General features: G+C 30.8%; 79 protein-coding genes (1 of these 79 running past the window's edge). 31 read left to right on the plus strand and 48 right to left on the minus strand.

Going from position 1 to position 115,343, the window contains the following annotated elements; genetic code table 11:
* Both BLU40_RS10395 and BLU40_RS10400 read right to left on the minus strand, forming a co-directional pair.
* Positions 1–19,778 (minus strand): HYR domain-containing protein (locus BLU40_RS10395; protein ID WP_090123138.1); only part of this gene is annotated, 19,778 nt, incomplete at its 3' end.
* A gap of 807 nt (positions 19,779–20,585) precedes the next feature.
* A complete protein-coding gene (locus BLU40_RS10400; RefSeq protein ID WP_245729930.1) occupies positions 20,586–20,921 on the minus strand; it encodes an isoamylase early set domain-containing protein in 336 nt (111 codons plus the stop codon).
* 374 nt (positions 20,922–21,295) lie between these two features.
* Between BLU40_RS10400 and BLU40_RS10405 the strand changes: the two genes are divergently transcribed.
* From BLU40_RS10405 to BLU40_RS10415, 3 genes are read left to right on the plus strand one after another with little or no spacing between them, the layout of a single operon-like run.
* Positions 21,296–21,781, plus strand: a complete 486-nt coding sequence (locus BLU40_RS10405) for an acyl-CoA carboxylase biotin carboxyl carrier protein subunit (protein WP_090123140.1) — start codon at positions 21,296–21,298, stop codon at positions 21,779–21,781.
* Positions 21,782–21,810: 29 nt separating this feature from the next.
* The gene (gene accC / locus BLU40_RS10410) at positions 21,811–23,253 is read left to right on the plus strand and encodes an acetyl-CoA carboxylase biotin carboxylase subunit (RefSeq protein ID WP_090123142.1); all 1,443 of its coding nucleotides are present in this window, start codon (positions 21,811–21,813) and stop codon (positions 23,251–23,253) included.
* Between the two features lie 33 nt (positions 23,254–23,286).
* Positions 23,287–24,828, plus strand: a complete 1,542-nt coding sequence (locus BLU40_RS10415) for an acyl-CoA carboxylase subunit beta (protein WP_090123472.1) — start codon at positions 23,287–23,289, stop codon at positions 24,826–24,828.
* Positions 24,829–24,989: 161 nt separating this feature from the next.
* Here the strand turns inward: BLU40_RS10415 and BLU40_RS10420 are convergent, their stop codons facing one another.
* The 5 genes from BLU40_RS10420 to BLU40_RS10440 form a co-directional block, all read right to left on the minus strand.
* Entirely contained in the window at positions 24,990–25,265 is a 276-nt protein-coding gene (locus tag BLU40_RS10420; RefSeq protein WP_090123144.1) for an ATP-dependent Clp protease adaptor ClpS, read from the minus strand.
* A 13-nt stretch (positions 25,266–25,278) separates the two neighbouring features.
* Positions 25,279–26,319 carry a lactonase family protein gene (locus BLU40_RS10425; protein WP_090123146.1) on the minus strand — a complete coding sequence of 347 codons (1,041 nt, stop codon included), beginning with the start codon at positions 26,317–26,319 and terminating at the stop codon, positions 25,279–25,281.
* Positions 26,319–27,155 carry a 50S ribosomal protein L11 methyltransferase gene (gene prmA, locus BLU40_RS10430; RefSeq protein WP_090123148.1) on the minus strand — a complete coding sequence of 279 codons (837 nt, stop codon included), beginning with the start codon at positions 27,153–27,155 and terminating at the stop codon, positions 26,319–26,321. Before prmA ends, BLU40_RS10425 begins: the two co-directional genes overlap by 1 nt.
* A gap of 80 nt (positions 27,156–27,235) precedes the next feature.
* Positions 27,236–27,994, minus strand: coding sequence for a triose-phosphate isomerase (tpiA, locus tag BLU40_RS10435; RefSeq protein ID WP_090123150.1), 759 nt, complete (start codon positions 27,992–27,994; stop codon positions 27,236–27,238).
* 125 nt (positions 27,995–28,119) lie between these two features.
* Entirely contained in the window at positions 28,120–29,196 is a 1,077-nt protein-coding gene (locus BLU40_RS10440) for an ABC transporter permease (RefSeq protein WP_090123152.1), read from the minus strand.
* A 75-nt stretch (positions 29,197–29,271) separates the two neighbouring features.
* On the opposite strand from BLU40_RS10440, the gene pyrF reads away from it, so the two are divergent.
* Positions 29,272–30,093, plus strand: a complete 822-nt coding sequence (gene pyrF, locus BLU40_RS10445; RefSeq protein WP_090123154.1) for an orotidine-5'-phosphate decarboxylase — start codon at positions 29,272–29,274, stop codon at positions 30,091–30,093.
* On the plus strand, positions 30,080–30,886 hold the full coding sequence (locus tag BLU40_RS10450) for an ABC transporter substrate-binding protein (RefSeq protein WP_090123156.1): 807 nt from the start codon (positions 30,080–30,082) through the stop codon (positions 30,884–30,886). Before pyrF ends, BLU40_RS10450 begins: the two co-directional genes overlap by 14 nt.
* Here BLU40_RS10450 and BLU40_RS10455 read toward each other — a convergent pair.
* From BLU40_RS10455 to BLU40_RS10475, 6 genes are all read right to left on the minus strand, one after another.
* Complete coding sequence (locus BLU40_RS10455) at positions 30,883–31,290, minus strand: hypothetical protein (protein ID WP_090123158.1); 408 nt, start codon at positions 31,288–31,290, stop codon at positions 30,883–30,885. The genes BLU40_RS10450 and BLU40_RS10455 overlap by 4 nt on opposite strands.
* Positions 31,291–31,314: 24 nt before the next feature.
* On the minus strand, positions 31,315–32,022 hold the full coding sequence (locus tag BLU40_RS10460; protein WP_090123160.1) for a DUF4197 domain-containing protein: 708 nt from the start codon (positions 32,020–32,022) through the stop codon (positions 31,315–31,317).
* Between the two features lie 3 nt (positions 32,023–32,025).
* A complete protein-coding gene (locus BLU40_RS17570) occupies positions 32,026–32,196 on the minus strand; it encodes a C1orf53 family protein (RefSeq protein ID WP_175454773.1) in 171 nt (56 codons plus the stop codon).
* 76 nt (positions 32,197–32,272) lie between these two features.
* Entirely contained in the window at positions 32,273–32,557 is a 285-nt protein-coding gene (locus BLU40_RS10465; protein ID WP_090123162.1) for a hypothetical protein, read from the minus strand.
* Between the two features lie 147 nt (positions 32,558–32,704).
* Entirely contained in the window at positions 32,705–33,238 is a 534-nt protein-coding gene (locus BLU40_RS10470; RefSeq protein ID WP_090123164.1) for a DUF4136 domain-containing protein, read from the minus strand.
* Positions 33,239–33,255: 17 nt separating this feature from the next.
* Positions 33,256–35,295 (minus strand): urocanate hydratase, encoded by a 2,040-nt coding sequence (locus BLU40_RS10475; protein WP_090123166.1) that lies wholly within the window; start codon positions 35,293–35,295, stop codon positions 33,256–33,258.
* An 81-nt stretch (positions 35,296–35,376) separates the two neighbouring features.
* Between BLU40_RS10475 and BLU40_RS17770 the strand changes: the two genes are divergently transcribed.
* On the plus strand, positions 35,377–35,703 hold the full coding sequence (locus BLU40_RS17770) for a hypothetical protein (RefSeq protein ID WP_090123168.1): 327 nt from the start codon (positions 35,377–35,379) through the stop codon (positions 35,701–35,703).
* On the opposite strand, the gene purU is transcribed toward BLU40_RS17770, so the two are convergent.
* The gene (gene purU, locus BLU40_RS10485; RefSeq protein WP_090123170.1) at positions 35,696–36,550 is read right to left on the minus strand and encodes a formyltetrahydrofolate deformylase; all 855 of its coding nucleotides are present in this window, start codon (positions 36,548–36,550) and stop codon (positions 35,696–35,698) included. The two genes, BLU40_RS17770 and purU, sit on opposite strands and share 8 nt — an antisense overlap.
* 144 nt (positions 36,551–36,694) lie before the next feature.
* Between purU and BLU40_RS10490 the strand changes: the two genes are divergently transcribed.
* Positions 36,695–40,129, plus strand: a complete 3,435-nt coding sequence (locus BLU40_RS10490; RefSeq protein ID WP_090123172.1) for a methylmalonyl-CoA mutase family protein — start codon at positions 36,695–36,697, stop codon at positions 40,127–40,129.
* A 56-nt stretch (positions 40,130–40,185) separates the two neighbouring features.
* Here BLU40_RS10490 and BLU40_RS10495 read toward each other — a convergent pair whose 3' ends face one another.
* Positions 40,186–40,764: a YqaA family protein gene (locus BLU40_RS10495; RefSeq protein ID WP_175454774.1), complete on the minus strand. Its 579-nt coding sequence runs from the start codon at positions 40,762–40,764 to the stop codon at positions 40,186–40,188.
* A 167-nt stretch (positions 40,765–40,931) separates the two neighbouring features.
* On the minus strand, positions 40,932–43,049 hold the full coding sequence (recQ, locus tag BLU40_RS10500) for a DNA helicase RecQ (protein WP_090123176.1): 2,118 nt from the start codon (positions 43,047–43,049) through the stop codon (positions 40,932–40,934).
* 263 nt (positions 43,050–43,312) lie between these two features.
* Between recQ and BLU40_RS10505 the strand changes: the two genes are divergently transcribed.
* The 3 genes from BLU40_RS10505 to gatB/aspS are packed head-to-tail and all read left to right on the plus strand — an operon-like array spanning position 43,313 to position 48,295.
* Positions 43,313–43,570, plus strand: a complete 258-nt coding sequence (locus tag BLU40_RS10505; protein WP_090123477.1) for an Asp-tRNA(Asn)/Glu-tRNA(Gln) amidotransferase subunit GatC — start codon at positions 43,313–43,315, stop codon at positions 43,568–43,570.
* A gap of 1 nt (position 43,571) precedes the next feature.
* Positions 43,572–44,969 carry an amidase gene (locus tag BLU40_RS10510; protein ID WP_090123178.1) on the plus strand — a complete coding sequence of 466 codons (1,398 nt, stop codon included), beginning with the start codon at positions 43,572–43,574 and terminating at the stop codon, positions 44,967–44,969.
* On the plus strand, positions 44,969–48,295 hold the full coding sequence (gene gatB/aspS, locus BLU40_RS10515; protein WP_090123179.1) for a bifunctional amidotransferase subunit GatB/aspartate--tRNA ligase AspS: 3,327 nt from the start codon (positions 44,969–44,971) through the stop codon (positions 48,293–48,295). The genes BLU40_RS10510 and gatB/aspS overlap by 1 nt, the downstream gene beginning before the upstream one ends.
* Before the next feature lie 58 nt (positions 48,296–48,353).
* Here gatB/aspS and BLU40_RS10520 read toward each other — a convergent pair whose 3' ends face one another.
* The 5 genes from BLU40_RS10520 to BLU40_RS10540 form a co-directional block, all read right to left on the minus strand.
* A complete protein-coding gene (locus tag BLU40_RS10520; RefSeq protein WP_090123181.1) occupies positions 48,354–51,014 on the minus strand; it encodes a carboxypeptidase-like regulatory domain-containing protein in 2,661 nt (886 codons plus the stop codon).
* An 18-nt stretch (positions 51,015–51,032) separates the two neighbouring features.
* Positions 51,033–51,773: a GLPGLI family protein gene (locus tag BLU40_RS10525; protein WP_090123183.1), complete on the minus strand. Its 741-nt coding sequence runs from the start codon at positions 51,771–51,773 to the stop codon at positions 51,033–51,035.
* Positions 51,773–52,525, minus strand: coding sequence for a GLPGLI family protein (locus tag BLU40_RS10530; RefSeq protein WP_090123185.1), 753 nt, complete (start codon positions 52,523–52,525; stop codon positions 51,773–51,775). The genes BLU40_RS10525 and BLU40_RS10530 overlap by 1 nt, the downstream gene beginning before the upstream one ends.
* A gap of 81 nt (positions 52,526–52,606) precedes the next feature.
* Positions 52,607–53,350 (minus strand): GLPGLI family protein, encoded by a 744-nt coding sequence (locus tag BLU40_RS10535; protein ID WP_090123186.1) that lies wholly within the window; start codon positions 53,348–53,350, stop codon positions 52,607–52,609.
* Positions 53,351–53,396: 46 nt separating this feature from the next.
* Positions 53,397–54,161 carry a GLPGLI family protein gene (locus tag BLU40_RS10540; RefSeq protein WP_090123188.1) on the minus strand — a complete coding sequence of 255 codons (765 nt, stop codon included), beginning with the start codon at positions 54,159–54,161 and terminating at the stop codon, positions 53,397–53,399.
* 349 nt (positions 54,162–54,510) lie between these two features.
* Here BLU40_RS10540 and BLU40_RS10545 point away from each other — a divergent pair, with 349 nt between their 5' ends.
* The 3 genes from BLU40_RS10545 to BLU40_RS10555 all read left to right on the plus strand — a co-directional run bounded on the left by BLU40_RS10545 (position 54,511) and on the right by BLU40_RS10555 (position 57,473).
* Positions 54,511–54,882 carry a DUF423 domain-containing protein gene (locus BLU40_RS10545; RefSeq protein ID WP_090123190.1) on the plus strand — a complete coding sequence of 124 codons (372 nt, stop codon included), beginning with the start codon at positions 54,511–54,513 and terminating at the stop codon, positions 54,880–54,882.
* 120 nt (positions 54,883–55,002) lie between these two features.
* On the plus strand, positions 55,003–55,395 hold the full coding sequence (locus BLU40_RS10550) for a hypothetical protein (protein WP_090123192.1): 393 nt from the start codon (positions 55,003–55,005) through the stop codon (positions 55,393–55,395).
* A 158-nt stretch (positions 55,396–55,553) separates the two neighbouring features.
* A complete protein-coding gene (locus BLU40_RS10555; protein ID WP_090123194.1) occupies positions 55,554–57,473 on the plus strand; it encodes a CocE/NonD family hydrolase in 1,920 nt (639 codons plus the stop codon).
* A 164-nt stretch (positions 57,474–57,637) separates the two neighbouring features.
* On the opposite strand, the gene BLU40_RS10560 is transcribed toward BLU40_RS10555, so the two are convergent.
* The 12 genes from BLU40_RS10560 to BLU40_RS10615 all read right to left on the minus strand — a co-directional run bounded on the left by BLU40_RS10560 (position 57,638) and on the right by BLU40_RS10615 (position 69,305).
* Entirely contained in the window at positions 57,638–58,903 is a 1,266-nt protein-coding gene (locus BLU40_RS10560) for an alginate export family protein (RefSeq protein ID WP_090123195.1), read from the minus strand.
* A 120-nt stretch (positions 58,904–59,023) separates the two neighbouring features.
* Complete coding sequence (locus tag BLU40_RS10565) at positions 59,024–59,263, minus strand: cytochrome C oxidase subunit IV family protein (RefSeq protein WP_090123197.1); 240 nt, start codon at positions 59,261–59,263, stop codon at positions 59,024–59,026.
* A gap of 1 nt (position 59,264) precedes the next feature.
* On the minus strand, positions 59,265–59,846 hold the full coding sequence (locus BLU40_RS10570) for a cytochrome c oxidase subunit 3 (RefSeq protein WP_090123199.1): 582 nt from the start codon (positions 59,844–59,846) through the stop codon (positions 59,265–59,267).
* Between the two features lie 231 nt (positions 59,847–60,077).
* Entirely contained in the window at positions 60,078–61,055 is a 978-nt protein-coding gene (locus BLU40_RS10575; protein ID WP_090123201.1) for a DUF438 domain-containing protein, read from the minus strand.
* Positions 61,055–61,765, minus strand: coding sequence for a DUF542 domain-containing protein (locus BLU40_RS10580; RefSeq protein WP_090123202.1), 711 nt, complete (start codon positions 61,763–61,765; stop codon positions 61,055–61,057). Before BLU40_RS10580 ends, BLU40_RS10575 begins: the two co-directional genes overlap by 1 nt.
* A 237-nt stretch (positions 61,766–62,002) precedes the next feature.
* On the minus strand, positions 62,003–62,440 hold the full coding sequence (locus BLU40_RS10585; protein WP_090123204.1) for a hypothetical protein: 438 nt from the start codon (positions 62,438–62,440) through the stop codon (positions 62,003–62,005).
* 162 nt (positions 62,441–62,602) lie between these two features.
* Entirely contained in the window at positions 62,603–64,372 is a 1,770-nt protein-coding gene (locus BLU40_RS10590) for a nitric oxide reductase activation protein NorD (RefSeq protein WP_090123206.1), read from the minus strand.
* A gap of 202 nt (positions 64,373–64,574) precedes the next feature.
* Positions 64,575–65,354 carry a CbbQ/NirQ/NorQ/GpvN family protein gene (locus BLU40_RS10595; protein WP_090123208.1) on the minus strand — a complete coding sequence of 260 codons (780 nt, stop codon included), beginning with the start codon at positions 65,352–65,354 and terminating at the stop codon, positions 64,575–64,577.
* Positions 65,355–65,456: 102 nt separating this feature from the next.
* Positions 65,457–66,794: a cbb3-type cytochrome c oxidase subunit I gene (locus BLU40_RS10600; protein ID WP_090123210.1), complete on the minus strand. Its 1,338-nt coding sequence runs from the start codon at positions 66,792–66,794 to the stop codon at positions 65,457–65,459.
* 9 nt (positions 66,795–66,803) lie between these two features.
* Positions 66,804–67,283: a c-type cytochrome gene (locus BLU40_RS10605; protein WP_090123212.1), complete on the minus strand. Its 480-nt coding sequence runs from the start codon at positions 67,281–67,283 to the stop codon at positions 66,804–66,806.
* Positions 67,284–67,409: 126 nt separating this feature from the next.
* Positions 67,410–67,871, minus strand: a complete 462-nt coding sequence (locus BLU40_RS10610; protein ID WP_245729931.1) for an RrF2 family transcriptional regulator — start codon at positions 67,869–67,871, stop codon at positions 67,410–67,412.
* 57 nt (positions 67,872–67,928) lie between these two features.
* Positions 67,929–69,305, minus strand: a complete 1,377-nt coding sequence (locus BLU40_RS10615) for a tryptophanase TnaA (RefSeq protein WP_090123214.1) — start codon at positions 69,303–69,305, stop codon at positions 67,929–67,931.
* 344 nt (positions 69,306–69,649) lie between these two features.
* Here BLU40_RS10615 and ccsA point away from each other — a divergent pair, with 344 nt between their 5' ends.
* Positions 69,650–72,769, plus strand: coding sequence for a cytochrome c biogenesis protein CcsA (ccsA, locus tag BLU40_RS10620; RefSeq protein WP_090123215.1), 3,120 nt, complete (start codon positions 69,650–69,652; stop codon positions 72,767–72,769).
* A gap of 51 nt (positions 72,770–72,820) precedes the next feature.
* On the plus strand, positions 72,821–73,336 hold the full coding sequence (locus BLU40_RS10625) for a hypothetical protein (protein ID WP_090123216.1): 516 nt from the start codon (positions 72,821–72,823) through the stop codon (positions 73,334–73,336).
* A gap of 64 nt (positions 73,337–73,400) precedes the next feature.
* On the opposite strand, the gene BLU40_RS10630 is transcribed toward BLU40_RS10625, so the two are convergent.
* Both BLU40_RS10630 and guaA read right to left on the minus strand, forming a co-directional pair.
* Entirely contained in the window at positions 73,401–75,146 is a 1,746-nt protein-coding gene (locus tag BLU40_RS10630) for a PBP1 and LysM peptidoglycan-binding domain-containing protein (RefSeq protein ID WP_090123218.1), read from the minus strand.
* Positions 75,147–75,173: 27 nt separating this feature from the next.
* On the minus strand, positions 75,174–76,706 hold the full coding sequence (gene guaA, locus BLU40_RS10635; protein WP_090123221.1) for a glutamine-hydrolyzing GMP synthase: 1,533 nt from the start codon (positions 76,704–76,706) through the stop codon (positions 75,174–75,176).
* 308 nt (positions 76,707–77,014) lie between these two features.
* On the opposite strand from guaA, the gene gyrB reads away from it, so the two are divergent.
* From gyrB to BLU40_RS10650, 3 genes are all read left to right on the plus strand, one after another.
* Positions 77,015–78,958 (plus strand): DNA topoisomerase (ATP-hydrolyzing) subunit B, encoded by a 1,944-nt coding sequence (gene gyrB, locus BLU40_RS10640; RefSeq protein ID WP_090123223.1) that lies wholly within the window; start codon positions 77,015–77,017, stop codon positions 78,956–78,958.
* Between the two features lie 99 nt (positions 78,959–79,057).
* On the plus strand, positions 79,058–80,068 hold the full coding sequence (locus BLU40_RS10645; RefSeq protein ID WP_139170944.1) for a DUF6588 family protein: 1,011 nt from the start codon (positions 79,058–79,060) through the stop codon (positions 80,066–80,068).
* A gap of 163 nt (positions 80,069–80,231) precedes the next feature.
* Complete coding sequence (locus tag BLU40_RS10650) at positions 80,232–81,155, plus strand: malate dehydrogenase (RefSeq protein ID WP_090123228.1); 924 nt, start codon at positions 80,232–80,234, stop codon at positions 81,153–81,155.
* Between the two features lie 81 nt (positions 81,156–81,236).
* Here the strand turns inward: BLU40_RS10650 and BLU40_RS10655 are convergent, their stop codons facing one another.
* Both BLU40_RS10655 and BLU40_RS10660 read right to left on the minus strand, forming a co-directional pair.
* The gene (locus tag BLU40_RS10655) at positions 81,237–81,575 is read right to left on the minus strand and encodes a VOC family protein (protein ID WP_090123230.1); all 339 of its coding nucleotides are present in this window, start codon (positions 81,573–81,575) and stop codon (positions 81,237–81,239) included.
* A gap of 12 nt (positions 81,576–81,587) precedes the next feature.
* Positions 81,588–83,264 (minus strand): formate--tetrahydrofolate ligase, encoded by a 1,677-nt coding sequence (locus tag BLU40_RS10660; RefSeq protein WP_090123232.1) that lies wholly within the window; start codon positions 83,262–83,264, stop codon positions 81,588–81,590.
* A gap of 172 nt (positions 83,265–83,436) precedes the next feature.
* Here BLU40_RS10660 and secDF point away from each other — a divergent pair, with 172 nt between their 5' ends.
* From secDF to obgE, 3 genes are all read left to right on the plus strand, one after another.
* The gene (gene secDF, locus BLU40_RS10665) at positions 83,437–86,421 is read left to right on the plus strand and encodes a protein translocase subunit SecDF (RefSeq protein ID WP_090123234.1); all 2,985 of its coding nucleotides are present in this window, start codon (positions 83,437–83,439) and stop codon (positions 86,419–86,421) included.
* A 134-nt stretch (positions 86,422–86,555) separates the two neighbouring features.
* Positions 86,556–87,674 carry an adenylate kinase gene (locus BLU40_RS10670; RefSeq protein WP_090123236.1) on the plus strand — a complete coding sequence of 373 codons (1,119 nt, stop codon included), beginning with the start codon at positions 86,556–86,558 and terminating at the stop codon, positions 87,672–87,674.
* 71 nt (positions 87,675–87,745) lie between these two features.
* Complete coding sequence (gene obgE / locus BLU40_RS10675; protein WP_090123239.1) at positions 87,746–88,738, plus strand: GTPase ObgE; 993 nt, start codon at positions 87,746–87,748, stop codon at positions 88,736–88,738.
* On the opposite strand, the gene BLU40_RS10680 is transcribed toward obgE, so the two are convergent.
* The 3 genes from BLU40_RS10680 to BLU40_RS10690 all read right to left on the minus strand — a co-directional run bounded on the left by BLU40_RS10680 (position 88,735) and on the right by BLU40_RS10690 (position 91,333).
* On the minus strand, positions 88,735–89,208 hold the full coding sequence (locus BLU40_RS10680) for a hypothetical protein (RefSeq protein ID WP_090123241.1): 474 nt from the start codon (positions 89,206–89,208) through the stop codon (positions 88,735–88,737). The two genes, obgE and BLU40_RS10680, sit on opposite strands and share 4 nt — an antisense overlap.
* Positions 89,209–89,279: 71 nt before the next feature.
* Positions 89,280–90,965, minus strand: coding sequence for a M56 family metallopeptidase (locus tag BLU40_RS10685; protein WP_090123243.1), 1,686 nt, complete (start codon positions 90,963–90,965; stop codon positions 89,280–89,282).
* The gene (locus BLU40_RS10690) at positions 90,962–91,333 is read right to left on the minus strand and encodes a BlaI/MecI/CopY family transcriptional regulator (RefSeq protein WP_090123244.1); all 372 of its coding nucleotides are present in this window, start codon (positions 91,331–91,333) and stop codon (positions 90,962–90,964) included. Before BLU40_RS10690 ends, BLU40_RS10685 begins: the two co-directional genes overlap by 4 nt.
* 131 nt (positions 91,334–91,464) lie before the next feature.
* On the opposite strand from BLU40_RS10690, the gene BLU40_RS10695 reads away from it, so the two are divergent.
* The 8 genes from BLU40_RS10695 (at position 91,465) to BLU40_RS17575 (ending at position 103,296) form a co-directional block, all read left to right on the plus strand.
* Positions 91,465–91,971 carry a DUF456 domain-containing protein gene (locus BLU40_RS10695; RefSeq protein WP_090123482.1) on the plus strand — a complete coding sequence of 169 codons (507 nt, stop codon included), beginning with the start codon at positions 91,465–91,467 and terminating at the stop codon, positions 91,969–91,971.
* A 254-nt stretch (positions 91,972–92,225) separates the two neighbouring features.
* Positions 92,226–93,926: a lysine--tRNA ligase gene (gene lysS / locus BLU40_RS10700; RefSeq protein WP_090123246.1), complete on the plus strand. Its 1,701-nt coding sequence runs from the start codon at positions 92,226–92,228 to the stop codon at positions 93,924–93,926.
* 214 nt (positions 93,927–94,140) lie between these two features.
* On the plus strand, positions 94,141–95,523 hold the full coding sequence (locus tag BLU40_RS10705; protein WP_090123248.1) for an MFS transporter: 1,383 nt from the start codon (positions 94,141–94,143) through the stop codon (positions 95,521–95,523).
* 106 nt (positions 95,524–95,629) lie between these two features.
* Entirely contained in the window at positions 95,630–97,762 is a 2,133-nt protein-coding gene (locus tag BLU40_RS10710; RefSeq protein WP_090123250.1) for a M3 family metallopeptidase, read from the plus strand.
* A 109-nt stretch (positions 97,763–97,871) separates the two neighbouring features.
* Positions 97,872–99,161 (plus strand): carboxypeptidase-like regulatory domain-containing protein, encoded by a 1,290-nt coding sequence (locus BLU40_RS10715; RefSeq protein ID WP_139170945.1) that lies wholly within the window; start codon positions 97,872–97,874, stop codon positions 99,159–99,161.
* A 135-nt stretch (positions 99,162–99,296) separates the two neighbouring features.
* Positions 99,297–101,795: a zinc-dependent metalloprotease gene (locus tag BLU40_RS10720; protein ID WP_090123254.1), complete on the plus strand. Its 2,499-nt coding sequence runs from the start codon at positions 99,297–99,299 to the stop codon at positions 101,793–101,795.
* A gap of 70 nt (positions 101,796–101,865) precedes the next feature.
* The gene (locus BLU40_RS10725) at positions 101,866–103,002 is read left to right on the plus strand and encodes a glycoside hydrolase family 53 protein (RefSeq protein WP_090123256.1); all 1,137 of its coding nucleotides are present in this window, start codon (positions 101,866–101,868) and stop codon (positions 103,000–103,002) included.
* A gap of 144 nt (positions 103,003–103,146) precedes the next feature.
* A complete protein-coding gene (locus tag BLU40_RS17575; RefSeq protein WP_175454776.1) occupies positions 103,147–103,296 on the plus strand; it encodes a hypothetical protein in 150 nt (49 codons plus the stop codon).
* Here BLU40_RS17575 and ppk2 read toward each other — a convergent pair.
* The 4 genes from ppk2 to BLU40_RS10745 all read right to left on the minus strand — a co-directional run bounded on the left by ppk2 (position 103,293) and on the right by BLU40_RS10745 (position 109,416).
* Complete coding sequence (ppk2, locus tag BLU40_RS10730; protein ID WP_090123258.1) at positions 103,293–104,093, minus strand: polyphosphate kinase 2; 801 nt, start codon at positions 104,091–104,093, stop codon at positions 103,293–103,295. The two genes, BLU40_RS17575 and ppk2, sit on opposite strands and share 4 nt — an antisense overlap.
* A gap of 70 nt (positions 104,094–104,163) precedes the next feature.
* Entirely contained in the window at positions 104,164–105,816 is a 1,653-nt protein-coding gene (locus BLU40_RS10735; protein WP_090123260.1) for a dipeptidyl-peptidase 3 family protein, read from the minus strand.
* A gap of 5 nt (positions 105,817–105,821) precedes the next feature.
* Positions 105,822–107,420, minus strand: coding sequence for a mechanosensitive ion channel family protein (locus tag BLU40_RS10740; protein ID WP_090123262.1), 1,599 nt, complete (start codon positions 107,418–107,420; stop codon positions 105,822–105,824).
* A 55-nt stretch (positions 107,421–107,475) separates the two neighbouring features.
* On the minus strand, positions 107,476–109,416 hold the full coding sequence (locus BLU40_RS10745) for a YgiQ family radical SAM protein (RefSeq protein ID WP_090123264.1): 1,941 nt from the start codon (positions 109,414–109,416) through the stop codon (positions 107,476–107,478).
* 162 nt (positions 109,417–109,578) lie between these two features.
* Between BLU40_RS10745 and BLU40_RS10750 the strand changes: the two genes are divergently transcribed.
* Positions 109,579–110,058 (plus strand): hypothetical protein, encoded by a 480-nt coding sequence (locus BLU40_RS10750; protein WP_090123266.1) that lies wholly within the window; start codon positions 109,579–109,581, stop codon positions 110,056–110,058.
* Positions 110,059–110,183: 125 nt separating this feature from the next.
* Here the strand turns inward: BLU40_RS10750 and BLU40_RS10755 are convergent, their stop codons facing one another.
* Genes BLU40_RS10755 through BLU40_RS10765 form a run of 3 tightly spaced genes read right to left on the minus strand, consistent with a single transcriptional unit; the run spans position 110,184 to position 113,831 of the window.
* Positions 110,184–110,987, minus strand: coding sequence for a glucosaminidase domain-containing protein (locus tag BLU40_RS10755; protein ID WP_090123268.1), 804 nt, complete (start codon positions 110,985–110,987; stop codon positions 110,184–110,186).
* Position 110,988: 1 nt separating this feature from the next.
* A complete protein-coding gene (locus tag BLU40_RS10760; RefSeq protein ID WP_090123270.1) occupies positions 110,989–111,921 on the minus strand; it encodes a 1-aminocyclopropane-1-carboxylate deaminase/D-cysteine desulfhydrase in 933 nt (310 codons plus the stop codon).
* Positions 111,912–113,831, minus strand: a complete 1,920-nt coding sequence (locus BLU40_RS10765) for an ABC-F family ATP-binding cassette domain-containing protein (protein ID WP_090123272.1) — start codon at positions 113,829–113,831, stop codon at positions 111,912–111,914. Before BLU40_RS10765 ends, BLU40_RS10760 begins: the two co-directional genes overlap by 10 nt.
* Before the next feature lie 120 nt (positions 113,832–113,951).
* On the opposite strand from BLU40_RS10765, the gene BLU40_RS10770 reads away from it, so the two are divergent.
* Complete coding sequence (locus BLU40_RS10770) at positions 113,952–114,335, plus strand: DUF983 domain-containing protein (protein WP_090123274.1); 384 nt, start codon at positions 113,952–113,954, stop codon at positions 114,333–114,335.
* On the opposite strand, the gene BLU40_RS10775 is transcribed toward BLU40_RS10770, so the two are convergent.
* Positions 114,322–115,343, minus strand: the 3' portion of a protein-coding gene (locus BLU40_RS10775; protein ID WP_090123276.1) for an NAD(P)/FAD-dependent oxidoreductase. 28 nt of this gene lie beyond the right edge of the window; 1,022 of the gene's 1,050 nt are visible here — the last part of the coding sequence; its start codon lies off the right edge, out of view — the gene reads right to left on this strand; the stop codon is at positions 114,322–114,324. The two genes, BLU40_RS10770 and BLU40_RS10775, sit on opposite strands and share 14 nt — an antisense overlap.

Raw genomic sequence — 115,343 nt, forward strand, 5'->3', positions numbered from 1 at the left:
GTATCGGTACTTACGGCATTGGTTAGGCTTACGGTGAACAGTCCATTGCTGTTTGGTTCACTTGCCTGATTCGTTGCTGCTATACTTACCGCTGAAGCGTCATCATCAACTATAGTTCCTATTGCTACTGCTTCTGAAATGGTTGCCAAGCCTGTAATTCCACTTAGGGTTACCGTATAAGTCTCTGTTGACTCTACTAAACTATCATCTGTAATAGCTACCGTAAAGGTCTCTGTTGCACCATCTGCTGAATTTGCGAGGAAACTTACTGTACCTGTTGTTGCTGTGTAATCTAATCCTGCTATTGCACTTGTGTTGTTACTTGTTGCATAATTCACGGTAAAGCTATCCTGTACATCTCCTGTTAAAGTTACTGCAAAGGTTGCTACTCCTGCATCTTCATCTACACTTACATTGGCAATTGATACACTTGCTGCATCATTATCGATAATTGTAATATTTGAACTACCGTCTAAAATTGTAATTGGTTGCCCATTATCTTCACTTATAGAAATAGTTCCTGTAAATGATTCAGTAGGTTCTAAAACTAAGTCTCCTAAAATATTAATTGGAATATTTACCCCTGTACTTCCTGAAGGAATTACCACTAAATCTCCTGATTCAGAAATATAATCTGTAGTTGGTAAAGCTGTACCCGACACTGTAGAAAAACTTAAGACAACATCGCTTTGAGCAACACCATTCATAGTTACAACTAAATATCCTACTTGTGCTACATCTGTTTCTGTTATTGTGTTATCTGCAATTCTAATTGACAAGAAATCATCATCTGTAATAGTCCCTATTGCCTGTGTATCAAAACTAACTAGACTATTACTAATAGATTCAAAATTTAACTCAAAACTCTCTAATGGTTCTGCTATTAGATCTTCCGAAGTTGGAATTGTGATAGTGAAAGATTCAGGTGTTGTACCTGTGAAATTTAATGTTCCTGAGGTTGAAACATAATCTGAACTTGATAAAGCTGAATTATTGGCTGTTGAATAATCGACACTCACTCCTCCTTGCACATTTCCATTTAAAACAACTGTAAACACAGCATTATTTCCTTCATCAACTATAACATCAGAAACTGATAAAGAAGCTGAATCATTATCATTTAATGTTGCTATTGCTTGATTATCATAACTTACTAAAACATTAGAAATTCCAGATAAATTTAACATGAAATTCTCAACTACTTCTAAATAATCATCATCATTTGTTAGAACTGTTATGGTATAAGATTCTGCATCGGTTCCCGTAAACGTTAATGTGTTAGCTGAGACTGTATAATCACTATCAAATGTAGTTGCCGTACCATCATTTGTAGCATAATTAATACTAAATCCACCTTGAACATTCCCTGTTAAAGTAACTGTAAAAACTGCATTATTTCCTTCAACTACTGTAATATCTTCAACTGCTAAAGATGCTGAATTATTATCTGCTATTGTTACTGTTGCTTCATCATTATTTGTATCAATACTAGCATCAGCATCTCCAGAAGTTATAGAATTTAAGGTAACTATTACTGTTTCTGAAGCTTCTAAAACATTATCGTTTACAACATTTACATTTATAGTAACTGATGTTTCACCTGCTGGAATTGTAACAGTTCCTGTTAAAGCTGTATAATCATCTGTTGCTGTTGCGGTTCCTGTAATTAAATATTCAATTACTGTATCTACATCTGAAACATTACTTGTATTGATTGTAAATTGTCCATTATTTCCAGGTTCAGATGCAATTGCATCATTTGCTGAAATACTTATTAAGGCTGAGTCATCATCAGCAATTGTTACTGTTGCTGCTTCAGGTGTTCCTATTGAAATATTAGCATCTCCAGATGTTATTGCATTTAATGTTATTATAACAGTTTCTGAAGCTTCTAGAATATCATTATTTATTACTGAAAGGTCGATTAGAGCATTAAATGAACCTGCTGGTATAGTTACCGTTTCTGTTAATGTTACATAGTCTTCGGCTGAATTTGCTGTTCCTGTTACCGCGTAACTTATAACTGTCGCTGTTGAAGAAGCCTGCCCAATACTTACTGTAAACTGACCGTTATTGTTTGGTTCTGCTGCATTAGGGTCATTTGCAACTATACTTACCGTTGTTACATCGTTATCTGTAATTGTTCCTAATCCACTTGCATCAGAAAATGTGATTAATCTTCCTCCAAAATCATTCTCACTTAAATCAACAGTAAATGTTTCTGTTGGTTCCAATATATCATCACCATTAACTACTATTGTTATAGTTTGAGTTTCTCCTGACGTACCACTAAAGTTAATAGTCCCAGAATTTGCTACATAATCTAAACCTGCTAATGCTTCAACATTACTAGTTAAATAATTTACAGAGAATGGACCATCAGTACTTAACCCGATATGCGTAACTGTAAATTGATAATTAACTGTTGCTCCACCATCTACTTCAATTAAAGTAATATCATCAATTGAAAGTGTAACCTCATCGTTATCTCTAATTGTACCAACCGCAGATGAAATAGGTCCGCTACTTAATGTTACATTTTGACTATTATTAACTAATGAACTTAAAATACCACTAAACAATTCTGTTGGTTCAGCAATAATATCATCAGTAATATTAACTGAGACTGTTTGAGGGTTTGAATTTGAACCTCCAAAAGTTAATGTTGTAGAAGTTACAGCATCATAATCTGAACTCGATAATGCAGATCCATTTGATGTTGAAAATATAACTGTTACTTCATTTTGAATTTCTAAACTAGATGTAATTGTAAACTCTGCTGTTCCTACATCTTCATTTACAGTAAATCCTGCAATTGAAATAATAGCATTATCATCATCATTAATTATACTTGTTGCTGTATTGGTTCCTATTGTTACATGTTGATCATTATCGTTAACTAACGTAATTTCACCAGTAAATGACTCTTGTGGTTCAGATATTAAATCACCTATTACCACAACAGGAATATTAACTGAAAGTGTATTTGCCGGAATTGTATATTGAACTGTATTTTGTGCAATAAAATCAGTACCAACTGCTGTATCATTTGTTGTTGTGAACGAGATAATTATTGGCTCTTGAGCTAAATAATCTAATGTTGCAACAAAATTATATGTTGAATTACTATTAGTTTCTGAATTATTAAACCCTGTTAAAGTTATTGCATTTAATGGATCATCATCTACTATTGTACCTAAACCTTCAGAATCATTAATAGTTGCAGTACCAGTAGATACTATGTTACTTAAATCTACCGTATAATACTCGTTTAAAGGTTCTGTTATTGAATTGTCTATAATTGGAACTATAATAGTTTGTGTATCTCCTGTATTTGAACCAGCCATAAATGTTACGGTTCCAGTAGTTAACGTATAATCTGATGGTTGAACAGCTGGGTTTGTTGCTGCACCATTTGTTGTTGTATAATCTACAGTTAAATTATCTTGAATGTGACCTGTTAATGTTACTGTAAATATTGCTGTTCCTGACGCTACATCTTCAGCAACCTCAACATTATTAATAACTACACTTGCTGCATCATTATCGGTTATTGTACCAATTGCTGTTGGTGTTGAAATAGTAACATTCTGATTATTTGCAACTAAATTACTTATTGTACCTAATAATGTTTCTGTTGGTTCAACTAAATCATCATTATTAATTATTACTTCTACAGTTTGAACTAAATCATTAGTAGCACCAAAAGTTAAAGTTGTTGTAGCTACAGCAGTATAATCTGAACCTGCCAATGCTTGATTAATAATATTAGAAGTTGCAAAATCTACAGTAAATGTATTTTGAACTGCACTACTTAATGTTACTGTAAAGTTTGCTGTTACCGTGCCAACTTCAGATTCATTAATAGTAAACCCTGAAATTGATAATTCAGCTGAATCATTATCGGTTATTGTATAAGTTGCACTTGATTTTGTTAAATCAACTTGCTGACCATTATAATTATTTTCACTAATTGAAGCTGTGTAAGTTTCTGTTGGTTCTATTACTGAATCGCCTAAAACGTCAATAGGTATATTTAAAGTTGTTTGTCCTGCTGGAATTGTAATTGTAGCATATGATGGTGTTGTGTAATCTTTAAGTACACCGTTTAATGCTGTTCCATCAAAAGTTGAGTAATCTAATACTATTGGATTTTCAGAAGCTATATCTGTACTTACGATATAATTTACAAGTTGTGTTCCATTAGTTTCAACAACTGTTTTATCTTCTAAAGTAATATGAACAATATCATTATCATTAATAGTTGATGTAGCAATTGCTGTTGTTATAGAAACGTTTTGACCATTTACTTCACTTAAGGCAATTGTTCCTGTGAAGGTTTCAATTGGTTCAGCAATAATATCACCTAATATACTTATAGGAATATTTACTGAAGTTTGCCCAGCTGTTAAGGTATATGATTGAGAGCTTTGAGCAACATAATCACTACCAGAAGACGTTTCAACATCGGATGTTGTAAACGTAATTATAATATCTTCTTGAGCCTCAATATTACTTCTAACTACAAAATTATCGACTTGTGTACTTTCAGTTTCAGTAATTGTAAATTCGCTAATTGTTAGTGCAAGTGGATCATTGTCTATAATTGTACCTAAACCTTGATAATCACTATCTGTAAATGAAGCACTACCTGTTGAACTGATATTACTTAAATTAATATAATAAGTTTCCGTAGGTTCAGCAATAACATCATTTAAAATAGTTACTATAATTGACTGAGTTGTTGTTCCTGTTGAACCACCAGCAAAAGTTACAGTTCCTGAAGCTAATGTATAATCACTACCAGAAAGTGCATCAATATTAACTGCTGTATAATCAACCGTTAAATCATCTTGGATATCTCCTGTTAATGTAACAGTAAATGTAGCTGTACCATCAGCTTCATTTACACTCATATCATTTATTGAAATAGTTGCCGCATCAATAGCATCATTAATTACTCCCGTTGCTTGTGCTGAAGCTCCTCCCCCATTAAATGTAATATTTTGATTAGCCGCATCAACTAAATTACTAATTGTACCAAACAAATTCTCTGTAGGTTCAACAAAAGTATCATTAGTAATAGGAACTGTAACAGTTTGTGTTAATGCATTTGCTCCTCCAAAGTTTAATGTTGAAGTTACCGCAGTATAATCTGAGCCAGCTAAGGCCGAATCATCAGATGTTGCAAAATCTATTGTGAATGCTGTTTGGACAGTTTTATCCATGGTAATTGTAAAATCGGCTGTTCCAACAGCTTCATTTACAGTAAATCCAGAAATTGAAATTTGAGCAGCATCATCATTGGTAATTGTTCCAACACCTGTATCTTTTGCTATTGTTAAGTTAGGATTTACTAAACCACCAATTCTTTGGTTACTTAATACAATATTAAAGGTTTCGTCTAATTCAACTTTTTCATCACCATTTATTAATATTTCTATGGTTTGTTCAGTTATAGGATTGTCTCCTCCAATAAATGTTAATGTTCCAGAATTCGCTACATAATCACTATCTACTGTTGTTGCTGTTCCGTTTGTTGTAGTATAATCAACAGTTACATTTTCTTCAACTGCTAACGAAAGACTAACAGTAAAAGTTAAAGTTTGTTGCCCTGAATCTTGTTCTACTATTGAAACATCATTTATACTAACTGCTGAACTATCATCATTTTGGATTGTACCAGTTCCTGTTTTTCCTACTACTGGAATAGTTACATCCATACCTAAACCTAACGAATTTGGATCTATTAAACTTAAAACTACTGTAAATTCTTCATTTGCTTCTACTACCTCATCTTGATTTACAAGTACAGTAATAGTTTTAGTTGTTTCTGTCTCTCCAAAGTTCAACTGGCCTCCTGTACCTGTAAAATCTCCTGCACCTGCGATACCTGCCAATGCAGTTCCATTACTTGCATAAAAGGAAACTGTAAACCCATCAACTACATCTGGACCAGTTTTTGTAACAGTAAAATCAAATGCCGTTGTTCCTGGCACAGTGCTTCCTTCATTTATAGAAACTGAATTAATAGCTAAAGTAGCTGCATCGTTATCTGTATTTGTTAGAGTTACGTCATCTGGATTTAAAACATCGTAATTACTATCGGTTGTTTTAGTTGTATTTACTTTATTTTCTATACTGTAAGAAATTGTACCATCTACAATAGCATCATCTAATCCTGTTACTGTTACAGTTTGTGGTACATTCCAATTTGTATGATCAAACGTAAGTTCTAAATCTACTGTTCCTTCGGTTGTATCCTCTTCATCAACTATAACATCAACCACAACTTCATAATTTTCTGAATCGGTTGCTGGTTGGCTTGTTAACTCTATTGTGAAAATTGCTTGTCCTCCATCTTCTGTAGTTATTGAAGTTATTGGGGTAACAATAAATCCGGCAGTATCATTATCATTATTTACAACAGCTACATCACTTGGGTTTTCTCCATTATAATTTGAGTCTCCCGAAGATGCTGCATTTGTTACAATATTGTAGCTTACATTACCATCAACTATTTCATCATCTTCACCTGTTACGGTTACTGTTTGAGGTTCATCCCAATTTCCAGCCGTAAAAGTTAGCGTAGTTGTACTTAAGTTTGAAGTTAAACTCTCAGTTAAGTCATCACTAGTTAATGTAATTGTTACATCATTGGTAGGTTCTGTATCTAAAACTACTGTAAATGTGGCTGTTCCACCACTTTCTGTTGTTGGAGCGCTTATTACTGAAACTGTAACACCTGCAGTATCATTATCTAAATTAATTGCACTAACATCTGCTGGGTTTACGTTTTCATAACCAGATAAATCATCTGTAGCATCTGTATTAGTAGTTAATATAATTGTGTACGAAATATCTCCATCATCAACATCATCATTAACTCCTGTTACAGTTACTGTTTGTGGAGTATCCCAATTACTTTCATTAAATGTTAATGTGCTCTTATCAACTGTTCCTTCAGTTAAATCATCACTCTCAACATTAAACACAACTGTTCCTGTTGGTGCAAAAGGTAAAACAACTGTAAATGTATCAGTTCCTAAATCTTCGGTAGTTGTAATGGCTGTTTCTGAAACTATAATAGTATTATCAGGTAATGCATTTACAGTAATATTAAAATTACATGTTTCTGAATTTCCTGCTTCATCATAAACAATATAAGTTACTGTTGTTGTACCTATATTAAAAGTTGCTGAACTTAGCTCGTTTATTCCTGAGGCTTGAGCTGAAACAGTTGTTGCTCCAGATAAAGCATAGGTTAATTTTGTAACTGCACAATTATCGCTATAAATTGGAGCTGATATTCCAGAAACTTCTACTGAAGTATCTCCTCCATTTTCAACATCTTGAGTAATATTTGATGGACAAAAAATTGTTGGGTTTTGAGTATCAGCTACTACCACGTCAAATGTTACAGTATCTGAATTAATTGGTATTGAATGATCAGCTACTGTCCAAGTAACTGTAGTTGTTCCAGTTTCAAAAATTTGTCCGTTTAATGTAGTATTGGATCCTGTAACAACAGTAGTTGCACCACTTAATGTATATGTAATTGTAGGTGAAATATCACAATTATCTGTAGGATTCCATAAATCATTAGGGTGTGTATAAGTACAAACTCCACTATCTACTACTTCATTTCTATTGGTTAAATCGTCTAGCGTTGGAGCTTGTGTATCATCAATAGTAATTGTTGTTGAACAAACATCTGTTAAACCTGCATCGTCAGTTACTTTTAAGTAAATTGTGTTTCCACTAATTTCAGAACAATTATAACTTAACGATGAATTAAAATTGGTTCCGTCTTTTGAAATTTCATAAGAAGTAATTCCACAATTATCGGTTGAATTATCATTTATTATTGAAGGAAGAACTGTTACAGTTCCGTCTCTTTCTAATTCTACATTTGCAACTTTACAATTTGCTTGAGGATCTTCAGTATCATTAACTGTTACCGTGTATGAACAAGTTTCAGAATTTCCAGAAGCATCAGTAGCTGTCCAAGTTACTGTTGTTGTTCCTTTATTAAATGGTACAGCTTGAATATCTGTACCTGTTCCTGTTGTTACTCCAGATAATGAATAGGTTAATGAAACAACTCCACAGTTATCTGTTGCAGTTGCATTCCAATCTGTATTGCCATGTACGTGAGTACATTCACTAGGATCAGTTACTTCGGTTTGATTTGTTGAACATAAAGTAAAAGTAGGTTTTCTTGTATCAACAACCTCAACCGTTGCGTCACAAGTTGCTACATTTCCATTAACATCAGTTACTGTTAAAGTTACAGTATTATTACCTAAATCTGCACATGTAAATGCTGTTTTACTTGCAACTCTTGAACTAATTCCACAGACATCAGTTGAACCGCCATCAATATCATTTCCTGTAATTGAAGCGTTTCCATCTGCATCTAATGGAATTGTAATGTTTTGACATATGGCATTAGGCAATACATTATCAACAACAGTTACAGTTGTTGAACAAATATTTGTTCTTCCAGCTATATCAGTAACAGTAAGTGTTACATTAACTGGTGTTCCAATATCACTACAGCTAAAAGTATTTGGGAATACTTCTCTAGTTGAAATTGAACAATTATCAGATGATCCTGCTGAAATTGTATTAATATCTGCAGCAGATAACGAATAATTTCCTGCTGAGTTTAATTGAATTGTTATTGGTGTACATGCCGCAACTGGGTTTATAGAATCTTCTACAGTTACAGTAGCATTACACATTGAAACATTATTATTAGTATCTGTTACAGTTAATGTAACTGTATTTGCACCAAAATCTGCACAAGTAAAATCTGTTTTACTAGCTACAATACTTAATATTCCACAATTATCATTTGATCCATTATTAATATCATTTTCATTTATTGATGCATTTCCTAAAGCATCAAGTTGAATAGTTATATTTTGACAAATAGCATTTGGTAATTGATTATCTTCAACTACAACATCAAAAGTACATTGATTTGAATTTCCTGAACCATCAATTACTGTCCAAGTTACTGTTGTTGTTCCTTTATTAAACTCTTGTCCATTAAGATCTCTATTTGCTGGATTATCAGCAAGAACAGTATCTCCCGATAATGCGTAAGTTAAACTTGAAATAGTTGTACATGCATCGGTTGCAATTGCATTCCAAGTAGAATTATTATGTGTATAAGTACATTCATTAGCATCTGTATCAACAACTTTATTTGAAGTACAAGTAATTAATGGCTCAATTTTATCTTCAACAGTTACAAGTGCAGTACAAGTTGCAACATTGTTATTTGTATCTGTAACTGTAAGGGTAACTGTATTTGTTACTGGATTAGCTCCAATATTTGAACAATCAAAATTCGTTTTATCTAATGATAAACTAGTTATTCCACAAGCGTCTGTTGATCCATTATCAATATCATTAGCTGTAATAGTTGCATTACCAGATGCATCTAATTGAATTGTAATATCTTGGCATATTACAGTTGGTATTACTGTATCTTCAACAGTAACAATAGCAGAGCAGGTGTCTGAATTTCCTGCTGGATCAGTTACCGTTAACACTACTTCATTTGCTCCAATATTTGAACAATTGAATGTATTTGGGCTGGCTACTCTATTTAATGTACTTAAACAATTATCATAAGAGCCATTATCAATATCTAAACCTGTAATAGTTGCTTCACCATTTATATCTAAAGATACCGTAATGTTTTTACATACCGCAACTGGGTTTACATCATCTTCAATAGTTACCGTAGTATCGCAAGTGGAACTATTTCCATTAACATCGGTTACAGTTAATGTTACCGTATTTACACCTACGTTTGTACAATCAAAAGATGTTTTACTTGCTGAAATACTAGCTATTCCACAAGCATCATTAGATCCATTATTTATATCCGAAGCTAAAATAGTTGCATTACCTAATACATCTAAATATAATGTTACTGGTTTGCACAAAGCAGTTGGTGGTGTTACATCTGCTACTGTTACAATTGCATCACAGGTAGCAACATTTCCATAATTATCTGTAACGGTAAGTGTAACTCTATTTGTACCAACATCTACACAATCAAATGAATTTGGTGAAACCTCAAAAGTAGCTATACCACTAGGGTCTGAAGAACCTAATGCGATTGCATTTATATTTTCTGTTGATAATGAATAGCTTCCTGTATTGTCTAAATTAACAGTAATTGGGTTACAAACTGTAGTTGGAGCTTCATTATCTTCAACAATTACTTGGTAAAATCCAGTATTACTATTTCCATAAATATCTGTAGCTGTCCAAACAACTGTATGAGTTCCAACAGTAAATGTTTCGCCCATAATACTTGTTAAAGCGTCAGTTCCTACAATTGCACCTCCGTCTATTTGATAAGTAATTGTATTTATTGTACAATTATCGGTCACAGCAATATTCCAACTACTATCTGCTGTACTATTTGCTTCATAAGTACTTAAGCCTGCGTTTACATTTCTTGTTTGTGTTGCAATAGGAATTAAGTTTGGTAATTGTGTATCAGTAATAGTAAATGCAGTTGTACATGTTGCACTAACATTGTTACTTAAATCATATAATCTCCAAATTACATTAGTAATCCCAACAGGTATTTGAGCTCCTACTAAAGTAGTATTTACATCTGTGCCTACTTCTGGAGCTCCATCTATAGAATATGTTAATTTAGAAACTCCCGCGTTATCCTTAAAATCAAAAGGATCAAACTCTGAACTTGTTACTGTTAAAAAACAAGACCCCAAATCAGCTTCTCTAGTAACTGCTACATCTGCACAACTATTAATAACAGGTTGTTCAATATCTGTCACAACTACTTGAATTGTACAAGATGTTGAATTATCACTTTCATCAGTAGCTGTCCAAACTACTGTAGTTATACCAATTGGAAAAGTGCTACCTGTAAGGGTTGCTGTATTATTATAATCGTTTTCTAATGTAACTATGCAATTATCTGAATAATTTGTAGGGTTAAACTCGTTTCCTAACCCTGTATAATATGCTTTATTTGTATCTGTATTTCTGTTGAATTGATTTCCAACATCACCTAAAGGGCAATTTAATGTTGGAGATAGATTATCTGTAACAGTAATATCGAAACTGTATGTTAAAATGTTCCCTGATTCATCTACTACTATATATGACACTTCTGTTATTCCTACTGGAAATTCATAATCAGGAACAGCATATGAAGGAGAAATTGTTATCACTAAATCTTCTTGGGCTGTTACATTATCTATAAATGTAGGAGGCGTATAATCTACTTTAGCATTACAACTAGCTCCTGCATCAACAGAAATACTTGAAGGTGCATTTTCTAATCTTGGTAATTCCGTATCAACAATATAAGCGTAAAAGTTAGCTGAACCAACATTACCGCTATCATCAGTTGCTTCCCAAGTTACCGAGTTCTCTCCCATTTGCATTTGCAAATCATCTAGTGTAGCTACACCAAATTCATTTACAATTTTAGTTACAATTCCACAGTTATCTGTTGCAGTAACATCATCAAACTCACCATCTTTTACGGTGTAATAATTTTTATGTAAATCTGTACTTCTAATTTGATTTCCTGGTACTACAAGTATTGGTGCTTCATCATCTGTTATTGTTAAAACAAACGAGCAGCTATTTTCTTTACCTCCTGAATCAGTAGCGGTCCAAGTTATTGTAATCTGACCGGTGGTTGCTCCATTGTTATGACCTCTAGGAATACTTACACCAGATAGTGTATTTGTTCCAGTAACTTCAACCAATGTTTCAGGATGGATAAAACTCCAGGATAACAATGGTGTTGTACAATTATCATCAAAAGCTAATAGGTCAAACTCATTTCCTAGAACTTTATATTCACAAGTTCCTGCATCGGCACTTCTGGTTTGATCTTCAATACACGTTAAAGTTGGAGCTGTATCTGTTACAACTACATCAAAAGAACAAGTTGAAACATTATCGTTATTATCTGTTGCTGTATAAGTAACTGTTGTTGTTCCAACACTAAATATACTTCCTGAATTATGAGTTGAAATAAACGATTTTACACCTGCACAATCATCAGTAGCCACAAGAGCTGGCCAAGAAACATTAACCTGACAGTTATTACCTGTTGCTTTTGCAGTTATTGGTTCTGAAGGACAATTTGAAATTATTGGTGATTCATTATCATATACGGTAACTTTTTGAACATATACTGTTTGGTTTCCTTCTTCATCTGTAAATTGCCATCTTACATTAGTTGTACCTAATAAAAATGTAGCAGGGGCATTATTTGTAATTGTTATATCTCCAACAGCCGAACAATTATCGGTTACAGTTGGAGGTGTTAATGTAAAGGTATTTGTACAAGTTCCTGGGTCTACATTTACTGTTACATCATCAAATGGTAATTGAAGCTCTGGAGCTTCTTCATCATTAACCGTAAAAGTAAATTCGCATGAATTTGTATATTCAGTTCCTCCTATTGTTTGAGTAGCAGTCCAAGTTATTGTATTAACTCCTTTAGGAATTGAAGCTCCTGCTAAAGTAGTATTTGAAGGTGCACCTACTAGATTATGAGTCATTGTTCTTGCATCTCCTGAAATAGAAGTAAACGTTGCATCAAAATCTGTATTATCTAATGGAATTGTATAACTACAAGAACCTGTATTGGTAACTTCAGTATTATTATTTGGACAATCAATAATTGGTTTAAATGAGTCTACTACAGTAACATTAACATTACATGTTGCTGTGTTTGGTGTTCCTGGATTTCCATCTTCTGCTGTCCAAGTTATTATATGATCTCCTATATTTAAATGCTGACCATTGATATACCTTGTACCTGTTAAACTATTTGTGTAAGATGTAACTACACAATTATCAGTTACTGAAGGTGTAAACTCATCACCTTTAATATAATAGTAATCTACGTATGGGTGCGTATATTCTCTATAGTATGTTTCAGTTGGGCAATCAATAACTGGCGAAATATCATCAGTTACTGTAATTTTTTGTGTATGATATACATAATTTCCTCTTGCATCTTTTGCTCTCCAATAAATATTAGTTTCACCTAAATTAAAAGTAGTATCGTTTGTTGATTGTGTATAAGTAATTGCTGCAGGAGCATCGCAATTATCAGTAGCTGTTGGCACACCAACATCAACACCTGTTGCAGTACAACTACTTCCTGCATCAACACTTACTGTAATATCTGCAGGCCAAGTTACAACTGGAAATTGATCATCGTAAACATGAATATTATATGTACAACAAACATTAGTATCACTACCATTTGTTGCTGTCCATGAAACTGTAGTAACACCCTTATTAAGAATTACACCATTTAATGTTGTTGAACCTGAACCAGTTGTTGCCCCCGATAAAGTGTAAGTTAAAACTGTTGTTGGCGTTGTTGATGAAATATCTAATTCTGTATTTTGAATAATATAAGTACATACACCTGGATCTGTTGGTCGTCTTTGAAAACCTCTACAAGTAACCGATGGTGGATCATCAGTATTAATTGTAATTGTTGTAGTACAATTTGTTACATTGTTGTTTGTATCTGTTATTGTCCAATTAACTACAGTTGTACCAGCAGCGATTTGTTCACCTGCCAATGTATTTGTTCCGTTATAATCATTTGTAACAGTTACTGTTGAGCAATCATAAATTCCATAGGGGTTAAATTCGTGATCATAAACTGTATAATAGTTTTGTCCCTCATCTACTTCTCTACAAATAGAAGTAATACAATTTAATGTAGGTGCATCATCATCAACAACTGTTACTGTTTGAGTAGTGCTTACTCTATTTCCATGAATATCTTCAACATACCAAGTAACCGTAGTTACTCCTATATTATATGTAGCATCTATTTGATTGTTCCATACATTTAAAACACCACAATTATCACTAACAACTGGGGTTCCTAAATTTACATTTGTTGCAAAACATCCTGAATTTGTGTTTCTTGTAAGATTAGCTGGAGCAGTAATTACTGGATCTTCATTATCACTTACAATAACATAAAAACTACAATCATTTGTGTACTCAGTTCCATCTACAGTTTGCGAAGCTGTCCAAGTAACTAAAGTTGTTCCTTGAGGAAAAACTGCGCCATCTAATGTAGACGATGAATTATAATCATTTATTAAAGTTGCTCCTGCAGTTGTAGAAATTGCATTAAATTCTGTTCCTGAAACAGTATAGAAACACTCTCCGGTATCTGTATTTTTAGACTGGTCGCCTACACAAGTAATAGCAGGGTATAAATCTGAAACCACATTTACTGTTATAGTACAAGTTTCAATATTTGCTGGTGATGCAGAATCTGTAGCAGTCCAAACAATTGTATTTACACCTTCGTTTAATTGAACTCCTGTTAAATTAGTTCCTGAACCTGTAGTTGCTCCTGAAAGCACATATTCATAAGTGTCTATACTACAATTTTCAGTAACAACAGGTTTAAACTCATTGGTACCAACTACATAATAGTTTTGCCCTATACCATAAACTCTTGTATAATCAGAAGAAGGACAATTAATTACTGGCTTAACATCATCAACTACAGTTATTTGTAATGTTTTTATAGTTTCATTTCCGTAATTATCTTTAACACTCCAAGAAACATTAGTTGTTCCTACTGGGAATTTAACATAAGCTAATGATCTATAACTATTGTAATCATTTATTACAGTATAATTTGCAGAAGTACAATTATCTGTAATAGCTTGCGGATCAAATTCTGTTCCTACAGCTGTATAATAGCAATCTGTACTAGATGTTGATTTAGTTATTGAAACCACAGCATCTGTATTACCGGTAAGGTTATACTCAGGAGATGTAACATCGTTAACATCTACTTGGTATTGGGTAGTAGCAATATTTCCACCACTATCAGTTACCGTCCAAACAACAACAGTAATTCCAACAGGAAATTCGTAACCATCTAAGGTTACTAAACCGTTTAAATTATTTGTTAATGTATATGAAGGGCAGTTATCTGTTACAGTAACAGGATCAAACTCTGCTCCTACTGTTATATATGAACAACTCGTAGTTGGAGCATTTCTTGTTTGGTCTAAAACTGCTGAAATTGTAGGTGTTACAGGGTCTACAACAGTAATATTAAAACTACAACTAGCTTCATTTTCTTTAGAATCTTTTATTGTCCAAACAACAGCGTGTACCCCTGCTGTTAAAATTTCACCAGCTAATGAAGTAGAAGCTCCACCTGAAACACCATTTAAAGTATATGAAATAGTTAAATCTCCTGAAGCATCACAATTATCAGTTAATCCTGAAGGATCAAACTCTGTACCTACAACAGTATAATCACAAACTGTACTTGGTATGTTTCTTATTTCATTTCCATAACATTCAAACGTAGGCGCTTGATTATCTAAAACAGTAATAGTAAAGGCATCTGCTACAACAGTATTTCCGTTTACATCTTCCACTGTCCATTCTACCGAATACGGTACATTATCAGGTAACAGTTGAATTCCTGCTAGTGTATTTGTTCCTGTAAATTCTGTTGTTACTCCTTTAGTAATAATATAGGTAGGATCTTGAAGTCCACAATTATCAGCAATATTTCTTAAATCAAAAGAAGTGTCAACAATTGTATAGTAACATTGAGCTGGATCTGTATATTTATCAAAATTACCAGTAGATTGATCAAATGTTGGATTCTGAGTATCATTAATACGTACATATATAGTACAAGTACTTATATTATCAAACTCATCAACTGCTGTCCAAGTAATTGTGTGGTCACCAACTGGTAACTCTTTACCTTGTAAAGTTGTAGTACCATCAAATGAATTAGTTGCTGCTGTAAACGCACAACCATCAGTAGTTGTTGGGTCAAATTCAGCTCCTATAACTTCATAAAAACATAAACCAGTATTTGCATCTCTATTGAATGGAGATAATTCTGTACTTCCTGAAGGACAAGTTAATTCTGGAGGTGTTAAATCACTTATAGTTACATTAAAACTCATGTTAACTATATTTCCTGAAGAATCTTCAACAGTATAAGTAACTTTTGTTAAACCTACAGGAAAACTTGTTCCATTTGCTAACCCTTCAGTTTGAGTAAAACTAGTTAATGTACAATTATCACTTGCTGTTGGTTCAGCCCAACCAATTATTTTACCACATCCTGTATCAATTTCTTCGGTAATATCATTTATTTTTGAAATAATTGGTAAGGTATCATCTGTAACTGTAACTCTAAAACTACTTGATTTAGAATTAACACCATCACTTACCGTCCAAACAATTGTATTAATTCCAGGCATTATTAAAACACCATCTAATGTAGTACCTACAACTGGAGCACTAGAGTTTATTTTATATGTTACTTCGTTAACTAAACAATTATCTGAATATGTTGCGTCAAACTCTGTACCGTTTACAGTATATCCACAAGCGTCAGAATCTGTACCCTTATATTGGTTACCAACTGTTGAAACCGAGGGTGATTGATTATCTACAACCGTTTTTGTAAATGTTAAAGGTGCTGAAGAATTTGTTCCATCTGAAGCTGTCCATTCAATTACATTTACACCTTTTAATAATGTTTGACCTGTTAATGAGCCTGAACCAGACAAAGTAGTTGCTCCAGTTACTTCATATAAAAGAGTAATACCTGATGTACAATTATCAGCTCCCATAGGGTCTAACTCCGACCCTTTTACAGTGTAACTACATTCACTAATATCTACATTTAAACTAGAATCTGCTGTTCCCGCTGTTGCAGTTAATGTTGGTGCAATATTATCTGCTACCACAACTGTTGAATTACATGTTGATGTATTACCTGAAGCATCTTTTACAGTCATTACAACTGTGTTGTTTCCTTTGTTAGAACAATTAAATGTTGTTTTACTAAGCGTAATTACTAAATCTTCTGAATTAGTACAATTATCTGAAGAAGCGTTATTTACATCTGCAACTGTTAAGGTTGCTACTCCTGAAGCATTTAAATAAATTGTTGGTGAAATACAAACTGCATTTGGATTTTGATTATCAGAAACAATAACATCAAAACTGCAAACATTACTAATATTTCCAGCTTCATCAGTTACTGTATAAGTTACAGTTGTTGTTCCAACATTAAATGAACTTCCTGGCAAATGTGATTTCGTCCAAACTAAGTTACCTTCAACTGTACAATTATCTGAAGCAGAAGGCTCTACCCAACTTACCGCTGCTGTGCATAAACCAGAATCTGTATTTTGAGTAATTGTTGTAGGACAATTGGTAATTACTGGTTTTTGAGAATCTTCAACAACCACATCAAAAGAACAAGTAACACTATTATTACCTGCTTCATCAGTTGCTACGTATGTTACCGTTGTTGTACCTGGTGAAAAAACTGTACCTGGTGTATGAGATTTTGTCCACACAATATTTGCTGAACTTGTACAATTATCATTTACAGAAGGTTCAGTCCAAGAAACAGTAGCGTTACAAGAATCTAAATCGGTAGTTTTTGTTATATTAGAAGGACACCCAATAATTTCAGGTAATTGAGCATCTACAACTGTAACATTAAAACTACAAGTAGCACTTACATTATCAAACTCATCTTTGGCTGTATAGGTAACTATAGTTGTTCCAACTGGAAAAACTGTTCCTGGAGTATGAGATTTTTCCCAAGTTATACTTGCTGGGTTTGTACAATTATCTGAAACTGTTGGTTCAGTCCAAGATACTACAGCGTTACAAGAATCTAAATCGTTATTTTGTGTTATATCTAGCGGACAGTTTACAATTATCGGAATTTCATTATCAACTATTGTTACATTAAAACTACATGAAGTTTTATTTCCTGACGCATCAGTTACTTCAAAGGTATTAACAGTTGTTCCTTCAGGAAAAACACTTCCACTTGCCAATCCTGCTATTTGAGATGTTGTAACACCTACACAATTATCGGTTCCTACCGGGGTGATATAATTAATTGTTGCTCCACAAGTACCAGCTTCAACATTTTGGGTAATATTTGTTGGGCATGTTATTTCAGGGTATTGGCTATCTGAAACAACAATATTAAATAAACCTGTATTTTCATTTCCAGTATCATCTGCAACCGTGTATGTTACATTTGTTGTTCCTATTGGAAAAGCACTCCCAATAGTTAAACCTGCTGTTGGACTTGTTGCATATGATATAGTTTGAACACTACAATTATCTGTAGCTGTAGGTTCTACCCAACTTACAATTGCATTACAAGCATCAACATCATTATTTATTAGAATATTATTAGGTAAATCCACCAACAATGGTAATTCAGCATCATTTATAATAACTGAGAAACTACAAGTATCGGTATTTAATGCCCCGTCTGTAACAGTAACTTCAACATTAGTTACTCCTTTATTAAAAGTAGCGCCATTTAGCGTTGTTGGAATTGTTGTATTTGTAGCACCGGTTAACACGTATGAAACAGCAGGTGTTCCACAATTATCTAGCGCTGTTGCATTCCAAGAATTACTAGTGTGTGTATAGTTGCAATTTCCTAAACTTGTATTTCTTGTTTGGTTTGAAACACAACTAACTGTTGGATTTTCAGAATCTGAAATAATTACGTCAAAACTGCAAGTATTTGTTAAACCTGCTCCATCAGTTACTGTCCACGTTACAGTTGTTGTTCCCGCTAAAAAAGCAACACTATTTAGAGTAGTACCTGAACCAGTTGTAGCACCTGTTAAATTATATGTTACAGAAGCAACCGTACAATTATCATTACCTACTGCATCCCAAGCAGTGCCAGAATGCTCATAAGAACACCCATTATTTGCGGCTACTGGCTGATTACCTACACAAGTAATTTCAGGAGCTACATTATCTATTAATGTAACATTAAAATTATATGTATTTTCATTTCCAGCTTCATCAGTTGCAGTTATTACTACAGGCTGCACAGAATTATGATTACTAACTATTGATCCAGGAACTGGGTTTTGAATTAAAGTTATATTTGCTTCAGAAGAACAATTATCTGTAACAGTTACAGTATTTCTATAATCTGGTAAAATTGCATTACAGTCACCTACTACTGTATTAATAATTTTATTTCCTTCACCTGTTATAGTTGGCACTATATTTTCTAAACTTACAGAGAGTGCTTGAGTAGATTCACATAAAGAAGCGCTTAAGGCTCTAATTGTGTAGTTTGTATTTTCTGTAATTGTTGCATTATAAGGTAAGTCACCCAACTTAACCGAATTTGCTTCATTCCATAATTCATATGTATTACCATCTGTTGCTGCTGCATCAATAATAAAAGCTGAATTATAACAAACAGCATTACCTGAATTTACCGTTGCAGTAATATTAGATGGTAATGGATTTACAGTTATTGTAACTGTTGAAGAATTTATTGGCAACGAAATATTAAACTGATCAATTACACTAACTAGTGAATAAGTGGTGGTAACTGTTGGCGCTACCGTAATTGGATCACCTCCATAAGTAGGGCTTTCAATATTTGCATCACAATTATAATTGGTTACGGTATAATTAGAAGTACCATCAGAGTATACAATTGTATACGGATTAATACTTGCTCCAATTATTACTTCAATTGTGGCGCTTTCTCCTTCACAAATTGTTGATACTCCATCAACATTAATAGTTGCATCTTGAGAATAAATGTGTTGTTGAAAACTTAAAAAGAAAATGGCGAAAAATAATAGCGTAAATAAATTACGAAATTTAGTGTTTTTCGCATATAACTGTTTGAGTAGTTGTTTATTCATAATGTAGGGTGTAAGCTTAGGTTTATACTAAATGTAGTATAGCTTCAATATTATTTTTAACAATCTATCAAGTGAAAAAATATCACTTCAAAGAAATTTGAATTATTGAGAAAGTAGAATCATCAAAGAATCCTATAACGAGTATATTTGGGTTGTATATGTATATCTATAAAATTAATTTTTTTATAGATTTTTAGAAGAAAATTGAGCGGTAGGTATCGGTTATTCATTTTTTAAACATTTAAATGTTTTTATAGTGAGTTAAATTTAGAGTATTTACCAAAAATATTTTGTGATAAATATCATTAAACTCCAATAAATAGCTAATATAAATAAACAAACAGTACAAAACACTACATAAAAGACACCTTTACAAAAACACCTTACTACTTATATTGTTTTACCGTACTTTGAATTCGAGTAGATTTTTTTTACTATAAAAAAATTATAACACAAAAAAAATTATTTTTGTAGATAGAATTTAAATGAATAAAAAATATTTTTACTTTTTCTTCAAAACCTGACATTCGTCATTATTATTTCCAATTCTTCGCTATATATTTGCTTCATATTTCATTGCTTAATCTGTTTAAGTAATGTTTTTGATTTTTTTAGTTAGTAGTAAAAGAAAGGAAATTCATATTCAAAAAGAGTTTCCTTTTTTTACGCCCTATATTTTCCTTTTAAAACTTAAGTTTAGAGCAAAAAAAAAGACCTTATTAAAATAAAGCCTTTTTACACCTAAAAATTAACATTAAAATAGCATTGCTGCTATAAATAATGAAACTTAACCAATTATATTTTTAATTAAATTACCACTACCGAATTATCTTCAGCTGTAATTCCATTGTTTACGTATTTATCTGCCGCTACATCATTACTCCAAACAGCTCCGTCTATTAAATATTTAAATTGAAACTCGTTTTCGATTGGCAAATCAACAGTTGCTTTAAAACTACCGTTTTTATATTTTTTAAGCTCAACTGCTTCCTCTATCTTCCACTGATTGAACTCTCCTAACAATTGTACTTTTTCAGCTGCATTAGCTTCATCTTTTGTTAAAGAAAAAGTAACTTTACAAACTGGTTTACTTTTTAAAAATTGCTTTTTTAAACTCATAACGCTTCTTGTTTTGTTATTCATTGTAAAATAACGAAAAACTTACGGTTTATTTCACAACGTATTTCTCTACTTTATATTCTATTTTAACATCGAAAACGTTTTAGTAACGTTCTTAATGTTAAATTAACATACATAAAAGCATTTTTACCCTTTGTATTTTTCAAAAAAGAATAAAAAAAACACCTTTTTACATTACATATAATACACAAACTACAACTTTTAAAATATTCACATTAAAACAACCGCTTTCAACTTATTTTCTTTAAAAAACTCTTCTATTAACATCTAATAAATACACTATTCGACATTAATTGATTAAAAACATTCAAATCCTAGCTAAAAATTTAATAACTTTATAAAACCTAAAATTATTCAAACAAACTAATTTCAACACTATGAAGAAACAATTCAAAGTAAAAGTCGATGAATCTTTTGAATTCGATTTAAAAACTAGTGATGCCTACCAATTAGATTTATTAAAACTATCCGATAACGAATTTCACGTTATTAAAGATGGTAGATCTTTTAATGTAAAAATTGACGAATCAGATTTTTACAACAGAAAGTACGTTATTAAAGTAAATAAAAGTACCTACACTGTAGACATCTCCAACCAATTAGACCAACTAATTACAGAAATGGGATTCTCACTTGGGTCTTCAAAAAAAGCCAATGATGTTAAAGCTCCTATGCCTGGCATGATTTTAAGTGTTAACGTTAAAGAAGGACAAGAAGTAAAAGAAGGAGAAACACTCTTAATTCTTGAAGCTATGAAAATGGAAAACTCCATTCCTGCTCCAAAAGATGGGATTATTAAATCCATTAACATTAAAAGTAATGGAACCGTTGAAAAAGGAGAATTAATGATTGAATTAGCCTAAACCTATTTATAATATTAAAAAACTTACCGATGAAAAAAATATTAGTAGCTAATAGAGGCGAAATAGCCATAAGAGTTATGAAAACCGCTCGAAAAATGGGTATTAAAACAGTAGCTGTTTTTTCTGAAGCAGATAGAAATGCCCCACACGTACGTTATGCTAATGAAGCAGTTTGTATTGGAGAAGCACCTTCGAACAAATCGTATTTAGTTGGAGAAAAAATTATTGAAGTTTGTAAAGAATTAGATGTTGATGGTATACACCCTGGATATGGGTTTTTAAGTGAAAATGCTGATTTTGCAAAACTCGCAGAAGACAACAATATTACATTTATAGGTCCAAAGTCATACGCCATTAAAACTATGGGCGATAAATTAGCAGCAAAAGAAGCTGTTAAAAACTACAACATACCAATGGTTCCTGGAGTTGATCGCGCAGTAACCGACCCAAAAGAAGCTGTAGAAATTGCAAAAGAAATAGGTTTCCCTATTCTTATTAAAGCAGCCGCAGGTGGCGGAGGAAAAGGAATGAGAGTTGTAGAAAAAGAAGTTGATGTAGAAGAACAAATGAAACGTGCAATTTCTGAAGCAACCTCAGCCTTTGGTGATGGATCTGTTTTTGTAGAAAAATACATTACTTCTCCTCGTCATATAGAAATTCAAGTATTAGCCGATTCTCACGGAAATGTTCTACATTTTTTTGAAAGAGAATGTAGTGTACAACGTCGTCACCAAAAAGTAGTTGAAGAAGCTCCCTCATCTATTTTAACACCAGAATTAAGAGAAAAAATGGGACAAGCAGCTATTAATGTTGCAAAATCTTGCGATTATTTAGGTGCTGGAACAGTAGAGTTTTTGGTTGATGGCGACTTAAATTTCTTTTTCCTAGAAATGAATACTAGGCTACAAGTTGAACACCCTGTAACTGAGCTAATTTCTGGAGTAGATTTAGTTGAATTACAAATTAAAATTGCTCGTGGTGAAGCTATCGAAATTAAACAAGAAGATTTACATATAAACGGACATGCATTAGAATTAAGAGTTTATGCAGAAGATCCTTTTAACGACTTTTTACCAAGTATAGGTAAATTAACTACCTACCAACCTCCAACAGGAGAAGGCATTCGTGTAGATGATGGTTTTGAAGAAGGAATGGATATTCCTATTTATTACGACCCAATGTTATCCAAATTAATAACGTATGGTAAAACTCGAGAAGAAGCCATACAATTAATGATTGATGCAATTAAGAATTATAAAGTAGAAGGCGCTCAAACAACATTACCTTTTGGTAGGTTTGTTTGCGAACATGAAGCTTTTAGATCTGGAAATTTCGATACTCATTTTGTAAAAAAATATTATACAGGTGAAGAATTGGAACATAGAATCGAAAAAAGAGCCAAAATAGCAGCTATTATAGCTTTAAAAACTTATTTCGAAGATCAAAAACAATTAAGAGTTCCAACTCATTAATCATTAAAAATTTGCATTATGGATACAAATCATATGAATACGAAAATAGAAAAACTTGATAAACGTCTAGAATTAGCATATGCTGGTGGAGGCCAAAAAAGAGTTGACAAACAACATGCCAAGAAAAAACTTACTGCACGTGAACGTATAGATTATTTATTAGATGAAGGCTCTTTTGAAGAAATGGGTGTTATGGTTACTCACCGTACTACCGATTTTGGAATGGATAAAGAAATATATTTTGGTGATGGTGTAGTTACTGGTTATGGAACCATTTACGGAAGATTAGTATATGTTTTTGCGCAAGACTTTACCGTTTTTGGAGGTTCTTTATCAGAAACTCACGCAGAAAAAATATGTAAAATAATGGATCAAGCCATTAAAGTTGGTGCACCTTGTATTGGGTTAAATGATTCTGGTGGAGCAAGAATTCAAGAAGGTGTAAAATCTTTAGGAGGTTATGCCGATATTTTTCATAGAAATGTACAAGCCTCTGGAGTTATTCCACAATTATCTGCAATTATGGGGCCTTGTGCCGGTGGAGCAGTTTACTCTCCAGCCATAACAGATTTTACCATTATGGTTGAAGATTCTAGTTATATGTTTGTGACTGGGCCAAATGTGGTAAAAACAGTTACAAACGAAGAAGTAACTGCCGAGGAATTAGGTGGAGCTAGCACGCACTCAACCAAATCTGGTGTTACACACGTAACTTCTGCTAACGACATACAATGCTTAGAAGATGTTAAAAAACTTTTGAGTTATATGCCGCAAAGCAATAGAGAAACTCCTAAAAAAATGCCATACACAATTGGAGATGAATTAAGAGAACACCTAATTGATATTGTACCAGAAGACAATCATAAACCTTATGATATGCATGACGTTATTAAAGGTATTATTGATGAAGACTCTTTCTTTGAAATTCATAAAGATTTTGCTGAAAATATTATAGTAGGTTTTGCTCGTTTAGCTGGTAGAAGTATTGGTATTGTTGCCAATCAACCTTTACAATTGGCAGGTTGTCTAGATGTTAAATCGTCTATTAAAGGAGCAAGATTTACTCGTTTTTGCGATAGTTTTAATATTCCATTATTAGTACTTGTAGATGTTCCTGGATTTTTACCTGGTACCGACCAAGAATGGAATGGAATTATAACTAATGGAGCAAAATTATTATACGCTTTAAGCGAAGCTACAGTACCAAAAATTACTATAATTACAAGAAAAGCTTACGGTGGTGCTTATGATGTAATGAACTCTAAACATATTGGAGCCGATTTAAATTATGCTTGGCCAACTGCCGAGATTGCGGTAATGGGAGCCAAAGGAGCTGCTGAAATTATTTTTAGACGAGAAATTGCAAATGCAGAAAACCCAGAAGAAAAATTAAAAGAAAAAGAAACTGAGTACGCAAATATGTTTGCAGACCCATATAGAGCAGCAAGACGTGGTTTTATTGATGAAGTAATTTACCCGAAAAACACACGTAGAAAATTAATAAAAGCATTCCAAATGCTTGAGGGAAAAGAAGTTAACAAACCGAAACGAAAACACGGAAATATTCCTTTATAAAAAAAATCCCGCAAAAGCGGGATTTTTTTTGTAAGTTTTATCTCAATTAACCGTCTAATCGCAAAAGAGTTAAATGATCAGTAAAAAAAATTCATTTTTACCTCATAATGTTCTCTTGGTTAAACAACTCTTTTTAAGCCAATACATTGTGTTGGCTTTTTTTAAATAATTTCTGCAGATAAACCTCGGCTTAAAAGTGCCGTACATTTTGGTTCTAACTCTTTATACTCACCAGTTTTTACTGTACATTTTCCTTTATAATGCACTAATATAGTACATTGTTCTGCTTGCTCTAAGGTATGTTCACATATATCTATTAACGAATCTATTACAAAATCAAACGTATTTACATCGTCATTAAATAACACAATTTCATTCAAGTTACTCTCTTGCTCTGCTACGTCTACTTCTTCTTGTATTTTTCTTTCTGGACTCATAATTTCAACAAATTTATAAAAATTTCAAACAAACTACAGATTGCACTTCACTATTTTTAGCAACCTCTTTTAGTTTACCCGAATTTAAATCTCTTTTAAAAACAATTATAGTATTTGAATCTTGATTAGCAACCAACAACCATTCTCCTGTAGGTGAAATTTCAAAATCCCTTGGAGTTTCCCCTTCAGTATATTGTTGATCTACTAGCTCAAGTTTACCATTTTCAAAATTAAAACTAAAAATGGCAATGGTATTACTTCCCCTATTTGAAACATATAAAAATTTGCCATCTGGACTCATTTTTATAGCTGCTGCAGCAGGAACTCCTCTATACGTATTTGGTATAGAGCTTACATTTTCCACAACCTTAAATTTTGAATTTTCTTTTTTTACTATTGAAACTCCGCTTGTCAATTCATTAATTACAAAACCATATTCACCTTTTGGATGAAAAACTATATGTCTTGGCCCCGCTCCTAGTGGCATTTCAACATTATAAGTTTCTTTTAATAAATTTTCTTCGTTATTAAAAACAACAATCTTATCTATACCTAAATCTGGTACAAATATTTGATTATTATTAATTGCAACCATATGGGAATGCGCACATTCTTGTCTTTCAACATTTACACTTGCTCCAACATTTTTAAAAGTTTGAGAACTTGGTTCTAACGAACCATCTTCATTTATTGGAAACAAATGAACACTTCCTGTTTGGTAACAAGCTACACCTAAAGTTTTATTATTTATAATATTTAAATGACAAGGTAAACCGCCATCTATTGGTTGTTTACTTATTAGTTTTAAAGAGCAGTCTTCATTAATAAAAAATGAAAGTACAACAGGTTTTTTATCTGCTAAAACTTCCTGAAAACTAAACAGGTATTTTTTATCTTCTGAAATAGCAATATAACTAGTGTTTCTATTCAAAAAAGTATTTAATAAAAATAACTCACCGTTTTCATTATTAAAATAAAAACAATAAATACCATTACCTGTTCCACTTAACCCAGGACCAACTTCTTCTGTATATGAACCACCGTATAAAATCATTATTCAAAAATGTATTTAATTGCTACCCAGTTATTACGTTCTATAATCTTGTCAATATTTAATCCATATTTAGAAACTTCGGCATCTATAATTGGAATATCTTCTTGATAAAAACCACTAAATAGAATTGTTCCGTTTTTAGCTAAACAATTCATATAAGATTGCATATCGTTCAACAATATGTTTCTATTTATGTTTGCTATAATAACATCGTATTCTTTATTAATTAATAAAGATGCATCACCTTCATAAACTGAAATATGACTACAATTATTGCGTGTTACATTTTCCAAAGAATTCTCGTAACACCAGTTATCAATATCAATAGCATCAATTGGTTGTGCACCTTTCATTTCAGCAAAAATTGCTAAAATTCCAGTTCCACAGCCCATATCTAATGTTTTTTTATTGGTTAAATCCATATCCAACAAGTGCTGCACCATCATATGCGTAGTTTCATGATGACCTGTACCAAAACTCATTTTTGGTTCAATAACAATGTCGTATTTTAAATTTGGATTTTCGTGAAAAGGCGCCCTAATACTTACCAAATCATCTACCTGAATTGGATTAAAGTTCTTTTCCCATTCGCTATTCCAATTTGTTTGTTCAATTACTTCTTCTTTATAAGAAATGTTAAACTCATTAGAATTTAATATTTGAATATCTTCTAACATTCCAGCATTCCAATCTGCTTCTTGAATGTAAGCGGTAACTCCATCTTCATTTTCAACAAAACTTTCAAAACCTGCAAATCCTAATTGTGCAATTAATATTTCTGTTGCTGGCTCTTTAGGTGTTACGGTAAAAGAATAACCAATATATTTTATGTTCATACTATTAATTTATAAATGCAAAAATACGGTTTCCTTTAACATAAAAGAAAACCGTATTTATATTTTATTTTTCTAATTTCTTAGAAAGATTTGATTAAAGCGATAAAGTTATCAGCATTTAATGCAGCTCCACCAATTAAACCACCATCAACATCTTCTTTAGAAAATATTTCTTTAGCGTTTCCTGGGTTTACACTTCCACCGTATAAAACTGATACATTTTCAGCAACTTCAGCATTGTATTGAGCAGCTACAATTTTTCTGATAAATGCGTGCATTTCTTGTGCTTGTTCTGGAGAAGCTGTTTCACCAGTACCAATAGCCCAAACTGGCTCGTAAGCTAATACTATATTTTTCCAAGCATCAACTGGTAAGTGAAATAATGCATTTTTAATTTGACTTTCAACTACGTTAAAGTGGTTATCAGATTTTCTATCTTCTAAAACTTCACCAAAACAGAAAATAATTTCTAATTCGTTAGCTAAAGCAGCATCAACTTTTTCAGCTAAAATAGCGTCAGTTTCACCAAAGTATTCTCTTCTTTCAGAGTGACCTAAAATAACCGTTTTTAAACCTAATGAAGTTAACATTTCAGCAGAAATCTCTCCAGTGTAAGCTCCACTTTTTGCTTGGTGCATATTTTGAGCAGCAACCTCAACGTTAGATCCTTCAGCAACTTTAACAACTTCGCTAATATTAACAAAAGTTGGAGTAACAATTACTCTTGTATTATCTAAAGCTAAATCTTTTACATTACTTACAATTTCGTCAGCCAATTGTACTGATTCTTGAACGTTTTTGTTCATTTTCCAGTTACCTGCTACAATTTGTTTTCTCATGATATTATATTTTTGATATTATTGTTGTGATTAACCCTACAAATTTACAATTAAAAGCCTAAAAACTAGCTTTAAACAAGGTATTTTGCGCAATCGTTTTCGGTTAGTTTCTAAAGAAAAAGGTGCTATTTTATTCTAATTTTTGGATCTAATAAACCGTAAATAATATCAACCAAAATATTAATTAAAATAAACATTGTAGCAATTACCAAAACACTACCCATTATTACAGGTAAATCTAAAGTGTTTAAGGCGTTTACAATTTCTTTACCCAATCCATTCCAGTTAAAAATATACTCTACAAAAACGGCTCCTGCTAATAACGATGCAAACCATCCACTAATTGCCGTAACAACCGGATTTAGCGAATTTTTTAAAGCGTGTGTTTTAATTATTTTGAAGGTAGACAAACCTTTTGCTTTCGCGGTTCTAATATAATCTTGATTCAACACTTCTAACAGTGAGTTTCGCATTAATTGAATTACCACTGCTAATGGTCTAATACCTAAAACTATTGAAGGTAATATTAAATTTTTCCACTGAATATAAATATGCTCACCAAAATCATCAACTTCATACAAACTACCTGTCATATTTAAATTGGTGTATTTGTGCAATACAAAACCAAACAACCAAGCAAATAATATTGCAGAGAAAAATGAAGGTACACTCATACCCAAAGTACTTATTACTGAAATAATTCTATCAAAAAATGAATCCTTATAAAGCGCAGAAAGAATTCCAAAGAAAATACCAATAATAATTGCTATGGTAATTGCCGAAACTGCTAAAACTGCTGTGTTTGGCATTGTTTCGCTAATAATTTCTGAAACATTTTTATCGTTTTTCTGAAAAGATTTTCTCAAATATGGAAGTTTTGCTACAATTGTTTGCTTATTAAATGATACTATTTTTGAAAACGTATACTTATCATTATCTAAAAAAGTGTAGTTTTCTGTATTGTTGCTATGGATTGAAATTGGAGATAAATCGTTTAAATAATATAAATACTGCGTTGATATTGGCTGATCAAAACCATATTTTTTTCTAATATTCTGAAGCTGCTCAGTATCTTCGCGCTGATCTAGCATCATTCTTGCAGGATCGCCGGGCAAAATGTTAAATAAAAAGAAAATAACAGTTACCACTCCAAAGAGCGTTAAAATTCCGTAAAATATTTTATTTATAATGTAGCTAAACAATGTAGATTATTTGTTGAACAAATATAACTTAAACTATTAAAATTACTACTTTTGCATAATTCTTTATTCAAACCTATGAACAAACAAGAGCTTATAGCACAAATTCAGAAAAAAAAATCATTTTTATGTATTGGTTTAGATGTTGATTTAACAAAAATTCCAACACATTTAATAGCTAAAGAAGATCCTATTTTCGAATTTAACAAGCAAATTATTGATGCAACACATCATTTAGCTGTCGCTTATAAACCTAATACGGCTTTTTATGAAGCTTACGGTATTAAAGGTTGGCAATCTCTAGAGAAAACTATCAATTACATTAACGCAAACTATCCTGAAGTTTTTACAATTGCTGATGCTAAGCGTGGTGATATTGGAAATACTTCAACAATGTATGCGAAAGCTTTTTTTGAAGATTTAAATTTTGATTCTGTTACCGTTGCACCTTATATGGGAAGTGATTCCGTAGAACCGTTTTTAGCTTTCGAAGACAAAACAACCATTTTATTAGCATTAACATCTAACAAAGGTGGTTTAGATTTTCAAGGTTTAAAAACAGACAAACAAGAGGTTTATAAAGAAGTTTTAAAGACTGCAATTACTTGGAAAAATTCAGAAAATTTAATGTTTGTAGTTGGAGCTACAAAAGCTGAATATTTTGAAGAAATTAGACAAATTGTACCAAACCACTTTTTATTAGTTCCAGGTGTTGGAGCGCAAGGTGGTAATTTACAAGATGTTTGTAAATACGGTTTAAATAAAGATTGCGGTTTATTAATTAATTCTTCAAGAGGAATTATTTATGCTGGTAGCGATGAGAATTTTGCTAAAACAGCACAGCAAGAAGCACTGAAGTTACAACAAGAAATGGAACAAATATTAAATGAAAATAATTAAAGATCAAATTGGTAGAGAAATTACATTAAAATCTGTACCAAAAAGAATAGTTTCCTTAGTACCATCGCAAACTGAATTACTATGTGATTTAGCATTAGAAAATGAATTGGTCGGAATTACAAAGTATTGTATTCATCCGTTCAATTTAAAATCTACAAAAGCCATTGTTGGAGGTACAAAAAAAGTAGATTACGAAAAAATAAAAGAGCTAAAACCTGATTTTATTTTGTGCAATAAAGAGGAAAATGCATACGATATGCTTCCTGAACTTGAAAAAATTGCTCCAACTTATTTTTCAGATGTAAATACAATTAATGATTCTATAGATTTAATTCTTCACCTAGGCTCTATTTTAAATAGAAGAACCGAAAGTGATAATTTAGCACATAAAATTGAATTTAAACTAGCCGATTTCAAACAGTTTATTAAAGACAAACCTTCTAGAAAAGTTGCTTATTTTATTTGGGCAAACCCTTGGATGGTGGCTGGAAATGACACCTATATTAACGAAATGCTAAAACTTAATAAGTTTGAAAACATTTACGATAGTATGAGCCGTTACCCAAAAATTGTGATTGATAAAATTAGATGGGAAGGTGATCCAGATGTACTTATTTTTTCTTCTGAACCTTATAAATTTGAAGACAAACACGCAATGGAAATTGGTTCATTTACCAACCGCTCAATAACCGTTTTTGGTGATGGTGAAATGTTTAGTTGGCCAGGATCTAGAATGCTTTTAGCCTTCGATTACTTTAAAGAGTTACATAAAAAACTAGAAAGCCACTTTTAAAGTGGCTTCAAAAACACTTCTAAATTTGCAATAGCAGAATCATCTTTTTCACTAGAAAATTGAATATCCAAAATTCCTTTTCTACAAGATTTTACTATACCAATAGGCTCATCATTTTCCACTAAAACAACATAATGTTTTTTGGAATTAAACAACCACAAGCCTTCTCTTACCTCACCTGTTTCTTTATAAATTTCAAAAGTTCCATCTAGGTTAAATTCAATTTCAAAATCGGCATTAACCGCCAATTTTTTAATTGTTAAACCACTCATTATAGCGTGATCTACATCCCAATTTTTACATAAAACCTTATCTAATTCAGTCTTTTTTAAATAAATATTTTGCGAAATTATAGATGTAGACACACCTATAACTAACCCTAAGGCAATAATTATTTTTTTCATAACAGCTATTTTATTTTTTTAAACTTAATCTTGCAAAGCAAATACCTGCTTTAACAATGTAGAAGTTCTACTACTTACTTTTTCTCTAATTTCTTTTTCTTCAACTTCAACCATAGTATACACACCTTTTAAGGCTTCACCAGTAACATACTGCGTTAAATCTGGGTTTACATCTTTAGTTAATGGTAATGTATTGTACTTAGTTATTAAATTAGCCCAAATTTTATCGGCTCCAACCTTTTGAAATGAATTTTGAATAATTGGAGTAAACTTTTGAGTTAAAGCTTGTGATGTTGCTCCTTTTAAATAATTTGTAGCTGCATTTTTATCGCCTAACAAAATATTTTTAGCATCGTTAAAAGACATTCCCTTAATAGCATCTACAAAAATTGGAAATGCTTCACTTACAGCATCTTCAGCTGCTCTATTTAAAACTTTTAACCCTTCATCTGCAACTTTAGACAAACCTATTTTACGTAAGGTATTATCTACTTTTTGTAATTCTTCTGGTAATAATATTTTGGTTAATTCATTTTTAAAAAAACCATCTTTTACAGCTAATTTCGAAACTTGTTTAGTAATACCATTATTCAATGCTTCTTTTAACCCATTACCTATTTGCGCATTTGTTAAAGCTCCTCCACTAGTTGGTAATTGATTTACTACTTGTTGTAGTTCTGCACAAGCAGAAACTGAAATTATTAATGCAATTAATACTATTTTCTTAATCATAATTTATTTTTTAAATGTATCTGTTTTTTTATCGTATCCGTACGGACAATATTTACAACCGTTTTTACAACAGTATCCTCTTTTTAAATGATATTGCTCTGTAAAAACCCTATAGCCTTGCTCGTTTGTGTAATAATCACCTTCTTCTGGCTTCATTGGTTTTTTAATCTCCATAGAACGCAAATGTATAAAAAAACGTTCTGAAAATTCAGAACGTTTTAGTTAACTAATGTTAATTTATTTATTTTACCTAATACTCGTATCTTATTTGAGTATCAAAACCTTCTAAATTTAATAAGACTACTTCACCATCAACTTGCAATTTATCAATATCAAAAGAAATTTCTTTTGTGAAATATGCTTCACAAATTTCTTCATTTTTTAAAGATAATTTTATGTTTCTTTGAGGTGGAAATGACTCCATAATAACACCTGCATCTATTAACTTTACTTCCCAACTATCTCCACTACAACCACTAGAACTATAATTAATTTTCAAGCAATCGTCATCAATACTAGCACTATTAATTACCATAAATTATTTGGAGCAGTAGTAAACAAACTAGCATTAATTAGCACAACCTCATCACATTTACTACTAACATTTGTTGAATTGCTATTACTGCAAAATACTAGTACATTACTTAACAGAAGTATTAAGCTAGCTTTTAATAAAAAATATTTACTTTTCACTTCCTGGAGGATATTTAGCCATAATCTCACCCACAAACTCTCTAATTCTTTCTTCCTTTTTTGTTACATTTCTAGCCGATGTTAATGCTCCGCTACCAATTCCTTGCCAAGCCAATTCTTTCTTTTTAGCATCAATTAAATCAATAAACAATGTTCCTTCAGTATATTTTGAAATCTGCATTCCAAAATTTGGCCCGTAATACCAAGGATGCCATCCCATAAAAAACTGATTGTTATTATAAATATCTACTTTTTGACGAGATTTTGTAAAAATATTCACTAAAACATCTGGTTTTTCAGACTTTGTAAATCCTTTTGCCAATAATTCACTTTCAACAGCTTTAAGAATTCTACGTTTATCTAGATCAGAAATTTCTGCTTTATCAATTCCTTTTTTATAAAAGGCGAATGTTTTATATTTTGAAAAATCTGTAGAAGTATCATAGTCACTTGTAACTCGAACCGAACTGCACGATGCAACTACAAAAAGTAATGCTAACGGAAGTATTTTTAATGCTTTCATATAAACTATATTTAAAGTTAGAATAAATTATTTATAACCGTATCATCCACTACGTTTGGCAATGTAACTTTTAAGTTTGGTTCAACTTCCATTGCTCTTTTAATAGCAAATGTTGCTCCTTTATTTCTTGCCCAATTTCTTCGTGAAATACCGTTATTAACATCCCAAAAAAGCATACTTTTCAAACGCTTTTCTGCTTCTTTACTACCATCAAGAACCATACCAAAACCACCATTTACAACTTCTCCCCAGCCAACTCCACCTCCGTTATGAATTGAAACCCAAGTTGCCCCTCTAAAACTATCGCCTATTACATTTTGAATAGCCATATCTGCTGTAAACTGAGAACCATCGTAAATATTTGATGTTTCGCGGTAAGGAGAATCTGTTCCAGAAACATCGTGATGATCTCTTCCTAACACAATAGCTTCTGAAATTTCACCAGTTTTTATAGCATTATTAAACGCTTCAGCAATTTTCATTCTTCCTTCAGCATCAGCATATAAAATACGTGCTTGCGAACCAACAACTAATTTATTTTCTTGAGCTCCTTTAATCCATTGAATATTATCAGCCATTTGTTGCTGAATTTCTTTTGGAGAATTTTTTCTAATTTCTTCTAAAACTTCACAAGCTATAGCATCGGTTTTTTCTAAATCTGAAGGATTTGCACTTGTACAAACCCAACGGAACGGTCCAAAACCATAATCAAAACACATGGGCCCCATTATATCTTGAACATAACTCGGATAGGCGAAAGCTTCGCCACCCAATTTTGATTCTCTCGCCGTACAAAAAACTCCATTATCGTTTTTATGAACTGTTGCTCCTGCTCTACTTGCTTCCAATAAAAATGCGTTTCCATAGTCAAAGAAATAAGTTCCTTTTGCCGTATGTTTGTTTATAGCTGCTGCTTGTCTTCGCAAACTTTCTTGAACCTTTTCTTTAAATAATTTAGGCTTATTTGCCATTAACTCATTTGCGTAATCAAAACTTAATTCTACAGGGTAATAACCTCCAGCCCAAGGGTTATGTAACGATGTTTGATCTGAACCTAAATCTATATATAAATCAACTTCATCAAATTTTTCCCAAACCTCTACAATGTTTCCTAAATATGCTATAGAAACAACTTCTTTAGTTGCTTTTGCTTTTTTAACTCTTTCTACTAATTCATCTAAATCAGTGATTTTTTCATCAATCCAACCTTGTGATAAACGAATTTCAGTAATTTTCGGGTTTACCTCAGCACAAACAGTAATGCAACCAGCAATATTACCTGCTTTTGGTTGCGCTCCGCTCATACCTCCTAAACCAGAAGTAACAAATAATTTTCCTTCTAAGCCTTCGCCATTTTTCGAAATTTTTCTCCCAGCATTTAACACGGTAATTGTTGTTCCGTGCACAATTCCTTGTGGCCCAATATACATATAACTACCGGCAGTCATTTGCCCATATTGTGTAACTCCAAGCGCATTATATTTCTCCCAATCATCTGGTTTGCTATAATTTGGAATCATCATTCCGTTTGTAACCACAACTCTTGGAGCATTTTTATGTGAAGGAAATAATCCCATTGGATGCCCAGAATACATCACCAGTGTTTGTTCTTCTGTCATTTCACTTAAATATTGCATACACAATAAATACTGTGCCCAGTTTTGAAAAACTGCTCCGTTTCCTCCATAGGTAATTAACTCGTGCGGATGTTGAGCAACAGCATAATCCAAATTATTCTGAATCATATGCATAATAGCTTTTGCTTGCTCGCATTTTCCAGGGTATTCGCTAATAGGGCGTGCATACATTTTATAATCTGGACGAAAGCGGTACATATAAATACGTCCGTATTTATTCAATTCTTCGGCAAATTCTTTTGCTAAAACCGAATGGTATTTTTCTTCAAAATAACGTAGTGCATTTCTAATAGCAAGTTCTTTTTCAGCTTTAGAAAGTATCTCTTTTCGTTTTGGAGCGTGATTTAAATTAGAATCGTATAGTTTTATTTCTGGTAATTCAGATGGAATTCCTTGTTGAATTTGTTTTTTGAAAGTCATTGATTAAAATAATTTCATTATTTTTAGGTATAACAAATATACTGTAATTTTGGTTCAGTTTTTGATTTGTTAATAATAGCTATGATTATAATTTCGAAATACTTAGTACCTAAAAATTATATTGGTTTAACCATTTACCCCTTTGTTTTTCTAAAAAACAAAGAGTTAAAAAGTGATAGCTATTTATTAAACCACGAGAACATTCATTTACAACAGCAAAAAGAACTTTTTTGGGTTTTCTTTTTCGTTTGGTATTTTGCTGAATATTTAGTTCTCTTAATTAAATATAAAAATCATAATAAGGCATACAAAAATATCTCTTTTGAAAAAGAAGCTTACCAAAATGAAGGTAATTTGAATTATTTATTGGACAGAAAAAAATACAGTTTTACAAAGTATATTATGTAAAAACAACCGTTTTATTATTATGCACCATTACTTTACGTTGAGTATGTAATTTTATAGCTCTTGAAAGTACAATTTTCTCTAAATCACGCCCTTTTAAAATAAAATCTTTAATGGTATGTGTATGTGAAACTCGTGTAATATCTTGCTCAATAATTGGTCCTTCATCTAAATCTTCCGTAACATAATGGCTTGTTGCTCCAATAATTTTTACACCACGTTTGTATGCCGAATGGTAAGGCTTTGCCCCAGGAAACGCAGGTAAAAATGAATGATGAATATTTATAATATGGTCTGGATATTCTGCAATTAGTTTTGATGAAAGTATTTGCATATACCTTGCCAGCACAATAAAATCAACATTGTATTCTTTCAACAATCTTAACTGTTCATTCTCAGCTTCTACTTTAGTGTCTTTAGTTACTTTAATACAGTAATATGGAATATTAAAAGATTTTGCTATATTCTCTAAATCTGGGTGATTACTAATAATTAATGGTATTTCAACATCTAATTCTCCTGCATTATACCTACTTAAAATATCATATAAACAATGTGAATACTTAGATACAAAAACAGCCATTTTAGGTTTAGAATCTCCATCATGTAATTGCCAATTCATTTCAAATTTATTTGCAATTACTTCATTAAACATATTTTTAAATACTTCTACATTAAAAACTTCAACAGAAAATTCACATTCTAAACGCATAAAAAACATTTCCTCTTCCCTATCTACATATTGATCTATATACACAATATTTCCACTCTGCTGAGAAACAAAATTTGTTACTGATGCTATTATACCCTTACTATCGTTACAATTTATTAGAATAGTTATTCTTTTCATTTCTATGTTTAATTAAGCGTCAAAATTACTTAAAAAATGAATGAGAATAAATCAAGCTTCAAATGTTTATCTAATTACCAATAAAACTAGGTTATTTTTAAAATATTTATAAATTGCACTACTATTACTACCTAAAATTACAGAATGAACAAAATTAAACCATACAAACCCGTTAATAAAATACGAATTGTAACTGCTGCTTCTTTATTTGACGGCCACGATGCATCAATAAACGTTATGCGACGCATAATTCAAGCAACAGGTGTTGAAGTAATTCATCTCGGACATGATAGAAGTGTGGAAGATGTTGTAAACTGTGCTATTGAAGAGGATGCAAATGCTATTGCGCTTACATCATACCAAGGTGGACATAACGAGTATTTTAAATACATGTTCGATTTATTGAAGGAAAAAGGAGCTTCAAACATCAAAATATTTGGTGGCGGAGGCGGCGTTATACTTCCTGAAGAAATTAACAACTTAATGGATTATGGTATTACCAGAATTTACTCACCTGATGACGGAAGAGAATTAGGTTTGCAGGGTATGATTAACGATATGATTGAACGTTGTGATTTTGCAACTGGTGAAATTATAGATTTCAAAATTGAAGATTTAGCTAATAAAAACTCACATCAAATAGCTAAAGCCATTTCTGGTGCTGAAAATTTTTCTAAAAAGCACGCTAATTTTATTGCTGAAGTAAAAAAACAATCTAAAAAGTCTAAAATACCCGTTTTAGGAATTACCGGAACCGGAGGTTCTGGAAAATCATCTACAGTTGATGAAATTGTAAGACGTTTTTTAACCGATTTCCCAAAAAAAACAATTGCAATAGTTTCTGTTGATCCTTCAAAAAGAAAAACTGGAGGCGCACTTTTAGGAGATAGAATTAGAATGAATTCTATTAAAAACAACCGTGTTTATATGCGTTCCTTAGCTACTAGACAAGCTAATTTAGCCTTATCTAAACACGTTAACGACGCTGTAGACATTTTAAAAGTTGCTGGGTTTGATTTAGTTATTTTAGAAACTTCTGGAATTGGACAAAGTGATACAGAAATTTTAGATCATTCTGATGTTGCAATGTATGTAATGACTCCTGAATATGGTGCTGCAACTCAGTTAGAAAAAATCGACATGATTGATTTTGCAGATGTAATTGCCTTAAATAAATTTGATAAGCGGGGCGCTTTAGATGCTTTGCGTGATGTTAAAAAACAATACCAGCGCAACAATAATTTATGGGAAGAAGATGTAAACACTATGCCTGTTTATGGCACTATTGCCTCGCAATTTAACGATCCCGGAACCAATGAATTATACGCTGTAATTATTAAAAAATTGAACAAAAAAACTTCAGCTAATTTTAATAGTTCTTTTGAATTTTCAGAAAAAAACAGCGAAAAACAATTTATAATTCCACCAAATAGAACTCGCTACTTATCTGAAATTACCGAAAACAATAGAACGTACAGCAACTCAAGTATTCAACAAAAAGAAATTGCCCAAAAACTATATGGTATTTTTAAAGCTATTGAAAGCGTTTCGGGTGTCATTCTGAATGAAATGAAGAATCTTAACGTTTCAATAGATGAGATTATTCGCGATGCTCAGAATGACAAGGTTGATATTATAAAAGCTCTAAAAACCGAATTTGATAGCGTTAAAATGGATTTAAATCCGCATAACTGGAACATAATTCTTAAATGGGAAGAAAAAAAACAATTGTACAAAAACGAAATTTACTCATACAAAGTTCGCGATAAAGAAATTAATATTTCAACTCAAAGCGAATCACTTTCACATCTAAAAATCCCCAAAATAGCTTTACCAAAATATGAAGCTTGGGGAGATATTTTATATTGGAGTTTAGAGGAAAACGTACCAGGAGAATTTCCGTATACTGCTGGGTTATTCCCTTTTAAAAGAACTGGTGAAGATCCTACTAGAATGTTTGCTGGTGAAGGTGGTCCAGAACGCACAAACAGACGTTTTCATTACGTAAGTTTAGGAATGCCTGCAAAAAGATTATCTACAGCATTTGACTCGGTTACTTTATATGGAAATGATCCAGCTGTTAGGCCAGATATTTATGGTAAAATTGGAAATGCAGGAGTTTCTATTTGTTGTTTAGACGATGCAAAAAAATTATACTCTGGTTTTGAATTAACAAACCCAATGACATCTGTTTCTATGACAATTAATGGTCCGGCACCTATGATGCTTGGTTTTTTTATGAATGCTGCCATTGACCAGGAATGTGAAAAATATATTATTAAAAATGATTTAATAACTGAAATTGAAGCTAAAATTACTTCAATTTACAAAGAAAAAGGAGTTGAAAGACCAAGTTACCAAGGTGATTTACCTGAAGGGAATAATGGTTTAGGTTTATTATTATTGGGTGTTACTGGTGATGAAGTTTTACCTTTTGATGTATATCAAAAAATTAAAAATGAAACTATTTCAAAAGTAAGAGGAACTATACAAGCAGATATTTTAAAAGAAGATCAGGCTCAAAATACGTGTATTTTTTCTACTGAATTTGCCTTACGCTTAATGGGTGATGTTCAAGAGTATTTTATTGATAATAATATTCGTAATTTTTATTCTGTTTCAATTTCTGGTTATCATATTGCCGAAGCTGGTGCTAATCCAATTTCGCAATTAGCATTTACGTTAGCAAACGGATTTACTTATGTTGAATATTATCTTTCTCGAGGAATGGATATTAACAAATTTGGTCCAAACCTATCGTTCTTTTTCTCTAATGGTATTGATCCAGAATATGCCGTAATTGGTAGAGTTGCTCGTAAAATTTGGGCAAAAGCACTAAAAAACAAATACGGTGCTAATTCGCGAGCGCAAATGTTAAAATATCATATTCAAACTTCAGGTAGAAGCTTACACGCACAAGAAATAGACTTTAATGATATTAGAACAAGCTTGCAAGCTCTATATGCTATTTACGATAATTGCAATAGCTTACATACCAATGCTTATGACGAAGCAATTACAACTCCTACGGAAGAAAGTGTACGTAGAGCAATGGCAATTCAACTTATAATTAATAAAGAATTAGGTTTAACTAAAAATGAAAACCCAATTCAGGGAGCTTTTATTATTGAAGAATTAACCGATTTGGTTGAAGAAGCTGTATATGCAGAATTTGATAGAATTACAGATCGTGGTGGAGTTTTAGGTGCTATGGAAACTATGTACCAACGTAGTAAAATTCAAGAAGAAAGTTTGTATTATGAAACTTTAAAACACAACGGAAGCTTCCCAATTATTGGAGTAAATACATTTTTAAGCAGCAAAGGTTCACCTACTATTTTACCTCAAGAAGTAATTAGAGCCACTGAAACTGAAAAGCAATTACAAATTTCGGTGGTTGAAAATTTAAATAAAGGAAACAAATCTAAAGCTGAAGAACAACTTCAATTATTAAAAGAAAAATCTATTCAGAATGAAAACATTTTTGAGCAATTAATGGAGGCTTGCAAAGTATGTTCTATAGGTCAAATTACCGAAGCTCTGTTTGAAGTAGGTGGTCAATACAGAAGAAATATGTAACAATTAATAGGAATAATTATTTTTTATAACTTAAAAAAACCTTAAATAAGGCTCGTTTAACTAACCATTTGAAAAATTGCCATGGCATAAATTGCAAATCTAGCAAAACGCAATAAACCAAATAACATCACACCTTTAAATGGATACTTAATCATTCCTCCTGCCATACAAGTAATCGAGAAAGGAATTGGTAATAGTGCACCAACAGCAATTAAAAAACCACCCCATTTACTGGTGTTTTTCAAATGTTTAGACAACTTTGTTTCAAAATAATTTTTTACTTTTTCTATTTTTAAAATGCTTTTACCAATAAAGTAAGAAACAATTCCTCCAATATATGAAAGAGAAGCAAGTATGCTTAAATTAACAATTGGATTTGATGTTTTTTTAGTCCAAGCAATAAAAATTTCTGGTGGAATTAAACCTAAAAAAGATTCTGAAATAAAAAACACAACTAGTATTTGAATATCCGAAAATACAGTTGTAATTAGCTGAAGCCCTTTATTTATGCTATAAACATATTCATTAAACAATACTAAAGCAACCACCACAGCAAGAATAGGCACTATTGCTTTTTTTAGGCTTTTGCCTATAAAAGAATAAAACCCTGTGTAAGAATAGTATTGATGTATCAATGCTAGTTTACTTTTTCTCGGCGTCTTCACTCGTTCCTTCGTATTCAATTATCTCTGTTTTTAGCTCTTAAACCGCGAAAATAATAGTTTTATTGTTTATTTCAATAATAAATTAATATTTAGTACAGGATTTAAAACAAATTTAACATTTCAGCTAAAAAATACTTCTATCCTTCTTTATCAATTACCGTTAATGCCAATCTAATTTTAAAGTATTCAACTTCTTTATTTAAATGTTCATAATAAGGTTTTAAAGCTGGCGGACTCTCCAACTCATCTTTTGCTTTTCTCACTAATTCAACCTCTTTATCAGTAACAAAATCATAAATATCAATATCTTTTCCTTCGGTATATAACAATGCCAAATGCGAAAATATTGTGGTTGGTTTTAAATTGCGCCTATCTGCAATTTCGTCTATAGTTAAACCTTCTTTGTATAAGTCGTACGTTACTTTGTGAGTATCTTTTTTCTTTCTTGTTTTTATTTTTTCGTTTGAAAAAGCAACTATTTCAGCAATAAAATCTTCTCCATAAACCTCTAACTTTCGTTGTCCTACACCACTTATCTCTAAAAAGTCAGCCTCACTCATAGGTCTTGAGCGCTCCATATCTTTTAACGAAGCATCATTAAACACTAAATATGGCGGAATGTTTTCGGCCAATGCAATTTCTTGACGTAATTTTCGAAGTCTTTCAAACAACGTATCTTTAGTTGCTTTTCTAGTTTTTGTAGTCTTTTTCTGAAGTACAGGCTGCTCTTTAATTTCAACCGGCCTTGTTAAATTAACCTGTTCTTTTTCGAATAAAACTTTTTTTGAAAAACTAGTTAATTGCAACGCATTATTTTTATGAAAAGCAATTTCGCAATACCCTTGGTTTGTAAGTTGAATTAAATATTGTTGCCAATCTCGCCAAGAAATTTCGCTGCCAACTCCGTGAGATTTTAACGTATCGTAGCCTTTTTCTAAAATAGTTGCATTGTGCGCTCCTCGTAGCACATCAATTACTGTCCCCATTGCTTCAGATTCTTGTAAGCGTGTAATTACAGAAAGTGCTTTTTGAGCAATTATAGTTCCATTAAAAAATTCTGGTGGATTTTTACAAACATCACAATTACCACAATTCTCGGCTAACAATTCTCCAAAATAACTTAACAATATTTTTCTTCGGCAAGTTGTAGCCTCAGAAAACTGTTTCATTCTATCTAATTTAGCCGATTGCACTTCTTCGTTTGAAGCGCCACTCATAAATTTTTTCAACTGAATAACATCAGAATAGCTATGAAACAACAAGGCATTTGCTTTAATTCCATCTCTACCAGAACGACCAATTTCTTGATAATAACCTTCAATATTTTTAGGCATGTTATAATGAATTACCCAACGAACGTTAGATTTATCTATTCCCATTCCAAAGGCAATGGTTGCGCAAACTACTTGTGTTTTATCGTAAATAAAATCTTCTTGAGTTTTTGTACGTTCTTCAAAAGTTAAACCTGCGTGATATGCTTTCGCATTTACACCGTTCTGTTTTAATTTGGCTGCAATTTGCTCGGTAGATTTTCTACTTAAACAATAAACTATACCTGCTTCGTTAGGTCTTTTTCTAACAAACTTAATTATTTGAGATAATCTATCATTTGCTGGCCTTACTTCTAATTCTATATTTTTTCTATCGAAAGACGATAAAAATTGAGTTGCATTCGGAATACTTAATTGCTCTAAAATATCTGCTCTTGTTGCTTTATCGGCTGTTGCAGTTAAGGCAATAATTGGTGTGTTTGGCAGCGATTTTTTAAAAAATCCAAGTTGTTGATATGAAGGTCTAAAATCGTGTCCCCAAGAAGAAATACAATGCGCTTCATCTATAGCAATACAACTTATATATTTTTCACTTAAAATATTTTCTAGCAACGCCAAACTCTCTGGTGCAACGTATAAAAGTTTTAATTTTTTCTGAATTACTTTATCAAAAATAGCTTCGTGCTCACTACTTTCTTGGCTACTATTGTAATAATCTGCTGCAATTCCATTAGCGTTCAAACCATCAACTTGGTCTTTCATTAAAGCTATTAATGGCGATATTACCAAGGTTAAACCATCTAATAACAAAGCAGGTAATTGAAAACAAATAGATTTACCTCCACCTGTTGGCATTATTACCAAATTATCATTCTTAGAAAGTACAGATTCTACAATTTTTTGTTGTTGATCACGAAAAGTATCATACCCAAAATATTTTTTTAAAGTAGGAATCAATTGTTCTTGTGTTTCTTTTAGCAGCATTTAACAGATTTTTGACAAAAGTACATTTAATTAACAAATTAAAAGAAATTGAAATTAGCAGGTTTATTTAACAACATATTTCAACATATAACAATGATAGCTATATTCATTTACAATATATTAAATTAATTACGCTATACTTTATTATATAAGGTATTTGGGTTGTAGTGAGCATAAAAAAAACGTGCATCCCTCGTAAAACTTTCGTAATTTGGCCTGCTTAAAGTTTGACTTAAAAAAAATTAGAAGACATGAGTAAAATTATGACAGTCGACATATTGTCGAGTATTAAAGGAGCTCAGCCATCAGAGGCTGTAAACAAATTATTTGAAGTGATTAAGAATGCAAATCCAACAAATAATAATTCTTTAAATAATTTTAATAATAATTGCGTGTCTATTAATAATTTAAGAGAAGATGTTGTTATAGAGAGTTCGGCTATAGAGAAACAACTAATTATTGAAAACTTTCCGAGCAAAAAAAACGGTTATTTAGTAGTTGCCAAAGTTATAGAAGACTAACATGGAATCTCAAATAAAAAAAATACACCAACAATTGGTGTCTAAACAGATAACTTGTACAGCTTTAGTACAAGAAAAATTAGACTTACTTAAGCAAAACACTTATAATTCAGTAAACTCTTTATTAGATTCAACAGCGCTAGATCTTGCCGCAAAAGTTGATGCTAAAATTGCTAATAATGAAAAAATAGGTTTACTAGAAGGTATTCCGTTTGGAATTAAGGATGTGTATATGGTTCAAGGAACGTACACAACTGCAAGTTCAGATTTGTTGAAGAAATACAAATCGCCATACACAGCAACAGCAATTCAAAAATTATTAGACGCTGGTGCAATTCCATTGGTAAAAGAAAACTGCGATAGTTTTGGGCACGGTTCATCTAGTGAAAACACTGTTTTTGGCGCCGTAAAGAACGCTGTAAATCCAGAATTAGTTGCAGGAGGTTCTAGTGGAGGTTCAGCAGTAAATGTTGCTAAAGAATATACGGCATTTTCAATTGGTGGAGATACTGGAGGTTCAATCCGTCAGCCTGCAGGTTACAACAATATTTATGGTTTAAAACCTACCTACGGAAAAATTTCTAGATATGGTTTAATGGCATACGCTTCTTCTACAGATTGTGTTGGTCCATTAGCAAAATCTATTGAAGACATTAGAATTGTATTGAATGTAATGAGCGGTAAAGATGTTAAAGATCAAACCTCTTACAATTCAAAAGAAATAAATGAAAATGATATTTTAAAGAACAACGTTAAAACTGTTGGATATTTTAAAAACTTTATTGAAAGTGAAGCTATTGATGCTAGCGTAAAAGCAGATTTTTTAGCTAGTATTGAAAAAATTAAAGCCGCAGGAATTGAAGTTAAAGAATTAGATTTCTTTAAATCTGATATTTTAGTATCTACTTATTATACGTTGGCAATGGCTGAGACTGCTTCAAACTTATCTCGTTTAGACGGTACCAATTATGGAGACCGCATTGAAGGCGAAAATTTAAAAGACACTTACTCTATAACTCGTTCTAAAAATTTCTCAGAAGAATCAAAACGTAGAATTGTTGGTGGTAACCAAGTATTATCGCAAGGTTTTAGTGATGAAATTTACCTAAAAGGATTAGAATTAAGAGATCATATTTCAGCAAACTTCAACAAAGATTTTAGTGAAGTTGATGTTATTTTATCTCCTGTAACACCAAGTGCACCTCCAAAAATTGGAGATAGTTTAAAAGACCCACACGCAATGTATTTATCTGATGCATACACGGTAGGTTTTAGTTTAGGACAATTGCCTACTTTAACCGTTCCGCAAGGAACTGTTACTGGGCTGCAAATTACTGCAGCAAAAAATAATGATGAATTGGTATTGAAGTTTGCTAACTTCTTAAAAGAAACAATATAATGGAATTGGAACAGTTAAATGCGGCCATAAAAGCCCACGATTTAGAATTGGTAATTGGACTTGAAACTCACGTTCGATTAAATACCAAAACCAAGTTGTTTTGTTCTTGTCCAAATCAAGAAATTGAAACACCAAACCAAAACATATGTTCAGTTTGTACTGGGCAAATGGGAGTTTTACCAGCTATAAATAAAGAAGCAATTACAAAGGCTATTTATTTTGGTAAGGCTGTAGAATCTTCATTTGAAAATGAGGTTATTTCTTGGGATCGTAAACATTACGAATATCCAGATAACCCAAAAAATATTCAAATTACACAATTTCATAATCCTGTAATTCCAGACGGACACGTTTCGTGTTATCGAAATGATGGTTCGCAATTTACAGTGAATTTAACGCAGGTGCATATTGAAGAAGATGCCGCAAAATTAGTACACGAGAAAAAAGTTTCTTTGGTAGATTTTAATAAAGCAGGTGTTCCGTTAATTGAAATTGTTACCGAACCTTGTATTCGTAATATTGAAGATGCTTCTACCTACGCACAATACATTCAACGTATTGTTCAAAACTTAGGTATTTCTGAAGCAAACCTTGAAAAAGGTGAATTTAAATCGGATGTTTCGGTATCATTACGTAAAAAACGTAGTTACGATTTAAATCCTCGTACCGAAATTAAAAACTTAAATTCGTTTAAGTTTATGGTAGATGCTTTAAAGGAAGAAATTGAGAAGCAACTAAACTATTATGTTGAACATAAAGAATTTAGACCAGATCAAACTACCGTTTTATGGGATGCTGAATTAAAGCAAACCAAAACAATGCGTAAAAAAGAATTTGAAGCGGATTATCGTTTTATTTCTGAACCAGATTTACCTTTTGTTAGCATTAAAAATGAAATTAAGGCTATAACTGTAGATTCTAGCGCATTACCTTTTGCTGTTGAAACAGTATTAATTAAAGGTGGTGTTTTACCACAAGATGCTAAGTTTTTTACTGCAGATGCTATTCGTTCTAAAATATTTATGGATATCAATAATGTAATAAAAGACCCTTCTTTCGTTGCTAAAACATTGGTAAATAATATTAAAACAGAAGACTACGCTGCTATAAACAATGTAGAAAGCTTAACAGAAATTTTCCAACTATTTAAAGCCGAAAAAATTACGGCTGTATTAGCACAAAACGGAATTACTTCGTACTTAAAAGATAGAACTTTTGATTACAACAAGTATTTTGAAGACAATACTATTTCAGAAGAAAAAATAAAAGAAGCAATTCAAAAAGTAATTTCAGAAAACGAAGCTATTGCAAATGATATTAAGGCCGGAAACCAAGGCAAAGCTGGTATTTTAGTTGGTAAAATTATTGGAATTATTGGTAAAGGAGCTTCAGGAAAAGTAATTAGACAAGGTATTTTAGATGAATTAAACGCTACTTCATCTCAACAAAAAAGTTCAGAAAATAAAATTGGAACTACTACCGGAGAAGCTTCAGAAAAAGAACAAGATGATGTTTTACCTGAAATTCCAATCATTATAAAAAATGAATATAGAACGCATAAAATTTCTCAATTAACAGAAGCTAATATTACCGAAAAAGTAACATTATCCGGTTGGGTTTCTAGTGTTCGTGACCACGGTGAGTTAATGTTTATTGATTTACGTGATTCTAGTAACGAAATTTTTCAAGTACGTTTAAGTAGAGAATCTTTTCCAAATTTAGACGAGTTAGTAAAACTAAAACCAGAAAGTGTAATTACGGTTACAGGTGTAATTGTACAACGTAAAGAAGACGATTACAATGCTGGTTTAAGAACTGGTAAAATTGAGTTAGAAACTTCAGAATTAGAAATTTTAAATCTTTCTAAAACATTGCCTTTTGAAATTAAACGAGCAACTAAAACAAACGAAAGTACACGTTTTCAATATAAGTTTTTAGATCATAGAAATGATGATGTTAGAAGAGCAATTGTAAACCGCCATAAGGTTATAAAACTATTGCGTGATATTTTAGATGAAGAAGAATTTTTAGAAATTGAAACGCCAATTTTAACTGCCGGAACGGATGAAGGTGCACGTGAATTTATTGTACCAACTCGTAAACAAGGCGGTTTATTTTATACATTACCACAAGCACCACAACAGTTCAAACAAATGTTAATGGTTAGTGGTTATGAAAAATATTTCCAAATTGCACGTTGTTTTAGAGATGAAGATTCTCGTGGAGACCGTCAGCCAGAATTTACACAATTAGATATTGAAATGGCATACGCAAGTATGCAGCAAATTATAGATTTAAACACCAAAATGTTTAATGAAGTAGTGAAAAAAATATATGGTAAAAAATGGATACTACGTCCGTTTGAAGTTATTACCTATAAAGAAGCAATGGACAAATATGGTTGCGATAGGCCAGATTTACGCTATGGCTTACAAATGCAAGACATTACTGAAATTGTAAAAGACACTACGTTCCAAGTATTTAGCAAACCTATTGAACAAGGTGGAATTGTAAAATGTATTAAAGTTTCGGCTAAAGAGCAAGGAGACAAACGTATGTCTAAAGGTCAAATTGAAAACTTGACTGCAATTGCGCAACAACATGGGCTTGGAGGATTGGCTTATATTATTGTAAATGAAAACGATTTACAAAGCCCAATTATTAAGTTTTTAGGTGCTGAAATTGCTGCAGGTATTATTAACGAAACTAAAGCTGAAGTTGGTGATATTGTATTTTTCTCTGCTGCAGATTATGAAACAGCAAACAAAGCGTTAGACGCAGTTAGACAAGAAATGGGTAAAATTCTTAGATTGATAAATCCTAAAGAATTAAGGCCTGCTTGGGTAGTAGATTTCCCAATGTTTGAGAAAAACGATGATGGTAGATGGACATTTACCCACAATCCGTTCTCTATGCCTGCTATTTACGATTTAGACAAGCATATGAATGGTACTGATGAGGAAATTGGAACTATTATAGCCCAACAATACGACCTTATTTTAAATGGTTATGAAATTGGTGGAGGATCTGTACGTGCACATAAAGCTGAAATTTTAGAAGCAACCTATAGAAATATGGGCTACAATAAAAATGAAATGATTAAAAGTGTTGGCGCTATGTATAAAGCATTCCAGTATGGTGCACCACCACACGGAGGAATTGCTTGGGGAGTTGACCGTTTAATGATGATTTTAGAGAAAAAAGCATCAATTAGAGAGGTTATGGCTTTCCCTAAAACAGGAACTAGTGATGATTTACTGTTTGGAGCTCCTTCAAAATTATCAGATAAAAAAGTAGAAGAACAAAATGTTCGAATTATAAAATAATAAACTTTAAAAAGGCTGTTTAACAAAAATTAAACAGCCTTTTTTTATATAATAAGTTCTACAAATTATAACCAATTGAAAACATTACTATTCTGGGTAAAATGTATGTTTTTGAATCTGATATTATATAAGACGAGAAGCTATTTTGTTGTTTAAACTTTTCATTAAATAAATTTTGAGCATTAATTTTAAAACTCCAGGCACTATCTTCCTTTTTATACAAAAGATCTAAATTTGCAAGCTGATATGTGTTTTTTTGACCAAAATTTTTATTCTCGTAACTATATCTTTTATAATCAAAAGACAAACCAACACCTTTTAAAAAATCATAATCAATAGTTAAGTAAGGTTGATTTGTAATAAACTTTGAAGTTATATTACTAGATGTATAATTACCTAAGCGTTGTTCAAAACCAAATTCTACAATTGGAAACTTGTCAAATAATGTTTTAGCCGAAATTGTATAGCCCACACTATTGCTTTTATTTGTTACAAAAGAATTATTTATTTGCTGAAGGTATTTTGAAGTTAATACATTGGTTTTAACACCATATTTAATTTGCTTTATTTTCTTATTAATGTTTAACTTAAAATCCCAACGCTCTTCTGGGTTACTAACCATAAGCGTTGTAACATATTGATTTACCCCTTCAAATTGAACCGCATTTTGAATTCCTTTTATTTTTTTTGTAAAATCTACGCCTCCATAAAGCATTAAACCTCTGTATAAACTAAATCTTCTGTAATTTAATTTTGCTGTATGGTATAGCTCATTCTCAAGATTTTCATCTCCCTTATAAACAGCATTGTATGATTGTAAATAAAAACGATTTGCTAGTTTTGAAGCATTAGAAAAAGCCGTTTTTAATTGATAGTTAAATTTAATTTGTTTTGAATTACTAAACTTAACAGTTGTTGAAAAATCAGGTAAAAGAACCGTTTTACGTTTGTTCAACCTAGTTTGTTCACGCAATTTCCAATTATAATTATGCAGAAAAGCACCTTGTTTAAATTCAGCTATTCCTAATTTAAATTTGTAATGTACACCTACAAATAAATCGTTTAACTTGAAATTTAAATCATTACCAAATCCAGCCGCAGAAAAATTATTTACACTACTATTTTCTAATTGTTGACTTTCATCTGTAAAATAAGATTCGTTATTATATTTATTTCCAATTGTTGTATAAATATGATTAAAATTATTTAACACCCAATAATGTTTAAAAATAGTATTTATAGAAACATTTTCAATCTCTTTTTGCTGATGAATATTATAATTATCTGATATTTCAACAGGAATTAAGCCTTGTAAAATTAATTGATTTGTTTCCCAAATTGTTGTTGGATTATTCTTATCTAAAGTAATATCTGATGCAAAAGAAAACGTGTGCTTATTAGTTAATTTTTTATGCCACTCAATATTTTGGTTTACATAAGTTGCTTCTGCGTTATTTTTTACAAAAACGAAACGCTGATCATTTTCAATAGTTGAAATAATGGCATTATTCTGTAAGTTATCGGATTTTTTAAATTGAGTTTTAAAATACCATTGTTCATTTGTAGTTGGTGCATACTCTATATTAAATTTTCCAATTCCTAAAATATTTTTGGCTGTTGATTTGTTCTCTTTCTCTTCTGTAATAGTAGTATATTGATTAACAGATTCATTTAATGTTTCATTTTTGGCATGTGAAAAAATAGCATAACCTGAAATATCTAATTTACTATTAACAACTTTGGAAATATTTAAAGCCCCAAATTTTGCAGTACTACTTACCAAATCTTGAGTATTTATAAAAGTACTAAAATTACCTGCTGAAGCTTTGTATAAAGCCCCATCTCCTTTTAAAACAGAACTTATACCTCCTTGAAAACTTATATAATCTTTAAATGTGAATGTTTTTTCATTTGTATTATTTAAACTACCAATAAAATTTACGTTCGTTTTTGGACTATAATAAAACAAATTACTTTGTAGTCTATAAAATTCTTCATTTCCTTTTCCAGCCTCAACATCTCCAAAAACAAATTGCTTTTTATCTTCTTTCAATAAAATATTCATTGCCATTTCATCTGAATCTGATACATTTTTCAAAAAAGCAACCTCATTATAATTATCTAGAACTTGTATTTTGTCAATGGCATTTGCAGGTATGTTATTTACAGCTAATTTTGAACCTCCTCCAAAAAACTTTTTCCCTTCTACTAACATTTTGGTTACCTTTTTGCCTTGAACGGTAACGGATCCATTTTTATCAACCTCAACACCTGGTAATTTTTTTAAAACTTGTTTTAATTTTCGTTCCTCACCTGTAATAAATTTACTAGTATTATAAGTTATTGTATCTTCTTTTACTAACACTGGTATTTCAATAACAACTTCTTTTAACTGGTTTGGCTCACTTTTTAAAACTATATCTTTTTTATAATTTTTTGAAGCATTAAACTCAAAACTAACTGTTTTAAACCCCATATAACTTACTGAAATTATATAAGCTTCATTTTTTACAAGTTCTAATTTATAATTCCCTTCATCACCTGTAATAGAAAATTTTATTCTTTCGGCAACATTTACAGGTTTTGCAATTACGTTTGCATAACTTAATGGGTTATGTAAACTATCTTTTACACTACCGGAAAGTAGTATGTTTTGACAACTAACTGATTCAAACAAACAAAAATAAAACACTAAAATAAAACTAACTTTAAATCTCATTTATTAAATTAAAGGTGATTAATATTTTTTATATAGATTGAAACTATTTTTAGTTAGTAGGTCATACTCTTTTCTGCTAATTTTAATTCCTTTTTTTGGTGGTGTTATTTCTGTTTTCTCAGGTTTATTTAGTGTTATTTTAGATGCCGAATAAATAATTTTATCATATTGTAGTTCTAATATTACCCCAGGTAAACCAACATACTTTCCTGGACCAAAAGGATAATTTAATTTTGGACAATACCAGGCTATAATTTTTTTACCAACCTTGCCATTAACTGTTTCAATTTCTACTGTTGCTGTTGCCTTATTACATTTATAATCTCCAATATTTTTTATAGTATTATTAAGTTCCCATTTAATTGTATTATAATCTGTTTTAATAAGAAACAGATCAGAAGCTAAATATTTTTGATGTAAAAGCTCTTTTTTTGGTAAACTTATATAATAGTTCCCTTGCTCTATTCCTAAGAGCTTACTTAGTTTTGCGGATAAACTTTTTGAATCATTTTCACTTTCTAATTTTGAAAGTTCTGTAAAATAAGATTCTTTTTTGTTAAAAAGTAATTTATACTCTACATTGTTCATTTGAGAAAAGCTTGCTTTTAATAACTTGGCTGCTTCTTCATTAACATTATTACTTTTAGCATCTACATTATAAGCACTTTTCTTTTTATAAATAATTTCTGTATAGGTATTTTGGCTATGCAAAATATTTATCGCCAACAATAATGTAATTATGTATATTTTCGTTTTCATTAGTTTTGTCTCATATATTTTCGAGCATCTTTCAATAAGTTTGCTTCTGTTGTTTTTATTCCTTTTGTTAAAGGAGTAATAGTTTGTTCTTTTTCAATAAATTCAAGTTTTGTTAGAGTAATCATTTTGTTTTTTTCATAAACCTCAATAACAAGTCCTGGTAACCCTACAAAATTATATGGCCCATACGTTAATGGAATACTTGGCGCGTACCAAGCAACTACTTTATCTTTAGATATAGTACCTGATAAATTATACCTTTTTTTATAGGTAACAGCCTTAAAACAAGTATACCCTTTAATTACTTGACTTTCATTTGTTAAGTTCCACTGTAAAGAATCGCTGCTAGATTTTATTAAATATGTTTCTCCTAATAAAACTGTTTGATTATAAATTTCTTTAGATTTTCTGTTATAATAATATTTTTTATTACTACTTGACATACTTTTCAAAAGAGTTGTTTTTATACCATTTTCATTATCAATGTCCATCTTTTCTTGAAAACTAAATAGAGAGTTATCTTGATTAAATTTTAATTGAAATTCAAAACTTTCCGTATTACTTTGAAAAATCCCTTTTAATAAAGACAATGCTTCGGTCTTATTACTACCTGTATCTTTTTTAGTTAAGGAGTCAATCTTTTCATTCATCCCATTTTTTGCCAATAAAAAAGAATATGTTGCAACTCCATTTTGAGAATAACTACTTATTGTTAATAAACAAAACAGTAAACTATAAATTAATTTTTTCATAATTATTATGTTTAAAGAAAGAATTACTACATTAGAATAAACCTTACACACTTATATTACAAACACTCAAAATAAAACATTTTAAAATACTTTTTTAAAGTTTGACATTGCTTTTAAACCTATTTCTTCAAACTCGTCTTTTGTTACTATCTTGCCCTGAGTTGGTTTTTTAATTTGAATTTCTTTACTCGAATTCAACATTATTTCACTCACATAATACTTATAATTACGCATTGATAGTTCAATAATGAGACCTGGTAAATTACTATAACCTAAAGGACCATGTGGAATATTTATTTTAGGTGCATACCAAACTTCAACAGGTGTTTTAATAATACCATTTCGTCCTTTAACAGTTTCAGTTGTTGTTGCCTTGTAACATGTATATTCTCCTATTTTTTTTTCTTCGTCATATAGTTTCCATTCTTGTCTAGGGTATTCTACCAAAAACACCTCTCCATAAGCATCTATTTTTCTAATATTTTTTTTACTTGTATAATAAACATTACCACCTTCTGGACCAATTGCAAAAGAGTAAAATCTATTATTTTCTAATTCTAAAATATTCTGTGCCTTGAAAACACTTACGCTATCTTTAAAAATTAATTCAAAACGCAGTTCCTTTACTAGATCACTTTTCTTAGAATCAATTTCTTTCACCTTTCTAACAAATTCAGGATTATTTTTATTTTTATTTAAAAAATTTTTATTTGTAGATAACCTATTTATGTATGTTTTTTTATACTTTATTATACCTTTAGTTTGTTGAGACCAACAAAAATTTCCAAATAATATTATCGATAAAACTATAATTTGTTTATTCATATATGTTTATATTAAAATGGAAATATCTTAGAAGAAAATATTTCGTCTATCTACCAATCCATAAATTCTTAGACACTTTTTTCATCCTTAATTCAAACTCTTTACTTGTTAACATTTTTCCCTTATTTGGTTTAACTATTTTAATAGACTTCTTAGGGTTTAACTTAATTTTAGTCGCGTAAAATATTAATTTATCTTCTTGCAGTTCTAAAATTAATCCTGGTAAATTACCATAGCCTTTTGGACCAAAATTTAAAGGAATTTCTGTAGTATACCATGCAATAACAGGTTTTTTAAAAATACCTTTACTGTTTTTTACTATTTTTGTTGTAGTCGCCATAAAACACTTGTAATTATTAATAACTTTAGTTTTATTAACAAGTTCCCATTTTATATCACTTAGGTTATATTCAATAACAAATAATTCTCCAAAAGATTCCTTTTGAACAAGTTTTTGGCTACTTTTTATATTTAAATAAAATACGTCATCTACTCTAGAAAATTTCTCAGCTAACTTATACCCTTTATCTGCTTCATTTTGCAGCTTTTTAATACCCACAAAAACAGATTCGTCTCTATTAAATTTTAAATTATATTCAAAATTATCACAATTTTTAACGATACTTTCACTTATAAAATCCATAGTGTTTTTATATACATCACCATACTTTTTATTTGCTATTGAATCATTAAGCTTTTCACCAAGCCTTTGCTTATAAGTAACTTTACCATATAGCTCTTGAGCTGTTAATGAAATAGTATTTAATAACAATAAGAGAACTAATACGACCTTTATATTTAATTTTTTCATATTATTAAAATTTAAATTTGTGGCGTTAAGTTCTTGAGTACGGAGATTTTTTCTCTACTTGAAAATAACGGTTTTGAATAAGAAATAATTTATTGAATTTACTTTAAGAAAGTTACTACTCACATAGAAACACTAAGTAGAAAACTAATTTCACTACTTGAGTCAGTAATTATCACAACAATTTTTAAATCTTTTTCAAGTCAAATCTAAAAAAAAAAAAATAGCTATGCAATTTAACTAGCAAATACGCTTATTTATACGGTTTTACCTTACTTATATACACTAATACCATATTTTAATTTTAACTAATTATATTGTAGTACTTTTATCAACTAATAAATAAACACAAATGCCACATTACATATTATTAATAGCTAGTATTTTAGGAGGACTATCCGTTGTATTTGGTGCTTTTGGTGCACACGCACTAAAGAAAATTTTAAACGAAGACCAACAAAAGAGCTTTGAAACTGGTGTAAAGTACCAACTATACCACGCAATTGTTTTACTAATTATTGGTTTTAATTTTAAACTAGAAATTGCTTCAGAAAAATATATGGTGTATAGTTTTATTGCTGGTATTATCTTGTTTTCATTTAGCATTTATGGATTGGTTATTTCTTCAGCAAAAAACAAAAAAATACGATTTTTAGGCCCAATTACTCCACTTGGAGGTTTATTTTTAATTATTGGTTGGTGTTTACTAGCTTATAATGTTTAATTTCTAGATTGCTTTTTCTAAAAATAAAATTTTTGTTTATACCCAATTCTACTACTAATTAATTGAATTTTAAATACTACTTTTGATACACTAAAAACATTTATTTTTAAGCTTTAGTTTATGCCGTATCAAAATGTGTTTACCCTTTTTTGGGAACAAGTAAAAGAAAGTGTTGAAAAAAACCAATTTGCCAAATTAACTATGGCAAAAACTATTGGTAAACCTAACTTAAAAAATATATTTCTAAGACCTGTTGCTTCTGAAAATGGCTATAAAGTATTACTTAAGTTTCGTTATAGATCTAGAGAAACTGAAGATATTGAAGAAGAACTTACATTAGATGAAGCTTTAGAAGTTGTTAAACCTCATCTAAAAAACTCTTTTTTATCTGTTTTGTTATTTACTACAACAAAAGATGTTACCTTCAAAATAAATAAAAAAGGAATGGGTAGTATTACCGAAAATGCTCCAACATTTCATGAGGTTATATTTGCAGAGAAAGATGAAGAATAAATCAACAACCTCGACCAAAGGTACGAGGTATGCTTTCGAAACAACTATTTTTCATTTCGAGACAAGCCTCAGAAAATTTAAATCCTTGGCTATCGCCCTGTGATTAAATTCTATTCATGTATTTTTTGTAGATTTACCATCTACCAAAAATAATTTTAATGAAATTCTTTTCTTTTAAAGTAATAATTACACTATTACTTATTTCTTCAGTTATAAGTTGCAAGAAAAACCCGTTAGCTTTTACTGAAAATTATGTTGAAGCAAACTATACCAAAACAGAGACTAGCATTACTATGCGAGATGGAGTAAAACTTTTTACTTCTATATATAGCCCAAAAGACAAAAGCAAAACCTATCCTATTTTACTACAACGCACTCCTTATAGCGTAAGACCATACGGAGAAAACAACTATAAAAGCAACATTGCACCAAACCAACATATGATGAAAGAGGGTTACATTGTTGTTTACCAAGATGTACGTGGTAGATGGATGAGCGAAGGAACTTTTGATAACATGCGTGCTTATATTCCTATAAAAAAAGATAGTACGGTTACAGACGAAAGTTCTGATACGTACGACACTATAGATTGGTTAGTGAAAAACGTAGACAATAACAATGGTAATGTTGGTATTTGGGGAATTTCGTATCCTGGTTTTTATAGCACCTGCGCTACTATTAATGCACATCCGGCGTTAAAAGCTGCTTCTCCACAAGCTTGTATTGGAGATTTCTTTTTTGATGATTTTCACCATAACGGAGCATATATGCTTAGTTATTTTAGAGCTACACCACTATTTGGAACTCAAAAATACAAACCATCAGACACTAGCTGGTACAAAATACCCGATATTAAAACAAAAGATCAATATCAGTTTTTTTTAGATGCCGGACCATTAAGTAATTTGAACTCTTATTTTCAATACAACAAATTAGATGATCCAACCATAAGAAACAACGATAAAGTAGACGACTTTTTTTGGCAAGAGTTAAAAGACCATCCTAATTACGATGAAGTTTGGCAAAGCAAAGGAATTATTCAACATTTAAAAAATATAAAATCGCACGTAGCAACAATGGTTGTTGGTGGTGAATTTGATGCTGAAGATTTATATGGCCCACTAGAAACCTATAAAAACATAGAAAAATATAATAAAGATAATTACAATACGCTTGTTTTTGGACCTTGGAGTCACGGACAATGGGCTAGTAGAAAAAAGGAGAACACTGTTGGTAATTATTATTTTGGAGATTCAATTTCGCTAAACTATCAAAAAAATATTGAAACTAAGTTCTTTCAACATTTCTTAAAAGGTAAAGGAGATAAAAACACAAATTTACCTGAAGCTTATGTGTACGATACTGGAGCAAAAAAATGGAATAGTTTTAATGCTTGGCCACCAAAAAACACTTCAAAAATTGATTATTATTTAAGTGAAGATCAACAATTAACTACTTCAACAAAAAAAGAAATAGGCATACAATTTATAAGTAATATTAAAAAGCCAGTTCCTTATACTGAAGATATAAAATCTGTATTTACACCACGTAAATATATGACCGACGACCAACGTTTTGCTGCTAGGAGAAGTGATGTGTTAGTTTTTGAAACAACCGAATTAAAAGAAGACTTTACACTTGCTGGAGACATATTAGCTAAGCTTAAAGTTGCAACAACTGGTACTGATGCTGATTGGATTGTAAAAGTTATTGATGTACACCCAGCTAATGAAAAAGAGAATAATAAAAATATGCAAAAACACCTTAAAATGAGTAATTATCATTTAATGGTACGTAGCGAAGTTATGCGAGGTAAATTTAGAAACAGTTTTACGTTTCCAGAACCTTTTATACCTAATAAAAAAACAGCGGTAAACATTAAACTTCAAGATGTTCATCATACATTTAAAAAGGGGCATAAATTACAAATTCAAGTTCAAAGTACTTGGTTTCCTTTAATTGATCTGAATCCACAAACGTATGTAGATAATATTTTTAAGGCTAGTAAAGAAGATTTTAAAACACAAACACATACAGTTTTTACATCTTCAAGTATAGAATTTAATGTATTGAAATAATAGTATTTTACTTAATTATCTGTTACAGATTTTTGCCTACACAGAAAAATAAAAGTTTAACAAATAGTAAGGTTTTAACTGCGCTTAACCTTAAAAAATAAAAAAGAGGAGATCTTTAATAAATTAAAGAGCTCCCCTTTTTAGCAAACATCTATTCAAATTATTTATTTTGAAGAAGAAAATAATTTAGGTTTGAATGTTAACATTATCCATCCCCAAGAATTAGTTTCGTCTTTATCTCCACCTTTTAAAAGCTCCATTGAGTCTTTTGCAAACATTTGAGAGTAACCAGCATTAAACATAATGTTATTTGCTACTTTGTAACCAACAACTAAATCAACTTCAGTACCTAAGCTATTATCCATTTTAGTAGAACCACTATAAATATCAGCTGCAGAAGAGAAGAAATGAGGAATTAATTTAGCAGAAAATTTGTCTTTACTATATGCCAATGTAGCATTTACATCAACTAAACCAACTTGACCACCGTGATTTCCAACATAAAAATAATCCATCCAACCATTAAATTTGTGGTTTGTACCATAAAAAGGATTGAAAGATTTAATTTTAGAATCTAATCTAGAACCTGATCCATAATCAAAATCAGAACCAGATAAATATTCAGTTCCCACACCTATTGAAAATTCTTTAGATAATTTATAGCTAATGTTACCTGCTAAATTACTAGCACTTACATCTGTACCATTAGTTTTTCCAGCTTGTAAATATGCAGAAAAATTAGCACCAAATTTACCTTTTCCATATTTTACATATGTACCAATAGTTTGAGTATAATCAACCTTCTGGTCTGCACCATCCATAAATTCAATACCATTATTTAAAGCTAATAAACTTAAGTTTAAATTATCATTTAAAGCTGTATGATACCAAGCGTATTGGAATGTTTTATATTGAGTTGTATATAATACATCTACGTTATTTTCATTATCTGAATTTAAAGCTAAACCAATATCTAATTTACTTTTATTAGAAAATTTAAATTTAGCTAATAAAGCATCGTGGCTTCTTGCTTGTTGTGCCCAACCTACATTACCAAACATTCTACTATCATCATAAACAATTTCTTGACGTCCTAATTTAATAGAAAACACATCAGAAATTAAAGCTTCAGCCCAAGCTTCGTGAAGCATTGTATTGTTATCATCTTTTCCTAAAGTAGAAATATCTCCCCAAACTCTTACGTTTTGTAAAGAAACACCTAACTTAACTTTATCTTGTTGAAAGTTAAAATTTAAACGAGTACGTTGTGAAACAAAGTTTGCTCCATCAACTCCATCATTCATTAAAGTTTTGTAACCATGTCTATTTTCAAATCTTGGTCTAATTTCAGCAGACAAATCAAATTGCTGAGCTGATAACGTTGTTACCATTAAAGTAACCAATAGTGTTAAATAAAAATACTTTCTCATTGTTATTAGTATTAATTAAATTATTTAAATATTTAAAGACCTTTTTGTCTTTATATGCTGCGAAGATAAGTGCAATAAAAGTTACATTTTATGATTTTTGTCAATTTTTAACAAAAAATGTTATAAAAATGTTAAACTCAGCATTAAAAATACGCTTAAAAATGCGAATACAGATATTTTCCAGAATAAATGAGCCTTTTTTAGCTCCATAAAATAGAATGTTATACCTATAAACTTAAATACAGAAAGCACTAAAATTATAGCACCTTTATGCACCAAATTACTATTAGAAATAATTGCAGATATAATAGTTAGTACTATTAAAACAATCCACACTTTTAAAAATATTGTCTTCTTCATTTTAAAATATTAAATAGATTATTGGAAATAGTAGCAACCAAATTAAATCGCACATATGCCAAAAGGTGGCGCCAGCTTCAAAATCTTCAATTTTGGTTGAATGCTTTTTTTTCTTTATTCCGAAGAAAATAGAAATTAAAATTACCAAACCTACAATTACATGAATCACATGAAACAAGGTTAACATCCAATAAAAGCTGAAAAATGTATTGTAACCAATAGTTAAACCTGCATTTATTTTAAAATAATACTCGATACTTTTAAGTATTAAAAACAAAACACCACCTAGCATAGTAAGCTTTAAATACAAAGAAGTTTTGGTAATGTTGCCCTTTTTAAAATAATCAACAGATTTTGCCATAAAAAAACCACTAGTAATTAAAAATACAGTATTTACGGCTCCAAAAGTTGAGTTTAGCAATAAACGAGATTTATGAAAAACTTCTGGCTCATCTTTTCCATAAGAAAGCATTGCTATTAATGCCATACCAAAAGTAATTAGTTCCAAAAAAATAACTATCCATATTAAAATTCCTCCTGGTGGATAGTATAAATTTTTATGGCTTATTGGTTTTGTTTGCATTGGTTTAAATGTAAAAATGAGTTAGATTCTAAATGCCATTTCTGCGTAGCCAAAAATTCTTATACTAAAGAATAGTTTCCTGCCTACGCAGAAATGACAAAGAATACTTCAAAAAAAAAATAACTGATGTTACCCCGAACTTTATTCAGGGCTTCATCAAAATAAACACATAACTTATCATTCTTGTTTACTAAGAAATGACAACTATTTTTAAACTTTTTAGTATAATTTTTAATCCCAATCTAACAGTCTTTTTTGACCTTCTAATTTTTGAATTTCGGTAATATCTTGCGACATTTCAATTACACCTTTGTATTCTTTATTATCGTTTCTAATAGCAAAATATCTAATATGAATAATTCGTCCTTTAAAATTGAACCAAAACTCAGCAACATCTTTTGTTCCTGCTTTAAATTCTTCAACTATACGTAATACCATATCCACACTTTTTGGCGGATGACAAAAACGAACCTCACGTCCAATAATTCCTTTACTACGCGGAAAAACTCTATCTTCTCCTCTATTGTAAAAAATTACTTTGTCATTTTCATCTACATACGTAATATCTACAGGTAAAAAACGAAGCAATAAATTTACCTGTTCTGGTGTCATATAACCTTCATCATAATGAAATGTATTGTCTAAAGAAAACGATAAATCACGCTTTTTAAAATCTTGACTTGGGTGTACATATTCTTCCTTTTCAATTGTTGGATATGGAGTAGGCTTTTCTAACAACATCCAACCAATTTCTTCATCTCCTTGGTAAAATTCTTTCCAATCATCTTCACTCAACAAATCCATTGAATTTGGAAACAAACGCGTATCTTCAATAATCATTAAACGTTTAATACCTTCAATTAAATAAGGAATATTATCAATAATTTTCTCCGTATTTTTTTCTGAATTATAACCATTCAGCAAACGAATTTGATCACGTAAATTATCATGAAAAGACCACATTCCTTGGCTTGGACCTTCCCACCCGTGTTTTTCTAAATAAGGAAACAACTGATTTTCTTTACGGGCAAAACGTTTTTCAATAGTTGTTAATTGATTAAATATATTAAAGTATTTCTGAAAATCCTTAACTGGATCTGCATCATATAATTCTAATAAAATATCTTGTATTAAAGCTCCTTCTTGGTAATAAACTTTTACTGGGTGCCCTTCTGGTAGTTTTTCAACTGTTGGTAAAAATGAATCCATTATTCAATAATATTTAAAGCTTTTGGTATTAATACATTTTTTTCAAAATGCATATACTTATGTACTTGATGTTCTAGCTGTTTTAAATTTGCATATAAGTATTTATATGAATTACAAGCACCTTCTGGAGTAGTATAATTTGATGACAATTTCGAAATCTCTTTAAATGCATCTCCCATTAAACCTTGTGCAATTTCATTTCTTTTAATTGCTTTTTGAAGGTTTTGCAATGTGTCAATAGTAACTTCTTCTTGTTTTTCACTAGCCTCAACAATTTCATTAATTATTGGGTACAAACTCATTATGGAATTTCTAAAAGTTTCGCTAATAACTACTTCAACTCCATTTACCAAATCGTTAATTTCAATTACTTCTTTATGAGACTCTCCATGTACCTTAGAAACTTTATTTGCATATGGAAGTATTTCAAAAAACATATCGCTAATAGTTGTATGAAAACCACCTTTAACTTCACTAATTAATGTGGGAATATCTAATTCTTCAACACTTGTTCCTCTTGAAATTTTATTATTTATTGTTTCAATTTCTTGCTTTAACACCTCAAAATCAACACCATTTTCTCTACAAGCTTTTTCTAACGTATCTCCACCTCCACAACAAAAATCTATGTTGTATTTACTAAAAACGTGATCAGATCCAAGGTTTTTAGAAACAACTTCTGCAACTGTATTTTCTTTTGTTATTTGCATAATAGTAATATTTATGAGGCAAAGATAATAAATAAAAGACTATTTTATCCTTTTTTAAAAATAAATCGTAATATTTTACACTACAACGTTTTAGAACAATTTAACAATACATTTATAAAAAAGAAGTGATGCTAATAAGCAATAATTAATATACAATAACAATCCCCATTTAAAAATTAAAATTTCAATTTTTAAATGGGGACTACCAGTAATTTTCCCAATAAAAGATACTTGTATTTAATCTACTCTCTCAAATACACTACCCATACCGTTTTCAAAATCTTGATTAATAAATAACGAATTAGAATAATTATAAACGTTAATTATACCCTCTAATACTACAATACTTTTACTTTCTTCAGAAATTGTAGTTATTGAAATAAACTGTTCTGTTTCTTCAGTTAAGATTGATTTTTTATTTATTATTGAGTACGTTCCAGAAATAGATTCTTTGTTATTTAATAATATCGTGTACTCAAAATCAGGCTTCAAATCTAAATGAATAATTTTGTCTGTATTTTGAGGAGTTTTATAAATCCGACCAGCTTCTCCTCCATTTGTTGATTTCCATTCCCATTTTCCAACCATGTCATTAGAATAAACCTCAACACTATCATCTTGATTACAAGACAATAAAACAACAAATAACACTAATAAATAACCTATATTTTTCATAATTATGCTTTTAATAAAAAAAACAATAATTATCTAAAAAGCAGTAAAATTAAAGTCAGCAATACATTAATTATTGGTTAAAAAAAGAATTGAAATCACTTTAAATCAATATTAGCTTAATATAAATTTAATTTTGAAAAATATTTTAGCGTTCTAATTAAACTAACCTTGATGCTTTATTTTTTCGTACAATTGAACAAGAGATTGCAACATCTCTACAGGTGTTGTTAAAATTTGATAATGATTTTGCCCAAACATTTGAGGTAAGTAATATTTTGCTTGTGCTTCAATAGCCAAAGCGTATGAATTTATATTGCGTTCGTTTAATTCTCGTAAAGCTTGTTTCACATCATTAACTCCGTACTTACCTTCGTACTTATCGTAGTCGTTTGGTTTTCCGTCTGAAATTAAAATAACCCATTTATTCTTGGTATCTCGCTTATCTAACATTGCTCCTGAATGACGCAATGCAGCCCCAATTCTTGTATAACCACTTGGCTCTACAGCTCCAACTTTAAATTTTGATTTGTTCCAATCTTCATCAAAATCTTTAATGGTAATATATGAAGAATGATTACGTGTTTTTGAGTAAAAACAATCTATTGAAAAATCGATATTAAACTCTTCTAAAATTTCCCCAAATAATATTGAAACTTGCTTTTCAACATCAATTACTCTATTTCCTGCAGCATATCCATCGCTTGATAAACTAATATCTAGTAATAATAAAATAGATAGGTCTTTTTCCTTTTTACGCTTAGATACATATATTTTTTCTGAAGGTGTATGTCCAGATTTTACATCAACAAATAAATCTGTTATGGCATCAATATCAAATTCCTCTCCTTGTGTTTGTCTACGTTGTTGTTGGTATTTATTATTTACCGTAGTTAACATTTTACGCAAACCATTTAAGGTTGAACGGTTTTCGTTCAATGTTTTTTTGTAATACGGAACATCTGTTTTTAATATTGATTTTGGGTACACTTTACAAAAATCCGGTTTATAACCTCGCTTTGTATAATCCCACTCATCATATTTTATATGATAGCCTTTCGCATCTATTTCTGAACTTTCAGAAACTGTTGTATTCTCAATAAAATCTGCTTGATATACAGAATGCGCTGTATCATCAACACGTACCGTATATTTCATATTAATATCTTCCAACGCGTTGGAATGATCTTCTAACTCATCTTCACCATCAAAATCTCTAAAGTTGCCACCAAATTCTTCAGCTGTTTCTACTTTTTCAAATTGATGTTGCAAAACTGCATCTTCTTGCTGTTTAATATCAACCTGAACCGAAATTATTTCTTCAACTGCATTTGATTTTAAAATAGTTTTTGGTTTCTCTTCGCTTGCCTTTTTAACCTTATCTGTAATATTTTTTAATTTTTCTTCGGAAGTATCTTCAAGATTGTTTCGCATCCATTTTCCGTAGATAAAAGAGAAATCTTTAGCAGTGTTATTTTTTTGTTTTTCTGAATAAAATTGAACGAATTTGTTGTGATATTTCTCAGTTACAGGAAATTGTTCAAACAATGAAGCTAATACTTTATTCGAGTTTTCTTCTGCTTTTTGCTGACTTTCTGTAAGCTCGTGTTCTAGGTTATCATTCCAATTTAACTCTAAATTCTTTTGAACAGACAAGTATAAAATTCTGAATAAATAAAAAGAAATATTCTCTTCTGCTGAAGTAAATTCAACAAAACGGCCTGGAAGAAAAAAGTTATTGTTTTTATATCCTCCTTCTCTTTCAGCCTCATAAATTTCAATAGATTGCCCAGTAATTGCACGAGCCAAAATAGTTAAACGAGGTTTTAGGTCGCTTAAATTTACAGCGTGTAAAATATCTGCCTGCCGCTTTTTACTTTTACGTTTAAAGTAATAAGCAAGTTTTGTAAAAAGATATTCATCTGGTTCGAACATTACTATTGGTTGTTGGGTTTTAGTTTTTGGCTAATGGTATTTGTTGTTTGCTATTTGGCTTCGACTCTGGTCGGTTATTTTATTTTTTGACTTGATGTGATCCTGAATCAAGTTCAGGATGACGTGACGAACTTATTAATAATGGCTTCGACTCTGCTCAGCCACCTTCAACTTCAATCTTCTGTCTTCTGTCTTCTGTCTTCTAAATCATTAAATTGCATAAATCCTTTAGAGCTTCAACTACATCTAAATCATCTGTTAATGGTTCAACAATAGCAACTTCAACAGATAAACGTTTTGGTAAACCGCTATAAATTAATTTTGCCGCATCCACTAACAAACGTGTTGATACAGTTTCTGCCAAACCAAGCTCTGTTAGATTTCTAATTTTAGTTGCAATATTTACTAATTTCTTAGCTATATCTTTATCTACATTGGTTTCATTCACTAAAATATCAGCTTCAATTTTAGGTTCAGGATAAGCAAATGCAGTTGCAATAAAACGTTGACGTGTAGATGGTTTTAACTCTTTAAATCCTTTTTGATAACCTGGATTAAAAGAAGCTACCAACATAAAATCTTCATGTGCTTTTACCGTTTCACCTAACTTATCTATAAACAACTCACGTCTATGATCTGTTAATGAATGAATGGCAACAATAACATCAGGTCTTGCTTCAGCAATTTCATCTAAATAAATAATTGCGCCTTGTTTTAAAGCGGTTGTTAAAGGTCCGTCAGACCAAATAGTTTCTGCTCCTTTTATAATATATCTTCCAACTAAATCTGTTGAAGATGTTTCTTCGTGACAAGAAATGGTTATCAGTTTTTTATCTAATTTATGAGCCATATACTCAATAAATCTAGATTTTCCAGTACCAGTTGGCCCTTTTAATAAAAACGGAATTTTGTTTTTATAAGCGTGTTCAAACACTTCTACTTCTTTACCTACTTGATGATAATATGGTAATTGATTTTTCATAATAAATTGAATAAAAAACCAGAGCTATTTAAAATTTATAATTTAAGTATGGAATAATTATAAAAAATTTCTAGCTCTGGAGTAAATCTAAAATCACTATTTTTAATTTGTTACTTCCAAAGCTTCATCGGTTGGTTTACCGTGCTTGTAGAAATCTACAATGTATAAAACTATTCCTGCAGTAAACATAGTTGCACATAAAACCAATACTACAAAGTGAATACTAATTTCGTTTTGTACTGCCATAAAATCCATTTTCATTTTACGCTCTAAATATACTTGCGCTACACCAGCAACACCAAAAGCAACTGTCATACCAACCATACCTATATTAGATAGCCAAAAAGCTGCTCTACCTCTAGATGTTTCGTATAATTTTCTACCAGTCATATTAGGTAAACTATAACTAATAATAGCCAAAACTATCATTGCATACGCCCCCCAAAATGCTAAATGTCCGTGCATTGCTGTTACTAAAGTTCCGTGTGTGTACAAGTTTGTTTGTGGTAATGTGTGAGCAAAACCTAATAAGCCTGCTCCAACAAAAGATACAATTGCTGAACCTAATGTCCAATACAACGCCAATTTATTTGGATGTTTTTTCTCTCCTTTTCTGTACATATTAACAGCAAATAATGCCATTGCTAAAAACGCTAAAGGTTCTAAAGCAGAGAAAATTCCACCAACAACTAACCAAATTTTATTTACACCAATGTAATAGTAATGATGACCTGTACCCAACACTCCAGATAAGAATGTTAAACCTACAATTACATATAACCATTTTTCAATAACTTCTCTATCTACACCAGTTAATTTAATTAATAAGAACGATAAAATACCCCCCATAATTAATTCCCAAACACCTTCTACCCATAGGTGAACAACCCACCAACGGAAAAATGAATCTGTAACTTGACTATCGAATGGTAGCATTCCAGGTAAGTATAAAAGTGCCGCAAATAAAAGTCCCATTGATAAAACCAACGCAGTTGTGGTTTTTCTTTTTCCTTTGAAAAGTGTTAATAGAATAATTCCTAAAAACAGTAATACATTTACTACTACTAAATAATCTAATGGTCTTGGAATTTCTAAAAACTTTCGCCCTTCCCACATATTAAAGTGAAAACCGACAACAGCAACTACACCAACAACAGCTAAACTAATTAATTGTACGTAAGCTAATTTTACACTTACTAGTTCTCTTTGAGATTCTTCAGGAATAATATAATATGCTGCTCCCATAAAACCAGATAATAACCAAACTACTAATAAGTTTATATGTACGGCTCTTGCAGTGTTAAAAGGAATAAATTCGTGTAAATTATCGAACCCTATGCGGGCAAACCCCATAATAAAACCATAGGTAATTTGTAATATTAACAATAACATTGATAATGCAAAAAACCAATACGCTACTTTTTGTGATTTATATTTCATAATGTTTTATTAGTTGTTAAGTTTTTCTTTTGCTAATGGAGATATTTTTCTATCAACACCAACAACTTCTCCAAATCCGTTTAAATCAATTTCTCCAATCCACTTGAAAAAAGCAACTACATCAGAAGCCTCTTGATCTGTCATACCGTAAGCCACCATTTTTCTACCGTTTGGTTGCCAAGGTCCTTCAGACATTAAAATACTTTTGATTACCGCTTCTCCTTGACCGTTGTATTTTTGGTTTAAACGGTCAATAACTTTTGTTAATTCCGGTGCATAATAACCTCCTTCACCCAAAATAGTATGGCATCCCATACAGTTGTTAGTTTCCCAAATTTCTTTTCCTCTTACTACTTCTGGAGTAATATTCTCGTGGTTTGTTTGATCAACATCTTTTGAAAGAGAAAAAATAGTAAGCCCTATAAAAATTAGGAATGTTACTAATGTTCCACCTAAAAAGAATGCCCTTGCTTGTTTTTTAGATAACATTTGTTTGTTTGTTTGTTTAATTGATAATTTCTTAATTAATATATTAAGACCTTTTTATCTTTTATACTGCAAAAGTAATTATTTATTTTTAATTTGCATAAGATTTATATTTTAAAATGTAAAAGCCTACTGCTTTTTAGGTGTAGTTAAGTCTTTTAGTGTTAACACTCTACCGTTTGAAGATATTTCTTCAGCAAACTCAGTTATTGTTTTATCTCTGAATTTACCCATAATATTATTTTTAAAAGGTTCAACAATAAAATGAACAGGACAAGGGTTTGAACCATCACACTCATTTAAACCTAAAAAGCATTCATTAATTTTTTCTAAACCATCAATATTTTCAATAATATCAATAACTGCTTTTTTACGATTTCTTTTGGTTAAATAGAATCCTCCATTAGGTCCTTTTGTTGAAGAAATTATTTTGCCTCTAACAAGTTGTTGAAACAGCTTAGCCAAAAAAGGGCTAGGCACATCAATACTATTGGCAATTTCCTTTACACTTATTTTTCTAGTTTCACTTGAATGTTCTGCTAAAAATAACGTTGATAAAATCGCATACTTACTTGCTCTAGATAACATCATAATCTATTATATTTTTTCCTTTTCGTTACAAAATTAACAAAAAAGGAGTAATAAGTATTATATTTTATCAAATTTAACTGTAAAGTGTCTCATAATTGGGGCTTCATCTGTTATTATATAACCATTTTTTGCTTTATTTCTAGAATCATAAATATTTTTTAAAGATGCTGCAATATAATCCATATGATTATTTGTATAAGTTCTTCTTGGTATTGCCAACCTAACTAATTCTAATTCTGGATATCTATTTTCACGAGTTACGGGATCTCTATCTGCTAATACGGTTCCAATTTCTACACCTCTAATTCCACCTACAACATATAATTCTACTGCTAAAGCTTGAGCTCTAAATTCTTCTCTAGGTATAGTTGGTACAAATTTATTTGCATCTAAAAAAATTGCATGCCCCCCAAAAGGTTGTTGTACTGGCACACCATAATCAACTAGCTTTTGCCCTAAATAAGCAACCTGCTCTACTCTACTTTCTAAATAATTAAACTCAGTACTTTCATTTAAACCAACTGCTAAGGCTCCCATATCACGACCATTCATTCCTCCATAGGTAATAAACCCCTCGAACATAATATTAAAAACGGTTGCTTGTTTAAAAACCTTTTTATTATTTAAAGCAATAAAACCACCCATATTAACCAATCCATCCTTTTTGGCACTAATAGTCATTCCGTCTCCATAAGAAAATACTTCTTTTACAATTTGCTTAATGGTTTTATCTTCATAACCTTTTTCTCTTTTTTTTATGAAATATGCATTTTCTGCAAAACGTGCAGCATCGAAATATAATGGTATTTCATATTGTTTACATAATAAAGAAACCTCTTTAATATTTTTTATTGAAACAGGTTGACCGCCTGCGCTATTACAAGTTATGGTTAAAACTACAAAAGGTATTTTCTCTTTTGGGTGTTGCTTAAAAACATTTTCAAGCTTATCAATATCAACATTTCCTTTAAAAGGATGAATTATTGAAGTATCAAAAGCTTCATCAATTGTACAATCTACAGCAGTAGCTTTTCTAAATTCAATATGCCCTTTAGTAGTATCAAAATGAGAATTACCAGGAACAATATCTCCTTCCTTTATTAAGGCTGAAAATAATACGTTTTCAGCAGCTCTACCTTGATGTGTTGGTAAAAAATACTTATAACCGGTTATTTTTTTTACTACTTTTTTTAATTTCAAAAAAGAAGATGAACCGGCATAACTCTCATCTCCTATCATCATTTCTGCCCATTGTTTATCGCTCATTGCCCCAGTTCCAGAGTCTGTCAACAAATCAATAAATACATTTTCTGAAGATAAATTAAACAAATTATAATTTGCTTTTATAATCCATTTTAATCGTTGATTTTTTGTTGAACGTTTAATTGATTCAACCATTTTTATTTTATACGGTTCTGCATATGGTAATTCCATAAGTCTAGTTTTAATGTGAAAAAAATTGTTGTAGTTATTGCTAAAAAGTAGAAACTAAAAGATAAAACACTCCGGACGTTTAATATTTAAAAAAATATTAATTGCTAATCTATATGTGCTTTTATAGTTCATTTTTAATTGAATACTCAAACTTACAAAATTTTAAACATATTTATAGTTAATTAGATTGAATAAAAATAAGTGACAATAATCATTTTAAGTGACAAAAGTTACAAGTATCTTTGCCAGGCAATTAATCAAAAAATAATTTTGTTAAAATTAGGTATTTACAGTTAGTTATGACAAATATCATTATTTTTGCAAAATCTTAATATTCTATAGAAATGAACAAAATATTAGCTCAATTATATTCAACTCGTTTAATGGCTGTTTTATTTATTGTATTTGCTGCTGCAATGGGTGTAGCAACATTTATTGAAAACGACCATGGAACTGAAACTGCAAAAGCCTTAGTATACAATGCTTGGTGGTTCGAACTTATTATGGTTATGTTTGCTATTAACTTTTTTGGAAACATATTTAAATACAAACTTTTAAGAAAAGAGAAGTTAGTAGTACTTGCCTTTCACCTTGCTTTTTTATTAATAATTATTGGTGCTGGTATTACAAGGTATGTAAGTTTTGAAGGTACAATGCCTATAAAAGAAGGTCAGGTAACCAATAAGTTTTTATCTCACGAAAACTACATAAGTATAGTAGTTAACGATGGTAACGAACAAAAAACACCTTTTCATAAACCAATTTTACTTTCTGCAATTAGCGACAATAACTTTAAATATTCTTCAAAATTTAGAGAAACACCAATTTCTGTAGAGCTTACAAACTATATTCCGAACGCTGTAGAATCTTTCGAAGAAAGTGAAACCGGTAAAGAGTATTTATTATTTGTAGAGTCTGGTGGTGGCGGAAGACATAACCATTACCTCGAAAGAGGAACATCGCAACTTGTACATGGTGTTTTAGTTGGTTTTGACTCTAAAAATAAAAATACAATTGATTTAAGAACTAGCGGAGATAAAATTACTATTGAATCTACTGTTCCAGGAAATTTCTTTAGAATGAAAGACAGTTTTGAAGGAACTATTGCCAAAGATTCTGTTCAAGAATTTTCTTTATTAGCCGTTCATAATATTGCAGGTTTACAATTTGTAATACCTAAAAAAGCAATAAAAGGAAGTTATAAAACTACTTCTGGAGATAAAGAACAAGCCTCATTAGCTCAATTAGAATTTGATGTTACTGTAGGTGAAGAAACTAAACAAATAAAACTTAAAGGTGCAAATTTAGCCATTCAGCCACCAACTCAATTTACTGTTGGAAATTTAAATTTTAGAATGAATTACGGTTCACTTCAAAAAGAATTACCATTTAGCATTAAATTAAACGATTTTCAACTGGATAAATATCCTGGTTCAAACAGTCCAATGTCTTTTGCAAGTGAGGTTACAGTTATTGACCCTAGCGAAACTTTTGATTTTAGAATTTTTATGAATAATATTTTAAATTATCGAGGGTACAAATTTTTTCAATCTAGTTATTCAATAACAGAACAATATGAGGAAACTCATTTAAGCGTAAACCACGATTTTTGGGGTACGCTAATTACATATATTGGTTACTTTTTATTATACGCCGGGTTAGTTTTAATTTTATTTATGAAAGGAACGCGCTTTAGTTTTTTAAGAAAAAGCTTAAAGAAAATTAGAGATAAAAAAGTTACTACTATTTTAGTGCTAGCAATTCTAATGTCTGGAGTTTCTTTTGCGCAAAAACACAACCATAGTTTAAACGAAACACAAATAGATTCTGCACTTGTTAGTAATGAAATAAGCAAAGAACACTCTGAAAAATTCTCAAGATTAATTATTCAGGATGCTGGTGGTAGAATGAAACCTGTTCACACATATGCATCTGAATTATTAAGAAAAGTAAGCAAAAGCGATACTTTTAACGAAATGAATGCAACTCAGGTTTTGTTATCTATTCAACAAAACCCACGTTTATGGTTTCAAATCCCTGTAATATATATTGAAAAAGGGAATTCAAAATTAAGAGATATTATTGGAATAAAACACGATGATAAGTACGCTACTTTAGCCAACTTTTTTGACGCTCAAGGAATGTATAAAATTTCTGAACTTCAACAAAAAGCTCATAAAAGCAATATAAAAAGTAAGTTCGAAAAAGATGTTATTAATGTAGACCGAAGAGTTAATTTATTGTACTCTGCTATTATGGGAGAAGTTCTTAGAATTTTCCCTGTTTTAGATGATCCAAACAATACTTGGGTTGCAAATCAAGATTTAAGTAAAGCAAATTACAAGGGAAGAGATTCAATTTTTGTAAAGCAAATTTTGCCAATTTATATTCAAACGTTGGCAAAATCTAAATCTACAAACAATTACAAACAATCAGATGAATTATTAGATGGAATTATTAAATTTCAACAAAAATTTGGTAGTGCTGTTTATCCAGATGAAAATAAAATTGATTTAGAGATTGCATATAATAAGTATGATATTTTTAAAAAACTCTATAGTTACTATATGTACATTGGAACTCTTATGTTCTTAATTGTAATATTTCAAATATTTAACAATAGTAAACTTGTAAACACATTAATTAAAATTTGCGCAACCATTATTATTGGTCTATTTTTAATGCATACTGGAGGTTTAATTGCTCGTTGGATTGTTAGTGGGCACGCGCCTTGGAGTAACGCCTACGAATCAATGATATACGTTGGTTGGGCAACAATGTTGTTTGGTCTAATCTTCGGAAGAAAATCTTCAATGACAATTGCTGCTACAGCATTTTTAACTGCTTTTATTTTAATGGTTGCACATTGGAATTGGATGGACCCAGAAATTGCCAATCTTCAACCTGTACTTAACTCATATTGGCTAATGATTCACGTTGCAGTAATTGTTGCTAGTTATGGACCATTTGCTTTAGGTATGATTTTAGGTTTAATTTCATTAATTCTAATGATTTTAACAACATCAAAAAACAAAGCCAAAATTAGTCCAATGATTAAAGAACTAACAATTATTAACGAAATGTCTTTAACTGTTGGTTTAACGCTTTTAACTATTGGTAACTTTTTAGGAGGTCAATGGGCAAACGAAAGTTGGGGACGTTATTGGGGTTGGGATCCAAAAGAAACTTGGGCGTTAATTAGTATTATGATTTATGCCTTTGTACTTCATTTACGTTTAGTACCTGGTTTAAGAAGTAAATTTACATTTAATTTAGCTTCAATTGCAGCATTTGCATCTATATTAATGACATATTTTGGGGTTAACTTTTACTTATCTGGATTACACTCTTATGCTAGTGGAGATAAAGTAATAACACCAACCTTTGTATACTATTCAATTGCAATTGTTGGGGTAATAGCTGTTTTCGCTTTATTTAAATTTAAAAAACACTACAAAAAATAATTATTAGCTTTTAAAAAAATGTAAATTTGCATTTCATTAAAATTAAAAAACATGTTTAATAAATATATAAAATTAGTAATAGCAGGTGCAATTGTAGTATGGTCGGTATTTCAATTTGTTGATGGAAATATTATGAATGGTATTTCATTAATACTTTTGGCCGGTATTTTTGTATTCTTTTACTTTAAAAATGAGTTTATTTTATTAGCCTTTCTTCAACTTAGAAAACAAAATTTTGCAGGCGCTAGTAAATGGTTAACATATATTAAAAACCCTAGTTCTGCTTTAATTAAAAAGCAAGAAGGTTATTACAACTTTTTACAAGGTATTATGGTTTCTCAAACAAACTTAACACAAGCTGAAAAATTCTTTAAAAAAGCTTTAAGCTTAGGTTTAAATATGAAACATGATGAAGCTATGGCTAAGTTACAATTAGGTGGTATTGCAATGTCTAAAAGACGTAAACGTGAAGCAACTACGCTAATTAACGAGGCTAAAAAATTAGATTCACAAGGAGTTTTAAACGACCAAATAAAAATGATGAAACAACAATTGAAAAAAATCTAATTTTCAATTTCAATCATAAAAAAAGCGAAACAATTGTTGCGCTTTTTTATATCTATTCTTTAAGTTATTCTAAAACTACAGGGCTTAACTCTTTATTGTATTGAATTAAATGCACACCATTGTTTTCGAAAGCTCCTAATATTTTTTTATCGAATCTAAACATAGAAGTTAGTCTTCTAGATTCACCAGCTTTTAAACCTTCTTCTAGGCTATCAAAAGATACTAACCTCATAACAGCATCATATGTAATATCAAATCCTTTTAAAGCATATTTTGTTGGTACAGAAGAATTCTTACTTCTGTATTTATTATAAAAAGATTTTACAGCCGTATTCTCTAAACTTAAAAAGTCTACAGAAGGATATGTAAAATTTAAATTCCCCAATAAAACATTGTCAATTTTATCGAAATTTCTCCCTTTATTAAAAGCAAATAATTTAATAGTATGCTTCTCAGATTCGAATGTTTTTAAACTATTAATAGCCGATGCTGTAGTTTCGTTCTCGTCACTAACCAAAATAATCCAGTTATTAGCCTTATCACTAAACTTTTCAATAAGTTTAGCATTATTAATAACTAAATTTTGCTTTTTATCTTTACGTTGTAATGGTTTTACTACAGAAATTGTTTGGATAGAATCGAATTTTTTAAATTCATTTACCGTTCTCCAAAGCCTTGTTTGCGAAGCCTTTTTACCATCGTTAATTACTATAACATTTTCACCTTTATAATTTTCCTTTAAGTAAGCAATTAAATGCTCATCTACATGGTCTTTATCTGGTGCCGATTTTATTAAATTAGAATGTTTTAACGTATTTTGCTTGCTTGAATACATTGGCGCAATAACTGGTGCTTTTACATTTTTAGCTACCCAGAGTGCATTTTTATAAAACAATGGCCCAATTACAACATCTACATTATCAAAATTATTGTTTGAAACAATTGACTGTAATTTATAAGGTGAATTTTCTGTATCAAAATAATCTAAATGCACATTTACACCCCTAGATTTTAATGAATCTATAGCCATTTGAGCTCCTAAATGAAAATCTGTTGAAATATTAACCAATGAATTTGACCTATTAAAGCTATTACGCGATAAAGAATCTTTCATTTTATTAATTTGATACGGTAACATTAAAACAACATTTATTGTTTTTGAAGCATCAATATTTTCTACAAACAATTTAGGTACATCACTATTTATAGAGTCTAACTCAACATCATCTTGATTTGTAAGTGGTTTAATTCTTAAAACCATTCCCAATTTTAAACCTTCACTTAATGTTGGGTTTAATTTTAGAAGTTCAGCTTCTGTAACAGCATATCGTTTTGTTAAATTGTAAATAGTATCATCTTTAACTACGGCGTGTACTTGGTATTTAGAATTATCTACAGCAATCTGAATAGGTTTTGGTATTGTTAAATGCATACCAGGTTTTAAACCTTCAACCAAACCATTGTTTGCTTTTTTTAATTCTTCAATAGAAATACCATATTGTTTGGAAATACCGTAAAAAGTTTCTTTTGCTTTTACAACATGTACACCTTCTGCAACCTTAACAGGTTTTACATCAATTACTTTTTTACCATAATTTTTATTTGGTACAATAATAACTGTATTTGCACGTGGCTTTCTACTAACATCAGGATTTAATCTTAATAAATCTTTAGTAGACATATTATAATCCTTGGCAATAGCCTTTATAGTTTCTCCTTTTTTAACAGTATAAGAAATGTACTTTTTTTGTTGAGCACAGCTAATACTACTTATTAATAAAACTACTATTATAAATCTAATTCTATTCATATACAATTGATTGATTTTAAGCTTAGTTTATTCCCACTCTATAGTTGCAGGTGGTTTAGAACTAATATCATACACTACTCTATTAACGCCTTTAACGTTATTTATTATTTTATTCGATGTTTTTTGTAAAAACTCGTAAGGTAAATTCACCCAATCTGCAGTCATACCATCTGTAGATTCTACAGCTCTTAGTACTACAGCTTTTTCGTAAGTTCTTTCATCTCCCATTACACCTACTGAATTAACTGGTAACAACATTGCTCCTGCTTGCCATACATCATTATATAAACCATCTTCTTTTAAACCTTGAATAAAAATATGATCTACTTCTTGTAACATTCTAACTTTATCGGCAGTAATATCACCTAAAATACGAATACCTAAACCTGGTCCAGGAAATGGATGACGACCTAACAATTCTGGATCTATCCCCATAGATTTTCCAACACGTCTTACTTCATCTTTAAATATTTTATTTAAAGGTTCTACAATTTTCAACTTCATAAAATCTGGCAATCCTCCAACATTATGATGCGATTTAATTGTTGCTGAAGGTCCTCCTGTTGCAGAAACTGATTCTATAACATCTGGATAAATGGTTCCTTGTGCTAACCAACTAACATCTTGAATTTCGTGAGCTTCATCATCAAAAACTTCAATAAAAACACGCCCTATAATTTTACGTTTTCCTTCAGGATCCGATTCTCCTTTCAATTCTTTCAAAAAACGTGCCGAAGCATCAACACCTTTTACATTTAGACCCATATCTTTATACTGATCTAAAACACTTTCAAATTCATTTTTACGTAACAATCCGTTGTTTACAAAAATGCAATACAAGTTTTTACCAATTGCTTTTGAAATTAATACAGCTGCTACAGTAGAATCTACACCTCCAGATAAACCTAACACAACTTTATCGTTTCCAATTTTTTCTTTCAATTCGGCAACAGTAGTTTCAACAAAACACTCTGGTGTCCAAGTTTGCTCTAAACCAGCAATGTTTACTAAAAAGTTTTTTAGAATTGTTAAACCATCTTTTGAATGGTAAACTTCTGGGTGAAATTGAATTCCGTATGTAGCTTCTTCTTTAATTTTAAAAGCTGCATTCTTAACATCATGCGTACTGGCAATTAATTCATAAGATTCTGGTAAATCTAAAATAGTATCACTATGACTCATCCAAACTTGACTTCCTTCTGAAACTTCTTCAAAAAAGATTTCGCTTTCTTTTATAAAAGAAAGGTTTGCTCTACCATATTCTCTTGTATTCGATGCACCAACTTCACCACCAAAATTGTGTGCTAAATATTGGGCTCCAAAACAAACTCCTAACAGAGGGAGTTTTCCTTTTATTGAAGATAAATCTGGTTGTGGAGCATCTTCTGCTCTAACCGAAAATGGACTTCCAGAAAGGATTACCGCTTTGTAATCTTCTACATTAAAACTTTTACTATTGTAAGGGAAAATTTCACAAAAAATGTTTAATTCTCTAACTCTTCGAGCAATCAACTGCGTGTATTGCGAACCGAAATCTAAAATAAGTACCTGATGTTGCATCCGCAAAAATAATATTTAATTAATTATACACTAAAGCTTTGAGATTTTTTTTCCCAACTTTACAACAAATGGCCCATTTTATTGACTCAATTAAATCGGTTTTAATGCATTTTGCTTAATTTTAAATATTTCATTCTAAATAAAAAGCCCTCTTTTTTAAATAAACGTAATTTTTAAGCCTTTTAAGACACTTTTACGTAATTAATAAATTGTTAATAACTTAAAACCTACCTCGCTTCTACCACTTCCTTTTACTTTTACTAATTATTATATTTGTGTGTTAGAAAAAAACATAAAATCAAAAATTTATGAGCGAAGAAGCTAAAAAACATAATTATGATGCTTCCAGTATTCAAGCACTGGAAGGAATGGAGCACGTACGTATGCGTCCATCTATGTATATTGGTGATGTTGGTGTTAGAGGTTTACACCATTTAGTATATGAAGTTGTAGATAACTCTATTGATGAAGCAATGGCTGGCCACTGTGACACCATCAATGTTATTATAAATGAAAATAATTCAATATCTGTTAGAGATAATGGTCGTGGTATTCCTGTTGGATTACACGAAAAAGAAGGAGTTTCTGCATTAGAGGTTGTAATGACCAAAATTGGTGCTGGAGGTAAATTCGATAAAGACTCATATAAAGTTTCTGGTGGTTTACACGGTGTAGGTGTATCTTGTGTTAACGCACTTTCTGATCACTTAAAAGCTACCGTATACTCTAGCGATGGAAAAATTTGGGAGCAAGAATATGAGAGAGGAAAAGCAATGTACCCAGCAAAACCTATTGGTGAAACTACCGAAAAAGGTACAATGGTTACGTTTACTCCAGACAAATCTATTTTTACTCAAACTACAGAGTATAACTACGAAACGCTGGCTACTCGTTTAAGAGAACTTTCATACTTAAATAAAGGTCTTCACATTACTTTAGAAGATAAAAGAACAACTGATGAGGAAGGTAACAATCCTGTTGAAAAATTCTTTAGTGAAATTGGACTACCTGAGTTTGTTAGCTATTTAGATGCAACTCGAGAGCAATTAACAGGAAGTGTTATTGCAATGGAAGGTGAAAAAAATGGTATTCCTGTTGAAGTTGCAATGGTATATAACACATCTTATACCGAAAACTTACACTCATATGTAAACAATATTAACACTCACGAAGGTGGAACTCACCTTTCTGGTTTTAGAAGAGGTTTAACTAGCACACTTAAAAAGTATGCTGAGTCTACAGGAATGTTAGACAAGCTAAAATTTGACATTGCTGGTGATGACTTTAGAGAAGGTTTAACTGCAATTGTATCAGTAAAAGTTGCTGAACCACAATTTGAAGGTCAAACTAAAACTAAATTAGGAAATAGAGACGTTTCTTCAGCAGTAAGCCAAGCTGTTTCTGAAATGCTTCAAGATTATCTAGAAGAAAATCCAAACGATGCTAAAACTATTGTTCAAAAAGTAATTTTAGCAGCAACTGCTCGTCACGCAGCTCGTAAAGCACGTGAAATGGTGCAACGTAAAACTGTAATGAGCATTGGTGGTTTACCTGGTAAATTAAGTGACTGTTCAGAAACTGATCCAGAAGCTTGTGAAATATTCTTAGTTGAGGGAGATTCGGCAGGTGGAACAGCAAAACAAGGACGCGATAGAGCTTTTCAAGCAATTTTACCATTACGTGGTAAAATTTTAAATGTTGAAAAAGCAATGCAACATAAAGTTTTTGAAAACGAAGAGATTAAAAATATGTTTACCGCTTTAGGTGTATCTATTGGAACCGAAGAAGATCCAAGAGCTTTAAACCTATCTAAACTTCGTTATCATAAAATTGTAATTATGTGTGATGCCGATGTTGATGGTAGTCACATTGCTACTTTAATTCTTACTTTCTTCTTTAGATATATGAAAGAATTAATTGAAAACGGACATATTTTTATTGCTACTCCTCCTTTATATTTAGTTAAAAAAGGCCAAAAAAGAGAGTATGCTTGGAATGATGATCAACGTGATTTAATTGCTCATAACTTAGGTGGAAGTGTAAACATACAACGTTATAAAGGTCTTGGGGAAATGAACGCTGAACAATTATGGGATACTACAATGAACCCTGAGTTTAGAACATTACGCCAAGTTACTATAGATAATTTAACTGAAGCTGATAGAGTATTCTCTATGCTTATGGGAGATGAAGTTCCACCGCGTAGAGAGTTTATTGAAAAAAATGCAAAGTATGCAAATATTGATGCATAAAACATAAATTTATTATATTTTTAAAAGGCTGTTTCAATTGAAACAGCCTTTTTTTTGATTACATTTTATTATATTTACATAATTTAAAACCCCAAAACAATGAGAAAATTATCCCTATTCCTACTAGGGCTGCTATTCAGCATGTCCGTTAAAGCACAAGAATTTGAATTATTACTATTAGCAAATGATGATGCAAGCTTACTAATGAAAAACTACATGACTCCTGTAATGGAAGGAATGCAATCCGGAATGAATAATGGATGGTACCACACCGCCAAAACGCATAAAAAGCTTGGTTTCGACATCACCATTTTAGCAAATGCTGCTATGGTACCTACTTCATCTCAATCTTTTGAATTTAATTCTGCAGATTATAAATATTTATCTAGCTCAAGCTCTACTATAAATACCATTATGGGAGGTGAAAATAATAGCACTATTGACATTAGAATTCCCGAAGCTGGTAATTACAAAATTGCTAGTTTTACAATGCCAGATGGTATTAAGGATGATGTTCCATTAAGTGCAGTTCCATCCCCAATGATACAAGCAAGCTTAGGTGTATTTAAAGGAACCGATTTATCAGTAAGATATTTACCTGAAATTAAAACTGACGACGTTGAAGGTAATTTAATTGGTTTAGGTGTTAAACATGACATTATGCAATATCTTGGTCCTTTAGATAAACTACCATTAAATATTGCTGTATTTGGCGGCTTTACTAAAATGGACGCCACCTATCTAATAGGAGACATTAATGGATTACAAGGCAGCAATCAAGAAGCTACTTTTGAATTAACAACTTATACAGCTCAAGCAATTGCATCGTTAGATTTCCCTGTTATTACTCTTTATGGAGGAATTGGTTACGAAAAAGGCACTTCAACCTTAAAATTAAACGGTACCTACGAGCTAGATTATACAATTGAAGGCACTAATACAACAATTACAGAATCTGTAACCGACCCAATTAATATGGATTTTGACACTGATGGAATTAGCGCAAAAATTGGAGCAAGATTAAACATTGGTTTCTTCAAAATATTTGGAGATTATTCAATTAAAAACTACAATACAGCAACAGCAGGTATTGCATTCAGCTTTAGATAATTAAAACTTAATATTTTAGTCTATTATTGCTCTTTTAAGGTCTAAAAAATATGATAAAAATCAGCAATATCGATTTCGTAATTAGCTAAAAATGTATTGATAAATTAATTTAAAAATTAGTACTTTTATACCTCTTAAAAACAACAATATAAAATAATAAAATATGAAAGTTACAGTAGTAGGAGCTGGTGCAGTAGGTGCAAGTTGTGCTGAATACATCGCTATTAAAGATTTCGCTGCAGAAGTAGTGTTAGTTGACATTAAAGAAGGTTTTGCTGAAGGTAAAGCTATGGACTTAATGCAGTGTGCTTCTTTAAACGGATTTGACACTCAAATCTCAGGAGCAACAAACGATTACTCTAAAACTGCAGGAAGTGATGTTGCAGTAATTACAAGTGGTATTCCAAGAAAACCAGGAATGACTCGTGAAGAATTAATTGGTATTAACGCTGGAATCGTTAAAACAGTTTCTGAAAACTTAATTAAGTATTCTCCTGAAGTTATTATCATTGTGGTTTCTAACCCAATGGATACTATGGCTTACTTAGCTCACAAAGCAACTGGATTACCTAAAAACAGAGTAATTGGTATGGGTGGAGCTTTAGATAGCGCACGTTTCAAATTCAGATTAGCTGAAGCTTTAGAATGCCCTGCATCAGATGTTGATGGTATGGTAATTGGAGGTCACAGTGATACAGGTATGGTTCCATTAATTGGAAAAGCTGCCCGTAACAGTGTAAAAGTTTCTGAATTCTTATCTGAAGAAAGAATGCAAGAAGTTGTAGAAGCTACTAAAGTTGGTGGTGCTACATTAACTAAATTATTAGGAACTAGTGCTTGGTACGCTCCAGGTGCTGCAGTATCTGAAATGGTTAAAGCTATTGCTTTAGATTCTAAAAAAATATTCCCTTGTTCAGCATTATTAGATGGTGAGTATGGTTTATCTGATTTATCAATTGGTGTACCATGTATTATTGGTAAAAACGGTATTGAGCAAATTGTTGAAGTTGAATTAACTGATGCAGAAAAAGAAAAATTACAAGCTAGTGCAGTTGGTGTAAAAGCAACTAATGCTTTATTAGACTAATTATAGTTTATAATAAATTATTTAAAAAGCTCCTCAAATATTAATTTGAGGAGCTTTTATTTTTCAAAAAAATCAATTAATTTAATTATCAGACCAAACAGCTAATTCATTCCCTGAAGGATCTAAAAAATGAAATCTTCTTCCCCCTGGAAAAGAAAATATTTCTTTTGAAATAATTCCATTAAACGATACTATTTTATCTTTAACTTTTTGAAGATTTTTATGGTACAACACAATTAATGCTCCATTTACAATTTCGCTTCCAGAATACTCAAAACCACCCTCCAAACCACTTTCTGAAAAAGAGGTATAATTTGGACCGTAATCTTTAAATTTCCAATCAAAACAATTAGAATAAAAACTTTTTATTTCTTTAATATTCTTAGTTTTAAATTCAATATAATTTATATGGTTTTCCATAATAATTTAAGTTTAAGACAATCCAGAAATAACACCGTTTTTATCAATATGCATCGCTTCGGAAGCTGGTGCGGCTGGTAAACCTGGCATACGCATCATTTGTCCTAAAATAGGAATTATAAATCCTGCTCCTGCAGCAATCTCAATTTCACGAACTGTAACTACAAAATTCTCTGGTCTACCTCTTAAAAACTCATTATCTGTAAAAGACTTTTGTGTTTTAGCCATACAGACTGCAAAATTGTTAAATCCTAGTCGTTCAATACGTTTTAAATTAAGTTTTGCTTTTTTATCATAATCAACAGCAGATGCTCCATAAATTTCTTTTGCAATTTTTTCTATTTTCTCTTTAACTGGCATATCCCAATTGTAAATTGGTGTAAATTTTTCTGTAGTATCGTCAACTATATCAACAACTGCATTCGCTAGTGACATAGCTCCTTCTCCACCTTTAGCCCAACTTTCCATAACAACTGCCTGAACACCAATTTTATTACATTTTTTTATAACATAATCAATTTCTTCTGGCAAATCGTTTACAAAAGCATTTATTGCCACTACAGGTTTAATATTGTATTTATTAATATTCTCTATATGCTTTACTAAATTACAGATTCCTTTTTTAACCAACCCCAAATTTGGTTCGTTAATTTGGTCTTTTGCTGCACCTCCATGATGACGTAAAGCCTTAATTGTAGCAACAAGCACAACAGCTTTAGGACTTAACCCTGCAGCTTGACATTTTATATTTAGAAATTTTTCAGCACCTAAATCTGCTCCAAAACCAGCTTCAGTTACTACGTAATTAGACAGGCTTAAGCCAACTTTTGTTGCTATAATTGTATTTGTTCCTTGTGCAATATTGGCAAATGGCCCTCCGTGAATAATTGCAGGATTCTCTTCTAAAGTTTGTACTAAATTAGGTTTTATAGCATCCTTCAATAAAATTGCCATAGCATCTTCTGCTTTTAAATCACGTGCAAAAATTGGTTTCTTATCAAAAGTAAACCCAACAAATATATTTCCTAACCTTGTTTTTAAATTTTCAAAACTTGTAGCCATACAAAGTATAGCCATAACTTCAGATGCTGGGGTAATATTAAAGCCATCTTCTCTTGGTATACCGTTAGCTGTTCCGCCTAAACCAATTGTAATTTTACGCAATGATCTATCATTCATATCAATTACACGTTTCCATAAAATGGTTCTTGGATCTAAATTTAAACTACAACATTTACTTTGCAAGTTATTATCAATTAATGCAGAAAGTAAATTATTTGCTTTTTCTACTGCATTAAAATCACCAGTAAAATGCAAGTTAATATCTTCCATCGGCACTACTTGAGAATATCCACCACCAGCAGCACCTCCTTTAATACCAAAAACTGGCCCTAAAGAAGGCTCTCGTAATACAACTGTAGCTTGTTTTCCAACTTTATTCAACCCTTCAGTTAAACCAATAGAAACCATAGTTTTACCTTCACCAGAAGGTGTAGGAGTCATTGCTGTAACTAAAACAAGATTATTTTTAGCTATTTCTTCTTCATTTATTAAATTTAAGGGCAATTTAGCTTTGTATTTACCATACATTTCTAAATCATCTTCTTCAATAGATAATTTTTTAGCAATATTTTTTATATGTTTTAACTCTTTATTTTGAGCTATTTCGATATCTGATAAAAATTTCATTTCAAAAATATTTTGGTACCCAAATATATAAAATTAGAAGCTTAAAAACGTGTTATTTTGATTCCCAACAAAATATAGTGATAAAAAGCAAAAAAGTATTGTTAAATACTGTTTGAAATTATATATTTGCACGTTTATAATAAACGAAATTTTATACTTAAAATAACTTATAATGCAAAACAAAGGACTTGTAAAATTATTCGCTATTCTATTCGGATTAGTAAGTTTATATCAATTATCATTTACATGGTTTACTAAAAGTGTTGAAAAAGATGCACGTACGTATGCTCAAACCAAATCAGATGACGGTAGAGAGGTTGCAAAATTAGAAAGGGTTTACTTAGACTCTGTTGCAAACAAATCTGTTATTAATTTAGGTTTTGCTGAGTTTAGTTACTCAGACATTAAAGATAAAGAGTTAAACTTAGGATTAGACCTTAAAGGTGGTATTAACGCAATACTACAAGTATCTGTAAAAGATATCTTAATTGGTTTATCTAATGAATCTAAGAATCCAGTGTTTAATGAAGCTATTGCTAAAGCTTCTGAAAGACAAAAAAGTAGCGATGATACATTTTTAGAATTATTTTTAGAAGAATTCAAAAGTGTTAGCAACGGAACAGTAAAATTAAGTGATCCAAGTATTTTTGGAACTAGAGCTTTACGTGAAAAAATTAACTTCAACAAAAGCGAAGATGAAGTAATTCAAGCTATTGAAGATGAAGTTACAGGTTCTGTAAACACTGCATTTGAAGTATTAAGAAGTCGTATTGATAAATTTGGTGTTACACAACCAAACATTCAGCGTATTGGTAACTCTGGTAGAATTTTAATTGAATTACCAGGAGCTAAAGATATTGATCGTGTAAAAAAATTATTACAAAGTACTGCTGAGTTACAATTTTGGGAAGTTTACTCTAACCAAGAAGTTGCCAACTTTATGTTTCAAGCAAATAGTGTTGTTGAAAACCTATTAAAAAGTGAAACTGTTGAAGATACAACTAAAGTAAATGTAGATGATTTATTAGGTGAAGTATCTGATTCTTTAGCTACAAAAACTATTAACAATTTATTTACTGTATTACAACCAAGTATTCCACAAAGCCAAAACCAAGTATCATCTATAGTTGGTAATGCTAAACTTGCAGATACTGCAAAAGTGAATAACTATTTAGCTATGAAAGAAGTTAGAGCTTTATTGCCTAACGAAATGAAATACACTAAATTTTTATGGGATGCAACTCCTTATAAAGCTACAGTAACTGCTACTGGTGAAGAACAAGAAAGAATTAACTTATTTGCTATAAAATCTAATAGAGAAGATGTTGCTCCTATTGAAGGTGATGTAATTGATGATGCTAGTCAAGAGTTTGGTCAAACTAACAAACCTGAAGTTAGTATGACAATGAATGCTTCTGGAACAAGACAATGGGCAAAAATGACAACTGATAACTTAGGAAAATTTGTTGCTGTTGTTTTAGATGATTATGTATATACTGCTCCTTCTGTTAACACACCTATTACAGGTGGTAGAACTTCAATTTCTGGTGGATCTATGACAGTTAGTGAAGCGCAAGATATTGCAAACGTATTAAAAGCCGGTAAATTACCTGCTGCTGCACATATTATTCAATCTGAAGTTGTTGGACCATCATTAGGTCAAAAAGCAATTAATAGTAGTATGATTTCTTTTGGAATTGCATTACTACTTGTTTTACTTTGGATGATTTTCTATTACGGAAAAGCTGGAGCATTTGCTGATGTTGCATTAGCCGTAAACATTTTATTTATCTTCGGTATTTTAACTGCATTTGGAGCCGTACTTACGTTACCTGGTATTGCTGGTATTATCTTAACAATAGGTATGTCGGTAGATGCGAACGTAATTATTTTCGAGCGTATTAAAGAAGAATTAAATAAAGGAAAAGCTTTAAAAGCTGCTATTGCACACGGGTTTAGTTTTAAAGGAGCTTTATCTGCAATTATAGATGCTAACATTACAACAATGTTAACTGGTATTATATTATATGTGTTTGGAACTGGACCAGTTAAAGGTTTTGCTTATACATTAATGGTAGGTATTGTTACTTCATTATTTACAGCAGTATTTATTACTCGTTTATTAATTGACTGGTATGCTAACAAAGGGAAAAAATTCACATTTAATACTAACATTACTAAAAACTGGTTTAAAAGTATTACAATTGAATTCTTAAGAAAACGTAAAATAGCATACATAGCTTCAGGTATTTTTATTATTGTTGGTATAGGATCTCTATTTACAAATAGCTTAAACTATGGTGTAGATTTTGTTGGAGGTAGAAACTTTATTGTAAAGTTTGATAAAGTAACCAACTCTAGTGATGTTGCTAATACATTAAAAGATGTATTTGGAAGTTCTCCAGAGGTTAAATCTTACGGTAATTCTAGCCAATTAAAAATTACAACTAAATATAAAATTGATCAAGAAGGAAACCATATTGATGATGAAGTACAAGGTTTATTATTCTCTGGTTTAAAAAGTTACTTACCTGAAGGATTATCTATGGAAGAATTCAAACCTGGATTCGACGGAGATAAAAAAGCCGGTATAATGAGTTCTATTAAAGTTGAACCAACTATTGCAGATGATATTAAAACAGCTGCAGGATGGGCAATTATTGGATCATTATTAGTTGTATTCTTATACATTTTATTCCGTTTTAGAAAATGGCAATACAGTTTAGGTGCTGTAGCTGCAGTTTTTCATGATGTTTTAATTGTATTAGCTATATTCTCTTTATTCTGGAAAGTATTACCTTTTGATATGGAAATTGGACAATCATTTATTGCTGCAATACTAACTGTAGTTGGTTATTCACTAAATGATACCGTGGTAATTTTCGATAGAATTCGTGAATTTAATGGTATACACTCTTCTTGGAAATTCAACAAAATTGTTGATGTAGCATTAAGTAGTACTTTGGGTAGAACTATAAACACGTCATTAACAACATTGGTAGTATTATTTGCTATCTTCTTATTTGGTGGAGATTCAATTAAAGGATTTATGTTCGCATTAATTGTTGGGGTTGTAGTTGGTACATACTCATCATTATTTATTGCATCACCAATTATGTATGATGCAACTAAGAAATTAACAAAAGATAAAAAATAATTAAGGTATTAAGCCTAAATATAAAAACCGTTTTGAACATTCAAAACGGTTTTTTCTATTTCAAACTAACAAATAAGTTAATTAAATATTTAATATTAACTTATTGATTATTAAATTTGTAACAAAGCAACACAATGAGTATTATTAAGCTACACGACAAATATTTTAAATCTTATATATCTGCTGAAAAGATTGAAGAAGCAGTACAAACTATGGTTAACCAAGTTTCTGGAGATTTAGACAATGATGAAAAACCATTATTTATAGGAATATTAAACGGTTCATTTATGCTAGTGGCCGATTTTATTAGAAAATACAAAGCAGATTGCGAAGTGTCTTTTGTAAAATTAGCTTCTTACGAAGGAACTAGCTCAACAGGTAAAATCAAACAACTTGTTGGTGTTAATGAAAACCTTGAAGGTAGAACGGTAATAATTTTAGAAGACATTATTGATACTGGTAATACACTTCAAGAAATCTATGAAATATTTAAAGATAAAAAAGTAAAACAGCTTAAAATAGCTACTTTATTTTTTAAACCAGATGTATTCAAAAAAGAATTAGCAATTGACTATATCGGAATTTCAATTCCAGATAAATTTATTGTTGGTTACGGATTAGATTACGATGGTATTGGAAGAAATTTAAACGAAATATATCAACTTACAACACAACCTACTATGACAAACATTGTATTATTTGGCCCTCCAGGTGCAGGTAAAGGAACACAAGCAGAATTATTAAGAGACAAGTATGAATTATTACATATATCTACTGGTGAAGTTTTCCGTTACAATATTAAAAACGAAACTGAATTAGGAAAATTAGCTAAATCTTATATGGATGATGGTAACCTAGTTCCTGATGAAGTAACAATTGAAATGTTAAAAGCTGAAGTTGAAAAAACTCCAGATGCTAACGGATTTATTTTTGATGGTTTCCCTAGAACTGAATCTCAAGCAGCAGCTTTAGATGCTTTTTTAGAAGAAAAAGGTGAAAGAATTAGCGGAATGGTTGCTCTAGAAGTATCTGAAGATTTATTGGTTGAACGTTTATTAGAGCGTGGTAAAACAAGCGGAAGAAGCGATGACCAAGACGAAAGTAAGATTAGAAATAGATTTGTTGAGTACAACTCAAAAACAGCTATTTTAAAAGATTATTACCAAGCACAAAACAAATATTTTGGTGCAGATGGTGTAGGTTCTATTCCAGAAATTACAGAGCGTTTATGTACTATATTTGATAAATTATAAGATAATAGTCACACATTAATTAAATAAAGGGCTTGTTTAAGCCCTTTATTTTTAACATAAAATATATTTAAATGACTGAAGGAAATTTTGTTGATTATATAAAAGTGTTTGCTAGCTCAGGTAAAGGTGGAGGTGGATCTGTACACTTACATAGAGAAAAATATATTACTAAAGGTGGGCCAGATGGTGGAGATGGTGGCCGAGGTGGACACATAATTGTTCGTGCCAACCCTAACCTATGGACACTTTACAGTTTAAAATTTAAAAAACACTTTAGAGCAGATCACGGTGGACACGGTTCTAAATCTAGAAGTACCGGAAAAGATGGTGAAGATGTGTATATAGATGTGCCTCTAGGTACTATTATTAGAGATGGCGAAACCCAAGAAATACTTTTTGAAATAACAAAAGAAAATACTGAGCAAATATTATTGCCAGGAGGAAAAGGTGGACTTGGTAACTGGAATTTTAAATCTTCAACAAACCAAACACCACGTTATGCTCAACCAGGTATAGATGGTCAAGAAGGCTGGTTTCAAATAGAATTAAAACTATTGGCTGATGTTGGTCTAGTCGGTTTTCCAAATGCTGGAAAATCTACATTATTGTCTGTTTTAACTTCTGCAAAACCAAAAATTGCAGATTATGCCTTTACAACTCTAAAACCTAACTTAGGAATTGTTGAATACAGAGATTTTCAATCTTTTGTAATCGCAGATATTCCAGGTATAATTGAAGGTGCAGCAGAAGGTAAAGGTTTAGGACACCGATTTTTAAGACATATTGAGCGTAACTCCACACTATTATTTTTAATACCCGCAGATGCAGATGATATTAAAAAAGAATATCAAATATTGTTAAACGAATTAAAGCAACACAATCCAGAATTACTAGATAAAGACAGATTGTTAGCTATTTCTAAATGCGATATGCTAGATGATGAATTAAAAGAAGAAATTAAAAACGAATTACCTGAAGGTATCAAAACACTATTTATATCATCAGTAGCTCACCAAGGTTTAACTGAATTGAAGGATACACTTTGGAAAATGCTTAACAACTAATTTGTTAAAATTATAGGTAAAATAAACTCTGTACTTACAGGCATATTTCTTTTAATTGCTGGCTCTAGAGTTGGCAATTTTTGAATACTAACTTCAAGTATACTATCAAACTCTGGTAGAAGCTGTTTTGTTTGTGCAGAAATTTTTAAATTAGTTAAGGTAGTTTCTCCATTAGAGTTTACTTTTAATTTTACTAGAACGGTATCGCTAACTTCGTCTACAGCATTTAAACTATACTTTTTTAAACTAGCGTAAATATGTTGAGACATTTCTAACTGAAAACAAACTTGCTGTTTTTCTCTAGAAGGAATTGACTTACAATTTGGAAACAGTGGAAAAGCATCTACACTACTAAAATCTACAATAGTATCAACCACTTTAATAGGTTCTTTTTTATAAGCCTGTTCAAAATAAGAACAAGAAACTAGTATAAAACTGCAAAAAAATAAACTAAAAAATTGCTTTTTCATTGATATTTAATTCAATATGTGAAAATACAACTTTTTAGTTTACTCAACAATTTCAATTTTTAAAATCGAATTTATTTTTTCAATACAATTTCAACTACTCCATTTTTACCTTTTTCTCCATATTTTTCAATGGCTTTATTTCCTTTTAAAACATCAATTCTTTCTATAGAATCTGGATTTATTTTATCAACCACACTTTTAGTAGTTTCTTTTCCATTTAGAATATATAAAGCTTGTTCAAACTCTTTATTTAAATCTTTTGAAGCATCATCACCTTCAACAACAAAAGCAATTGGCAAGCTATATTTAACGCTTACATTATTCCCTTTGTGTTTACCTGGAATCATATTAGGTATTGTTTTAATCACTCTAATTGCTTCTTCTTGTAATATTTTATGAGGCGCTCTTGCCTTTACATCAGAAACTTCTCCATTTTTGTTAATAGTAAACATTACAAAAATTCTTTTAGTGCCAGCTTCTAAATCAAGATCATCAGCCAACTTACTATTAAACTCATTATTCACATGTTTTGTTATAGCTTCTTGAATACATTGTTTTTTATCTTTTGAATTTTCACAACCTGGAAAAACAGGAACATTGTCTATTGTAGCAAATGGAACACTACCATCATCTTTTTTACTTATTGGTGGAGTTGGCACTTTTAAAAATAAAACTCTATCTCCTTTATCATCAATTACAACTGAAAACGGAATGTTTTTAACGTTTTTTGATTGAAACTTTTCCAACAACTCTTTTTCACTTGTAGTGTAATCTTCTAATGGAATTATTTCTCCATTTAAATGACTTCCAATAAACATAATTACATTTCCACTATCTAAATATTTCCCTTCATTTGGAATTGGTTCAGCCAAGGCTTTTTCAACTTCTTCAAAACTTACACTAGAATCATTAGCGCATGAACTATACACTAACATACCTACTAACGCAGGAATTAACATTAAATATTTTAATTGGTTTACTTTTTGAGATTTGTTTTTTGCAATCATAGCAATACGTTTTTTAATTAATGAATGTTTATAAAATTGGTTAGTAAATGATATATTTTCAACATCAAATGTTTCGGCTAATAATTTATTGAAATATGCTTTTTTATTGGATTTTTTCACTACCTCAGCATCAGATATGTATTCGTGGAGTACGGTTATTCTTTTTTGAAAAATATAAACCATTGGGTTAAACCACATTGCAATTTTTAACACTTCAAAAAATAATAAATCTAATGTGTGCCTTTGTTTACAATGAACCATTTCGTGTTCAATAATTTCTAGCTCCTTATTTTCTAATAAGCGCTTATTTATAAATATAAAATTGAAAAAAGAAAAAGCAGATTGCTTCGTTTTTAAAATAACAATCTTATAAAGTCCTTTTTTTATAATAGTATTCTTATTTATTATACTAATTATTTTAAATAGCTTCACAAAAAATAGTATTGAAAACAGAATTACACCTACTAAAAACAGTTCATTTAAATAATAATTTGTTGAAGCTGTAGCTGTAGAATTAAAAAGAATACTTTCCGGATTAATAATAACCTCTGGTAACCTAACAATTTGTTCTTGCACACTAGTTTTTTGAAAAATATCGAATTTTAACCAAGGAATTATAAACGAAGCTATTGGAGCAACAATTAAATAAACTCTATTCCATTTAAAAAAAGTTTCTTTCTGCAAAAAGAAATCGTAAACCGCTAAAAATATAGCCTGAAAAAGTACCACTTGAATTATATAATTAATCATTCCTCTGTCGTTTTGTCATTAATATTCTTTAAAATAGACTCAAGTTCATTAATATCAACATCATTCTTTTTTACAAAAAACGATACCATATTTTTAAATGAACCTCCAAAGTAGCCATCCATAATTTTTTGCAAACTTTGGTTACTATAAGCTGTTTTATCTATTATAGGAAAATAAATATGACCTCTCCCCTTTGCCCTATGACCTACAAATTTTTTAGTTTCTAAAATTCTAATTATCGTAGAAACCGTATTATAGGCTGGCTTTGGAACCGGAAGCTTCTCTATAATTTCTTTTACAGACGCTTCTTTTAAATCCCACAAAACTTGCATTAATTGCTCTTCTGCTTTTGTTAATTGTTTACTCATTTTTCAACTAAGTTTTTAGTTCAACAATACAAATATAACTAAAAAATTAGTTTAAACTAATTTTTTAGTTGAAAAAATTTGCATACTTTTTGCAATACATTAATTACATAACTCTAAAAACAAAAAATTATATGGACATATTTTTACTAATAGTTGGCTTTTCATTAACCATTTTAGGCATAATTGGTGCATTTTTACCCGTTTTACCAGGGCCACTTACAAGTTGGTTTGGTTTATTACTTCTTCATTTAACAGATACTGTTCCTTTAAATTGGACTTTTTTAGGAATTACGTTAGGTGTTGCCATAGCCATATGGATTATTGATTATTTTATACCAGCGCTTGGAACTAAAAAGTTTGGAGGTACAAGATTTGGGGTTATTGGTACAATGATAGGTTTAATTGTGGGTATCTTATTTTTAGGCCCTTTTGGAATAATTATTGGACCCTTTGCTGGTGCATTTATTGGTGAAATGATTAAAGACAGTAAAGATACTAGCAGAGCATTAAAAGCTGGATTTGGGTCATTTTTAGGGTTTTTAACCTCCGTATTTTTGAAATTTACTGCTGCAATAATTTTTACAGCTTTTTACGTCTCAATATTCTGGGAGTATAAAGAAGCCTTTTTCAACTTCTAATTACCATTTACAAAGTGTTATAAAACAAAAAAAGCGTCCCGGTTTTTCGGGAAGCTTTCCATTGGTTTTAAAAACCTATTGACGTTTTCACGTCAAAACAACACAACTAATCTGCTCTAAGCAGGCAACAAATATATACATTTTTTATTACGAAAACGTATTCTTTACACTTTTTCTTTTGAAATTGTTAATTTATATGAATTGGTTGTATCTTTGCAAACTGAAAATAAAAGTAATTATATAAAATACGCTACATGCAATTATCACCACTTGAATTAGTTAGAAGAGAATCTCTACAAAAATTACGAGATTTAGGTATTAACCCATACCCAGCTGAAGAGTTTAAAACAACCGCTACAGTTAACGACATACTTAATAAATTTAACGATTTTGAAGGTAAAGAGGTTATACTTGCCGGTAGAATGATGAGCCGAAGAATTATGGGAAAGGCTTCTTTTGCTGAATTGAAAGATGCGAGTGGAAGAATGCAAATTTATATTAGCCGCGACGAAATTTCTTCTGAAGAAGACCCAACAATGTATAATACTGTATTCAAAAAATTATTGGATATGGGAGACATTATTGGTATTAAAGGTGAAGTTTTTAAAACTAAAGTTGGTGAAGCTTCTGTAAAAGTAAAAGAACTTACAGTACTTTCTAAAAGTTTAAAACCATTACCTGTTGTTAAAACAGATGCAGATGGTAAAGTACACGATGCTTTTTCTGATGCTGAACAACGCTACCGTCAACGTTATGTAGATTTAATTGTAAATGATGATGTAAAAGATACTTTTATTAAAAGAACAAAAATTACCACTTCAATGCGTAATTTCTTTAATGAACGTGGATATTTAGAAGTTGAAACTCCAATTTTACAACCAATTCCTGGTGGTGCTGCTGCACGTCCGTTTATGACACATCACAATGCATTAGATATGCCTTTGTATTTACGTATTGCTAACGAATTATATTTAAAACGTTTAATTGTTGGTGGTTTTGATGCTGTTTACGAGTTTGCAAAAGACTTTAGAAATGAAGGAATGGACAGAACTCACAATCCAGAATTTACTGTAATGGAATTGTATGTTGCATACAAAGATTACAACTGGATGATGAATATGACCGAAGAGTTATTAGAAAAAATAGCTATTGATACCAACGGAACTAGTGAAGTTACTATTGGAGAAAATAAAGTAAGTTTTAAAGCTCCTTATGCTAGAGTTCCAATTTTAGAAGCAATTAAAACGCATACTGGTTACGATGTTGCTGGAATGGACGAAGTTGAATTACGAGAGGTTTGTACCAAAGTTGGCTTAGAAGTAGATGAAACTATGGGAGTTGGAAAACTGATTGATGAATTATTTGGTGAAAAATGTGAACACCTATATATTCAACCAACATTTATTACAGATTACCCTAAAGAAATGAGTCCGTTAACAAAGGAACATAGAGATAATCCTGCATTAACTGAGCGTTTTGAATTAATGGTTAATGGTAAAGAATTAGCAAATGCTTATTCTGAGTTAAATGATCCAATTGACCAAAAAGAACGTTTTGAAGATCAATTATCTTTATCTGAAAAAGGTGATGACGAGGCAATGTTTATCGATCAAGATTTTATTAGAGCTTTAGAATACGGTATGCCTCCAACTTCAGGTATTGGAATTGGTATAGACCGTTTGGTAATGTTTATGACTAACAATGCATCAATTCAAGAAGTATTGTTCTTCCCTCAAATGAAACCAGAGAAAAAAGCTCCTGCAGTTGAATTAAACGACGATGAAAAAGCAGTTTATGAATTGTTGAAGAAAGCTGAAAAAATTCTTTTACCAGAATTAAAAACTCAAAGTGGTTTAAGCAATAAAAAATGGGATAAAACCATTAAAGGTTTAACTAAAAACAACATTGCCAAAGTTAATAATACAGACGATGGTTTATTTGTTGAATTAATTTAACTAATACAAAACTGTCATTCTGAGCGATAGCGAAGAATCTCACCTTACTATATATAATATTAAAAAAAGGAATTACATAATTGTAGTTCCTTTTTTTCGTTTAAAATTTCAACCAACAAGCAATTTAGTACTATAAATAGCTAACATTATTTTAAAAGAAACCAAGGTAAATTAGTATCTTGTCGACTTCATTAAAAAATTAAACAAACTACACATGTTTCAAAAATTAAAAGGTTTTTCTCGCGCATTTTGGACAGCGAATATTGTTGAGCTTCTAGAAAGAGGTGCTTACTACGGAGTATTTATTGTTATTACCTTATACTTATCTAGAATTTTAGGGTTCTCAGATATGGAAGCAGCAATGATTTCTGGTTTATTTTCTGGAGGTTTATACCTTTTACCAACATTTACAGGTGCTTTAGCAGATAAAATTGGATTTAAATCTTCACTAATAATAGCTTTTGCCTTATTAAGTATTGGTTATTTTGGATTAGGTGTACTGCCTACTATGTTAGAATCTATTGGTTTAGTTGATTATTCTGACGGTATAAAATTTACAGGTTTATTAGAATCTAGCCAACGCTGGGCAATTGCTCCAATAATGATTATAATAATGATTGGTGGTTCATTCATAAAATCAGTAATTACAGGTACTGTTGCAAAAGAAACTACGGAAGCAAATAGAGCTCAAGGTTTTTCTATTTTTTATATGATGGTAAACATTGGAGCCTTTTCAGGAAAAACCATTGTAAAACCTTTACGTGCTTCTATGGGAGATATGGGATTGGTTTACTTAAACTATTTTTCTACTGCAATGACGGTTATTGCGTTATTAATGATTATTTTCTTTTACAAAAGTGCTAAACAAGACGGACAAGGAAAAACACTAAAAGAAATTTGGGATGCTTTAATTAGAGTAATTACCAATGGTAGGTTAATTACATTAATTTTAATTGTTACAGGGTTTTGGATGGTACAACACCAATTATATGCAACAATGCCTAAATACGTGTTAAGATTGGCTGGTGAAGGTGCTTCTCCTTCTTGGTATGCCAATGTAAATCCTTTTGTTGTTGTTTTAACAGTAACTTTTGTAACTAGAATTATGGCAAGCAAATCTCCCCTATTTTCTATGACTGTTGGTATGTTTATTATGCCACTTTCCGCACTTGCAATGGCATCTGGAAACTGGTTTAGTGGCGAAGAAATAAACCTTGGATTTATGAGTATGCACCCTATTGCATTAATGATGATTTTTGGTATTGTGCTACAAGCCTTAGCAGAATCATTTATTTCTCCTCGTTTCTTAGAGTTTTTCTCTTTACAAGCACCTAAAGGTGAAGAAGGATTGTATTTAGGTTTTAGCCACTTACATTCATTTATTTCTTCAATTGTTGGTTTTGGTTTATCTGGATATTTATTATCTAAATATTGTCCAGACCCAAGATTATTTGACAATCACGATGCTTGGAAAGTAGCTGCTGCAGATGCACATTATATCTGGTATTACTTTGGTGCAATTGCTTTAGTATCTGCAATATCATTAATTATTTATGGTAAAGTAATTGAAAAATTAGACGGAAAAAAAGCTGAGTAATTTTGGCTTACTATAATTTACATATTCAAAAAGGAATTACTTCAACAGTAATTCCTTTTTAGTTATTATTAATTAACTTTGAAACAATTCAATCAAATTATTATTTATGAAAAATACATTTAAAGTTTTTGCTACTTTTTGCTGCTTAGCAATTATTAGTTGTAACCAACCAAAAGAAAAAGAAGCTGTTCTCGCTGACAACTTACTACTTGAAGAATGGACTGGTCCTTATGGAGGAGTTCCGGCGTTTGATAAAATGAATCTTAATGATTTAAAAACAGCCCTAGAAAAAGGAATGGAATTAAATCTAAAAGATATTGATGCCATTGCTGCAAGTACAGATGCACCCACTTTTGAAAACACTATTGTACCAATGGAAAAAGCTGGTGCAGAACTAAATCGAATTTTTAAATACTACGGTATTTGGAGTGCTAACGTTTCTTCGCCTGAGTTTAGAAAAATTCAAACTGAAATGTCTCCAAAACTTTCTGAATTTCGTTCTAAAATTTCTCAAAACGAAGCTTTATTCAAAAGAATAAAAACAGTATACGATAATTCATTAAAAACACCTTTAGAAGCAGATCAACAACGAGTAATTTTACTTACCTATGAAGGTTTTGCTATGAATGGTGCTGAATTAGATGCTGAAAAGAAAAAACGTTATGCTGCAATTGATAAAGAATTATCTTCATTGTACACAAAATTTGGAAACAATGTTTTAGCAGATGAAGAAAACTACAAAGTTTACATAAACAAAGACCAATTAGGTGGTTTAAGTGAAGGAATGACAAAATCTATGGCAAAAATTGCTGCAGATAATGGAAAAGAAGGAATGTATGCGATTCCTAATACGCGTTCTTATATGGATCCGTTTTTAACCTATTCTACAGAAAGAGGATTACGTAAAAAAGTTTGGGAAAACTATTACTCTCGTGGAGATAATAACGATGAATTTGACAATAAAAAAATTATTGCTCAAATTTTAAAACTACGTAAAGAACGTGTTGGTTTATTAGGTTATAAAACTTATGGAGACTGGCGTTTACAAAACCGTATGGCTAAAACTCCAGAAAATGCAATGAAATTAATGGATGCTGTTTGGCCTGCTGCCATTGCAAGAGTTAAAGAAGAAGTTGCCGATATGCAAGCTGTAGCAACTAAAAATGGTGATAAAATTACCATTGAGCCTTGGGATTACCGTTTTTATGCTGAAAAAGTTAGAAAAGCTAAATACGATTTAGATTCTGATGAAGTAAAACAATACTTACAATTAGATAAATTAACTGATGCTTTGTTCTTTGTAGCTAGCGAAGTTTTCAACTATAAATTTACTCCTGTTAAAGAAGGTTCTGTTCCAGTTTTTCACGAAGATGTAAAAGTTTGGGAAGTAACAGATCAAACTTCAGGTGAACATATTGGTTTATGGTATTTAGATCCATTTGCACGCCCTGGTAAACGTTCAGGTGCTTGGGCAACAACTTATAGAAGTCATTCTACTTTTGATGGTAAAAAGAACGTATTGGCTTCAAACAACTCTAACTTTGTAAAACCTGCTCCTGGTGAAGCTTTACTAGTTTCTTGGGACGATGCAACTACATTTTTACACGAATTTGGACACGCATTACACTTCTTCTCTTCTGAAGTGCGTTATCCAACATTAAATGGTGGTGTTAGAGATTATACAGAGTTCCAATCACAAGTTTTAGAACGTTGGTTAGGTACAGATAAACTAATTAACCAATTTATGGTACATTATAAAACTGGAAAAGTTATTCCGAAGGAATTAGTAGCTAAGATTAAAAAATCTGCTAAATTCAATCAAGGTTTCTCAACTACAGAATATTTAGCTTCTGCTATTATGGATATGAAATTACATATGGCTGATCCAACAAATATTGATATTGCAAAATTTGAAAAGGAAACTTTAGCTGAAATGAATATGCCTAAAGAATTACCAATGCGCCATAGAACTCCGCATTTTGGACACGTATTTTCTGGTGAAGGCTATGCTACTGCATATTATGGTTATATGTGGGCAGATGTTTTAACAGCAGATGCTTCGGAAGCGTTTTCTGAAGCTCCAGGTGGTTTTTACGATAAAGAATTATCTAAAAAAATGGTGAAGCACTTATTTGCACCAAGAAATGCAATGGACCCTGCTGAGGCTTATAGAATATTTAGAGGTAGAGATGCTAATATTGAAGCATTAATGAGAGACAGAGGATTTCCTGTAAAATAAAAAAATGAAAATTCAAGAAAAGGGATTGTTAAAAGCAATCCCTTTTTTTTATATCTCATTATAATTTAATAACTTGTATAGTCAAACCAATACCTTAAACAACAAAGCCATGGTACAAAAAAAGCAACTTCATTCAACAAAAAAATTGGCTATTAACACATTAACTGTTCTACTGTTTTTTTTATTTAACACTACCTACTCGTCTAATATAGTTGAGGTTGATACTGTTGGGTTTAAACAGTACAAAGGTGTTGTAATAGATAGTAAAACTAAAAAGCCATTAATTTTTGCAACACTTGCTGTAAATAACTCTAATATTAGTACAGTCACAAATACACACGGAGAATATTTATTAAAAGTACCGCAGCATTTAACAAGTAATTCTATAACCATAACATTTTTAGGCTATACTAGTAAGGTTATTAAGTTGAATGATTTAGAAGAAAAAAAGAATGTAATTAAGTTAAATACTCATATTGAAGAACTTTCTGAAATTGAAATTTCTACTAAAGATGCCCAAGCTTTAGTTGAAGAAGTTTTTAGGCGAAAAGATAAAAACTACTTTAATAACTACACTAAAATGACTGCTTTTTACAGAGAAACCATTCAAAAAAGAAAAACATATGTTTCTTTATCTGAAGCTGTTGTAGATATTAACAAGCAACCTTATGATAACGACCGAAGAGATATTTTACAGTTGTTTAAAACTCGAAAAAGTACAGATTATAATAAACTTGACACTGTAGCATTTAAATTAAGAGGAGGACCATTTAGCACACTTCATTTAGATGTAATGAAATACGATTTATTTCAAGAAGATTTTACTGAGTTATATGAATTTCACTATACCAAATCTACAAAAATTGACAACAAACCTATTTATGTAGTAAACTTTAAACAACGTAGCAGCATTAAAGATCCTCTATATTATGGTAAACTATTTATAGATGCTAAAACATTAGCTTTAACTAGCGCTACATTTCAATTAAATTTGGAGAACATATACGAAGCTAGAAAATTGTTTATTCTAAAAAAACCTAAAAAAGCTTTAGTAACACCAATACAAACCAAGTATCACGTAAATTATAGACAAAAAAACGGCAAATGGTATTTTGGATATAGTAGAATACAACTTAGTTTTAAAGTAAATTGGGACAAACGCTGGTTTAATACTATTTACAACTCTACTATGGAAATGGCTATTACCGATTGGAAAAAATTAGAAAGCAAACCATCTATAAAATATAGAGACCGATTAAAAACATCTATAATTATGAGTGATGAAGCTTCAGGTTTCTCTGACCCAGATTTTTGGGGAGAATACAATGTAATAGAACCTGAAAAGCCAATTGAAAGCGCCATTAAAAAAATTAAAAAACAATTAAAACGAAAGAAATAACTATTGTTTTTCATAACAAAATTAAGACCAACCCGCCTATTGGCGGGTTTTCTTTAACAAATAATTAAGAAAAATTTCTTCTTTCTTTAATACTTTCGAAAACAAATTCAATTTATAACCTAACTTTAAATTTTTATGTCTAAAAAAATACTTACACTGTTATTTTCTTTAGCAGTTATTATTGGTTTCTCAACCGATTCTTATTCTCAAAGAAAAAATAAAAAAAATAAAAAAAGTAAAACTGAAACTCCTAAACCTCCAGCAAAGCCTAAAAAAGGAGCTATTGAACCATACGCTAAAGTAATTACTAAAGATGCTAAAACGGATGATGGTTTATTTAAAGTTCACTTTATTGATGATAAATATTTATTTGAAATTCCTGATTCGCTGTTAGAAAGAGAAATGTTAATGGTAACTAGAATTGCTAAAAACACTTCGAACAATAGAAGTTTTGGTGGTCAAAAAGCAAATACTCAAGTATTAAGATGGCAAAAAAAGGATAAAAAAATATTATTACGTGTAGTTTCTCATAATGTAGTAGCTAACGATAGCTTACCTGTTAGTGAAGCTGTTGCAAATTCTAATTTTGAGCCTGTTTTGTACATGTTCCCGATTAAAGCTTTTGGTGAAGACAAAACTTCAACAGTTATAGATGCTACAGAATTGTTTTCTACAGATGTAAAAGCCTTAGGTTTACCTAGCTATGTTAGAAAATCATACAAAGTAACTCGTTTAGACACTAAAAAATCTTTTATTGATAGTATTAAAAGTTACCCTCTAAATATTGAAACTCGTCATGTAAAAACGTATGCTGCAAGTGCAGCTCCATCAAACTCTTCAACAGGAACAGTTTCTGTAGAAATGAGTAACTCTATGATTTTACTTCCTAAAGAACCAATGAAACGTAGATATTTTGATGAACGTGTTGGTTGGTTTACTTCTTCTCAAACAGATTATGGAGATGAAGCACAAAAAAGTAAGAAAGTAACTTACTTAGACCGTTGGAGATTAGAAGTTAAAGATGAAGATATTGAGAAATTTAAACGTGGTGAATTAGTAGAACCTAAAAAACAAATTGTTTATTATATAGATAGAGCAACTCCAAAAAAATGGAGAAAAGTTATAAAAGATGGTATAGAAGATTGGCAAGTTGCATTTGAAGCTGCTGGATTTAAAAATGCAATTATTGCAAAAGATCCACCAACAAAAGAAGAAGACCCAGATTGGAGTCCTGAAGATATACGTTATTCTGTAGTTAGATATTTAGCTTCTCCAATTCCAAATGCAAATGGACCACACGTTAGTGATCCTCGTTCTGGAGAAATTTTAGAATCTGACATTAACTGGTACCACAATGTTATGAGTTTATTACAAGGTTGGTTTTTTGTACAAACTGCAGCAATAAACCCAGATGCACAAGGTGCAGAATTTAAAGACGAAGTTATGGGTAGATTAATTCGTTTTGTTTCTTCTCACGAAGTTGGGCATACCTTAGGATTACCACATAATATGGCAAGTAGTAACGCATATCCGGTAGACTCTTTACGTTCTGCTACCTTCACCAAAAAACATAGTACAGCACCTTCTATTATGGATTATGCTCGTTTTAACTATGTTGCGCAACCAGAAGACAAAGGCGTTGCTTTAATGCCAAATATTGGTGTGTATGATAAATATGCCATCAACTGGGCTTACCGCCCAATTTTAGATAAAACTGCTAAAGAAGAAAAACCAATTTTAGATAGTTGGATTCTTAAACACGCCGGAGATAAATTATATAGATTTGGACACCAACAAGCAGGTGGAGTTGTTGACCCTAGTTCGCAAACTGAAGATTTAGGTGATGATGCCATTAAAGCAAGTGAATACGGAATTGCTAACCTTAAACGTATTGTTCCTAATTTAATTAAATGGACTGCTGAAGATGGTAAAAACTATGATGATTTAAAAGCTATGTATGGTCATGTTATTTCTCAATACAACCGCTATATGGGACACGTATCTTCAAATTTAGGTGGTGTATATGAGCATTATAAAACATACGATCAAGAAGGATTGGTTTATACACATGTAGATAAAGCACATCAAAAAAACTGTTTAAAATTTATTAATAAACAATTGTTCGAAACACCAACTTGGTTAATTGATAAAGAAATTATTGGTCGTACAGAATACTCTGGAATCACGGAGAGAATTAGAGCTATACAAGTTAGATCGTTAAATAATATTCTTAGTTTGGGAAGAATGCAACGTATGGTAGAAAATGAAACTTTAAATGGTTCTAAAGCATACACTCTTGTTTCTATGATGAGCGATTTACGTTCAGGGATTTGGAGCGAATTACGTTACAACAAAAAAATTAGCACTTATAGAAGAAATTTACAAAGAGCACATATTGAAAGACTGGCTAGTTTAATGATTGCAAAAGATGTTAGACCTAAAAGTTCTTCTAGATATGTTAAAACTACTTCGGTAACTGTAAAACAATCTGATATTATTCCTGTTGTTAGAGGAGAGTTAAATAGAATTAAACGCGATGCTCAAAGAGCTTCAACAGCGGCACCTAACACCATTACAAGATATCATTTACAAGATATTGTAAAACGTATTGATGGTATTTTGGATCCTAAATAAATTTAAAATATAAATTATTAAAAACCGATGTTTTCTAGCATCGGTTTTTTTATTTCCATAAATTTATAATATGAAACACGCTTTCCTCTTATTTTTTATCTTCATTCTATTTTCTTGTAAAGACAATTCGGAAGTTGATACTTCTGTTATTGAAGAACCAAATTTAACAACAAGTTTTTATTATGGTGCCGATTTATCTTATGTAAATGAAATGCTTGATTGCGGAGCTGTATACTATAATTCAAATGGAGTTCAAAAAAATCCGTATACAATTTTTAAAGAAGAAGGTGCTAATTTAGTTCGCCTACGTTTATGGTATAATCCAACTTGGACCAATTATTCAAATTTTGAAGATGTAAAAAAGGCTATTCAAAAAGCTAAAAATGAAGGAATAAAAGTATTGTTAGATTTTCATTATTCCGACACTTGGGCAGATCCAGATAAACAAGAAATTCCTGAAGCTTGGGAAAGTGAAATCAATAATAAAGAAACTTTAGGTGAATTACTTTACAATTACACCTTTGAAACTTTAGATAAATTGAACAATCAAAATTTACTTCCAGAAATGGTACAAATTGGTAATGAAATTAATGGTATGATTCTTCAAAAAGGTGAACTTATTTGGCCTATTGATTGGGATAGAAATTCATATCTAATTAACAATGGAATTAAAGCAGTTAGAGATTTTTCTTCAGAAAAAAACAAAGAAATTGAAATAATGTTACACATTGCTCAACCAGAGAATGCATTATGGTGGTTTGAACAAGCTACAGCTAATGATGTAACAGATTTTGATTGGATAGCGCTTTCTTATTACCCACTTTGGTCTGAATACAAATTAAATACTCTTGAAGCCGCACTAAAAACACTTATAAACACCTATAATAAAAAATTAATGATTGTTGAAACTGCTTATCCTTTTACGCTTGAAAATAATGATGAGGCAAACAACATTTTAGGTAGTGATGCTTTAATTAGCGGTTATCCAGCAACTCAACAAGGACAATTAGATTACTTAAAAAAACTTACCGAAATTGTAAAACAATCTGGAGGAGAAGGAATTATTTATTGGGAACCCGCTTGGGTTTCTACAAACTGTAGTACACTTTGGGGAACTGGTTCGCATTGGGATAATGCAACTTTATTTGATCACAACAACAAAGCCAATTTAGGTATGCAATTTTATAATATGGCTTTAGATAAGTAAATGTTTTCTTTTAGGCACAGCTTATTCTGAACTTGATTCAGGTTAAAGGCCCTAATTTCATCAATAAAATACTAACAACTAATCATTCTATTTTATGTGACATTTAACTAAATAGCGTGTCTTATTTTAAAACACGCTATCATTATGAATACTAATAAGTCTATTGATTTATATACCAAAACAAAATACAAAGAAAAGTATAGAGTTTACTTAAAACAATATGCAATAAACGGCTGGAAGCCATCCGCTACTAACATTGAAGAATTTGTTAAAAAAGTTACTTCGAAAAATTAATACTTATCAGGCACAAATGTTTGGTAATCCATTGGAGGCCTAACATAACCAACATTTTCAGGTAACGAAGGTAATTCAATTGGCTCCAAATTCATTTTTTCATAAGGAATTTTACTTAAAATATGGCTAATACAATTTAGCCTTGCTTTTTTCTTATTATCAGCATCAACAACATACCAAGGAACTTGCTTAGTATCGGTATGAGCAAACATAGCATCTTTTGCTTTTGAATATTCCATCCATCTAGAACGAGATTCTAAATCCATTGGGCTAAATTTCCAACGTTTTAACGGATTTTCAATTCTACTTTTAAATCGTTTCTCTTGCTCTTCATCACTAACAGAGAACCAGTATTTCAATACAATAATTCCTGAGCGCACTAGCATTCTTTCAAACTCTGGGCACGAACGTAAAAACTCGTTATACTCATCTTCTGTGCAAAAGCCCATTACTTTTTCAACACCAGCTCTATTGTACCAACTTCTATCAAAAACTACAATTTCTCCTGCTGCCGGCAAATACGGTACGTAACGTTGAAAATACCATTGCGATTTCTCTTTTTCGGTAGGAACACCCAATGCAACAATTTTACACACTCGTGGATTTAAAGGCTCTGTAAACCTCTTAATTGTTCCTCCTTTTCCTGAAGCATCTCTACCTTCAAAAACAATAACAACTTTTAATCCTTCATTTTTCACCCATTCTTGAAGATGCACTAATTCTTTATGCAAAGTTTCAAGTTCGGCTTCGTAATTTAACTTTTTCTTTTTTTCAGTCTTAATGTTTGATTCTGCCATACGCTAATGTAACAAAAAACATAAAAAAAGCCTCCAAATTAGGAGGCTTTTTAACGCTATGTAATATTATTTACAATCCTAAAGCTTTAACTCCTTGTTCAAAAATAACATCAACAGGAATATTTTGTTCACTTAATTTATCTAAATCAGCCTGTAAATCAGCAGGAATAATACCTTTTTCTTGAACTAATTTAAGTACACCATCGTAATCTCCATTACCTTGTAAAGTTAAAATTACACTTGAAAGATCTTTCATTGCAACTTCCATTTTATCGTAATTTACTTTGTAAGTTCCATCTTCATTTTTAGAGAAAGCACCTTTTTCTTTAAAAAAGTTAAAACGAATCATATTTGCTTTACCGTGCGCACTTGAAGCCCCAAAACGTACAGAACGGAAAATACCAGCCATAAAAGTGGTCATATAATCTTTCATATCTCCTTCAATTTCACCTTTTTTGTGTAATTGTTGCACCATATACAACCCTAAAATATCTGCTTTCCCTTCTTCTAATGCTGAAGCTAATTCTTTTAATGAAGCTCTTACCATTCCTTTACCATTAATAGTTTTTTTAATTCCTAATCCGTGAGCAACTTCGTGAAACATTGTATTTGCAAAAAACGCATCAAAGGTTACATGCTTACGCTGACCTTCTTCAATTAATTTACCCGTAATTGGAATTAATATTTTATCGAATTTAGCGCGCATTGCATTTTTTAATTGCAAACGTCTCGATCCATTTTTTAACTGAACTTCTTCATCATTAGGTAAATTAATAGCAATTGTTTTACTTCCAGAGTTACAATCTCCAGCATAATATACAACGTCATAGGCATTTAATTCAGAATCTGTTCCTGGTTTCTCTTGTTTATACTTTTCATCAACCGGTAAACCTACTTGTAATTCTGGTAAAAACTGAGCAAATTTTTCTAATTTTTTGCTCCATTCCATATCCTTAATTAAAACATACCCTTCGTGTGCAGCTTTGTTACCAAACAATTGATCTTCGTACGTTTCAATTGGACCAATTACAACATCTAAACGATTTGTTTTCATCTCCATCCAAGCAAAATCACTTGGTTGATAATCATCTGTTAAAAATGCTTGAGAACGTAATTCTAAATATTTTTTTAACCCTGCATCTTCAGCTAATTTTGAAGCTTCTAATAACAATGCCGAAACTTCTTTTACTTGCGCTTCAAACTGAACTTTATATGGAATAGTTTTTAAACTTCCATCTTCATTTCTTCTAACAAAAGTGTATAAGCTTGATTTGCTTTCGTCTGTAAAAGCATCAAACTCTTCTTTTGTCATATCTGCAGGATAATAGTTGGCACCTAATGGTTTTGCACCTATTCCTTCAACAAATGAAGTGTTACCGTTTAATCTATCCCAAGGACCATAATTTATTTTAACATACTTTTTAGTGTCTTCATCAGAAATACCTTTTAATAACTCCGCTTTATTTCCGTAAGATTCATACCAAAACAACTCATTCATTTTATGAGCTGCTTTAATTAGAATTGGCAACATTTTGCGTTCATTTTCAGACAAAACACTTACATCTGAAGTTAACTTAAAAGGAACATATTTACTTAAATTTTGTTGCATTGCTGTTAGTTCACCTTCTTCTACAGTAACTTGTTTTATAGGTTTCCTTGCCTTATCGCCTTCTTTACAAGAAAACAACACGGCAAAAACCATTATTGCTAAAACTTTTTTCATTGTTTTTATTTTTGATTAATGTTATTTATAATTTCTTTAATTCTATTTTCGTCTGTACTATAAGGCATTTCCAATCCTTTTTTTTCTGGAAATTGCTCTATCATAACAGTTGTTGAAGGGAACGCAAAGTCTACACCTAATTCTTTGGCTAATTTTAATATTGCAATATGCAAACTGTGCTTAGAAGCTTGTTCTTTATTCCAATCTAATTCAGTAAAATATACATTCATTAAAATTAATAATGAAGAATCTCCAAACCCAGAAAATTCTACATTAAAAGCTTCGTCTCTTGTTGCTGGGTGCAACTCAATAATTTTTCGAACACCATTTACAAAAGCATCAATTAATTCTGGAGGCGTATCATAACGTAAACCTAAATTAGTTGTATAACGTCTATACGCACGTAAACCTTTATTATTTACCACCATTTCAGACAATGTGCTATTTGGTATTTGATATACCGAAGTATCTGCAGCACGAACTGTAGTGGATCTAAAACCAACTGTTTCTACTGTACCAATCACTTCACCGGCTTCAATCCAATCTCCAATATGAAAAGGTTTGTCGATAAATATCATTACGGTACCAATCAAGTTTTTTACGGTGTCTTGTGATGCTAATGCAACCGCAATACCACCAATAGACGCTCCTGCAATTACTGTAACAGGTTTAATACCAAATAAGGTTAGCATTTTTAAAAAACCAACAAAAATTACAATTCCTGTTAAGAAATTATGTAAAATTGGAACTAATTGATCATCTAATTTATTGTGTGTAGATTCAGCAAATTCTTCATAAACACTCATTACAACTTGTACTAATTTTAGGAAAACGTAAATCCAAAAAACAGTTACCATAATATTTAACACCAAAAATAGAATAGTATTTACATCTAAATCTAATAATAACGATGGTAGCAATGTTTTTAAAAACCAAATAACAATTAACAATACAATTGGTCTGGTTAATTTTTTTAAAGCCGTATCAATTCTTTCATTTGATTTATGAACAACCCATAATTGAATTTTACGCAATATGTAGTATACAATTTTCTTAAAAATAAAGAAGATGAAAAAACTTATTATTGTTAACACAACAAGTCCTAAATATTGCCATAATTCTATTTTAAATATTTTTTTATGTCCAAACGCAGGAATTAATTGTTGCAATTTTTCGGTATGCCAAGGATAAATACTCTCGTACAATTCATTTACTTGACTAGTAGTTTCAGAAGAGTAATACCAATTTCCTCCAACTCTTTCTACGTAAATTTCAGGCATTTGGTATGGAAACAAAACATATCTATTTCCAATTTTATATCCAGTAGTATCTGAATACATTTTATTAGTTGGTACTTTGCTAAAATCTACTTTTAACCCTTTACCATCTAATATTTTTTTAAGTTTAATTGCAACTTCTTCAGCTTCTTTACCTTGAAAACCATAAATGGTTGTTGCTGCTTTTGCAGGCTCGTAAGAATCTGATTGCAAAAAATATAAATGCGTATAAATTGCTGAATTTGGGTTACTTAAATCTACTTTAACCTCATTTTGAGCAACTAAAGATGATGTAAGCAACAAAAAAAATAAGATTATTTTCTTCATTCTAAATAATTGTTAAATACAATTTCAAATTTAAGATATTAATGTGTAGAAATTATTACCTTTTTGTCCTTTTCTTATATTTATTTTTTCTTCGTGGAGATTTAGTAATCGTATCGTCAAAAGTATCTTTTGCCCTACCAGGTTTATTTTTTCTCCAAGAATTTCCTTGCGGAATTAACTTTTCTAATAAGTCTTTTCTACCAACATTTGTTAATATATTTTTAATCCAATCTTGGTTCTCTTTTTTGTACCAAAAGAAAAATTTATGTTGATCGTCTCGCTCCTTTTTGGTTTTAGGAGTTTTCATTGGTTTTAGAGTATACGGATGATATCCAGAATAATAAATTACAGTAGCAACCGTCATTGGCGTTGGAGTAAAACCTTGAACTTGTTCTAACTGAAAGCCCATATCTTTAGTTTCAGCAGCCAAATTTGCCATATCTTGTAATTCTGAAGCTGGATGACTTGAAATGAAATACGGTATTAATTGTAAGTTTAATTTTTTTCGAACATTAATTTTATCAAAACGCTCTTTAAACTTATGGAAATATGCAAACGAAGGTTTACGCATTAACTTTAACACAGGATCTGAAGTATGTTCTGGCGCAACTTTTAATCTACCAGAAACGTGATTGGTCATTACTTCCTCTGTATAAGCATCTAACTCTTTTGGATCTGCTTTTTTGTTGAATTCTGGCACCAACATATCGTGTCTAATTCCACTACCAATAAAAGATTTTTTCACTTTTGGATGCTTATCTACAGCTTTATATAAATCGGTTAATGGTTTATGTGAAGTATCTAAATTATGACAAACTACCGGAGAAATACAAGAAGGCGCCACACATTTATCGCATATCTTCTGAACCTTTCCTTTCATTTGATACATATTTGCTGAAGGCCCACCAATATCAGACAAATAACCTTTAAAATCTGGCATTTCAGCAACCTTATCAACTTCTTTTAAAATAGATTCTTGACTTCTACTTGCTATAAACTTACCTTGATGTGCAGAAATTGTACAAAAACTACAACCTCCAAAACAACCTCTATGTATGTTTATAGAAAACTTAATCATTTCAAACGCAGGAATTGGACCACGCTTGTTATATTTTGGATGTGGTAAACGCGTAAACGGCAAATCGAATGAAGCATCTATTTCTTCTTCCGTCATAGTTTCGTATGGCGGATTTATTACCAATGTATTATCTCCTACATTCTGAAAAATTCGATCTGCATGTAATTTATTAGACTCTTGCTCTATAGTTTTAAAGTTTGCTGCAAACTTTTTCTTATTCAATAAACAAACCTCATGAGAATTGATTCTAACATCTTCCCAATTTTTATTTTTAGGAATATTCTGATCTCTTGGGTGTAAAAAAGCAGTTTGCTTTACAGTAGTTAAACTAGAAAACGGCACTCCCTTTTGCAACAAGTTCACAATTTCTCGCAAAGGTTGTTCTCCCATTCCATACACCAATAAATCAGCTTTAGAATCTTCTAAAATTGTTGGTTTTAATTGATCGCTCCAATAATCGTAATGTGTAACTCTTCTTAAAGAAGCTTCAATTCCACCAATTAAAACCGGAATATCTGGAAATTTTTCTTTTAATATTTTTGAATAAACTGAAGTTGCATAGTCTGGTCTAAACCCTTTATCTCCATTTGGAGTATATGCATCTTTATCTCTTCGTTTTTTACTTGCAGTATAATTACTAACCATTGGATCCATACAACCACCAGTTACTGCAAAAAACATTTTTGGTGTTCCCATTTTGGTAAAATCCTGTAAATTATCGTTTACACTTGGTTGTGGCACAATAGCTACTCGTAATCCATAACTTTCTAAAATTCGTCCAATTACTGCTGGTCCAAAAGCAGGATGATCTACATAGGCATCTCCACTAAACAAAATTACATCCAATTCTTCCCAGCCTCTAAGCTTTACTTCTTTGTTTGTAGTTGGTAACCAATCTGAAAGTTTATTCATTCTCATATTTTGCAAAAATACATTAAATAAAACAATTCTAAATAACTGTGTTTTTCCTAACTAAAGTTAAGTAGTGTTAACGAGTGTTAATAGATTAAACCTTTTTAAAATAGCATAGTCATAATACCAAACAAGAATTAATAATAACAATTTTAAAAACATAAAAAAATGAAAAAAGTAATTGGAATTTTAGCACTAGTATTAGTATTTTCTTTATCTGCAAATGCTCAAAAACAAAGACAAGGTCAAAGAATGGGACAAAAAACACAGTTTACTCCTGAACAAATGGCAACACTTCAAACTAAAAAAATGCAATTGCATTTAGATTTAAATGGAACGCAACAAGTTGAAGTTTACAATTTATTAAAAGAAAAAGCTATTGAGCGCAAAGCAAATATGGAAGAAATGAAAGCTAGAAAAGAAAAAGGTGAAAAACCTTCTGATGAAGAAAAATTTAAGTTTATGGAAGCTCGCATAGATAAGCAAATTGCTCATAAAGCTGAAATGAAGAAAATTTTAAATAATGATCAATTCGAAAAATGGGAGAAATTTCAAGCTTTAAACAACCGCAATGGAAAAAAAGGTGGTAAAACGGCAATGAAAGGGAAAAGAGGAAAAAGAGGTCAATTCAAAAAACAACAAAGTTAGAAATAGTTGATATAAACTTTTGAATAAAGTTTAAGTTTGGTTCAAAAAAGCTCTGCAAAAATGCAGAGCTTTTTTTATGATGTATTTTTTATAAAAAAAAGTTTTCAAAAAACTCCTTAGGAATATTATTTTTTTATTCGCAAAATTTGACCAATCGCAATACCATTAGAACTTAATCCATTTAAATTTTTAAGTTCAGCAACAGTTAAACCGTGTTTTCTAGAAATTGAATACAACGTATCACCTTTTATAACCTTATATTCTGTTACCGAATTTACCTTTCTTTTTTTACGCTTAAATTCTTTTCCTAAAACTTGAGTATCGTATTGATGCAAATCATACTTTTCGATCAAAGCAATTAGTTTTGCTGGGTATCTTCTATCTGTTGCGTAGCCAGCCTTACTCAATCCTTTTGCCCAACCAACATAATCTCCTTCATTTAATTTAAATAAACTTGCATAACGCGAACGGCCAACCAAAAATAAAGAATGATCTTTAAACGATTTTGCTGGATCTTTATACTTTCTAAAACATTCTCCTTTGGCATCATCATCGTGGTACACTTTTCCACCTGTCCAACCCTTATGGCATTTAATTCCAAAATGATTATTTGAACGCTGTGTTAATTGACTATGACCACTTCCTGATTCTAAAATTCCTTGTGCCAATGTTATACTTGCAGGAATTTTATAGGTTCGCATTTCATCCATTGCAGTTTTTTTAAACTGATTAATGTATGCAACAGTTCTGTTTTGAATTGGTGTAGTTTTGGTTGTCTTTTTTACAACAACTTTTGGTTGTTCAGTTGTTTTCTTTACAACCACAATTTTTTTATGCTTTGTGGTTTTTTGAGCAACCTTTCTTTTAGATTTGCAACTAGCTAATAAACCTATTATTGCAAAACTATATAGTATATATTTTATTTTCATTTTAATCTATTTGGGGTAAATTTTTCTTTTTCAAAATTGTATTCATACCATCAATGCCTTGTAAACCACCGGTATGAATAGCTAAAATTTTAGTTCCTTTAGCAAAATAATCTTTTTTTATTAAATCAACAATTCCAAACAGCATTTTACCCGTATAAATTGGATCTAGCGGAATTTTTATTTCAGCTTTAAACTTATTTATAAAATTTATTAATTCTTCTGATACTTTACCATAACCTCCGAAACTATAATTAGTATCTAAACTCCAATTTTTAGTAGTTATTACATATTTTTTTATTTCATTTTGAAGAAAATCTCCTTTTAAAGCTGGAAACCCTATAACTTTTTGATGAGGAGCTAACGAGTTTATCAAGCCAGAAATTGTTCCTCCAGTTCCAATTGAAGAACAAACAACATCGTATTTTAAATCTTCTTCAATTAAAATTTCTTCACAACCTTTTACAGCTAAATTATTAGTTCCACCTTCTGGAACTAAATAAAAATCACCAAATTTATCTTTTAATTTTTGAATAAATGCTGAAGTAGTTTTTGTTCTATAATCGCTACGTGAAACAAATTCAAACTTCATTTTATGTTCTGCAGCAAATTTTAATGTTGGATTCGTAGCTAATACTTCATCTAACTTATTCGCTAATTCATCTCCTCGAATAACGCCAATTACATTAAAACCAAATTCAAAACCTGCAGCGGCAGCAGCAGCAATATGATTAGAAAAAGCACCTCCAAACGTTAATAATGTATGATGTTTTAAACGTTTAGCTTCTTCTAAATTGTATTTAAGTTTTCGATATTTATTACCCGAAATAAAATGATGTAATTCATCTTCACGTTTTACAAAAAGTTGAACATCCTTACCTTCTATTTCTGAAAAATAAACTTCTTGAATTCTACTATGTTTATTCTTTAAGAACAATTCGCTACTTTTTCTTCAATTTCAGACCATTCTTCCATCAACTCTTCTACCTTGTTTTTCTTTTGCTTGTAATTTTCAAAAAAATCGGGTTCTGCTGAAGTTTTTTCATAATCTTCAGCTAAAGCTGCGTCCATTTCTAAAATTTCTTTTTCAACAGCATCTATTTGATTCTCTATTTTCGAAAGCTGATTTTTCAATCGTTTTAATTGCTTTTCTTCTTCTCTAGAAAGTTTATGAGCCTCTTTTTTAGCATTATCTGGCTTTTTTTCAACAACAGTTCTTTTTTCTGCTTCTCTTAAATTTTCAATTTTGTGCTGTTCTAAAAAATAATCAATATCTCCTAAATACTCCTTTATAACTTTATCTTTAAAACCATAAACTGTAGTAGATAAGCCTTGTAAAAAATCTCTATCGTGCGAAACCAAAATAAGTGTACCATTAAACTTCTTTAACGCTTCTTTTAATACATTTTTCGAAGCTATATCTAAGTGGTTTGTTGGCTCATCCATAATTAGCACGTTAAAAGGCGATAATAAAAGTTTACACAATGCCAATCTATTTCGTTCCCCTCCAGAAAGTACTTTTGCTTTTTTATCAACTGCTTCACCACTAAATAAAAATGCTCCCAACATATCTCTAACTCTAGCACGGTTTGAGTCTGTTGCTGCTTCTTCCATAATTTCCAAAACTGTTTGTTCTGGTTCTAGATATTCCGATTGATTTTGAGCAAAATACCCAATTTCAACATTATGCCCTAGCTTTAAATGACCACCATACTCAATTTCACCAACTAAAATTTTAGCTAACGTAGATTTTCCTTGACCGTTTTGACCTACAAACGCAATTTTACTATTTCTTTCAATTAATAAATCAACATTTTCAAGTACGTGTTTATCTCCATAACTTTTAGATAAATCTTCAGCTTCAACAACAATTTTACCTGGCTCTTTAGAAATTTGAAAACGAACATTCATTACAGCATTGTCATCGTTATCAACCTCTATTCGTTCAACCTTATCTAGCTTTTTAATTAAAGATTGAGCCATTGATGCTTTATTGGCCTTTGCTCTAAACTTATCTATTAATTGTTGCGTTGCCTTTATTTCTTTTTCTTGATTTTTTTGAGCTTGTAATTGCTTTTCCTTTATTTCTCCACGCAATAATAAAAACTGCGAATACGGTTTTTTGTAATCGTAAATTTGACCTAATGAAATTTCAATAGTTCTGTTAGTTACATTATCTAAAAACATTTTATCGTGAGAAACTAATACAACTGCACCTGAATAATTTTTTAAGAAATTCTCTAACCAAATAATAGATTCAATGTCTAAGTGATTGGTAGGCTCATCTAATAATAAAATATCGTTATTTTGAAGTAACAATTTTGCTAATTCAATTCGCATTCTCCAACCTCCAGAAAATGTATCGGTTAATTTTCCAAAATCTTCTCTTTGAAAACCAAGACCTTGAAGAATTTTCTCAGTGTTTCCTTTATAATTATAACCTCCTAATAACTCGTACCTATGCGTAACTTCATTAACCGCCACCATTAAATCGTGGTAGTATTCACTTTCATAATCTGTTCTTTCGGCTAATTCGGCATTAATTTCATCTAGCTTAACTTCTAGCTTTTTAATTTCATCAAAAGCTTGATAAGCTTCTTCTAAAATTGTTCTTCCAGCAACAAAATCAATATCCTGTCGTAAAAAGCCAATACGAATATCTTTATCAAATGCCATAGTTCCACCAGAACTTTCAATATCTTTTGAAATAACTTTTAAAAGTGTAGATTTTCCTGCTCCATTTTTTCCTATCAACCCTATTCTATCACCTTTATTTAATTTAAAAGTAATTCCTGAAAACAAATCAGATCCGGCAAATGAAACCGTTAAATTGTGTACGTTAAGCATTTAAGTTTAATTTTATGTAATTTTGTGTTTTTCGCAAAATTCTTGCAAATTTACTATAATTTTAGTTGGTACTCAATTAAAGTTTTTAAATTGAACTTTCTAAATAATCAATAGCTAGCAATGATAAAAAAAGGAACAAAACTTTATAGTGTTTTATTTAACAAATGTCCTCAATGCCATGAAGGTGATTTTATGGTTGAAAAAAATATGTTCAACTTAAAAAAAGCTTTTAAAATGAATGAAACTTGTAGCCACTGTAATTTAAAATATACTATGGAACCTTCGTTTTTTTATGGAGCTATGTATGTAAATTATGGTTTAACTGTTGGTGTTAGCATTATTACCTTTATAATTTCGACTATGGTTTTTAATCTTAACCTGTTAGAAAGTTTTATTCCAATTGTAATTATGCTACTTTTAACTGCCCCAATTTCTATTAGACTTTCTCGTATTATTTGGATTAACATTTTTGTTAGCTACAATCCAAAATTTAAAAAAGTTTAGCAAAACGATTTATTGAAACATCACTAGTAATCTCTGCATTAAATTCTAAATGATTATAAAGCATATTAGCCATTGTTGGTGCAATTATTACACCTCGCGTACCTAAACCGTTTAAAACAGCTAAATTGGTATGTAATGGATGTTTTCCTATTATCGGTCTTCTGTCATTTATAGTTGGTCTAATTCCAGCTAAATGATCTACAATTTTATAAGGCACATTTATAAAAGTATCTAATTTAGATACCAATTCAAACTTTCCTTCTTTAGTTGGGACTTTGGTTTTATCTTTCCAATTAAACGTGGCACCAACTTTATATAAATTATCTCCCAGAGGCATAACAAAAACAGCTGCTTTAACTAAAAAATCTACATTTAAATTTGGAGCGTAAATAGTTAATAATTCACCTTTTGCTTCTTGCATTGGTAACTTATTAAAAAACGGATTTTGTTTTAATCCAAAACCTTCGCAGAAAACTATTTTTTTTGCTGAAATAGATTCGTAAATAATACCATCTTCCTTTTGCTCTATGGCATTATGCTTAAATTCTTGCTTAATTAATAAGTTGTTTTCTAACAAATAATTTCTGTAATCTTTAATTAATTGGTTCGAATCTATTCGCCCTGTATTTACCAATTTACCAAAACCATATTCAGATTCTATGCCTTTGTATTTTTTTTGAATAAGATCTACTGACATATATGGTGATAGCTTTGGTTTATCGCTCGCTACAAACCAGTTGTTTTGCTCTTCAATAGATTTAAATATTCTATAAATGTCTACTTTGTAATGATATTTTTTTTTGAATTGTTTCTCTAACTCTGCATAAAAAGGCAACGCAGTTTCAATCTGTTCAATACCATTCCAAACTGGCGTAAACCTTTTTAAAATTACTGGATTGTACATTCCTCCAGCAACCAAAGATGAGTTTTGAGACTCATTTTCAAAAACAACAAAGGTTTTTTTATTTTTTTCTAACTCTTTAACAAACGCCAAACCAGCTAATCCTA

Origin of the sequence: Lutibacter oricola, from assembly GCF_900106565.1 — a bacterium.
Lineage (GTDB): Bacteria > Bacteroidota > Bacteroidia > Flavobacteriales > Flavobacteriaceae > Lutibacter > Lutibacter oricola.

What these genes read in the sequence shown, in the direction of transcription:
- BLU40_RS10400 (WP_245729930.1), bottom strand. Translation starts at nt 20,921, where the DNA reads ATGAATAACAAAACAAGAAGCGTTATGAGTTTAAAAAAGCAATTTTTA.
- BLU40_RS10405 (WP_090123140.1), top strand. Translation starts at nt 21,296, where the DNA reads ATGAAGAAACAATTCAAAGTAAAAGTCGATGAATCTTTTGAATTCGAT.
- accC (WP_090123142.1), top strand. Translation starts at nt 21,811, where the DNA reads ATGAAAAAAATATTAGTAGCTAATAGAGGCGAAATAGCCATAAGAGTT.
- BLU40_RS10415 (WP_090123472.1), top strand. Translation starts at nt 23,287, where the DNA reads ATGAATACGAAAATAGAAAAACTTGATAAACGTCTAGAATTAGCATAT.
- BLU40_RS10420 (WP_090123144.1), bottom strand. Translation starts at nt 25,265, where the DNA reads ATGAGTCCAGAAAGAAAAATACAAGAAGAAGTAGACGTAGCAGAGCAA.
- BLU40_RS10425 (WP_090123146.1), bottom strand. Translation starts at nt 26,319, where the DNA reads ATGATTTTATACGGTGGTTCATATACAGAAGAAGTTGGTCCTGGGTTA.
- prmA (WP_090123148.1), bottom strand. Translation starts at nt 27,155, where the DNA reads ATGAACATAAAATATATTGGTTATTCTTTTACCGTAACACCTAAAGAG.
- tpiA (WP_090123150.1), bottom strand. Translation starts at nt 27,994, where the DNA reads ATGAGAAAACAAATTGTAGCAGGTAACTGGAAAATGAACAAAAACGTT.
- pyrF (WP_090123154.1), top strand. Translation starts at nt 29,272, where the DNA reads ATGAACAAACAAGAGCTTATAGCACAAATTCAGAAAAAAAAATCATTT.
- BLU40_RS10450 (WP_090123156.1), top strand. Translation starts at nt 30,080, where the DNA reads ATGAAAATAATTAAAGATCAAATTGGTAGAGAAATTACATTAAAATCT.
- BLU40_RS10455 (WP_090123158.1), bottom strand. Translation starts at nt 31,290, where the DNA reads ATGAAAAAAATAATTATTGCCTTAGGGTTAGTTATAGGTGTGTCTACA.
- BLU40_RS10460 (WP_090123160.1), bottom strand. Translation starts at nt 32,022, where the DNA reads ATGATTAAGAAAATAGTATTAATTGCATTAATAATTTCAGTTTCTGCT.
- BLU40_RS17570 (WP_175454773.1), bottom strand. Translation starts at nt 32,196, where the DNA reads ATGGAGATTAAAAAACCAATGAAGCCAGAAGAAGGTGATTATTACACA.
- BLU40_RS10465 (WP_090123162.1), bottom strand. Translation starts at nt 32,557, where the DNA reads ATGGTAATTAATAGTGCTAGTATTGATGACGATTGCTTGAAAATTAAT.
- BLU40_RS10470 (WP_090123164.1), bottom strand. Translation starts at nt 33,238, where the DNA reads ATGAAAGCATTAAAAATACTTCCGTTAGCATTACTTTTTGTAGTTGCA.
- BLU40_RS10475 (WP_090123166.1), bottom strand. Translation starts at nt 35,295, where the DNA reads ATGACTTTCAAAAAACAAATTCAACAAGGAATTCCATCTGAATTACCA.
- BLU40_RS17770 (WP_090123168.1), top strand. Translation starts at nt 35,377, where the DNA reads ATGATTATAATTTCGAAATACTTAGTACCTAAAAATTATATTGGTTTA.
- purU (WP_090123170.1), bottom strand. Translation starts at nt 36,550, where the DNA reads ATGAAAAGAATAACTATTCTAATAAATTGTAACGATAGTAAGGGTATA.
- BLU40_RS10490 (WP_090123172.1), top strand. Translation starts at nt 36,695, where the DNA reads ATGAACAAAATTAAACCATACAAACCCGTTAATAAAATACGAATTGTA.
- recQ (WP_090123176.1), bottom strand. Translation starts at nt 43,049, where the DNA reads ATGCTGCTAAAAGAAACACAAGAACAATTGATTCCTACTTTAAAAAAA.
- BLU40_RS10505 (WP_090123477.1), top strand. Translation starts at nt 43,313, where the DNA reads ATGACAGTCGACATATTGTCGAGTATTAAAGGAGCTCAGCCATCAGAG.
- BLU40_RS10510 (WP_090123178.1), top strand. Translation starts at nt 43,572, where the DNA reads ATGGAATCTCAAATAAAAAAAATACACCAACAATTGGTGTCTAAACAG.
- gatB/aspS (WP_090123179.1), top strand. Translation starts at nt 44,969, where the DNA reads ATGGAATTGGAACAGTTAAATGCGGCCATAAAAGCCCACGATTTAGAA.
- BLU40_RS10520 (WP_090123181.1), bottom strand. Translation starts at nt 51,014, where the DNA reads ATGAGATTTAAAGTTAGTTTTATTTTAGTGTTTTATTTTTGTTTGTTT.
- BLU40_RS10525 (WP_090123183.1), bottom strand. Translation starts at nt 51,773, where the DNA reads ATGAAAACGAAAATATACATAATTACATTATTGTTGGCGATAAATATT.
- BLU40_RS10530 (WP_090123185.1), bottom strand. Translation starts at nt 52,525, where the DNA reads ATGAAAAAATTAATTTATAGTTTACTGTTTTGTTTATTAACAATAAGT.
- BLU40_RS10535 (WP_090123186.1), bottom strand. Translation starts at nt 53,350, where the DNA reads ATGAATAAACAAATTATAGTTTTATCGATAATATTATTTGGAAATTTT.
- BLU40_RS10540 (WP_090123188.1), bottom strand. Translation starts at nt 54,161, where the DNA reads ATGAAAAAATTAAATATAAAGGTCGTATTAGTTCTCTTATTGTTATTA.
- BLU40_RS10545 (WP_090123190.1), top strand. Translation starts at nt 54,511, where the DNA reads ATGCCACATTACATATTATTAATAGCTAGTATTTTAGGAGGACTATCC.
- BLU40_RS10550 (WP_090123192.1), top strand. Translation starts at nt 55,003, where the DNA reads ATGCCGTATCAAAATGTGTTTACCCTTTTTTGGGAACAAGTAAAAGAA.
- BLU40_RS10555 (WP_090123194.1), top strand. Translation starts at nt 55,554, where the DNA reads ATGAAATTCTTTTCTTTTAAAGTAATAATTACACTATTACTTATTTCT.
- BLU40_RS10560 (WP_090123195.1), bottom strand. Translation starts at nt 58,903, where the DNA reads ATGAGAAAGTATTTTTATTTAACACTATTGGTTACTTTAATGGTAACA.
- BLU40_RS10565 (WP_090123197.1), bottom strand. Translation starts at nt 59,263, where the DNA reads ATGAAGAAGACAATATTTTTAAAAGTGTGGATTGTTTTAATAGTACTA.
- BLU40_RS10570 (WP_090123199.1), bottom strand. Translation starts at nt 59,846, where the DNA reads ATGCAAACAAAACCAATAAGCCATAAAAATTTATACTATCCACCAGGA.
- BLU40_RS10575 (WP_090123201.1), bottom strand. Translation starts at nt 61,055, where the DNA reads ATGGATTCATTTTTACCAACAGTTGAAAAACTACCAGAAGGGCACCCA.
- BLU40_RS10580 (WP_090123202.1), bottom strand. Translation starts at nt 61,765, where the DNA reads ATGCAAATAACAAAAGAAAATACAGTTGCAGAAGTTGTTTCTAAAAAC.
- BLU40_RS10585 (WP_090123204.1), bottom strand. Translation starts at nt 62,440, where the DNA reads ATGAAAAATATAGGTTATTTATTAGTGTTATTTGTTGTTTTATTGTCT.
- BLU40_RS10590 (WP_090123206.1), bottom strand. Translation starts at nt 64,372, where the DNA reads ATGTTCGAACCAGATGAATATCTTTTTACAAAACTTGCTTATTACTTT.
- BLU40_RS10595 (WP_090123208.1), bottom strand. Translation starts at nt 65,354, where the DNA reads ATGAAAAATCAATTACCATATTATCATCAAGTAGGTAAAGAAGTAGAA.
- BLU40_RS10600 (WP_090123210.1), bottom strand. Translation starts at nt 66,794, where the DNA reads ATGAAATATAAATCACAAAAAGTAGCGTATTGGTTTTTTGCATTATCA.
- BLU40_RS10605 (WP_090123212.1), bottom strand. Translation starts at nt 67,283, where the DNA reads ATGTTATCTAAAAAACAAGCAAGGGCATTCTTTTTAGGTGGAACATTA.
- BLU40_RS10610 (WP_245729931.1), bottom strand. Translation starts at nt 67,871, where the DNA reads ATGATGTTATCTAGAGCAAGTAAGTATGCGATTTTATCAACGTTATTT.
- BLU40_RS10615 (WP_090123214.1), bottom strand. Translation starts at nt 69,305, where the DNA reads ATGGAATTACCATATGCAGAACCGTATAAAATAAAAATGGTTGAATCA.
- ccsA (WP_090123215.1), top strand. Translation starts at nt 69,650, where the DNA reads ATGAACAAAATATTAGCTCAATTATATTCAACTCGTTTAATGGCTGTT.
- BLU40_RS10625 (WP_090123216.1), top strand. Translation starts at nt 72,821, where the DNA reads ATGTTTAATAAATATATAAAATTAGTAATAGCAGGTGCAATTGTAGTA.
- BLU40_RS10630 (WP_090123218.1), bottom strand. Translation starts at nt 75,146, where the DNA reads ATGAATAGAATTAGATTTATAATAGTAGTTTTATTAATAAGTAGTATT.
- guaA (WP_090123221.1), bottom strand. Translation starts at nt 76,706, where the DNA reads ATGCAACATCAGGTACTTATTTTAGATTTCGGTTCGCAATACACGCAG.
- gyrB (WP_090123223.1), top strand. Translation starts at nt 77,015, where the DNA reads ATGAGCGAAGAAGCTAAAAAACATAATTATGATGCTTCCAGTATTCAA.
- BLU40_RS10645 (WP_139170944.1), top strand. Translation starts at nt 79,058, where the DNA reads ATGAGAAAATTATCCCTATTCCTACTAGGGCTGCTATTCAGCATGTCC.
- BLU40_RS10650 (WP_090123228.1), top strand. Translation starts at nt 80,232, where the DNA reads ATGAAAGTTACAGTAGTAGGAGCTGGTGCAGTAGGTGCAAGTTGTGCT.
- BLU40_RS10655 (WP_090123230.1), bottom strand. Translation starts at nt 81,575, where the DNA reads ATGGAAAACCATATAAATTATATTGAATTTAAAACTAAGAATATTAAA.
- BLU40_RS10660 (WP_090123232.1), bottom strand. Translation starts at nt 83,264, where the DNA reads ATGAAATTTTTATCAGATATCGAAATAGCTCAAAATAAAGAGTTAAAA.
- secDF (WP_090123234.1), top strand. Translation starts at nt 83,437, where the DNA reads ATGCAAAACAAAGGACTTGTAAAATTATTCGCTATTCTATTCGGATTA.
- BLU40_RS10670 (WP_090123236.1), top strand. Translation starts at nt 86,556, where the DNA reads ATGAGTATTATTAAGCTACACGACAAATATTTTAAATCTTATATATCT.
- obgE (WP_090123239.1), top strand. Translation starts at nt 87,746, where the DNA reads ATGACTGAAGGAAATTTTGTTGATTATATAAAAGTGTTTGCTAGCTCA.
- BLU40_RS10680 (WP_090123241.1), bottom strand. Translation starts at nt 89,208, where the DNA reads ATGAAAAAGCAATTTTTTAGTTTATTTTTTTGCAGTTTTATACTAGTT.
- BLU40_RS10685 (WP_090123243.1), bottom strand. Translation starts at nt 90,965, where the DNA reads ATGATTAATTATATAATTCAAGTGGTACTTTTTCAGGCTATATTTTTA.
- BLU40_RS10690 (WP_090123244.1), bottom strand. Translation starts at nt 91,333, where the DNA reads ATGAGTAAACAATTAACAAAAGCAGAAGAGCAATTAATGCAAGTTTTG.
- BLU40_RS10695 (WP_090123482.1), top strand. Translation starts at nt 91,465, where the DNA reads ATGGACATATTTTTACTAATAGTTGGCTTTTCATTAACCATTTTAGGC.
- lysS (WP_090123246.1), top strand. Translation starts at nt 92,226, where the DNA reads ATGCAATTATCACCACTTGAATTAGTTAGAAGAGAATCTCTACAAAAA.
- BLU40_RS10705 (WP_090123248.1), top strand. Translation starts at nt 94,141, where the DNA reads ATGTTTCAAAAATTAAAAGGTTTTTCTCGCGCATTTTGGACAGCGAAT.
- BLU40_RS10710 (WP_090123250.1), top strand. Translation starts at nt 95,630, where the DNA reads ATGAAAAATACATTTAAAGTTTTTGCTACTTTTTGCTGCTTAGCAATT.
- BLU40_RS10715 (WP_139170945.1), top strand. Translation starts at nt 97,872, where the DNA reads ATGGTACAAAAAAAGCAACTTCATTCAACAAAAAAATTGGCTATTAAC.
- BLU40_RS10720 (WP_090123254.1), top strand. Translation starts at nt 99,297, where the DNA reads ATGTCTAAAAAAATACTTACACTGTTATTTTCTTTAGCAGTTATTATT.
- BLU40_RS10725 (WP_090123256.1), top strand. Translation starts at nt 101,866, where the DNA reads ATGAAACACGCTTTCCTCTTATTTTTTATCTTCATTCTATTTTCTTGT.
- BLU40_RS17575 (WP_175454776.1), top strand. Translation starts at nt 103,147, where the DNA reads ATGAATACTAATAAGTCTATTGATTTATATACCAAAACAAAATACAAA.
- ppk2 (WP_090123258.1), bottom strand. Translation starts at nt 104,093, where the DNA reads ATGGCAGAATCAAACATTAAGACTGAAAAAAAGAAAAAGTTAAATTAC.
- BLU40_RS10735 (WP_090123260.1), bottom strand. Translation starts at nt 105,816, where the DNA reads ATGAAAAAAGTTTTAGCAATAATGGTTTTTGCCGTGTTGTTTTCTTGT.
- BLU40_RS10740 (WP_090123262.1), bottom strand. Translation starts at nt 107,420, where the DNA reads ATGAAGAAAATAATCTTATTTTTTTTGTTGCTTACATCATCTTTAGTT.
- BLU40_RS10745 (WP_090123264.1), bottom strand. Translation starts at nt 109,416, where the DNA reads ATGAGAATGAATAAACTTTCAGATTGGTTACCAACTACAAACAAAGAA.
- BLU40_RS10750 (WP_090123266.1), top strand. Translation starts at nt 109,579, where the DNA reads ATGAAAAAAGTAATTGGAATTTTAGCACTAGTATTAGTATTTTCTTTA.
- BLU40_RS10755 (WP_090123268.1), bottom strand. Translation starts at nt 110,987, where the DNA reads ATGAAAATAAAATATATACTATATAGTTTTGCAATAATAGGTTTATTA.
- BLU40_RS10765 (WP_090123272.1), bottom strand. Translation starts at nt 113,831, where the DNA reads ATGCTTAACGTACACAATTTAACGGTTTCATTTGCCGGATCTGATTTG.
- BLU40_RS10770 (WP_090123274.1), top strand. Translation starts at nt 113,952, where the DNA reads ATGATAAAAAAAGGAACAAAACTTTATAGTGTTTTATTTAACAAATGT.